The following is a 113,758-nucleotide window of genomic DNA, read 5'->3' on the forward strand; positions in this document are numbered from 1 at the left end:
ATCGTCCTGCTCCCTTCGACACACCACCGGGTTTCCTCCGACTTTCCCGTACGGTCGGCGTCTCGTCGCGCGTAGTCGACTACTCAGGTTGTGACACCCCGTCGAGGAGCAGGGTGTCGTCGCTGTCGGGCACGTCCGTCGACGGCGGTTCCTGCCGGGCAGCCACCTCTTCCCGCCTGCGGCGGGCGATCTCACTGCGGATCTGATCGGTCATCTTGCGAGTGGCGGTCTGGATCAGCCGGCCCCGCGGATTGTCCGGCAACCCCTCCCGCGGCCAGTGCCGGGCCGCCGCGAGCAGCGCCTCCTGCACCGCGTCCTCGGATCCCTCGAAATCACCGGACCTCCGCACGAGCGCACCGAGGACCTGCGGCGCGAGTTCGCGCAGCAGGCCCTCGATTTCGGCGTCGGTTCTCACAGATCGGTGTCGGGTGCGCCCATCACCTGACGCACCTCGATCGGATGCTGGATCGGCACCCCGTCCGGACCCGGTGCCGCCGACGTCTGAGCGGCGATCTCCAGCGCCCGCTCCTCCGATTCGACGTCGACCATGCGGTACCCGGCGAGCAGTTCCTTCGATTCGGGGAACGGTCCGTCGGTCACCACCGGAGCGCCCTTGCCGTCGAACGTGACACGTTTCGCGAGGTCCGGTCCGGCGAGCCCCTGAGCGTCGACGAGTTCACCCCTGGCGACGAGCTCCGCGTTGAGATCCTGCTGGAACCGGATGTGCGCCTGCGCGTCCTCGGGGTCTCGACATACTTCGGGAACCTTTCGAGGAAATCTCTCTCAGCGGTGCCCGGCGTGCAGACAGTCCTCGAACAAAGTGCGCACCTCGTCGACGTGCCGGTCGAGATCCGCCAGGTCCCAGCCGACGGTCGGCACGGGTGCGAGGACGTCGACGTCGACCGTGCCGGGGTGCGCGACCAGCGAGTTCCGCCACATCCGTTCGCCCGCGTTGTGGATGACGATCGGCACGATCGGCACGCCCGCCTGCATCGCCAGGTGGAATCCGCCCTTCTTGAACCTGCCGAGGCGCGGAGTCGGCGAGCGGGTGCCCTCGGGGGCGATCGCGATGGAGATGCCGGACTGCAGTTTCTCCACCGCCGGGCGGAGGGCCGCCCTCGCCTTCGTGCTGTCCGCCCTGTCGATGTACGCGACGTCGAGCAGAGCCCCCACGGGAATGAACCGGGGATCCCGCGCGGCCTCCTTCTTCGCGACGCCGGTGACATCGCGCCGGATGACGCTGCCGATCACCAGCATGTCGAGCGAACTCTGGTGATTGAACATGAAGACCGCGGGCCTGGCCGACCACGCGTTCTCCTTGCCCTTGATGCGCACGTTGATCCCACAGATAGCGAGCGCGAGATCCGGGCCGAAGCTGCCGACCAGGTTGGCGCCCGTCTGCCGGTTCTGGGTGAGCAGGCCGGCGGAGACACCGAACGCGGCCGCCCCCATCAGAGCGCCGATCGCGGTGGTGGTGCGGGCGATGGACATCGGGTCGGCGCCGCTCTCCGGAGGTCGCAGATTCACCGACGGCCACCCGTTCTGCCGCGCGGTCGCCGCCAGCTTGCGGTCGGGATTCAGTGCCACGGGATGTCCCACCGACTTCAGCATCGGAACATCTTCTGCGCCGTTGGAGTACGCGAAGCTGTCACCCAGATCCGCTCCGTGCTGCTCGGCGTACTCGCGCAGTGCCTCGGCCTTGGCGGGACCCCACAGCGGCGGCGATTCGAGCTTCCCGGTGAGCATTCCGTCCAGAACCGCGGGCCGGGTACACAGCACGTCCTCGGCGTCGATGTCGAGGTCCGCGGCCACCGACAGTGCCTGATAGGGGGTGGCGGAGGTCGCCATCACCACCCGGTGACCGGCGTGCCGGTGCGCGGCGAGCAGTCCGCGGACCTCCGAGAAGATCATCCTCGCGATCTCCTGGCGGAACAGCCGCTGCCCCCACTCCTGCATCTCGTCCTCCATGCGCCCGGCCAGGCTCTGCACACCGATGCGCATCAGGTTGCCGACATCGGCACCCCGGAAGCGGGTCTCCACCGCGGCGCCCGTGGTGCGCAGAAGCTCGGCCACGCTGATGTCGAAGCGACGCAGGCGATCCCGATAGACGACGCTCGCGGAGTACCCGCTGATCAAGGTGCCGTCCAGATCGAACGCGGCGAGGGTGCCTGGGCCGGGAACGGCGGCCGCGATGTCGTCGTGGAGACTGCGGAGATCGCTCATCTACTCACCTACCACCCATCTGGTCGAGATTCTCGTGCGCGATGGCCCGGATGCGCAGCACCCGATCGATCAGGGTCTGGAGTTCGGCCTCGAACTCGACCCGCCGGGCCGCCATGTTCTCGGCATTCGGTTCGACCAGGCCCCGGTTTCGTGCCAGCTTGAGCGCGGTCGTGAAGAGCTCGGCCGAAATCGACTCGCTGCTCCCGATCTGCTGCCGGAGACGTCGCTGCTCGGCGAGCGCGAGGCACGACGTCATGAAGGCCTTCTCGTCGAACTTCCGATCCACCGGAGTCCGGAGCAACTGGCCCGCGACCACGGCGTACGCCTCCAGGAACGGCTGCAGAACCCGATGTGCCAGGTGAATACGCATCCCGGACAACAGGTTCGCGGCGTGCTGCGGGTCACCCAGATTCGACTCCCACGCCGGGTCGATGAGATCCAGTTCGGCCCGCAGTTCCTTCCGGAAGCTGTCTTTCTCGCTGAAGAAGAATTCGAACTTGAGGAGATCGCGAATGCGCAGTGCCGCATCCCATCCGTCGTTCAGCGGATCGGTGAACTGCTGATCGGCGGCCGCTCGCAGCACCATCTCCGCGATCGCCCGCATCACCAGGAAGTGAATCGTGTTGTTGCGGTAGAATGCTGCCACGAGATGCTGATCCCGGCCGAGGTAGAACACCCGCTCGCTGCCCTGATCGAAACTCCGCAGCACCCCGGAATCGAGGTGGGTCCGCACCGCCTTGCGGATCACCTCGGGGTGGGTCAGGTCCACATCGCCCGCGGTCGGCAACGAGCGCGCGGTGATGTAGTCGACGAGCGGCCCGAGGATCCCGCCGACCTCGGCGACGGTGAGCGCGCGGTCCTCGATGCCGAGAAACGCGAGCATCACGAGCGACGACGCGGTGACGGGTGTGACCTCGTTGATGCGGTGACACACCTCGAACGCCGTCTTCTGCACCGCCAGCCGCAGGTCGTCCTCCTGGCCGAGGTAGTCCGCCAGCGACATCGGCCTGCCGACGTTGACGTGCGCGACACCGTGCCGTTGACCCTGCGCCCGAACGTATCCGAAGAGCCAGCGCAGACTCTCCTTGCTCTTCGCCTGGCCGTGCGCCTCCGCCGCCATCGCCCCGACCTCGTAAAGCTGGTCGTAGGTCAGCGACACCGGGACGAGGTACACATCGGACATCCCGCTGTCCTGGAAGGCCTTCGCGAGGTAGTTGAGCAGACCGAACCGCGGCGGCCGCAACTTCCCGGTGCGGCTGCGCCCGCCCTCGATGTACCACTCGAGGTTGAACCGCTTGGTGAGCAGGTAACGCATGTACTCGCGGAGCGTCCACTTGTAGATCTCGTCGCCGTCGAACTTCCGGCGAATGAACACGGTGCCGCTGCGCTTGCCGATCGGTCCGATCGGCCAGAAATTGATGTTCAGACCGCCCATCACATGGTTGAGCGGAAGGTCGTTCGCGAGCAGCGCCGGGCGCAACACCAGCGGGTCGAGGTACGAGCGGTGGCTGGGCAGGAACACCAGGGAATGTTCCTTGTTCAGCTCCCGCAGCTCGTCGAGCCGGGTGGTGTCGACGTCGAGGCGGTAGGCGCGGGAGAAGTAGCGGCCCAACTGGTCCCACAGCGCGATGGCGCGCCTGCTCTGCGCGGCGACCATCTCGTCCAGTGCCCCACGGGCCCGGCGATCCACCTCGGCGACGGGGACGTTCAACTTCGCGGACAGCTCCCGGGTGCCGTCGTGGTATCGGCTGGCGTCGGTGATCTCGTCGACGACGAACCTCGACACCTTGTACTGCGTACCCAGCAGGGTGCGCTCGGCCCGCTCGAGGGTCAGCGCGGCCTGGCGGCGGATGAAATCCGGAAGCGACCCACCGCCGTTCTCGGCGAGCCGCCGTTCGAGGTCGCTGAGCGGGGCCGGATCGCCTTCCAGAACCTGGCACCGGGCCGGGTCGTCGCGCATCACCCGGCGCTGCATGTTCTGGCCGGGGTGCAGCGGATCACGCAGCGACAACGTCTCCCGGAATCGTTGCGCGCCGTCCGGATGGGTCTCCTTCGGCAGCCACACCACCCGGAGCGGGGTGAGCAGCGGATCATCATTCCGGCGCACGAGATCGGCGAGGGCCTGGTCGGTGACGCGGACGGTCGGAGGCGGCTGACCGGAGTCGTTCGCCTGTCGCTCCAGCCACGTGCGCAGAACGTCGTCCTCCATGTCGCTCATCGTCTCGATGAGGTAGACCCGCGGCCGTGTCCTCTGCTCGTCCATCACGCCAGCCTTTCCTTTCACCCGCGGCCCAGTTCGACGATCTCGTCGAGACTCTCCTGCAGGCACGACATGAACCGCGCCGGCTCGGTGACGGCGGCGGTGTCGAGATTGACGCCGATGCAACACGTGCCGACGTGGGAGACGAGGGTGGCCATGACCGCGCAGCCGGGGGCCGGGCCGAACGGGAACATCCGCTCGATCCGGGCACCCGCGAGGTACACGGGCACGGGGACACCGGCGACGTTGCTGGCCTGTAGATCGAGTCCCGTCGACTGCGAGAGGTACCAGTTCGCCAGCACCACCGTCGGAAGCCGGACCAGGAGCGGGGCGGCCGAATCCAGCAGTCCGAGTGCGGGTTCCTGGCGCAGCCCCAGGATGATCGCGCGCACCTTCTCGATCCGCGCGACGGGGTCGCGCTCACCGACCGGTCCGGCGAATCGGGCCGCGGCGAACCGGTTGCCACCCGTGGGATCCGACGCCGAACGCATGCTCACCGGCATGCCCACCGGAATCGTCTCGAGGTCGTGGCCGAACGATTCGTGGTAGCGGCGGAACCCGCCCAACAGGGCCGCCACGTACGCGTCGTTCAACGACCCGCCGGCGACGTGAGCGGCGGAACGCAGTTCGTCGACACTCACCTCGAGCACCCCGAACCAGCGCCCCAGTCCGCGGTCGCGGAGCAGGTCCGAACCCGTGGTCGGGGGAGGGGTCACCACCCTGCGGATGGAGTTCGCGTAACCGGCAACCTCCGTGACACTGCCCACCGGATCGCCGACGACGGTCATCGCCGTCCGCACCGCGCCCCGGATCAAGCCGCCGAGACGACCGGGGGCGCTGCGCACGTTGTCGAGTGCCTGCTCGAACAGGGCACCGCCGCCCGACATCTGCTCCGGTAACGGCGCAGGGCGATCCGGTTTGTCCGGCGACGGTTCGGGGCGCCTGCTGTGCAGCAGCGTCATCAACTGGATGCCGCCGAGACCGTCCGTGATGCTGTGGTGCGTCTTCACCACGTAGACGGCGCGGCCGTCGTCGAGTCCCTCGATGAGCATCGCGCTCCACGGCGGCCGGGCGCGGTCGAACGGCTCGGTCGCCATGTGCCTGCACATCCGCAGCGCGTGGTCGAACGTCGCCGGCTCCGGCAGGCGCACCCGCGACAGGTGATAGTCGAGATCGAACTCGGGGTCGACCGACCACATCGGGTTGCCCAGCCGCAACGTCGGCTCCACCACCCGCATCCGGATGCGCGGCACCATGTGCGACGCCCATTCGTGGGCGCGCACCAGCCGGTCCCAGTCCGGCGGTTTGTCGAGCACGTCGACCGCGACGATCGGTGAGCGCAGCTTCGGCTGCACCTCCTCCATCCGCCACATCCCGGTCTCGAAGTCGGACATCGTGCGGTCCGCTCCCCAGGCGACGTCGGAGAAATCCACGTCGACGGCACTCGGCGGTATCAGAGGTTCGCCGTCGGCCATGCCCACCCTCATTCGGTTGCTCGAGTTGCCCTCAGCTGCTGCTTTTCCAGTGTGGACCCGCCCCGCAGATCGCGTCCCTGGTTCCGGCGGATTACGCACCGGACTTTCTGTCCAAGGTGAGGACGTGCCGACTCTCCACCACGCGACGCTCGACAGGATCGACCCGGCCACGCTCTACCGGATCATGGTGCTGCGGACCGACGTGTTCGTCTTCGAACAGGGCATCGTGTCGGAACCCGAACTCGACGGACGCGACCTCGAACCGACCACCACCCAGTTCTGGGCGGAGGAGGACGGCGAGGTTCTCGCGACACTGCGGGTGCTGGCCGACGAACCGACACTGCATCTCGGACGGGTCGCCACCGCCGCCCCCGCCCGGGGGCGGGGGCTCGCGGGACAACTGCTCGAAGCCGTGTTCGAGGCGTTCCCGGCACCCATCGAGATCTCCGCCCAGGCCTACCTCGAAAACTGGTACGGCCGTTACGGTTTTCGCAGTACCGGTGAGAACTACCTCGAGGCGGGTATCGACCACCTGCCGATGAGGCGCTCCGCGCCCGTGCGTGGTTGACGAGTCTCCGGACTCCTTCATCACTCACGGAGTTGTCGTAGGCTGCCGACATGGCGAAAAGCTTCGAATACTCCGAACAGATCGCGTACCCCCTCGACCGGGTGCACGCGACGGTGACGGATCGGGCGTTCTGGCAGCATCGGTTCGAAGAGGCGCCGGAGAAACTCACCCTCGACGACAGCCGCGGCCCCGGCACCCTGACGGCGACGATGCGCGACACCATCGGCGCGTCGTCCCTCCCCGGGCTGGTCCGCAAAGTCGTCTCGGGTGAACTGAAGGTCGAGCGTGCCGACGAATGGGGTGCACTCGACGGTGACCGCGCCGACGGCCGGATCAGTGGCAGCTCCACCGGGATCCCGGTGAAGATCGAGTGCACGTCGGTGCTCCGCGCGTCGGTCGACGTCACCGTCCTGGATGTAGCCGGATCGGTGCATGTCAAGATTCCGCTCGTCGGCGGACAGATCGAGTCCCTCGTCAGGAAGCTGGTCGGCGACATGGTCGGGCAGGACCGCGACGCGATCGAGAAGTGGCTCGGCGACAGCTGACGCTCACACCCCGGACGCCGGGTCGTCGAGTTCGACGTCCAGCGTGCGGGCACCCGGTCCCGCCGTGCCCAGCCGGTCGTGGGTGTTGACGATCGCGCAACTCCCGAGCGACAGGCACCCGCAGCCGATGCAGCCGGTCAGGTTGTCGCGGAGCCGGATCAACTGCTCGATCCGCTGATCCAGATCCGCGTGCCACCGCGTCGAGAGCTTCTCCCAGTCCTTCCGGTTCGGCGTGCGGCCCTCGGGAAGGGTCCCGAGGGCGTCCCGGATCTCGGCCAGCGGAATCCCGACCCGCTGGGCGATGCGGATGAACGCGACCCGCCGCAGCGTGTCCCTGCGATAGCGACGCTGATTGCCGGACGTCCGCCTGCTGGTGATCAGCCCCTCGCGCTCGTAGAAGTGCAACGCCGACACCGCCACGCCACTGCGCTCCGACAGCTGTCCCGGCGTCAGTTCCTTGGCTCTCCACTCGGGCATCTCCACGACAGGCAACCTTTCACGCGGTTACCTGAACAATACTCGAGGTCAGTCGCGGCGGAGATGTCCGTGCAGGTGGTGCGTGAGCGGAGTCAGGTCGTGCGCCATCCACAGGTCGTACGTGAGGTCGCCGCCGCGCACCGACAACTGTCGCCGGATGCTGTGCACCGGTTTCGCGTCCGGCGACGCGCTCAGCGCCACCATCGACAACTCGATGGTCCCCTCCCGGATCTGACCACGGTGGATCTCGGTGAATCCGGTCGGCTGGGCCACGAGCAGTTCCGCCTCGTCCTCGGCGACGAGCCGCAGGAACCCGGACTCCGAGTGCAGCGGCCGCCCGCTGCCCGCCTCCCGTGTCCGAGACCGGTACGCCAGGAACGGTTTACCGGTGGGGGCGAATTCGATCTCCTCGGTGTACGCGAAGTTGTCGATCGTCGGGTACGCGCCCTCCCCCTCGCCGCGCCACAGACCGGCGAACGGTGCCAGGGCGGAGGGAACGGACGGAAGTGGGGGCGTGTTCGCAGGCGAACTCGCCGCCGCATCCGAGTGCGCCGGCGAGAGAGTCGAGTTCTCGTCCATGAGATACCTCCGCCGTTTCACGGTACTCGCCTGCGGCGCCGAGGGACACGGTCGGCCGCGAAGTGTTTGAGCGTGCCTGCCGGGCCCGCCGGCATTACCGTCTAGACATGAACGCGTCCGGTTCTGCACCGCTGGGGGCCAACTCCGAAGTCGGGCAGCTGCGTGCCGTCCTCCTGCACCGGCCCGGGGACGAACTGAAGCGGCTCACGCCCCGCAACAACGACCAACTGCTCTTCGACGGACTGCCCTGGGTGGACCGCGCGCAGGAAGAGCACGACGCGTTCGCAGACCTCCTGCGCTGCCGCGGCGTCGAGGTCCTGCTGCTGTCCGACCTGCTCACCGAGACACTCGGCGCCAGCGGCGCCGCCCGCATACAGGGCATCGGCGCAGCCGTCGACCCGCGCAAACTCGGGCACACCCTGGCGCAGGAACTGGCCGCGCACCTCCGCGGTGTCCCGGCCCCCGAACTCTCCACCATCCTCACCGCGGGGATGACCTTCGACGAACTGCCCGTCGCGGCCAACACGGCGTCGCTGGTCCGGCGCATGCACCACGGCGGCGACTTCGTCATCGACCCGCTGCCCAACCTGCTGTTCACCCGGGACTCGTCGTTCTGGATCGGACCCCGCGTGGCGATCACGTCCCTCGCCCTGCCCGCCCGCGTCCGCGAGACGTCCCTCACCGACATCATCTACGCCCATCACCCGCGTTTCCGTGGCGCCCGGCGCGCCTACGAATCCCACACGGCTCCCGTCGAAGGCGGCGACGTCCTGCTCCTCGCACCGGGAGTCGTCGCCGTCGGAGTGGGGGAGCGCACCACGCCGGCAGGCGCCGAGGCGTTGGCGCGCAGCGTCTTCGAGGACGAACTGGCACACACCGTGCTGGTGGTCCCCATCGCGCAGGCCAGGGCGTCGATGCACCTCGACACCGTCTGCACGATGGTCGACCACGACGCCGTCGTGATGTACCCGATCATTCAGGACACGCTGTCGGCGTTCACCATTCACCGCGAGGACAAGGGCGTGTCGATCCGCGGAGCGGACCCGTTCCTGGCCGCCGCCGCCGAGGCCATGGGCATCGGCAAACTGCGCGTCATCGACACCGGACTCGACAACGTCACCGCCGAACGCGAGCAATGGGACGACGGAAACAACACGCTCGCACTCGCACCCGGCGTCGTCGTCGCGTACGAACGGAACGTCGAGACCAACGCCCGGCTCGAGGCGTCGGGAATCGAGGTACTGCGGATCGCCGGTTCCGAACTCGGGTCGGGTCGCGGCGGACCCCGCTGCATGTCCTGTCCGGTGGCCCGCGACCCGCTGTAGGCGGCTCCGCCGCCCGTGCGCCTTTCTGGTAGTCGGAGCAACCAGAAAGGCGCACGGGCGCGCAGCGCCTAGAGGACCTCGCGGACCTTCTCGGCCGGGCGGGCGAGGACGGTGCCCTTGTCCGTCACGACGATCGGTCGCTCGATGAGGATGGGGTTGTCCACCATCGCTTCCAGCAGTTCGTCCTCGGACGCCTCGGCGAGCCCGAGCTCCTTGAAGACGGCCTCCTTCTTACGGATCGCCTCGCTCGGCTTCAGCCCGGCGTCGTCGAGAAGTTTGCGCAGCCCGTCCCGCGAGGGCGGGGTCTCGAGGTACTTCACGACGGCCGGCTCGATGCCCGCGTCCCGGATCAGTCCGAGGACGGTGCGGGACGTGTTGCATCGCTGGTTGTGGTAGATGGTCGCGGTGTTCGCCATACCCGACATTCTGCACCGGGGAACAAACCCGCCCGCAGGGAGCGCTGAAGGAGAGGAGTAACTAGTGAATAGTCGACGAAAGAGGGAGACCGATCATGGCCGAACACAGGGACGCGACCCCGCAGCGCATCGTCATCGCGGGTGGACACGGGAAAATCGCCCGTCACCTCATCAAGATTCTCACCGCGCGCGGTGACCGAGCGGTCGCGCTGATCCGCAACCCCGATCACGAGCACGAGGTGGCGGCGCTCGGCGCCGAACCGGTGGTGATCGATCTGGAGACGGCGAGCGCGGACGACGTGGCGAAGACGCTCGTCGGTGCGGACGCCGCGGTCTTCGCCGCAGGCGCAGGCCCGGGCAGCGGTATCGCCCGCAAGGACACCGTCGATCGCGGGGCCGCGGTTCTCCTCGCGGACGCCGCCGAGAAGGCGGGAACGCGGCGATTCATCCAGATCAGTTCGTTCGGGGCGGGGGAGCCGATCCCCGAGGGCACCGACGACGTGTTCGCGGCCTACCTCGTCGCGAAGACGGCCGCCGAGGAAGACCTGCGCGCCCGGACCCACCTCGATTGGACGATTCTCCGCCCGGGCGGTCTGCTCGACGACGACCCGACGGGTCACGTCACGCTCACTCCGCCTCCTCTCGAGCGCGGCACCGTCCCGCGCGCCGACGTCGCCGCAGTGATCGCGGCGCTTCTGGATCACCCGGAGACTGCGAAGAAGACGCTCATGCTGACGTCCGGTCCGACACCGATCGAGGAGGCCGTCGCCGCGGTGTAAGCATTGCGGCGCCGCAACCGCGCAACTACGGTCTGATACAACGCGTGGAACAACGGAGGTGGCGCCGGCCGTGGACATCGACATCGATCCGGATTCGTCGACCGCCCCGTTCGACCAGTTGCGATTACAGATCATCGAGCAGGTGCGCAGTGGGCAGCTGATCGCGGGAACGAAGATACCCACAGTCCGCGCGCTCGCCGTCGAGGTGGGTCTCGCACCGAACACGGTCGCCAAGGCGTACCGGGAACTCGGCGAGCAGGGTGTCATCGAAACCCGGGGCAAGCAGGGCACGTTCATCGCGAGCGGCGGTGACCCCATTCGCGCCCGGGCCGAGAAGGCCGCAACAGGGTATGTGCAGGAACTGCGGAAGCTGGGGGTGTCCGACGAGGAGATCCTCGGCTTCGTGCAGTCCGCTCTCCGCGGCGCCGAATGAGGTCGGTGCCGTCTCCAGAAGGTGTGACCCCAGAAGGTGTGACCCCAGAAAGGTAGACGCTCGGTATGGCTTCCGCACTCTTCCGCGACCTCGCACTACTGATTGCCCGGATCGGACTCGGCGTCGTCTTCGTCGCGCACGGCTGGCAGAAGTTCTTCGACTACGGAGTGAAGGCCACACAGGCGTCGTTCGCGGACATGGGCATCCCACTGCCCGACATTTCGGCTGTTGCGGCCGCCACTATCGAACTCGCGGGTGGATTTGCTCTCATCGTGGGAGTGGCCACACCGATCGCCGGAATCCTGCTGTTTCTCAACATGCTCGGAGCGCTGATTCTGGTGCACGCGGACAAGGGCGTCTTCGTCGCGAACGGAGGGTACGAACTCGTCGTCGCACTCGGCGTCGGGTCGCTACTTCTCGCCGTGATCGGTGCCGGACGCCTCAGCATCGACGGGCTTCTCGGAAGAGGCTCGGGATGGGGAAAAACCGCAGCGTAACGATACTGCCCACCGGGTCTCGATTCGGTGTGAAGCGGTGGGCTAGCTTGCTTTTACCATCGAAAATGACCAACGTAGTTGTTCATGGCAATGAATACTGATCTGCCTGATCAAGGTTCCGAGACCGTTGGCGCGAGCGCCGGCGGAGGGCTCAAACGGGTCGGTGTTCGCACCGACCACGTCGTGTTCTCCGCCGCTGCCGCCGCGGTCTCGGCAATCGTCGTCTGGGGGCTCGTGGCCCCCGACAATCTCGACACCACGACAGGTAAGGCACTCGACTGGCTGGTCACCGACATGGGCTGGTTGTTCGTCCTGTCGGCGAGCGGGTTCGTCCTCTTCTCACTGTGGCTCGCGTTCAGCAAGTTCGGTCACATCCCGCTCGGAAAGGACGGCGAGCAGCCCGAGTTCCGGACGGTCAGCTGGATCGCGATGATGTTCAGCGCCGGCATGGGCATCGGACTGATGTTCTTCGGTGTCGCCGAACCGCTCGCGCACTACGTGACACCCCCTCCGGGTTCCAACGGTGGCATCGGAACTGCGATGGCCACCACCATGTTCCACTGGAGCCTGCACCCCTGGGCGATGTACGCGGTTGTCGGACTGTCGATCGCGTACGGCTCGTACCGCAAGGGTCGCAAGCAGCTGTTCAGCTCCGCCTTCATCCCGCTGCTCGGCCGTCGCGCCGAGGGGCCGATCGGCAAGTTCATCGACGTTCTCGCGATCTTCGCGACGCTGTTCGGCACCGCCGCTTCGCTGGGCCTCGGCGCACTACAGATCGGGTCCGGTTTCCAGGTTGTCGGGTGGATGTCGGAGGTCAGCACGTTTCTGCTGGTCGCGATCGTCGCCCTGCTGACCCTCGCGTTCGTGGCATCCGCTGTGTCGGGTGTCGCGAAGGGAATTCAGTGGCTCTCCAACACCAACATGGTGCTCGCCGTCATCCTGGCCCTCTTCGTGTTCGTCGTGGGGCCGACGGTCCTGATCCTCAACCTGCTGCCCACCACGATCGGCGCCTACGCCGCGCAGCTCGCGCAGATGTCGGCCCGCACCGGAGCGTCGTCCGATCCGGCGACCGGCGAATGGTTGTCCTCGTGGACCATCTTCTACTGGGCGTGGTGGATCTCCTGGACCCCGTTCGTCGGCATGTTCCTGGCACGCATCAGCCGTGGCCGGACCATCCGCCAGTTCGTGGTCGGCGTGATCGTGGTGCCGAGCGCCGTGAGCCTCGTGTGGTTCGCGATCTTCGGTGGTGCCGGAATCAGCGAGCAGCGTGACGGAATCGACCTCGCCGGACAGGACACCCAGGAGGGTCAGCTGTTCGGCATGCTCAATCACCTGCCGCTCACCGGCATCACGACCGTCCTGGTGATGATCCTCGTGGGGATCTTCTTCGTCTCCGGCGCCGACGCCGCATCGATGGTGATGGGCACCCTGTCGCAGCGCGGTTCGCTGGAACCGCAGCGCTGGGTGGTCGTGTTCTGGGGTGTGCTCACCGGAGGCGTGGCCGCGCTCATCCTGTGGACCGGCGGCGACACCGCGCTGGACGGACTGCAGACGATGACGATCATCGCCGCGGCGCCGTTCGTCCTCGTGATGATCGGGTTGTGTTTCTCGCTCTACAAGGATCTGTCACGCGACCAGATGATCGTCGACGGCCGGGAGATGCGGAGAGAGATGCGGAGAGTGGCGGCCAAACGTCGTCGCGACCGGATCTCGTCCCGCTAGAGAAACAGTCTGCGAGCCGCTCGGTGTCCCACGGGACCCGGGCGGCTCGACTCATTCCGGGGTCAGCGCCAGCTGGGATAATTCCGGGGTCAGCGCCAGCTGGGAAGCCACAGTTGGTGCTGCCACGTGTCCGGGGTGATCGGGACGGCCGTGAGGATCGGCCACAACCAGATGAAGTTGGCGACCACGAGCCCCACATAGAGGCAGACGGCGAGCAGGCCGGTGGTCCGGCGTTCGAACGACGCCTTCGCGCTTCCCAGGATGTCGCCCAGGACCAGCGCGAGACCCATCACCATGAACGGCGCCAGCGCCACCGCATAGAAGTAGTACATCTGGCGGTCCAGGGTGGTCAGCCACGGCAGGAACGCGGCGGCGTAGGCGGTGAGGACGGTGGCGTACCGCCAGTCCTTCCGCACCACGGTCTGCCACAGCGCCCACGCGAGCATCGGCAGTGCCAGCCACCACATGGCGGGCGTCCCGATGAGCATGACGGCCTTGACGCAACTCGACGCTCCGCAGCCGGTGACGTGATCGCCCTCGGCGAAGTAGTACAGCATCGGGCGCAGACCCATCGGCCACGTCCACGGCTTCGACTCCCACGGGTGATGATTGCCCGCCGAATTGGTGAGGCCTTCGTGGAACTCGAGGACGTTGCCGCTGTAGTACCACAGCGAGCGGAGCGCGCCCGGCACGAACGACCAGGGGCCGCCCGTCCCGATCTCGTTGCCCACGGCATGCCGGTCCACGCCGGTCTCGCTGGCGAACCACGCCCAGTAGCTGGCGAGATACACGAACAGTGGCACGACGACGAGCGCGTACAGCGCCGGGCCCACGTCGCGGACGCCGGCACCGAACCACGGGCGCCGCACCCCGTAGGCGCGTCGGGCCGACACGTCGAATGCGACGCTGAGCAGCCCGAAGAACACGATGAAGTAGACGCCCGACCATTTGGTGCCGCACGCGAGACCCAGCATGATCCCGGCGCCGAATCGCCACCAGCGCACACCGAGGCGTGGGCCCCAGTCGCTGTCGCCGATCCGGCCCTCGTCGTATACGCGGGCCATCCGCTCGCGGACCTGGTCGCGGTCCACGATCAGGCAGCCCAGAGCGGCGACGGCGAACAGTGCCAGGAAGATGTCGAGCATGCCGAGCCGGGAGGACACGAACGTGACGCCGTCCGCGACCAGCAGGATCCCGGCGAGGCCGCCGATCAGAGTGGATCGGGTGAGCCGGCGGACGATGCGGATCACCAGGAGGACCATGATCGTGCCGGCCACCGCGGAGGCGAAACGCCAACCCCAGCCGTTGTAGCCGAAGATCGCCTCGCCCATCGCGATCAGCTGTTTGCCGATCGGCGGATGCACCACCAGCCCGTAACCGGGATTGTCCTCGAGCCAGCCGCCGGTGAGCACCTGCCAGCCCTGCGGCGCGTAGTGCTTCTCGTCGAACACGGGAGTGCCCGCGTCCGTCGGGTAACCGAGCATCGTGAACCGGGTGATCGCCGCGATCGCCGTGACGAACAGGGTGACCACCCAGCCGCGGGCGCGGTCGACTGGACCGAAGTCGGGGGGCGGCACGAGCGGCGCCGGTCCGACCATGGACGGCTGTCGTGCGGAGGGCGTCGGTCGCTCGTCCGTCAGCATCGTCACGCCGCAATCGTAGGCTGTGGGTCATGACTGGTCGCCTAGTGCTCGCCGCAACACCGATGGGGGACGTGGGTGACGCCTCGCCGAGGCTGCGTACGGCGCTGGAGACGGCAGACGTCGTCGCCGCCGAGGACACCCGCCGCACCAAAGCCCTCGCCTCCGCTCTCGACGTGACGATCACCGGCAAGGTCGTCAGCTTCTACGACCAGGTCGAGACGGCCCGGCTGCCCGCGCTCGTCGCCGATGTCGCGTCCGGCAAGACCGTTCTCCTCGTCACCGACGCCGGCATGCCCTCGGTCAGCGACCCCGGGTACCGGCTGGTGTCGGCGTGCGTGGCCGAGGATCTGGCGGTGACGTGCCTGCCCGGACCGTCGGCCGTGACGACGGCGCTCGCGCTGTCCGGGCTGCCCGTCGAACGGTTCTGCTTCGACGGCTTCCCACCCCGGAAGCAGGGCCAGCGCAAGACGTGGTTGCAGGCACTGGTCGCCGAGCAACGCGCCTGCGTGTTCTTCGAGGCGCCGCACCGGCTCGCCGACTGCCTGGCCGACGCGGTCGAGGTGCTCGGTGGAACCCGCCGCGCCGCCGTCTGCCGGGAACTGACCAAGACGTACGAGGAGGTCCGCCGCGGCACCCTCGCCGAGCTCGCCGAGTGGGCCGCCGAGGGTGTCCGCGGCGAGATCACGGTGGTGGTGGAGGGTGCCACGCTCGTCGCGTCCGACCCCGCCGACCTCGTCGACGAGGTGGAGCGACTCGTCGCGGACGGCACCCGGCTCAAGGACGCGTGCGCGCTCGTCGCCACCACCGGTGTGTCGAAGCGGGAACTCTACGAAACGGTGCTGGCCTCCCGGAAGGACTAGGCGGCCTGCGAGAGTTACCGCCGGAGGGCACGCTCCCCGGGAGCCAGCGAGGCGTCGTCGGCGGCCGCCTGCCCGGCGTACCAGCCGTTGGCGTCGACGGCCCTGCCGCGCGCCTTCTTGGTACGCGGAAACAGACGGTCGAACTCGGCGTCGACGGCCTCGGACTTGGTGGCCAGAATCGGGAGCAGATCGTCGACGGGAATTGACGCCTCGTCGGCGGCTTCGGCCGTGGCCCGGCTGTCGGCGTCGCGTAACCGCTGCCCGATGCGACTGGCGAAGCCCGCGAGGAAACCCTTGCGGAACGACGTGGTGCGGGAACCACTGCGACTGTCGGCGTCCGCGAATTGCATTGCGCGCGTCGCCTGCACGAGCAGCGACGTGAACAGCATGTCGACCTGCTGGAGGTCGAGGGGGGTTCCGACCACGGTCGCGATGGCGAGGGAACTGAACCACACGGTGCGCACCCGGTTGGAGTCGCCGATCTCGGTGAGAAGGTGCACCTTCTCCTTGACGTACGGATTCTCCAGGTGGATGCGGCGACTGTGCACCGCCGTGTTGCCCACCCCGTTCTGGGTGTGGAGGAGAGCGGCGTTGATCGCGTAGCGCGTCATCAATTCCTGCGCCTTCGCGGTGAAGGTCTCCGCCTCCTCCGCGAAATCGGTGGCCTCGGCCTTCGCGAGCAAACCGCGGATCCTGTTGAGCACCTTCGCGTCGGCCTCGGTCTCGCCCGGCACCGCCGCGGCCGGGTCGGCGACCCGCACGACTGGCCACGTCGACGGCGGGGGAGCGAGCACCGTCCAGCCGGGCAGATTCGTCCACGTCAGCGACAGGTCGGTGAGCTGGTAGACGGAGTGGTACGGGTCTTCGAACAACAGTCCGGCCGCGAGCGCCCGAACGTCGGGACCGTCGACCGGAACCCGCCCCGCCAGGTGCGACGCGCCTGGATACTGCTCGCCGATGGTGCGGAGTTGCTCCACCCAGTCCCGCGGCGCCCGGTGTGCGGCGCGCGTGCGCTCCGCCTCGTGCAGCACCAGGGCCGCCGCCAGCGCCGCCTCGGACGGCTCCTTCGATCTCCGCGCCAGATGCACGACGTCGGCGGGCTGCCACCCACGCTCGTACGCGGCCGACAACTCACCCATCAGGGTGTGGACCGCCGCTGCGGCCTGAGGGCTCACTTCGTCGTCGAACACGCGCGCTCCGTTCCCGAATCCACCGTGAGGAGATCGAATGTATGTTCTATTCGGCGTCATGGGGGAGAGTGTGCATGCGGGGTCCGACACGAACGGACCCCGCGTGGATCAGTCCTCCACGTAACGCGGGAACACGCCCGACGGCGCGGGCAACGGGGTGCCCGCCACGATGCGCGTCGGAAGGTCGCTGAACTGCCGCGCATCGGCCTTCTGGCCGAGCAGGTCGAGGATCTTCTCCGCGGCGTCCGGCATCACCGGCTGCACGAGGATGCCGACGATCCGCACCACCTCGAGCGTCACGTACAGCACCGTCGCCATCCGCTCCGGATCCGTCTTCCGCAGAACCCAGGGCTCCTGCTTGGAGAAGTACCGGTTGGTCTCGCCCAGAACCGACCAGATCGTCTCCAGCGCCAGATGCAGTGCCTGCACGTCGTATTCGGCGCGAACCCGCTCGAGCAGCGCATCCGCCTGCGCGAGCATCGCCGTATCGTCCTCGGTCAGCTCGCCGGCGGCCGGGACCTGGGCGTCGCAGTTCTTCGCGACCATCGACAGCGACCGCTGCGCGAGGTTGCCGAGTTCGTTCGCCAGGTCGGCGTTGATCCGGGTGACGATGGCCTCGTGGCTGTAGCTGCCGTCCTGACCGTAGGAGATCTCGCGGAGCAGGAAGAAGCGCACGGCGTCGAGGCCGTACTGCTCCACCATGGCGACGGGGTCGACGACGTTGCCGACCGATTTCGACATCTTCTCGCCCTTGTTGTAGAGGAATCCGTGCACGAAGACGCGCTTCGGCAACTCGATTCCCGCCGACATCAGGAAGGCCGGCCAGTACACCGTGTGAAACCGGGTGATGTCCTTGCCGATGATGTGCAGGTTCGCCGGCCAGAACTTGCCGAACTGCTCGGAGTCGGTGTCCGGGTAACCCGCGCCGGTCAGGTAGTTGGTGAGCGCGTCCACCCACACGTACATGACGTGCTCGGGATGGTCGGGGACCGGAACGCCCCAGTCGAACGTCGTGCGAGAGATCGACAGGTCCTTCAGCCCGCCCTTGACGAAGCTGACGATCTCGTTGCGCCGCGTCGCAGGTGCGATGAAGTCGGGGTTCTCCTCGTACAGCCGGAGCAGCTTGTCCTGATACTCGGACAGCTTGAAGAAGTACGTGGACTCCTCCGTCCACTCGACCGGGGTGCCCGTCTCGGTGGACAGGCGTGAACCGTCGTCCTGCAGCGTGGTCTCGGCCGCGGTGTAGAACGCCTCGTCGCGGACCGAGTACCAGCCCGAGTACGTGTCGAGGTAGATGTCGCCGTTCGCGAGCATCTTCTGCCAGATCGCTTTGCTGGCTTCTTCGTGATCGGCGTCCGTGGTGCGGATGAACCGGTCGAAGGAGATGTTCAACGTCTTGTCCATGGCCTCGAACACGTCCGAGTTCCGTGCGGCGAGCTCACGGACGTCGATGCCTTCCTTGGCCGCCGTCTGCTGCATCTTCAGGCCGTGCTCGTCGGTTCCCGTCATGAAGTAGACGTCGAACCCGTCCAGGCGCTTGAAGCGTGCGAGGGCGTCGGAGGAGATGTACTCGTAGGCGTGGCCGATGTGCGGGACGCCGTTGGGGTACGCGATCGCCGTCGTCAGATAGAAAGGTGGCCGCGAGGCGGTGGAATCAGCAGCATTCATGGTGCGACCACTCTATCTGCGCGCTGCCGTTTCGTGACGCGCAGATTCGGGTTCTAGGCCGGTCCGGTGTCGTCCTCGTCGGTGACGGCGCGTGACTCGTACGCCGCGCGGGCCGACTTGTTCGTGGACCTGACCTGGTCTGGAACCATCCGGCGGATCGCGAAGTCGCGGGCGAACTGCGGAAAGACGGTGACCAGCCGGGCCAGCGGACCGACGTACCGGGGGATGGTGACCTCGAACCGGGGCCGGTGGATCACCGCGACGACCGTCTTCGCGACGTCGGCCGGCGTGAGCAGTCTTGCCGCGCCCGTCGCGGTTCCGGCCGCGAGTTCGGTGTCGACGACACCGGGCATGATCACCGAGATCCGCACACCAGACCCGCGCAGCTCCTCGCGCACACCGGTCAGGTAGCCGAGGACGCCGTGTTTCGTCGCGGCGTACGTCGACTCGCCGGGTGGTGCGACCTTCGACGCCAGCGACGCCACCGTGACGATCTGGCCGCGGCCGCGCTCACGCATCGCCGGCGCCGCCAGTCTCACCCCGCGAATCACACCGTGCAGGTTGACGGCGAGCTGCCGATCCGTCGCGGAGTCGGGTTCCTCGTCGAACTTCCCGACCCACATCACGCCCGCGTTGTTGACGAGCACGTCGATCGGGCCCCAGTGATCCTCGACGGCTGTGAGGAATGCCGTGAACGACGCGGTGTCGGTGACGTCCAGTTCGAGACCCTCCACTGTCCCGCCCGTCCGGCCGAGTTCGTCCGCCGTCCTGCGGGCGGCGGCGCCGTCGACGTCGCCGATCGCGACCCGGGCGCCGGCCAGCGCCAGCTGTCGGGCGATCTCCCGCCCGATTCCTCTGGCACCGCCGGTCACGGCGATCACGCGGCCGTTCATCGAGCTCGAAGTCATGGACACGGCTCCCTCCCCGTCCGGGAGAAAGTACCGCATGTGACACGTGCGGCGGCGGCGTCGACAATGTCCGCATGAGCAAAGACCGTCCCGCCCCGGAAGCCCCTGCGCCGCTGTTCCCGCTCGTCGATTCGCACACCCACCTCGATGCGTGTGGTGCCTCGGACGCCGCGAGCGTCACGGCGATCGTCGACCGGGCCGCCGCGGTCGGGGTGGAGCGGGTGGTCACGGTGGCCGACGACCTGGCGGCCGCGCAGTTCGCCGTCGACGCGGCGCACTGGGATCCCCGCGTCTACGCGGCCGTGGCCATCCACCCGACGAGGGCGAACGTGCTCGACGACGCGACGAGGGCGGAGATCGAGCGACTCGCCGGCGATCCCCGGGTGGTCGCGGTGGGGGAGACGGGACTCGACTTCTACTGGCCCGGGAAACTCGACGGCTGCGCCACGGTCCCCGAGCAGACCGAGGGCTTCCGCTGGCACATCGACCTCGCGAAGCGGCTCGGCAAGACGCTGATGATCCACAACCGGGAGGCCGACCGGGCGCTGCTGCAGGTGCTGCGCGAGGAGGGTGCGCCGGAGACGGTGATCTTCCACTGCTTCTCCTCGGACGCCGAGATGGCGCGCGAGTGCGTCGACGCCGGTTACGTCCTCAGCTTCTCCGGCACGGTCAGCTTCAAGAACGCGAAGGCCTTGCGGGAAGCGGCCCCGCTGGTGCCGTCGGATCAGTTGATCGTCGAGACGGATGCGCCGTTCCTCACTCCGCACCCGTTCCGGGGCGCCCCGAACGAGCCGTACTGCCTGCCGTACACGGTCCGGGCGCTCGCCGAGATCCGTGGCGAGGATCCGGACGACCTGGCGAAGGCGTCCACCGCGACCGCCGAGCGCGTGTACGGCCTCCGGCCCGTGAGTGGTTAGTGAGTCCCTGGACTCGTCGAGCGCGCACAGGGCCGAAGGGCCCTATGTTGAAGTTTCAACTTAGAGAACTTAGGATCGTTGCCTGTTCAACTAACGGTCGTCCCGGTCGCGCGGGGACACCACGATGAAAGGCACATCCATGAACAACCCCGCAGTCCGAAGCCTGGGAATCCTCGTCGCCCGCGTGGGCATCGGCATCATCTTCCTCGCCCACGGCTGGCAGAAGGCCTTCACCAACGGCCTCGACGCCACGACCGCCGGCTTCGAGGCCATGGGAGTTCCGGTTCCCGGCATCTCGGCATTCCTCGCGACGTGGATCGAGCTGATCGGCGGAATCGCACTCATCATCGGAGCGGCCGTCCCGATCTTCGGCATCCTGCTCTTCCTCGACATGGTCGGCGCCTTCTTCCTCGTGCACGCCGACAAGGGAATCTTCGCGAGCGAGGGCGGCTACGAGCTGGTGCTGGCGCTGGGCGTCGGCGCACTGCTGCTCGCCGTCGTCGGATCGGGCCGATTCGGTGTCGACGGACTGCTCGGCGACAAGGTGCCGTGGGCGGCGAAGGAACGCGCCACCGTCTGACCCCCATGTGAGTGGCGAAGCGTCCCCCGGCACGCTTCGCCACTCACGTGTCAGAGGACCTTGTTCAGGAAGTCCTGGGTGCGGGACTGCTGCGGGTCGCCGAAGATCTGCTCCGGAGTTCCCTCCTCCACCACGTAGCCGTCCGCCATGAAGATCACCCGGTCGGACACCTCGCGGGCGAAGCCCATCTCGTGGGTGACCACGACCATCGTCATGCCGCCCTTCGCGAGGTCGCGCAGAACCTGCAGCACCTCGCCCACCATCTCGGGGTCCAGCGCGCTGGTGGCCTCGTCGAACAGCATGATGTCCGGGTTCATCGCCAGGGCCCGCGCGATCGCGACGCGCTGTTTCTGCCCACCGGACAGGTTCGCCGGCTTCGCGTCCGCCTTCTCCGCCAACCCGACCTGCTCGAGCAGCCGGACCGCCGTCGCCCGCGCCTCGTCCTTGGAGGCGCGCTTGGTCTGCACGGGCGCGAGCATCACGTTCTCGATCGCCGTCATGTGCGGGAACAGGTTGAAGTGCTGGAAGACCATGCCGATGTGCTGACGCACCCGGTCGATGTCGATCTTCTTGTCGCTCACGTCGAACCCGTCGACCACGACCTTGCCGTCCGTGATGTCCTCGAGCCGGTTGAGGCAGCGCAGGAACGTGCTCTTGCCGGAGCCCGAGGGGCCGATCACGCAGACCACTTCACCGCTCGCGATGTCGACGTCGATGCCCTTGAGGACCTCGTTGTCGCCGAACGACTTCTTCAGGCCCTTCACCCGGATCTTCGGGTCGGCGGTCTCGGCCTTGTTCTCTGTCACCGGTGTCTCGGTCACTTGTTGATCCTCTTCTCGAGCCGGTTCGACAGCTTCGTCAACGCCATGATGATGATGAAATACATCACACCGATGATCAGCCACATGTTGAAGGACTGGAAGTTGCGGGCGATGATGATCCGTCCGGTCTGAGTGAGCTCGGCGAGCCCGATCACGGACAGGATCGACGTGTCCTTCAGCGTGATCACGAACTGGTTGATGTACGACGGGATCATCGTCCGCACGGCCTGCGGCATCACGACCTTCTGCATCGACTTCAGGTAGCTGATGCCGAGGCTCCGCGACGCTTCCATCTGGCCCTTGTCGACGGACAGGATGCCGCCGCGCACGATCTCGGCCATGTACGCGCCTGCGTTGAGGCTCAGCGTGATGATGCCCGCCGTGAACGCCGACATCTGGAAGTCCAGTGCCGCCGGGATGCCGAAGTAGATGAAGAACGCCTGCACCAGCAGCGGGGTGCCGCGGAACACGTCGACATAGGTGGTGCCGATGCCGCGCAGGACGATGTTGGTCGACACCCGGAACAGGCCGAAGATCGCGCCGAGGACGAGCGCGATGGCGATCGAGACCACGGTCAGGACGATCGTGAGCCACAGGCCCTCGAGCAGCAGCGGGTAGGTGCTCTTGATCAGGCCCAGGATCGAGTTGTCGTCGTCGGATGCGTCGGAGTTGAGGTAGGTGTCGAGGATCTCGTCGTACTGGCCGCTGGCCTTCAGGTTGGCGAGCCCGGTGTTGAACTCTTGCAGGAGCTGCGCGTTCTGGCCCTTCGCGACGGCGAACCCGTAGCTGGCGCCGGGGACCTTGTCGGTGACCGTCTTGAAGCCGTTGCCCTGCTTGATGCCGTAGGCGAGGACGGGGTAGTCCTCGAACACGGCCGCCGAGTTACCCGTGCGGACCTCGTCGAACATGCTCGACGAGTCGGCGAAGTACTTGGTGGTGAAGCCGTACTGGTCCTTGATGGACTCCGCGTACGTGGCGCCCTCGGTGCCGTTCTTGACCGCGACGGACTTGCCGCGCAGGTCCTCGTACGAGGTGATCGAGTCGTTGCTCTCGAGCACGCCCATCTGCACGCCCGACTCGAAGTACGGATCGGAGAAGTCGAACGTCGCCTTGCGGGCGTCGGTGATCGACATGCCGGCGATCATGCCGTTGGCCTGACCGCCCGTGACCGCCTGGAGCGCGGCGTCGAATCCGACGGGGTTGACCTGGTAGGTGAACCCCTGGTCCTCGGCGATGGCGGCGAGGAGGTCCATGTCGATTCCGACGAGCTTGCCGCTCTCGTCCTGGAACTCGAACGGGGCGAACGTGATGTCGGTGGCGATCGTGTAGTTGTTGCCCGGAGCGGGCTCTTGTGCGCCGGCGAGGCCGGGCGCGACGAGTGTGACGAGCAGCGTCAGCGCGGCGATCACCGCGGGCACTCTCGGACGTCTGACGAGTCTCAGAAGTCGATCGGATCTGCTGCGCACGGAACCCCAGCTTTCTCAGTCGGTAGTGCCCGGTCGCTTCCGGGCCTCTTGGTGCATGTCGCAAGATACTGCGTTTCGCACGTGGTCCGGACCAGAAGCGTTTCGCCGCGGTGAAGTGAAAACTGTCCCCGATCTCAACCTTTTCGTGATCTCGCACGCAGGTCGTAGCGGCAAAGTTGCCAGACCATCGCCGATTCGTTACCGTACCGTGATCAAACCTTCGCCAGCCTTGGGATTTCATGTGTCGCCTTTAGCCAGAATCAACAACGCCAAATCGCCCCTTCTCTACGTAGTCGTCGCGGCACTGCTCGCGACGCTCGTCGTGGGCGGTGCGCTGGCAGTGGCGCGGCACAAGACCGTCACGCTCGACGTCGACGGCGAGACCATCTCGCTCGGCACGATGGCCTCCGACGTCGGCGGCGCGCTCGACGACGCCGGATACACCGTCAGCGAGCGTGACGCGGTCGCCCCCGCTGCCGACGCGTCGCTCTCCGACGGCGACACCGTGGTGTTGCGGCGTGCCCGCGAGATCGACCTCACGGTCGACGGGCAGCCGAAGACCGTGTGGACCACCGCCCTCACCGTCGACGACGCGCTGAAGCAGTTCGAACTCGCCGACGACGTCCACGTCTCGGCGTCCCGCTCCGAGCGCCTGCCGCTGGAGGGCACCGCGCTCGAGGTCGTCAACGCCAAGCTCGTCAAGGTCGCCGACGGCGGCGCACCGCTCACGGACGTCCGACTGGCAGCCCCCACCGTCGGTGCGCTCCTCGCGGCCAACGGCGCGCCGCTCGAGCAAGCCGACACGGTCGTTCCACCCGCCGACGCCCCCGTCGTCGAAGGCGCCGAGATCCACGTGACCCGCGACCGCACCGAGACGCGCACCGAGACGCTGCCCATCGCACCGCCCGAGAATCGCGTCGAGGATCCCGCGCTCGACAAGGGCAAGACCGTCGTCGAGAACCCCGGAGTCCCCGGCGAGCGCACCGTCACCGCATCCGTGAAGACGGTCAACGGTGTCGAGGCCGGACGTCAGGAACTCAGCTCGCAGGTGCTCCGCGAGCCCGCGCCGGCACTGGTCAAGGTCGGCGTGAAGGAACTCGCCATCTCCAACGCCTCCACCTGGGATTCGATCGCGCACTGCGAGGCCACCGGCAACTGGGCCATCAACACCGGCAACGGATTCTTCGGCGGACTGCAGTTCACCCAGAGCACCTGGGAAGCGTTCGGCGGAAGCCAGTACGCCGCCCGCGCCGACCTCGCATCCCGCGAACAGCAGATCTCCGTCGCCGAGAAGGTCCAGGCGGCGCAGGGCTGGGGCGCATGGCCCGCGTGCACCAGCAAGCTCGGACTCCGCTGACGGTCTGAAGTAAAGGAACACGATGTCGCCCTTCGCGAAGATCAATTCGGCTCGCTCGCCGCTGCTCTACGCCGTGGTGGCCCTGCTTCTCGCCACACTGATCGCAGGCGGAGTGATGGCCGTGGTCCGGCACAAGAACGTCACACTCGACGTGGACGGCGAGAAGATCTCGCTGAGCACCATGACCACGAGCGTCGACGCCGCACTGTCCGACGCCGGGTACTCGATCAGCGACCGCGACGTCGTGGCGCCGGAGCGCGACGCGACCCTGTCCGACGGGGACACCGTGGTGCTGCGCCGCGCGCGTGAGGTGTCGTTGACGGTGGACGGTCAGCCCAAGACGGTGTGGACCACCGCGCTCACCGTCGAGGACGCACTGAAGCAGTTCGAACTCGGCGAGGACGTGCACGTGTCCGCGTCCCGTTCGCAGCGACTCCCGCTCGACGGTGCGGCCCTCGACGTGCTCAATCCGCTCGTCGTCAAGCTCGCCGACGGCGCGCTGCCGGTCACCGACGTGCGCATGGCCGCGCCGACGGTCGGGGACTTCCTCGCCGCGCACGGCGCGCCGCTGGAGCAGGCCGACACCGTCGTCCCGGCCGCGGACACGCCGCTGACCGACGGCATGGACGTGACCGTCACGCGCGACCGCACCGAGACGAAGGTCGAGACGTTGCCGCTGGCTCCGGAGGAGCAGCGCATCGAGGACCCGACGATGAACAAGAGCCGCACCGTGGTCGAGAATCCGGGACTGCCCGGTGTCCAGGATGTCACGTTCGCGGTCAACACCGTCAACGGCAAGGAAGTCGGACGCAGCCAGGTGTCCGCGACGGTCACGACGCCGGCACAGCCAAAGGTGATCCGTGTCGGCGCGAAGCCGGGCACCGAGGTGCCGCCCGTCGAGAACGGTTCGGTGTGGGATGCGCTCGCGCAGTGCGAGGCCACCGGCAACTGGGCTATCAACACCGGCAACGGATTCTTCGGCGGCGTCCAGTTCGACCAGAACACGTGGGAGCGTCAGGGCGGACTCAAGTACGCGCCGCGCGCCGACCTCGCCACCCGTGAGGAGCAGATCGCCGTCGCGTCGAAGACGCAGAAGACGCAGGGCTGGGGAGCGTGGCCGTCGTGCTCGGGCAGGCTCGGCGTGCGTTAAAGTTCGCCTGGTGTCCGAAGCCGAAGTACCCCCCGTCGCTCGCGGTCAGGCCGCACTCCTCGGCCCCGCCGAGGTGCGCGCGTTAGCCGAGGAGTTCGGCGTGCGCCCCACCAAGCAGCTGGGGCAGAACTTCGTGCACGACGCCAACACGGTGCGCCGCATCGTCGCGACCGCGGGCGTGGGACGCGAGGACACGGTGCTCGAGGTCGGTCCCGGGCTCGGTTCGCTGACGTTGGCCCTACTCGATGTCGTCGACAAGGTGATCGCCGTCGAGATCGACCCCAACCTCGCGGCACGGCTGCCGGTCACGGTCGCCGACCGTGCACCGGAACTCGCGGACCGGCTGACCGTGGTCGGCGCGGACGCGATGCGGGTCAAGCCGTCCGAGATCCCCGGTGAGCCCACGGCTCTCGTTGCGAACCTGCCGTACAACGTGGCGGTGCCCGTGCTGCTGCATCTGTTCTCCGAACTTCCCAGTCTCCGAACCGCTGTGGTGATGGTGCAGGCCGAGGTCGCCGACCGGCTGGCGGCGTCCCCGGGCAGCAAGATCTACGGTGTGCCGAGCGTGAAGGCCAATTTCTTCGGCGCCGTGCGACGCGCGGGCGCCGTCGGGCGCGCAGTGTTCTGGCCCGTCCCGAAGGTCGAGTCGGGTCTGGTGCGCATCGACCGGTACGCCGAACCGCCGTGGCCCGTCGACGACGAACACCGCCGCCGCGTGTTCGCCGTCATCGATGCGGCTTTCGCTCAGCGCCGCAAGACTTTACGAGCCGCGCTCGGTGGTTGGGCGGGTTCGCCCGCGGAGGCGGAGCGGCGACTGCTCGAGGCCGGCATCGCACCGTCCACCCGCGGCGAGACCCTCGACGCCGCGGCCTTCGTGCGTCTCGCCGCCACCCAGCCGTGAGTACTTGTTAACCGCGGGACGTTGATAAGTACTCACAGGGGGGGCACCCCACGGTCATCGGCATTCCGCCGTTCTCGACGGTGCAGGGTCAGACGTGGCCGGTTCCGGGACGACCGGGGTCGGCGCTCGTCCGCTCGAATGCCTACGCGGGGCTGACCGATGTGCACGGTGAACTCCTGGTCGGCTGGGTCGATATGAATACCGGGCCTCGGGTTCGTACCGGGTGAGCAAGGACTTTCCGCAGTTCGCCGGCTTCTACGACGAGCGCGTCGTGCCCACCGGCAGCGGGACCGTCGTGGTGTCGGTGACGGGGAGCGTAACCGTCTCCCCGGTCAGGGTGCGCCGTGGGCGCCGGACGGGATCGTGGCACCCGTTGCTCCCGGTGTGTACGCCAATTTCATTACCTGACCTGCGCAAGTTCAGCCCGGGGGAGACAACCGACCGGATGTGTGGTTCACTATTGGAGGTCGTAAGTTTTGTGTTTGTGTTTCCCACGCTCGCAAATCGATGGTTGCGAGCGTTTGGACGTCCTCCACAGGAATTGTCATAGACGGTCGTGTTCAATGACCCAGGTAACCGAGCCGGTTGCTTGAAGAAGTTACTGTGTTAGAGGAGATTTACATGGCAGAGGGCATCGTGAAGTGGTTCAACTCCGAGAAGGGGTTCGGCTTCATCGCCCCCGAGGATGGCAGCGCTGACGTGTTCGTCCATTACTCGGAGATCCAGAGCGGCGGCTTCCGCACGCTCGAGGAGAATCAGCGCGTTTCGTTCGAGATCGGCCAGGGCAACAAGGGCCCGCAGGCCACCGGCGTCACCCTGATCTGAGAACGGCCATGACTTCCCGGTTCGCCGGGACATGACGTTCGAGCAAGGCCCCACTCGTCAGAGTGGGGCCTTGACTCGTTTCCGACCGACTACGCGGACCGCAGGTGAGCGGCCTGATACCCGAGATTCATCGCGCAGACGAGCCAGAGTTGCAGCGCGGAATTCTCCGACGGACCGAACAGCCCGATCACCGCAGCGGCTCCGAGTGCGGCGGCGACGAAGAACGTGGCCGTGCCGAGTGCCCGCCGGGGCCTCGACGAGAAGATCACCACACCCGTGACGAAGAGCGCCCACAGAGTGGTGGCGAGGATGGTCGTGGCGACGAACCAGGCCGTCGAATACCTGCTCGGCCACGTCCACGGCTGGGTTCCGTTGTCGAGGGTGCACACGAACGCCAACGAGAACGCCATGATCACCACCGTTGCGCCCCCGAGCGCCAGATGGCCCCCGACGAGCACCTTCCCGACTGTTCCCGCCCCCGCAGGCGCCCGCGCGCGCCCCTCCTCGACAATCGTGTGCTGCATCCCCGACTACCCCGACCCTTCCTTGTCGTCACCTGGTTGGACGCCGCGCAGGACCGTTCGGTTCCCACGGATTTTCGGTCCGCGGTGACGGCTGAACGGCGTCTCGGTCAGGCGTTACCGTAGCGGTCGGCGAAGAGGCGGTGACGCTCACCCACCCGTCGGCACTCTTCGCGCAGCTCAGGAGGGTCGAGGACGGTGAAGTCGACGCCGAATGCGCTGAGCCAGTTGGCTATCGACGGCACGGAGTCGCCGCCGAGCGCCACCGCGCATCGTCCGTCGGGCATTTCTTCGAGAGTTCCCCAGTCTTCGTGGACCAGGGTCGCCATCTCGTCGATCGACGCGTGCAGCAGTACCCGTGCGCGGATCCGGGTGACGGCCCGGTTGATTCCGTGTGCGACGAATTCGGCAGCGCCGCCGGGCGGCAGTTCACGGGGTACGAACCTCGGTCCCGTCGGGATCTTCGGTGTCAGGCGGTCCACCCGGAACGACCGCCAGTCCGCGCGGGTGAGGTCCCAGGCGACGAGGTACCAGCGCAGCCCTGACCGGACGAGCCGGTACGGCTCCACTTCACGCCGGCTCTCGGTGCCGTCGTGGGTGCTGTAGTCGAATCGGAGTCGTTCGTGGTTGTGGCACACCGAGGCGACGGCCGACAGGACCTGCGCGTCGACGGCGCTCTTCGCGGGCTCGCGGTGGACCACGTCGACCTGCAGCGCCTCGAGGCGGTGTCGCAGCCGGGACGGCATCACCTGCCGGAGTTTGGTGAGCGCTCGCATCGACGCCTCCCCGATGCCGACCACGGAGCCGGTCGCGCCGGACTGCAGGCCGAGTGCGACGGCCAGGACTTCCTCGTCGTCGAGCAGCAGGGGCGGCATCTCCGCGCCCGCGCCGAGCTGGTAGCCACCGCCCACCCCGACCGTCGCGTCGACGGGGTACCCGAGGTCGCGGAGTTTCTCCACGTCTCGCCGAACCGTGCGTGGGGTGATGCCGAGCCGGTCGGCGAGTTCTGCCCCGGACCAGTCTTTTCGGGTCTGGAGCAGGGACAGCAGCCGGAGGAGTCGTGCCGAAGTTTCCCGCATGCACCTCAGGATGCCATCGATAGAGGACATCTTCTGTCCTCTATTGATGGCGGGTAACGGTAAGTAACGATTTTCCCACCAGCCCCACGAGTGTCACTACACTGGCGCCGACGCTCCACGGACCATCGCATGTGTACTTCGTGAAAATCCGACGGAAAGGTCTCAGCGTGACGCAGTTTCGTGTTCGGCCCATTTCTTCAGCAGTCAGGGCGCTGCTCGCCACCGTCATGACCGCCGCCTTCTGCCTGGCGCTGGCGGTCTCCACCACCGCGACGGCGTCCGCCTCGGCCGCCGACCTCTTCAACAGCGCGCAGGGCAGATTCGCCGCAGGTGACACCCGTGGCGCCCTCGCGGACATCGGTGGCGCCGTCGCCGGAGAACCAGGCGACACCAATGCGCTGGCGTTGCAGGCCATCTACGCCGACGCCGCGGGCGACCTGATCACCCGGGAGACGGCGCTCGCCCGGCTCGGCGCGATGGACGGTGGGATGCGCGCCGGCGTCGACGGGATGTTGAACGCGATCAGAATTGCGTCGTTCACGCCCCCGAACCCACTTCCGGCCATCCAGGGTCCGTCCACCGCGATCATCGTCCTCGGCTTCGGACTGCTCCCCGACGGTGCGATGCGACCGGAATTGATCAACCGTCTGCAGGCCGCGCTCGTCCAGTCGTGGGCCTCGCCGATGTCGCCGATCATCGTCACCGGCGGCAACCCGCAGAACGGCATCACCGAGGCGGCCGCGATGCAGGGGTGGTTGCAGTCGCACGGTGTCCCGGCGCAACGCATCCACCCCGAGCATCGTGCCGGCTCGACGGTGGGCAACGCGCTCAACTCGGTTCCGCTGGCCCGCTCGCTCGGTGCGGGCGGCGCGATCATCGTGACGTCGGCCAACCACATCCGCAGGGCAACGGTCGATTTCAACGTCGCCGGACTGCCGGTGGTCGGGGCGATGAGCGCGATCACCAGCGCCGGTCAGCTGATCGCCGAAGTCATGCCCCTGACCAAGGATCAGCAACTCGGCATGTACCGCGACGCGATCAGGGTGTTCGGCATCCCGGCCGGCTACTGACGCGACTCGTACTCGGCCACGACCGGCGGCTGCTCGACGGGATCCGCGCCGCCGGGGCCGAGCTTTCCGTGGATGGCGTCCTGCATCTTCTGCTTGTCCAGCTGGCCTTCCCAGTTCGAGACGACGAACGTGGCGACACAGTTGCCGAGGAGGTTCACGAACACACGCATCGAGTCCATGATCCGGTCGGCGCCGAGCAGCACCGCGACCGCCGCGACGGGGAAGATTCCGAGCGCGGTCGCGGTCGCCGACAGCGCGAGGAACGACGACCCGGGTACGCCCGCCATGCCTTTCGACGTGAGGAGCAGGATGAACAGCGCGCCGAGCTGGTCGGCGACGGACAGGTCGTGGCCGGTGGCCTGGGCGAGGAACAGGGTCGAGATGGACAGATAGATCGCGGCGCCGTCGAGGTTGAACGAGTATCCGGTCGGCACCACGAGCCCGGTCGCGGCCTGCGAGTTCCCGGCGCCGACGAGCTTGGTCATGATGCGGGGAAGCACTGCCTCGGACGAGGCGGTTCCCAGCGCGAGACCGAACTCCTCCTTGGTGTAGCGGATGAACGTGAAGATGTTCAGTCCCACGGCGAACTTCGCAATGAGTGCGAGGACGAGGACGAACAGGGCTCCGGCGAGGTAGCAGCACGCGATGAGCGCGGCGAAGCTCCCGAGGGTGGAGATTCCGTACTGGCCGATGATGAACGCCATCGCGCCGAATGCGCCGATCGGGGCGAGCCGCATGATCCAGCCGATGATCATGAAGATGATGTGGCTGAGGTGGTCGACGAATTCGAGGACCAGCGGGGGCCCGTGCTCGCCGTACTTGGCCAGCGCGATACCGAAGAGCACCGCGAAGAAGAGGACCTGCAGCAACACGTTGTCGGCGAATGCGCCCACCACGCTGGTCGGGACGATGTCCATGAGGAACTCGACGGCGCCGGGGAGTTCACCACCGCCGGTTTTCTCCGCGATCTGCTCGGTGCCGTCGGCGAGGGTGGCCGGGTCGATGTCGAATCCGGCGCCGGGCTTGACGATGTTGCCCATCACCAGCCCGAAGAGCAGCGCGAACCCGGTGACGGCGGTGAAGTAGATCAGTGCCTTCACGCCGATCCGTCCGACGGCCTTGACGTCGCCGACCTTGGCGATTCCCGTCACGACCACCGTGAAGATCAACGGCGCGATGAGCATCTTGATGAGCTTGATGAACGTGTCGCCGATCGGTTTGAGCTCCGACCCCACGGTCGGCCACAGCCAGCCGAGGGTGATGCCGCCGACGATTCCGACGAGGAGCTGGACGAACAGGTTGGTGTACCAGGGCGATCGCGTCCGGGTTGTCGACGCGTCGCCGCCGGGTGGGGGATGGGCGGCAGTGGAGATGGCCATGGGGGAACGCTAGGAAGGCGCTGTGACGGGTTCGTGTCACGAATGTTTCCGCGGTGAGAACGGCGGCCGTTCCGGGCGTGGGCGGTGCCACACTGCAGTTCGTGGCAGTATTGCGACGCACCGACCGCAGGAGGACACATGCGCTTGTCGCCCCACGAGCAGGAGCGTCTGCTCCTGAGCTACGCCGCGGAACTCGCGCGCAGGCGCCGGCAACGCGGCCTCGTGTTGAACCACCCGGAGGCGGTGGCCCTCATCACGGATCACATCCTCGAGGGGGCCCGCGACGGCCGGTCGGTGGCGGAGCTGATGGTGTCCGGTCGTGAGGTGCTCACCCGGGCGGACGTGATGGAAGGCGTCCCGGAGATGCTGCACGACGTGCAGGTGGAGGCCACGTTCCCGGACGGCACCAAGCTCGTCACCGTCCACGATCCGATTGCGTAGGGGTGACCGTGATTCCAGGTGAAGTCGTGTGCGCCGAGGGCGTGATCGAGCTCAACGAGGGTTCTCCCCGCACCGAACTCGAGGTGGTCAACACCGGGGACCGTCCGGTCCAGGTCGGAAGCCACGTTCATTTTCCGCAGGCCAACCACGCCCTGCAGTTCGACCGTTCCGCCGCCCACGGGCTGCGGCTGGACATCCCCGCGGGCACCGCGGTGCGCTTCGAACCGGGTATCGCGCAGACGGTTTCACTCGTACCCCTGCGCGGCACCCGTGAAGTGCACGGGCTGAGCCTCACTCCTCCCGGAAAGCTGGACGCGTCATGACCGAACTCAGCCGCGCACGCTACGCCGAGCTGTTCGGTCCCACGACCGGCGACCGCATCCGGCTCGCCGACACCGACCTTCTGATCGAGATCACCGAGGACCGCAGCGGCGGGCCGGGACTGGCCGGCGACGAAGCGGTGTTCGGTGGCGGAAAAGTGTTGCGCGAGTCCATGGGCCAGGGTCGCGCGACCCGCGCCGAGGGCGCGCCCGACACGGTGATCACCGGCGTGGTCGTCGTCGACCACTGGGGAATCATCAAGGCGGACGTCGGTATTCGGGACGGACGCATCGTCGCACTCGGCAAGGCAGGCAATCCCGACACGATGTCGGGGGTCCACCCCGATCTGGTGGTGGGTCCGTCCACCGAGATCATCGCCGGGAACGGCAAGATCCTCACGGCCGGCGGTATCGACTGTCACGTGCACTTCATCTGCCCGCAGATCATGGACGAGGCACTGGGCGGCGGCATCACGACGATGATCGGCGGCGGCACCGGCCCCGCCGAGGGCAGCAAGGCCACCACCGTCACCCCCGGTTCGTGGCACACCGCCCGGATGCTGGAGGCACTCGACGGCTGGCCGATGAACATCGCGCTGCTCGGCAAGGGCAACACGGTCAGCTCCGAGTCGATGTGGGAGCAGTTGCGTGGCGGCGTCTCCGGGTTCAAGCTGCACGAGGACTGGGGTTCGACTCCGGCGGCCATCGATGCGTGCCTCACCGTCGCGGACGCTGCTGGAGTGCAGGTGGCCCTCCACTCGGACACGTTGAACGAGGCCGGTTTCGTCGAGGACACTCTCGCGGCCATCGCCGGACGCGCGATCCACGCCTATCACACGGAGGGGGCGGGCGGCGGCCACGCGCCGGACATCATCACGGTGGCCGCGCACGGGAACGTCCTGCCGAGTTCGACCAACCCGACCCGGCCGCACACGGTCAACACCCTCGACGAGCATCTCGACATGCTCATGGTGTGTCACCACCTGAGCCCGAAGATCCCGGAGGACCTGGCGTTCGCGGAGAGCCGCATCCGGCCGTCCACCATCGCGGCGGAGGATCTGCTCCACGACCTCGGCGCCATCTCCATGATCGGCAGCGACTCGCAGGCGATGGGACGCATCGGCGAGGTCGTGTTGCGCACGTGGCAGACGGCGCACGTGATGAAACAGCGCCGGGGTTTCCTGGCCGGCGACAACGGCGCCGACAACCAGCGCGTCCAGCGGTACGTGGCGAAATACACGATCTGCCCCGCCGTCGCGCACGGGTTGGAGGCCGAGATCGGATCGGTCGAGGTCGGCAAGCTCGCCGACCTGGTGCTCTGGGACCCGGCGTTCTTCGGTGTCCGGCCACACGCGGTGATCAAGGGCGGGATGATCGCGTGGGCCGCGATGGGAGATGCCAACGCGTCCATACCGACTCCGCAACCGGTGCTCCCGCGTCCGATGTTCGGGGCGGCGCCCAAGGCTGCGGCTGCCACGTCCGTGCACTTCGTCGCTCCGCACGCCCTCGAGGACGGTCTGGCGGATCGACTCGACCTGAGCCGTCGACTCGTCCCGGTCGCGAACGTGCGGTCGCGGGGCAAGGCCGACATGCCCCGCAACGACGCGCAGCCGCGGATCGAGGTGGACCCGGACACGTTCACGGTCCGCATCGACGGCGACGTGTGGGAAGAGCAGCCGGCGGCGGAACTGCCGATGGCCCAGCGATACTTCCTGTTCTGATGCGCCTCGCTCACCTGATGTCCCTCGCCGATTCGAGGCTGCCCACGGGCGGTCACGTGCATTCGGGCGGCATCGAGGAGGCCGTCGCGAGCGGTGTCGTCCGCGACGTCGGCACGATGGAGGCGTTCCTGCGGCGACGGGTCCGGACCGCCGGGCTCGTCGGGGGATCGATCACTGCGGCGGTGTGCGCCGGGCGGCTCACCGCCGAACACGCCGACGCCGAGATGGATGCGCGAACCCCGTCCCCCGCGGCGCGGTCGTCGTCGCGGGCGCAGGGGAGAGGTCTGCTGCGGCTGGCCCGCACCACGTGGCCCGAGCACGACTGGTCGCCGCTGGGCACACGTCCGCACCTGCCCGTGGTCTCGGGGGTGGTCGGATCCGTCACCGCCGTCGAACCGCGGGAGGCGGCACTCGTCGTCGTCTACACCACCATGACCGGGTCCGCGATCGCCGCGCAGCGTCTGCTCGCTCTCGACCCCGCGCAGGTCGCCGCGTGCACGTTCGCGCTGTCCGACCTGTGCGACGACATCGCCGGCCAGTGCGTGACCGGACTGTCCAGCGTGTCCGACCCCTTCATGGATGTCGTCGCCGAGCGGCACGTTCTGCGGGACCGCCCCCTGTTCGTGTCGTGACACTCAGCTGTACCCCAGTAAGGAGAGATCAACCATGCCACCGCATTTCATCGATGGTGAACCCCACGACCATCAGCACGACCGTCCCCGGCGGGTCCGGGTGGCGGGGGAGCCGGTCCGGATCGGGATCGGTGGGCCCGTCGGATCGGGCAAGACGGCGCTCGTCGCCGCGCTGTGCAGGCAACTGCGCGAGGAGTTGTCGCTGGCCGTGCTCACCAACGACATCTACACCACCGAGGACGCGGACTTCCTGCGCCGCCACGCCGTGTTGCCGGACGAGCGCATCGCCGCCGTGCAGACCGGTGGCTGCCCCCACACGGCCATACGCGACGACATCACCGCCAACCTCGACGCCATCGACGACCTGATCGCGGCCAACCCGCCGCTCGATCTGATCCTGGTGGAGTCGGGCGGCGACAACCTCACCGCGACGTTCTCCTCGGGCCTGATCGACGTGCAGATCTTCGTCGTCGACGTCGCGGGCGGTGACAAGGTTCCCCGCAAGGGTGGTCCCGGCGTGACGTTCTCGGATCTCCTCGTGATCAACAAGACGGACCTCGCCCCCATGGTCGGAGCCGATCTCGGGGTGATGCGCCGCGACGCCGAGAAGGTCCGCGAGGGCAGGCCGACGGCGCTGATCTCGTTGACGGAGGATCCGTCGTCCGGACCGGCTCTGGAGTGGGTGCGCGAGCAGGTGCGCACCCTCGCCGACGTGCACTAGTAGTGCGCACCGAACTGACGATCGTCGCGTCCCCCGACCGCAGTCCGCGGATCTCCGCGGCCGGGGGACTGGCGGCACGGATCACCGGCCGCGACACGGTCCACGTGATCGGCACCGCCGCGACCCCGCTCGGCGGCGACCACTGGGACGTCACGGTCCGGGTGCTGTCGGGCGCCCGGCTGACGCTGCGCAGCGTCGCGGCGTCCCTGGCCCTGCCCGGCCGGGGTCGTGTGCTGTCCACGGCGCAGTGGTCGGTGGAGGTCGAGGACGACGCCGCGCTCGACTGCGCGCTCGAACCCACGGTGATCGCGGGCGGCGCGGAGCATCGCGTCGAGACCACGGTGTCCCTCGCCGAGTCGTCCACGTTGCTGCTGCGTGAGCGGGTGCAGATCGGCCGGGCGGGAGAGACGACGGGACGCTGGGTCGGGGTCACCAACGCCGATCTCGGCGCCCTGCCGCTGCTCCGGCACCAGCTGGAACTCGGCGTCGGCACCGTCTCGCACGACGTCCTGGACGGCCCGGCGGCCGTCACGAGTGAACTGCGGTACCCGGACGACCGGCCCGCGGACGTCACCGGCGACATCCGGTCGGCGCGGACCCGTCTGCCCCTCGCCCGGGGCGGCAGCCTCACCACCCGGCTCGGCCCGCGCCTGTGACGCGGGTGAGGGGCAAAGTGCGTGATGGTGCGCATTTCCGCACCCGTACCGGGAGCGCCTAAGCTCTACCCTTGTGCTTTCCGTCGTTCCTCGCCCCGTCGTCGTCAGGGCCCCGTCCAAGGTCAATCTGCATCTGGCCGTCGGGGACCTGCGCGACGACGGCTATCACGAGCTGAACACGGTGTTCCAGGCGCTCTCCCTCAGCGACACGGTGTCGGTGGTCCCCGCGGAGACGCTGTCGGTGACGGTTCGCGGTGAGGACGCCCGCGTCGTGCCCACCGACAGCAGCAACCTCGTGTGGCAGGCCGCCGAGATGCTCGCGGCCGAGTCGGGGCGGCGCCCTGACGTCGAGATCGCCATCGACAAGGGCATCCCGGTGGCCGGGGGCATGGCCGGCGGCAGCGCGGACGCCGCGGCGGCGCTGGTCGGGCTGAACGCGCTGTGGCAACTCGACCTGTCGCGGGAGGAACTCGACGGGTTCGCCGCGAAGCTCGGCAGCGACGTTCCGTTCTCCCTCCACGGTGGCACCGCGGTCGGGACGGGACGCGGCGAGCGACTTCTGCCGGTGCTCTCCCGCAGCACGTTCCACTGGGTGCTCGCGCTCGCGAAGGGCGGCTTGAGCACACCGACCGTGTTCCGGGAGCTGGACCGGCTGCGTGCCGACGGGAATCCGCCGCGACTCGGCGGACCCGAGGACCTGATGCACGCGCTCACCACGGGCGACTCCGCGACGCTGGCCCCGTTGCTGGGCAACGACCTGCAGTCGGCCGCGCTGTCGCTGAATCCGGGCCTGCGGCGGACGCTGCGTGCCGGGGTCGCGGCGGGCGCACTGGCCGGCATCGTCTCCGGGTCGGGCCCGACCTGTGCCTTTCTATGTGCTGAAGCGGACGCCGCGGTCCGGGTCAGCGCAGAACTCGCAGGTGCGGGGGTGTGTCGCACGGTGCGGGTCGCCAGCGGACCCGTACCGGGCGCCCGAATAATCAACGACGCGGCGGAGGGATCGCACTGATGGCGAATCTGATCAATCTCGAGCAGGTATCGAAGTCCTTCGGCATCAAGCCGCTGCTCGATTCGGTATCCCTCGGAGTGCAGGAAGGCGAACGCATCGGCGTCGTCGGCCTCAACGGCGGTGGCAAGACCACCATGCTCGAGGTGCTCGCCGGAGTGGAGGCGCCCGATTCCGGACGTGTCAGCCGGGTCGGCGGCCTGCGCATGGCGGTCGTGACCCAGCGGGGCGTCCTGCCACCCGGCTCCAGCGTCGGCGACGTGGTGCTCGGGCCGCTCGGGGTCGCCGACCACGAGTGGGCGGGCGACGCCCGCATCCGGTCGATCCTGGCCGGCATCGGCATCGACAACCTGGGGCTCGAGGTGTCGGTCGACGGGCTGTCCGGTGGTGAGCGGCGACGCGTCGCACTGGCCGCCGCGCTCGTCCAGGACCTCGACCTGCTGGTGCTCGACGAGCCGACCAACCACCTCGACGTCGAGGGTGTGCAGTGGCTGGCGGAACATCTCGTCAGCCGTCGCAGCGCACTGGTGGTCGTGACCCACGACCGGTGGTTCCTCGACACCGTGGCCAACCGCACGTGGGAAGTGGTGGGCGGCAAGGTCGAAAGCTACGAGGGCGGTTACAACGACTGGATCTTCGCCCGGGCGGAGCGCTCCCGGCAGGCCGACGCGTCCGAGGAACGTCGCCGCAACCTCGCCCGCAAGGAATTGGCCTGGCTGCGGCGCGGTGCACCTGCCCGCACGTCCAAGCCCAAGTACCGGATCGAGGCCGCCGAGGCGTTGATCGCGGACGTCCCACCGCCCCGCGACAACGTGGCGCTGGCGTCGTTCGCGCAGCGGCGGCTCGGCAAGGTCGTCATCGAACTCGAGGATGCGCGCCTGGAGACGCCGGACGGCCGGGTGCTCGTCGACGACCTCACGTGGCGGTTGGCGCCGGGGGAGCGTGTCGGCCTGGTCGGTGTGAACGGCTCCGGCAAGACGACGCTCCTGCGCACGCTCGCCGGCGAGATCTCGCCGGCGTCGGGCAAGCGCATCCAGGGGCAGACGGTGCACATCGGCTGGCTCCGTCAGGAACTCGACGATCTGCCGACGAACATGCGGGTGCTCGAGGCCGTCAAGGACGTCGCCGAGCGGATCACGTTGGGTGACAAGGAGGTATCGGCCGGGCAGCTCGCCGAACGGCTGGGCTTCACTCCGGCCCGGCAGCGGACACCGGTCGGTGACCTGTCCGGTGGCGAGCGTCGCCGGCTGCAGCTGACCCGTGTGCTGATGTCGGAGCCCAACGTACTGTTGCTCGACGAACCGACCAACGACCTCGACATCGACACGCTGCAGCAACTCGAGGACATTCTCGACGGCTGGGCGGGCACGATGGTCGTCATCAGCCACGACCGGTACCTGATCGAACGCATCTGTGACTCCACGTGGGCGTTGTTCGGTGACGGCAAGCTGACCAACCTGCCCGGGGGGATCGAGGACTACCTGCGTCGCCGGGCGAAGATGGTCGACACCGGCGCACCGTCGGTGGCGTCGACGGCAACCGGTGCGTCGGCCCCCAAGCAGGTGCGGGACGGGGCAGCCGAACGCGCCGCGCGCAAGGAACTGTCGCGTCTCGAGCGGGCTGTGGCGAAGCTGGACGACCGGGAACGGAAGCTGCACGAGAAGCTGGCGGAGGCGGCGACCGATCCGGACAAGCTGCAGAAGCTCGACACCGAGCTCAAGCAGGTCGTCGCGGAGAAGGAAGCCACCGAGGAACAGTGGATGGAGCTGGCCGCCGAATTGGATTAGGCGGGACCTGCGCTGCGGCCCGTCAGAACCGCAGAGACAGGATGCCGTCACGGTCCGTGACGTGAACGGTCCGCCCGATCACCGACCGTGCCGGGGTCTCGGTGAACGCGGACAGCGCGACCGCCTCCGTGGGGCCGGTACGTCCGGCCAGACGCCGGCCGTCGGGGGTGTGCGCGACGACGAAGCCGGTCGCCGGGGCGCCGTCCCGCCCGTACTCCACCGTGGACGTGACGATGTCGGCTCGTCCTTCGTAGCCGGTGACGAGTTCCGGCGCCTCCGACGCGAGTTGCGCCGGTTCCGGATCGCCGACGTACCCGTCCGGGTGCGGGGCGCCCGCCAGCATCACGACGTGCTGGTACGTCAGGTAGCCGCCGTTGCCGTGGACCAGGGCCGGTCCCGCGCCTTCCCGCAATCGGCGGGTGACCTCGGCAATCGAGTGCAGCGTGTAACTGTTGAGGGGCCCGCCGAAGAAGGAGTGGCCGCCCGTCACGCTCGGCACGATGCGTGCGGGCAGGCCGAGCGTGCGGGTCAGTAGCTTCGGCACCACCGGGAAGCAGCTGTACGCGTCGACGATGTCGAGTGCGGAGGCGTCGATCGAGGCCCGCGACAGCGCCCGGTGCACCGCGTCCGTCATCGCCGTGGACGTGCCGAAACCGTTGCGGCTCAGTACGTCCACGGGATCGGCGGCTCCCGCGCCGCCCCACAGGTACACCGTGCGGTCCTCCGGAACGCCGTGTTCGCGCGCGACGGCCAGGGAGCACACCAGCACCGCGGCGGCCTGATCGACGAACGGCATGGCGTTGAGCATCAACGGGTACGGCTCGCACACCATCCGGTTGCCCGGACCCACCGTGGCGATCTCCTCGGCGGAATACACCTCGCACGTCCACGACGCCGGGTTCTTCGCCGCCAGTTCGGAGAAGGCGGAATACATCCGGGCCGACTCCGCCAGCGACTGGTCGGGTCCGACACCCGACTCGTGCGCCACGCGGTTCTCGAACAACGGGTACACCCGGGTCGGAACGATCAGGCCGGCGCGCTGCATCGCGGGACTCCCGAGATCCGCCGGGTCGAACGCGGGAGGACCCCCCGGTTCCGACGCCCAGCCCAGCGTCGTGGGATCGGTGCCCGACTTGCGCAGCGCCGTCATGGTCGCCTGCGACTCACCGCCGACAAGGAGCGCTGCCGACGACCGGCCCGAGGCGATGTCGTCGCCGATGCGGTCGAGGAGCGTCGCGGGCCAGTGGCCACCGATCGGGGACGTGCTCGACCGTGGTGACGGCAGATTCAACCGGGCGGCCAGCAGTCCGGGGAGGTCGTCGTACGACCAGCTGACGGTCTTCACCGCATGGATTGCGTCGATCCGGGAGCCGAGGGTCGCGGAGCCGCTGTCGGCGAGGGCGGCACGCGCGGCGGCGGTGATCAGGTCGAGCGGTTCACGCGGGGCTGCCGGATCGCCTGCACGGCCGGAGCGGATGTCGCCGACTCCGACGATCACCGGTATGCGGGCCGGATCCATGGATTCCCCTCTCGCGTGACCACGTCAGCGTCACGATAGCGTCGGGCGGGTTACCTGTGGATTCGGGGTCACAGCAATCCCTTCCGGCGTCCGGCATTATGGGACCCTTCGGAGCGAAGGGTGCTCGGAAAGATGACTAAAAGTGCTGTACAGCAGATGGATTCGAACGCCGATGGACTGAGGTGCGGGACCCTCGGGTCGGTGGGAGCCTGCGGGCTCGGACCCTCGTCGGGTGAGGCTAGCCTAAGGTAGTGTGAACAGTGTGCTGTTGCGCAGGCCATGCAGTCATTTCGTAACCTTTTCGTGTCCCGGATCACGGCCTGAATATGCATGATCTGGTCAAAACGGGGGAAACCAAGGCGAACCTGCAGATCATCCGACTAATCTGCAGTCCAGGGCTTGCATGTTCGCTGCACAGGAGGCGGGGGTCATGGATCTCGAAGCAATCAAACAGATCGAGCAGCTCAAGCACCGTTATTCACGTGCTCTCGATACGAAGTCGTGGGTGGAGTTCGCCGACACGATGGTCCCGGACGTCACGGCGACGTACAGCGAATACCTCACGTTCGATTCCCGTGACTCATTCGTGTCCTTCCTCGAGAACACTCTCGGGACCCACGTCATCACCGAGCATCAGTGCGGCCAGCCCGAGATCACCGTCACCGGAGACACCGCGGTAGGGGTGTGGTTTCTCGCGGACACCACGCTGATTCCCGAGGACGGCATGCTGCTGCGCGGGTCTGCCTATTATCACGATCGTTATCTTCGGTGCCCCGACGGAAACTGGCGGATCACGCACACCGGATACGAACGCACCTGGGAATCGGTTGCGTCGCTCTCCGATTTCCCGAGTTTCCGGCTCACGTCCAACAAGTGGGCGATGTTGCAACCTCCGGCATCTGCCTGAGGGAGCACACTGGGACTCGACGCACCGCGGACACTGGGAGGTGACGATGGCTCCGGAAGTCCCCGTTCCCGGCGCGCTGCCGTATCTGACGGTGCGGCGGGGTGTCGAGGCCATCGAGTGGTATTCCAAGGTGTTCGGCGCCGAGGTGGTGGGTGAGCCGATCGTCATGGACGACGGCCGGGTCGGTCATGCGGAACTGCGGTTGCCGAGCGGCATGATCTATCTCGCCGAGGAGTTCCCCGAGATGGGTCTGACCGCGCCGGAATCGGGTTCGACGTCCGTGAGCCTGATGTTGTCCGTCGACGACCCCGATGCCGTCCTGGCGGGTGCCCGCGACGCCGGCGGCAAGGTGGAACGGTGGATCTCGGAGGGCCACGGACACCGCAACGCGACACTCATCGATCCGTTCGGTCACCGTTGGATGCTGGTGGGGCCGACGGATCCGGCCGCGTCGGCCTGAAGACCCGGGCCGCGGCTACTGTCGGCACATGCCGACCACACCCGACCGTTCGTCGTTTCCGGACACCCGCGCGTGGATACGCGCCCTGCCCGCTCTCGGCGGCGAGACACCCCCGCCCGTCGACGCGCTTCCGGAGTCGCCGACCGCGCTGTTTCTCGACTGGATCACGCAGGCCGCGGCGGCCGGTGTTCCGGAACCGCACGCCGCAGCGCTGTCGACCGTGGATGCCGACGGCGATCCGGACGCGCGATTCCTGCTCCTCAAGGACGTCACGGAGCGGGGCTTCTGGTTCTCGGGTGACACGCGCTCGCCGAAGGGGCGTGAACTCGCTACGAATGCGGTTGCGGCACTGTCGTTCTACTGGCGAGAGCAGGGCCGGCAGGTGAGGGTGCGCGGTTCCGTCGTCGAGGGGGATCCGGCGCTCTCCGCCCGCGACTTCCGCGAACGGTCGGTCACCGCGCGGGCCGTGGCCGCCGCCAGTCGTCAGAGCGAGGTCCTGGACGATCCCGCCGAATACGAACGCGCCGTCGCGGCGGCGGTGGCCCGCATCGAGGCCGACCCCGACTTCGTGTCGGGAACCTGGCGGGCATGGTGCATCGTCCCCGACAGTGTCGAGTTCTGGCAGGCGGACGCCGGGCGCAGGCACGTGCGCCAGCTCTACCGCCGCGAGTCCGGCCGGTGGCTCCGCGAGGTGCTGTGGCCCTGACGACGCCCGGGAGCGGGGGTCAGCGTGCGGTCGCGGACGGCGAGCGCAGGTCGACGACGATCGACTGGCCGTTCAGCTTCGCGTGGATCTCGGGGCGCTCGAACCCGGCTGCGACGAGGTATTCGCCGAGCAGCGCCAGCAGTTCGTCGGCGTCCACGGTGGGATCGGCGGAGTGACTGCTCGCCGAGGCGAGGTGCTCCTCGAGCAGTTCGGTGTGTGCAAGACGGCCCGCGACTCGCACGGCTGCCACTCCCATCGCGTTGCGTCGCATGACGGTGCGCCCACGAGATTCGAGCGACGCCGTCGTGTCGGAGACCTCGCCCGGCTCCTCGGTGCTGTGCGAACCCGAGCTGCGCGTCGGCAGCGGGAAGGTGAACGTCTCGGCGGAGCTGGTCGTGGACTTGCCGTTGCCGTTACTGTTGCTGCCGGTCAGCCCGCCCGTGCTCGGTTCAGCGAAAGGGGACTCCGATGCCGAGTTCGTGCCGGCGGAGCCGTTACTGCCCGATCCGTTGGTGGAAATGCCGTTCTCCATCGTGTCGCTTCCTGCTCGTGGCCAAACGGGTACCGCGCAAAGCCCGTCAGTGTGCTCGATTCGACCTGAAAGCTACCAGGAGGGTCCGGCGGGCCGCACGCCTCGACGGCGCACGGCGCGGCCCCGGTCGGTCTCGGGTCCGCGGCGCCGTCACGTCATCGAACTCCCTCGGCCCTCAATTCCCGGGCCCAGGCGGACGCGTGCTTCGTGAGCACGCCGGCGATCCGCTCCAGCTCACCCGGGTACGACGCGACCTCGGCGGGCATGGACACGCTGAGGGCGTCGGTGGCGGGGATCCGGTAGGGCACGACGGTCGCGATACACACCACGCCGACCGTCCCCTGTTCTCGTTCCAGGGCCCATCCGCGGTTGCGGACCTCGCCCAGTTCGGTGACGAGATCGTCGACGTCGGGGGATCGCCCCGGTGATGTGGTGCGCCGGGTCCGCCAGTGCCGCGCTTGCGGGCTCGAATAGCAATGGGAGTGACTGGACCGGATGCGCCTCGACGCGGAGAAGGTCCAGAGCGCGGTGGTGTGGCCGATCCGGCGAGACAGACTGGCCCCGTTCGCCTGTAGCGTTTGTCGGGCGGTACCTGAGTTCCTAGCGGAGGTCAAGCCACCTGGCGGCTCGTAGGCTTGGTCTTGGCGGGCCGGCCTGTTGGAGCGCATCGCGACCCCTGGGACTCCTGGCCCGCCGCCTGCTTGCGGCGCTCACGCATCCGCTTGTATCGGACGTTCTCGCGCCGCCGCGGGTCGATCTTGTAGCGCGCCTTGACGATCGCCCGGCCCTCGGCCTCGGTGATCGGCGTGTCGTCGACGTCCCGCAAGGCGTACGGTTGGCCGGTACGCATGCAGGCGGCGATCCGGGTGACCAGATGGGTGGCCAGATGACAGATCGCAGACTCGTGGTGCCGGTCGCCGATCCGTCCAGCGATGACGGCGCTGATCACCGCCCCCACGCCGGGAGCAGAGGCAACGATGCCGGCCGGTCGGCGTCGGCGTAGAGGTTCGCGACTCGCTCGTCGATCTGCTTGATCTGACGGGCCAGGAACAGTGCCTGTTCGGCTTCGTGGGCGATGTCCTCAGCGAGCTCGGCGAAGTCCATCCCGTCAGACCCGTCGCTGACCACAAGCGTCGGTGTGGGACACGGTCAAACCCGCACCACCGCACGGTGATACAGGTAGCCGTGACACACATCCATCTCAACTATCCGTTGCGCCAGTGGCGGAGAGTGTGAGATCTATGTAGACGCTGTAGTAGAAGACGCTAGTCGGCGGCGGCCACGAGAGGTTCGAGCGTGAGGTCGGGCAGCTCCTTCTGGATGTACTGCAGCCGCCACTTGTCGCTGACGAGCGCCAGCATCACGCCGTCCGAGCGGGTGAACACCTCGACACCGCGCTGACGGTTCAGCTCGTCGGCCGACTCGGCGTCGGTGCGCCGCGCCAACGCGTAGCCCAGGGGTTCCATCCGGGCCTCGACGTTGAACTCGGCCTTCATCCGCGCCGCGACCACCTCGAACTGCATCGGGCCGACGGCCGCCATGACCGGCGAGGCGTCGCCACGGAGGTCGTTGCGGAGGATCTGCACGACACCCTCGGAATCGAGCTGATCCACAGCCCGCCGGAACTGCTTGTACTTGCCCGCGCTCTCGGCCCGCAGGATGGAGAAGTGCTCCGGCGCGAACGACGGGATCGGCGGGAACTCCACCTTCTTCTCGAAGAACAGGGTGTGGCCGGGGGCGAGTGCGGTGGCGTTGACCAGTCCCACCACGTCGCCGGGGTACGCCGATTCCACGGTCGAACGCTCGCGACCGAACACGGTCTGCGCGTACTTCGTCGTGAACGGCTTGCCGGTCTGGGCGTGGGTGACCACCATGCCGCGCTCGAACACGCCCGACACGATGCGCATGAACGCCAGCCGGTCGCGGTGCGCGGTGTCCATGCCGGCCTGGACCTTGAAGACGACCGCACTGAACGGGTCGGTGACCTCGCGAGGGGTGCCGCCGACGTCCTCGCGGGCGCGCGGCGGCGGCGCCAGCTCGACGAGCGTGTCCAGGATCTGGCGGACGCCGAAGTTGAGCATCGCCGACGCGAAGATCACCGGCGACGTCTGGCCGCCGAGGAACAGCTCCTGGTCGTGGTCCTGACCGGTGGCCGAGAGCAGTTCGCTCTCCTCCGCGGCGGTCTCCCATTCGGAGCCCTCCTTCGCGAGGGCGGCGTCGGCATCCATGACCTCTTCGGGGGCGATCTTCGCGCCACCCGCGGTCCGGGTGAACCGGATGTACTCCCGCGGGGCACCGTCCTCGCCGCGCCGCAGCAGGCCCCGGAAGTCGCCGGCGATCCCGACGGGCCAGTACAGGGGAGTCGGGGTGAGACCGATGCGTTCCTGGATCTCGTCGAGAAGCTCCAGCGGCGTCTGGCCCGGCCGGTCCCACTTGTTGATGACCGTGATCACCGGGATTCCGCGGTGACGGCACACCTGGAACAGCTTCAGCGTCTGCGGTTCGAGACCCTTCGCGGCGTCGATCAGCATGACGGCGGCGTCGACCGCCGTCAGGACGCGGTACGTATCCTCCGAGAAGTCGGAGTGACCGGGAGTGTCGACCAGGTTGATCACGTTGTCGACGGGGTCGTCCGCCGACGCCTCGGTGGAGCGGTAGTTGAACTGCAGGGCCGTGGAGCTGACCGAGATGCCGCGGGCCTTCTCCATCTCCATCCAGTCGGACACCGTCGACTTGCGGCCGGCCTTGCCGTGGACCGCGCCCGCTTCGGAGATGACCTTCGCGTGGAGCGCGAGAGCCTCCGTCAGCGTCGACTTACCGGCGTCGGGATGCGAGATCACGGCGAACGTGCGGCGACGGGACGCCTCCGCACGGACACCCTTCTCGGATTTCCCTTCCGGTGCGGCGGACGTGGCGACGGACGCCGCCTCGGCTGGAATGGTGTCGGCCGAGTCGGACGGGGTAGTCAACGAAGAACCTCTCGGGGGACGTGTGGCGTGCAGGAAGGCCGTGTGGCCGCATACCAGGTTACTCGGGTGCCGAACACGAACGCGCAGCACAGTCGCATCCAGGGAGGAGTAACGATCGGAGGCCGGTGGGGGATTTATATGGGTGAGTCGTCGGGGCGCTCCGGAGTTCACCGTTCTGCGTTCGGACACCCGTATGTGCAGGAGGAAGACTGTGAGCAAATTCACCGACGAGATGTACGCGACCGCGGCGAGTAGCACCCGTGGTCTCAACACGGGTGAGCCCGACGCGCCGCTGCGGCAGCCGTGGGGCGAGATCCACAAGGCCGCGCGCCGCATGGCGGGCGCACTCGCCGAGGCGGGTATCGGACACGGCGACGCCATCGGCATCCTCGCCGGTCAGCCCGTCGACATCGCACCCTCCTGCCAGGGCACCTGGATGCGGGGCGCGTCCGTGACCATGTTGCATCAGCCGACGCCGCGCACCGACCTGGCCGTGTGGGCCAAGGACACCGAGACCGTCATCAACATGATTCAGGCGAAGGCCGTCATCCTCGGTGCGCCGTTCGACGCCGCCAAGCCGCTGCTGGAGGAGCGCGGCATCACCGTGGTGACGGTGGCCGAGCTGAACGAGGGCACGGCTATCGACCCGGTCGAGACGTTCGAGAGCGACATCGCGCTGCAGCAGCTCACGTCCGGTTCCACCGGTTCCCCCAAGGCCGTGCAGATCACGCACGAGAACTTCTACACCAACGCGTACGCCATGATCGACCGCATCAAGTTCTCCATCGAGGACGATGTGATGATCAGCTGGCTGCCCCTGTTCCACGACATGGGGATGGTCGGGTTCCTGAGCGTGCCGATGCAGGTCGGCGCGGAGGTCGTGAGCATCACCCCGATGGACTTCCTCCGCACGCCGCTGCTGTGGGCGGAACTGATGGGGAAGTACAAGGGCACCGTCACAGCCGCCCCCAACTTCGCGTACTCGCTGCTCGCCCGCCGCCTCAAGCAGGCGGAGGACGGCGCCGTCGACCTGAGCACCGTCCGGTACATGTGGAACGGCGCCGAGCCCGTCGACCCCGAGACGATGACCAAGCTCGCCGAGGCGGGCGCCCGCTTCGGCCTGAACCCGTCCGCACTCGCCCCCGTCTACGGCATGGCCGAGACCACCCTCGCCGTCTCCATCCCGGATCCGGATCAGGGCCAGGTCCTCGACCTCGTCGACCCGGATCTCCTCGAGGCGATGCAGCGCGCTGTCCCGTCGAGCAAGCCGAACGCGCGTGCCCTCGCCACCCTCGGAAAGATGGTGCCGAACCTGGAGGGACGCGTCGTCGACAGCGAGGGGGAGCTGCTCCCGACCCGCGGTGTCGGCATCATCGAGGTCCGCGGCAAGGCGGTCACCCCCGGATACATCACGGTCGACGGACACAAGCCCGCGCAGGACGCGGACGGCTGGCTGAACACCGGCGACGTCGGCTACTTCACTGAAGAAGGCCTCGTCGTCGTGTGCGGCCGCGTCAAGGACGTCATCATCATGGGTGGCCGCAACATCTACCCGACGGACATCGAGCGGGCCGCCGGCACCGTCGCCGGAGTGCGTCCCGGCAACGCGGTGGCCGTCCGCCTCGACGCGGGGCAGAAGCGGGAAAGTTTCGCCGTCGCGGTGGAGACCAACGACTATCAGGACCCCGAAGTGGTCAAGCGCATCGAGCACGAGGTCGTGCACGCCGTGTTCTCCGAGGTCGGCGTACGACCGCGCACGGTCGCCGTCCTCGGGCCCGGCAGCATTCCCAAGACGTCGTCGGGCAAACTCCGCCGCGCCACGTCGGCGAATCTGGTCCACTAGGCGCTCCGCGCCCGTGCGCCTTTTTGGTAGCTGGGAGAACCAGATAGGCGCACGGGCGCGGAGCGCCTAATGCAGGCGGTTCTGCGCAGCCTCGAGCCCGACGCGCAGGACCAGCTCGACGGCGTCCGCGGATTCTTCGCAGACGAGGTCGAGTTCCTTGCGTTCCGCCGAGGAGAACGGCTTCAGCACGTACGACGCCGGATCCATCCGTCCGGGGGGACGACCGATCCCGACACGGGTGCGCAGGTACTCCTTGGTGCCGAGCGCGCTCGAGATGGACCGCAGGCCGTTGTGCCCGCCCTCGCCGCCGCCCTGCTTGAGTCGAATGGTCCCGAAGTCGAGGTCGAGTTCGTCGTGGATGACCACGATGTTGCCCGGATCGACGGAGAAGAACCGGGCCAGCCCGGCGACGGCGGAACCGGACAGGTTCATGAACGACCGCGGTTTGGCGAGGATCGTCGGACGTCCCTCGAGTCGCCCCTGAACGATCTCGGCGCCGCTCTTCTTGTGCGCGCTGAACTTGCCACCCATGCGAGCGGACAGCACGCCGGCCACCATGAAGCCGACGTTGTGCCGGGTCTTCTCGTATTGCGGTCCGGGGTTGCCCAGACCCACCACCAGGGCGGTGTCTTCACTCACCGACAGGGTCCTTCCATGCGTGAGGGGGTCGTGTCAGACGACAGCGGCGCGTCACCCCGGACAATCCGGGACGACGCGCCGCCGACATCAGTGCGGTTGCGAGAGGATCAGCTCTCGGCGCCCTCTTCGGCCGGAGTCTCGGCGGGCTCGGCCGCGGCTTCGCCGGTCTCCTCTTCGAGGTCGGCAGCGGTCGGGGCTGCGACGACGTTGACGATGAGCAGTTCCTCGTCGGCCTGCAGGGTGGAACCCTTGGGCAGCTCGAGCTGGTTGGCCAGGATCTGGGTGCCGACCTCGAGGCCCTCGACCGAGATCTCGATCTGCTCGGGGATGTGCAGCGCGTCCGCTTCGAGGGAGATGGTGGCGGCGTCCTGCGCGACCAGGGTGCCGGCAGCGGCCTCACCGGTGACGACGACGGGAACGTCGACGGTGACCTTCTCGCCCTTCTTGATGACGAGGAGGTCGGCGTGCTCGATGTAGTTGCGGATCGGGTGAACCACGACCGACTTGGTGAGCGCGACCTGCTCCTTGCCCTCGATGTCGAGGGTCAGGATGGCGTTGGTGCCGTGCGCGCGCAGGATGGCGGCGAAGTCGCGGGACGGGACGTTCAGGTGGCGGGGGTCCTCACCGTGGCCGTACAGGACTGCGGGGACCTGGCCGTCGCGGCGCGCGCGGCGGGCGGCACCCTTGCCGAACTCGGTGCGCACGGCGGCTACGAGGCGATTTTCGTCAGACATGGTGAAACGGCTCCTACAACTCACGGTGGTAACTGGCGGGCGGTTCGAGTCGACGAGGGACGAACACGCGACGGCCAGGAGCGAAACGCTCGAGCAGAGCCGTCGCCGCGTCGATCACGGTGAGCCAGTCAATGGGAACTTCTGGTTCACCCTCGCCGAGACAACTTATGGAACTCTACCGGATGGCCTGTTGACCTGCTAATCGGGTGTCTCGGGCGGCTGCGCGGCGCCGAGGTGGGGACGGTGCAATCCGATGCAACGCTGCCGCCCCGTCCTTGTGACCCGTATCACAGAGGTATCGAACTTCTCGATTCCCGACGACGGAGGACATCATGACCGCCACACTCGACGCACCCGTCGACACCGCCATTCCGCAGCCGGGTGACATCGCCCGGCGCTGGCTGGCCGGATTCGGTGCCGCCCTCGAACGAAGCGACGTGCGCGGGGCCGCCCAGCACTTCCTGGTCGACGGTTGGTGGCGCGACCTGCTGTCGTTCACCTGGGATCTGCACACCACGCACGGTCGCGCGGACATCGAGTCGCGCCTCGCGGATTCGGTTCCGGTGCACGAGCCGCGCCACCTCGTCCTGTCACCCGCGCACCCCGCCGAGGCGGTGGCCGATCCCGAGGGTGACTGGATACAGGCCTTCTTCACGTTCGAGACGACCCTGGCCCGCAGCCGCGGTTTCGTTCGGCTGAGGCGCGACGACGACGGCGAGTGGCGTGCCTGGACGTTGATCAGCGCGATGGAGGAGATCAAGGGTCACGAGGAGAAGAAGGGGCATCGGCGGGTTCAGGGCACGAATCACGGCGCCCACCGCGGCAAGATCAACTGGCTCGACCGGCGAACCGTCAAGGGTGAGTTCGAGACCGAGCAGCCGGCCGTCGTGATCGTCGGCGCCGGCCAGGGTGGTCTTGCCCTCGCGGCCCGTCTGGGACAGCTCGGAGTCGACACCCTGCTGGTGGAGCGAAACGACCGGATCGGTGACAGCTGGCGCAAGCGCTACCACTCGCTGGTCCTGCACGACCCGGTCTGGTACGACCACCTGCCGTACTTGAACTTCCCCGACCACTGGCCGGTGTTCACGCCCAAGGACAAGCTCGCGAACTGGTTCGAGTTCTACGCCGACGCAATGGAACTCAACGTGTGGACGGGAACCGAGTTCACCGGCGGCAGCTATGACGACGCCACCGGCGAATGGACCGTGACCGTCGCCCGCGACGACGGCTCCACCCGCACGCTGCACCCCCGGCACGTCGTCCTCGCCACGGGAATGAGTGGGGTGCCGAACATTCCGCGGATCGCTGGTGCCGACACGTTCGAGGGAACCATCGAGCATTCGAGTTGGTTCGTCGGCGGCCGGGAGATGCAGGGCAAGAAGGCCCTCGTCGTCGGCTGCTGCAACTCGGGCCACGACATCGCCCAGGAACTCAACGAGCAGGGTGCGGACGTGACCATCCTGCAGCGCTCGTCCACGTATGTGATGAGCAGCAAGCACGGCATCCCCGGACTGTTCGGCGGCGTGTACGAGGAGGGCGGGCCCGCGGTGCAGGACGCCGACCTGATCTTCGCGTCGCTGCCGTACCCGTTGCTCGCGGGAATTCACGCCGGGGCGACGGAGGCCATTGCAGAGAAGGACGCGGAGATGCTCGACGGTCTGCGGAAGGCCGGATTCAAGGTCGATTTCGGCGAGGACGGCAGCGGCCTGTTCATGAAGTACCTGCGACGCGGCGGCGGCTACTACATCGACGTCGGCGCATCCGAGCTGATCGCGAGCGGCGAGGTGACGGTGAAGCAGGGAACCGAGATCGATCACTTCACCCCGGACGGGGTTGTGTTCGCCGACGGCACCGAGATGCCGGTGGACGTGGTGGTTCTCGCGACCGGATACAAGAACATGCGTGAGAGCGCCCGCAAGTTCCTCGGCGACGCCGTCGCGGACCGCTGCCAGGACGTGTGGGGCCTCGACGACGAGGGCGAGCTGCGCACGGTGTGGCGCCGGTCCGGTCATCCGGGTTTCTGGTTCATGGCCGGCAACCTGCATCAGTCCCGGCACTACTCGAAGTATCTGGCCTTCCAGATCAAGGCCCAGGAGGAAGGGTTGCAGCCGATCCGATGACGGACAGTGGTGTGGCTCACAACGCCGGGGGTAGCCTCGGCGTTGTGAGCGCTGAACGTCCGACCGCAGACCGGCTGACCGCAGTGGCAACCGGTGTGGATCTGCCGCGACATGCCCGGCTGCTCAGCCGGGTGCACGACGCCGTGCTGTCCGGGGAGCAGCCGCCCGCGCTGCCCCGGGACGTGGTGGCGCGGTCGTGGTCCCGACTGCAGGCGGGCGGTGTGAGCCCGGACCACTGCGCGGACGTGGAGCCCGCCGACTTCTCCGAGATCGAGGCGCGGCGTACCCGGACGGCGCTGCGCACGGTGCTCCCGGAACTGCGCAGCACGCTGACGCAGGTCGCGGACGATGCGAACTTCATCGTGGTCATCGCCGACGCCGACGGTGTCCTGTTGTGGCGGGAAGGATCCCGCGGGGTCCGGAAGGCGGCCGACGCCCTGGGGTTCACGGAGGGTGCTCGCTGGGCGGAGCAGGCGGTCGGGACCAATGCGATCGGCACGGCGCTGATCGAAGATGCTGCGGTGCAACTGTTCTCGGCCGAGCACTATGCGCCCTCGCATCACGGCTGGTCGTGCACAGGGTCGCCGGTGCACGATCCGCGCACCGGTGAGATCCTCGGCGTCGTCGACATCAGTGGGTCGGCGATGTCGATTCACCCGACCACGGTCGCGCTCGTCCGCACCGCCGTGCGTCTGGCCGAGGCGACACTGTGGCGCGAGCACACGGCGCAACTGGACAAGTTGCGCGGCCGGGCGGCACCGCTGCTCGCGTCGGCGGGCGGTCCGGCGCTGGTCGTCGACAAGCACGGGTGGGTCGCGGAGGCGAGTGGCATCGCGGCGCCGGAGCGGGTTGCGCCGCCGAGCCTGGACCGGCCACTGCTCGTCCCGGGGCTCGGGCTGTGCGTGCCCGAACCGCTCGGCGACGGCTGGCTGGTGCGCAGGCGCGTCGACGGGGCAGCCATCGAACTGGAACTCGACCTCGGGGACGCGCCGCACGTGACGGTCCGGGGCGACGTCAACTGGACGCGGCCGCTCTCACCCCGGCACGCCCAGATCCTGCGGGTGCTGTCGGTCGCGGGACCGGCGGGCGTCGACGCGGCCTCGCTCAGCGAATCGTTGTTCGGCGACCGCGACCACGTGGTGGCGGTCCGCGCCGAGGTCTCGCGTCTGCGCAAGAGTCTCGGCGCGGTCCTGAGCACCCAGCCCTACCGGTTCGCGGCCGGCGTGACGGTCCGGCTCGTCGGGTAGTCCGGTCAGGCGCGCGTCGCCGCACTGATCCCGGCGCGGCGGCCGTAGAAGCTGCCGTCGCCGAGGGAGGTGCCGCTGGCGTAGCCGCCGGCGCACACACCGGACGTGCACCGTCCCGCCGCGAAGAGGCCGGGAATCGGTTCGCCGGAGACGTGCAGTACCTCGGAGTTCACGGTCGTCCGCAGGCCGCCGAGCGTGAAGCCGAGGGTGAACCCGCGCAGGTCGAGTGCCGCGACGGGGGTGCCGATCGGCTTCACCCACTCGGATTTCTTGTGCAGCAGCGGGTCCGATCCTTCGGCGGCGTGCGTGTTGTAGACCTCGACGGTCGACTGCAGTGCGCCGGCGGGCAAACCCATGTCCGATTCGAGTTCCTCGACGGTCTCCGCCGCCCACTTCGGTTGGACGCGCAGGAACGGCGTGGCCGTGGTGGCGGCCGCCCCCTCCTCGTAGGACGCCTCGTCGATGATGAGGAACGCCTGGTTGTCCTGGTGGAACAGGGTCATCTGGCCGATCCGCCCGGAGTACGTGTCCTCCGGCACGTAGCGCTGCCCCCGGCCGTTGACCAGGATGCCGCGGACGATCAACTGGGGGTCGCAGACGAACGCGACCTCGGTGGCGTCCATGTGGGCGAGATCGGCGCCGAGGGCCTGCGCCATGAGGATCGACCGTCCGTCGTGCTCCTCGATGGCGGCGCCGGGGCGGCCGATGAGCCGCGGCGCGTGGGCCTCGATCATCTTGTCGTTGTAGGCGAAGCTGCCGGTGGCGAGGACGACGCCGCGGCGCGCCCGCACGGCCACCTCCTTGCCGTACTGCTTGGCGACGATCCCGACGACGCGACCGGTGTCGTCCGTGACGAGCGTCTGGACGCGCATGTCGTATTCGGCTCGGACCCCGAGCTTTTCGGCGGTCTCGACGAGCGGCTTCATCAGCATGTAGCCACCGCCCTTCTCGCCGGTCCGCTTGCCGTCCATCTGCGGAACGTGGCCGCGCGGTGCGGGAGTCGCGATCTCGTTGAAGGGTGCCGCGTTCTCGCCGCCGGAGTACATGAGTCCGTCGTCGAACGGGGGCTCCCAGCCGGGTTCGCCCCAGAAGCTCTCCTTGAACGGGACACCACAGTTGACGAGCCAGTTGTAGTGTTCGACGCTGCCCTCGCAGTAGTCGGTGATCTTCTCCTCGTCGGCACCCGGGCCGAGGGCCGCCATCATGAACGTCTTCATGTTCTCGGGCGAGTCGTCGAACCCGCACGCCTTCTGCAACGGCGTGCCTCCGCCGAGGTAGATGAAGCCGCCCGCGAGAGCGGCGGCACCGCCCCAGCCGCTGGTGCGTTCGAGGACCAGGACGTCGGCGCCGGCGCGCGCCGCCTCGATGGAGGCGGACACACCGGCGATGCCGTAACCCGCGACCACGACATCGGCCTCGTAGTCCCACTCGGTGACCGTTGCTGCGGACCGGGGGCGGATCGGTGTGGCGTCGACCATGGGTGGAAGTCCTCTCGGGCGGTCACAGGCGAAGTGTGACGTGGGTTACCCTCAAACTGTAACCTGTTCCAAAACCCGATTCGGTGGATCTCCCGGTCAGTGGGACGCCGCGCTCGGAGGTCGGCGAGCGCCCGGCTATCCGGGCAGGTCCGTCACGCCGGACAGCTCGTAGTGCAGCGTCGACGTGCGTGCCAGCCGGTGCGCGAGATGCACCCCGATCCGCTGCACCACGGGATACTTCTCGTCGATCAGGGCGCCCGCGGCCCGCGCCTCCTCACCGGACAGCAGTCGCGCCGTGGCCTGCGCCGGCGGACCCGTCGGCTTGCCGGACCACGTGCACGGGCGGATCCGGACGTCGGGAAAATTGCGTAGCCGCTTGTTCTTGGACGCCCGTCCCGGGGTCCGGAAGTATGCCCGATCGCCCTGCACGGCGAAGTTGACCGGAGTGTCCACCCACGAGCCGTCGCGTCTGCGCGTCTGCAACTGCACGACCTTCTCCGCGGCGAAGCGCGGCAGCGCCGGTGATCCCTGGTCCGTCATCGCGAAGTCCTGATATTCGGGTGAGTTCCAGCGTACTGCCCTAGTTCGCGAGTGTCCGCACCTCCGCGAGGAACCGGTCGAGGTCGTCGGGGGAGCAGAAGTAGTGCGGCGACGCCCGCACCACGGCGTCCAGTCCGCGGGCGCTCATGTCCAGCAGCGTCGATCCACGCAGGCTGGCCGTGACCGTGACGTTGCGGGCGGCCAGCTGTTTCCGGACGTCGCCGGGATCGAACCCGTCGACGGTGAACGAGACGATTCCGCAGCGGCGGGCGCCGAGGTCGCGCACGGTGACACCGGGGATCGCCGCGAGCCCCGACCGGAGGTGCTCCGCCCCGGCAGCAACGGCCACCGCGACCTCGTCCACCCCGAGGTCGAGGAGATAGTCGGCCGCCACTCCGAGTCCGAGGCGCGCGGCGACGTCGCATTCCCAGAATTCGAACCGGCTGGCGTCGGTGGCGAGCCGGTACGCATCGGCTGCGGTCCACTCCGCGCTGTGCAGGTCGAGGGCGGCCGGCTCGAGCGTCGCGGCCAGTTCCGGCCGGACGTACAGGAAGCCGGTGCCCCGCGGTGCACGAAGCCATTTGCGGCCCGTGGCGGAGAGCGCGTCGACGCCCAGTTCGCCCACGTCGAGCGCGATCTGACCGACCGACTGGCACGCGTCGAGCAGCACGAGCGCGCCGTGCGAATGTGCCAGCTCCGTCACCTCGCGGACGGGGTTGACCAGACCGCCGTTGGTGGGCACGTGCACGAGGGACACGAGACGGACCCGGTCGTCGAGAAGCGTCTCGAGGGCGGCCACGTCGATCTGGCCCGCCGGGTCGCTGGGGATCACGTCGACCGTCGCGCCCACGGACCGGGCCCGTTGCAGGACGGCGATGGCGTTGCTGGCGTACTCGACCTCCGAGATCAGCACTCGGTCACCGGCCCGGAGCGGGACGGCATGGAAGAAGTCGTTCCAGGCGGTGGTGGCACTGTCCACCAGGGCGATGCCGTCGGCGCTCGCCCCGATCAGCCGGCCCAGGGACGACTTGACGGCGGCGAGATCGTCGGCCCGTTCGGCGGCCGCGACGTAGCCGCCCACGTCGGCTTCCCGGCGCAGGTGCGCGAACACGGCGTCCAGGACCGGGGTCGGCGGAAGCGAGGAGCCCGCGCTGTCGAGGAACACCTTGTCGAGGCAGCCCGGGGTGTCCCGTCGCGCCTGCTCGAGGTCGAGCATGTCCGATACCTCCCTTTTCGCGGTGAATGGACTCGAACGTACCTGTGCAGGTTCCTCCAAAAGTATGCCGTTGGGGCGTGCATCGACGGCCGAGGCGCTCTAATGTCGATAACGACGTTCAGGCGGCGCCCGAAGGGGAGGGTCGAATGGCTACTGCAGTTCAGTCCGTCGAGGCAACGTGTTTCACGTCGCGGCCGGCGGCGGAGGCGTACCTGGGTGGTGTGTGTTTCAAACTTGGGCCGCCGCAGCTGATCGGCGCGGAATTGGAGTGGCTGACCGCGCAACTGCCGGAAAACGTGCGCCCCGACCTCGCCGCTCTCGCTGAAGCTCTCGGGCCGCACACTCCCAGAACCATCGATCCCTCTTCTCCTGCTCAGCCCCTTCCCGGTGGCAGCGTCGTCACGGTCGAACCCGGCGGACAGATCGAACTGTCCAGCGCCCCCTATTACTCCGCACGCGAATTGTGCGACTATCTCGCCGCCGATCAGGCGGTTCTCGCGGACCTGTTGTCGTCCCAATCGATCCTCATGTCGTCCGAGGCCGCGGACACCCGCCGGCCCGCGCAGCGTCTCCTCCAATCGCCGCGGTACTGCGCGATGGAATCCCACTTCACCGGCATCGGGCCCTTCGGGAAACTGATGATGTGCAACACCGCCGCAACGCAGATCAGCGTGGACGCCGGGGCCGATCCGGTTGCGGTGGAGAAGCGGTGGCACCTGCTCCATGCCATCGGTCCTGCATTGATCGCGGCCTTCGCGTGTTCGCCGCGGCTCTACGGGGGACCCGACGGGCAATGGGCATCGCAGCGGATGCGAACGTGGCTCGAACTCGATTCGCCGCGCACCACCGGAACCCCGCACATCGCGGACTATGCGGGGTGGGTACTGGACGTGCCGCTGCTGTGCATCCGTAACGACGGAACGGACTGGACTGCGCCCGACGGTGCAACTTTCGCCGACTGGGTCGAGGGCGCGCTGGACGACGTGATCGGACGCCCGATGCCCGCCGACCTCGACTACCATCTCACCACCCTGTTTCCGCCCGTTCGTGCGGCCGGTCATCTCGAGGTGCGCTACCTCGACGCGCAACCGGGTGACCAGTGGCGGGTTCCCATCGCGGCGATCGACGCGCTGCTGTCGGGTCCGGGTGCCATGACCGAGGCGCTCGACGCGGCGCTGCCCACCGCCGAACGCTGGCGGGACGCGGCCGAGTTCGGTCTGGCCGACCTCGAACTGCGCGCTGCGGCAACATCTCTGCTGTCGCTGGCGGCGGCGTACTCGCCCGACCCCGAATTCGTCAGACTGCTCGATGCCGCCGCCGAGCGATGTTGCCGGGGCCAGGCACCGAGCGGGGAACGCTGATGGGTACCCGCGAGAAGATCGAGACGGTGTTGACACGGGCGCGGGAGCGCACCGCCGGGTTGACGGACTGTGTGGACGGGGAAGACCTCGTCGCGCAGCATTCGCCGTTGATGAGCCCGCTCGTGTGGGATCTCGCGCACATCGGCAATCAGGAAGAGTTGTGGCTCGTGCGGGATGTCGGGGGCCGGGAACCGGTCCGCCGCGATATCGACGAGTTGTACGACGCATTCAAACATTCGAGGAACTCCCGGCCGTCCCTGCCGCTGCTGAACCCGGACGAGGCGAGGGAATACATACGAACTGTTCGAGACAAGGCGTGGGACGTGCTCGACCGCAGCACGTTCCGGGGCCGGCCGCTCGAGGAGAACGGATTCGCATTCGGCATGATCGCGCAGCACGAGCAGCAGCACGCCGAAACGATGCTCGCCACCCATCAACTGCGCACCGGTGCAGCAGTACTGGCCGCGGAGAGCGCGCCGCGTGTCGGCGGGGCGATGGACGAGGACGAAGTGGTCATTCCCTCCGGCGAATTCACGATGGGGACGTCGGACGATCCGTGGGCACTCGACAACGAGAGGTCCGCGCACCCCGTGCACGTCCCGGCGTTCGTGATCGACGCCGTCCCCGTCACCAACGGCCGCTACCTCGAGTTCATGGACGACGGTGGTTACGCACGTCCCGAATTGTGGAGTGAGCGGGGATGGGCGCACCGCCTCGAAGCGGGGCTGGACGCTCCCCAGTTCTGGGAGAACGACGGCTGCGGAACGTGGTGGCGACGGCGGTTCGGGGTGACCGAGCCGATCCATCTCCAGGAACCGGTCGTGCACGTCTGCTTCTTCGAGGCCGAGGCGTTCGCGCGCTGGGACGGCAAGAGACTTCCGACCGAAGCCGAATGGGAGAAGGCCGCGCGATGGGACCCGTTCACCGACCGGTCGCGCCGATTCCCCTGGGGTGACGACGAACCCGACGCCTCGCTGGCCAACCTCGGGCAGCACCACCTCGGACCCGCGGTGGTCGGGGCATACCCGTCGGGGGCGTCCCCGCTCGGCGTCCATCAACTGATCGGCGACGTGTGGGAGTGGACGTCGTCGCCCTTCGAGCCCTATCCCGGTTTCTCGGCATTCCCGTACCGCGAGTACTCGGAGGTGTTCTACGGCGGCGACTACCGCGTGCTGCGCGGCGGTTCGTTCGGCACCGATCCGGTGGCATGCCGTGGGACGTTCCGCAACTGGGACCACCCGATCCGCAGGCAGATCTTCTCCGGATTCCGCTGTGCCCGGGACCTTCCGGGAGACGACCGCTGAGATGTGCCGACACCTGGGCTATCTGGGACCGGAACAGTCGGTGGGCGACCTCCTGAGTCGCGGCGAGAACTCGCTACTGCGCCAGTCCTACGCGCCACACGACATGAGGGGTGGCGGAACCATCAACGCCGACGGATTCGGTGTGGGGTGGTGGGGAACGGACGGCTTCTCCCGCTACCGCAGTGCTCAGCCGCTGTGGTCCGACCCCGTCGTGCGAGAGACGTTGCCGAACATCCGCTCCCGCGCGGTGATGGCCGCCGCTCGGTCGGCGACGGTCGGGATGCCCGTGCAGCACACGGCCTGTGCACCGTTCTCCGACGAGACCTGGGCCTTCAGCCACAACGGGGTGGTGCGCGGGTGGCCGGAGTCGCTCGGCGCGCTCGCCGCGGAGCTACCCGTGAGCGATCTGCTGCAACTCGAGGCACCGACCGACTCGGCCGCGTTGTGGCTGCTCCTGCGCCGGGCACTCGGCGAGCAGGACCCCGAGAAGGCGATGAGTGCGCTCGTGCAGGACGTCGTCGCCGCGGCCCCGAACTCGCGATTGAATCTGCTGCTGGGCAACGGCAGCGAACTGTGGGCCACCACCTGGCATCACTCGCTGTCGGCGCTCGTCGACGACGAGCGGGCCATCCTGATGTCCGAACCCTACGACGACAACCCCGCATGGCAATCGATTCCGGACCGGCACTTCGTCAGCGCACGCCCCGGACACCTGATCGTCACCCCGCTCGAGATGGGAGCACGATGACCACCACACCGACACTCGAGGTGTACCTGCAGCCCGAGCAGCTGAAGGCCGCTCTGCGCAAGGACGCCACCGTCGGGCTCACGTCGAACCCGAAATGGCTGCCTCCCAAATACTTCTACGACGCCCGCGGGAGCGAGCTGTTCGAACAGATCACCGCGTTACCTGAATACTTCCCGACGCGTACCGAACGGGAACTGCTCAGACGGTATTCGGGGGAGATCGCCGAGGTCGCGGCGCCGGAGATTCTCGTCGAACTCGGATCCGGGTCGTCGGAGAAGACACGGTTGCTGCTGGGCGCCGGCACGCGGCACGGAAGCCTCCATACGTACGTACCGCAGGACGTGTCGGTGTCCGCGCTCGAGAGCGCGGCGGAGCAGATCGGTGTGGAGTTCCCGAATCTGACCGTGCGCGGCGTCGTCAGCGACTTCACCGAGTCGTTGCACCACCTGCCACGCGGTGGCCGCCGCACGATCGCGTTCCTCGGTGGCACCCTCGGAAACATGGTGCCCGCCGAGCGGGCGGAGTTCCTCTCCGGGATCGCCGACGTCCTCGAGCCGGGGGAGCACCTGCTCCTCGGGGTCGGACTGGTCACCGATCCCGCCGTCCTCGTCCCCGCCTACGACGACGCGGCCGGGGTGACCGCCGAGTTCAACCGTAACGTGCTGCGGGTCCTCAACACACAGCTCGACGCCGATTTCCCGGTGGACGAGTTCCGGCACGTCGCGCTGTGGGACGCCGACAACGAGTGGATCGAGATGCGGCTCGAAGCCGAGCGTGCCATGTCGGTCCGCGTGGGCGAGCTGGATCTGGACGTGGAATTCACCGAGGGTGAGCAGCTGCGGACGGAAATCTCCGCCAAGTTCACCCTCGACGGCATCCGACGGGAGTTGGCGGAGGCGGGATTCGACGTCGACCGCACCTGGACCGATCCCGACGACCGCTTCGCGCTGGTGTGCGCCGCGCGGAACTGACCCATGTGAGTGGCATTGTGTGCCCGCGCACGCGGTGCCACTCACATGCAGCGACAAGGAAAGGGTAAGTATGGCAACGAGGATCAGACGTCTCGGCACGCTCGTCGGCACGTGCGCCGCTGCTGTGGCGTTCACGACTGCGTCCGCCGGCATCGCTTCTGCCGTCCCCGATCCGGTGTCGGTGACGACGACGGCGTTCCAGGTTCCGTTCACCGGTGTCATCGGAGACCCGTTCCCGTTCGCCACGGTGTCGCTGGCCGCGTCCACCGGTGCGAACCCGGGGCCGGGTGTCGTGCGGTTGTCCGCGACGAGCATGTGCCCGGCGTTCACCCCGAACGCGAACTGCACGACGTACGCGTTTGCCACCACGATTCGGTGGCTCAATCTCAGTACCGGCGTGACGGGGACGGCCACCGTGCCGTCGGGCTCCTTCGGGGTGCCTGGACAGGAACCGGTCGTCGACGTGCCGACGGGATCGGGGCATGTGACGGCGACCGTCCTCGGCGCCTCGTCGGGCACGATCGTGCCGGGCCTGGGTTACTTCTTCGTTCCCTGACCGTCGCCGATTTCGCCTCGGACGAACGGGACGCTCGTTGCGTCAGATCGAACGAGCGTCCCGTTCGTCCGGGCGGTGGCAGGTGTCAGGCGCGTCCAGAGTCGTGCTCGGCGATCGCCGGCGCGACGAACTGCTCGAGCATCGTGCGTTCGTCGGCGTCGTCGACGCCCGGAACGGTGAGCAGGGAAACGATGATCCGGACGAGCCACCGTGCCTTCCTTACCGTCTCCTCCCCGGAGAACCCCGCCTGCCCCAGGAAGGCGGTGCCCAGCGACTCGATGACGTCCGACGAGTGCGCGATCTGCGCGGCGAGTCCGGAGTCGCCGAGCTGGAACCAGGCGGCCAGAGTCGGGTCGGCGCGCACCAGCCGGATCGCGGCCAGCATTGCCTCCACGATCACGTCCTTGGGGTCGCCGACCCCGGACACCTCCTCCGCGACCAGCGTGCCGATGCGCCGGGCCTCGCGGTGGACGAACGCCAGCTGCAACGACTGCCTGCTGTCGAAGTAGCGGTACAGCGTGGCACGGGAACATCCGGCCGCCCGGGCGACCTCGGCCATACCGACGGCGGCGATGCCGTTCTCGACGTACAGCTGGGCCGCGACGTCGAGGATTCGCTCGGCGGCGAGGCGGGGGCGTTCGTCCCGCATCCAGTCGGCGGTCATGCTTCACGCACCCGGAACGGGACGCTAGTCGGGCGGCGCACGTAGTTGCCGTCCGCGTAGACGACGGCGTCGATGTCGACGGTGAAGTCGGGGCAGCGGGCCAGCAGTTCCTCGAGCGCGATCCGCGCCTGCATCCGTGCTGCGGCCGCACCCAGGCAGTGGTGGGCCCCGTGGCTGAACGTGAGGATCTGCTTCGGACTGCGACGCACGTCCAGGACCTCGGAATCCGGTCCGAACCGGCGCGGATCGCGGTTCGCGGAGCCGTACAGCAGAAGCACCTTCCGTCCCTCGGGAACGACGGTGCCGTCGATCTCGACGTCGCGGGTCACCGTGCGGGCGAGGCCCTGGACGGGGGCCGTGAGCCGCAGCAATTCCTCGACGGCGTCGCCGATGAGCTCCGGATGTTCGATCAGATCGCGGCGCTGATCCCGGTGCTCGGTGAGCAACTGGACTGCGCCGCCGAGCATCCCGGTGGTGGTGTCGTTGCCGCCGGTGACCATCGTGAACGCGAAACCGAGGATGGAGAGCAGCCCGGTGACGTCGCCGTCGGCTCCCATTCCGCCCGCGACGAGGTGTGAGATCGTGTCGTCTCCGGGGTCGGTGCGCCGCCGCTCGATCAGTCCGGCGAAGTAGCCCATCAGATCGGTGACCGCACCCGTCGCCTGCAGCGTGTCGCCCTGCGCATTCGCCGCGACGATGGCCTCGGTCCAGCCGTCGAACTGCGCTCGGTCTTCTTCGGGGACACCGAGGTAGTGGGCGACGACCATGCTCGGCAACGGCTTGAACAGTTCCTTCACCACATCGCCCTCACCTGCCTCCCGCAGTCGTTCGATGCGCTCCACCACGAACGCCCGGACGTCCGGCTCGACGGCGGTGACCTGCCGTGGGGTGAATCCCTTCGACACGAGGCGGCGGAACGCGGTGTGGTCGGGCGGGTCGAGCATCACCAGCGGCGGATTGTCCTGCAGGCCGATCTTCTCCAGCTCGCCGTATGTCGTGGTGAGGCCGGCTGCGGAGGAGAACGTCTCGGCGTCCCGGGCCGCCGCGTAGATGTCGGCGTGCCGGGACAGCACCCAGTAGTCGTTCCTGGGTGCGCCCTCGGGGACGACGTGATGGACGGGGTCGTGGTCGCGCAGGTCTGCGTACATTTGCCACGGAGCCCGCCACGATTGCCCGGACCTCGGCACGAACGAGACGCTCGACACATGTGCGGTCATGTACCGATAGTGAGACACATTCCACAATGTGTCAATGGTGCGGCTGCGACTTCTCTAGCCGAACAGGGCGAACGCCACGACGGCGAGGATCAGGACGAGTACCGGTGTGAGGATGAGCAGCAACCCGAGCAGTCCAGGATTCTTCACCGGCCGATGGTCGATGGCGCCCTTGCTGAAACTGCTGAACGGCGACGCGTAATACACCGGGGGAGCCGGATGGTACCGGTTGTCGACGGTGATCTGCGCCCTGCCCTGCTCCCAGATCCACGGGACCGAGATCTGGATGTGGTGCACGCCCGGCGGTGCCGGAATTTCGTTGTGTCCCCACCGGAGCGGCACGGGATACCCGTTGATGCGCGCATTGGGGGTCACCAGCATCGGGCCCATCGGCGGTTTCTTCGCGTCGATGACGAGCGCGGTGGGTGAGGAGGCGGGCTGCACGAAGGGCGACAGTATCACCCTGCGGCACCCCGAAACGGGTGGCCTACTAGCCGGCCGCGATCCGGGCCTTCTCCAGCGCCGCGAGGGTGCGGAGCACGGTGGCGCGCTGCTTCTCGAGGTCGCTGATCCGGGCACGCGCGGCCAGTCCGGCGGGCTCACCGATCAGGTTCATCTGGGCATCGATGGCCGAGAGTTGATCGAGCAGTCCAGTGACGCGGGATTCGAGTGCGGCGACGTCGACGGCGTCGGTGCGCACCGGTGCCACCGGCGGCGTGGCGGACGTGCGGGACGTGCTCGGGCGGGTCGACGCGGTGGTCGACGACGTTCCGGAATGGGAGGTGCTGCGCGGCTCCGACACCACACTGGCCGCCCGGGGACGAAGGGCCTTGCGCACGGCGGCCGGGTCCGGGAGTTCCGCGAGCTTCATCTCGTTGAGTTCGCGACGCGCATCGCGGGCGTTGACCCGGTGCTCACGCTCTTCGTCGTCGTCCGACTGCAACGTGCCGCCGAGCGGACGCAGACCGTACATACCCAGGAAGCGGCGGGCCTCGTCGATGACCGATTCCTTCTCGCGGCAAGTGCCACAGCGAGGTTCGTTACGGAACATTTCGACTGCGTTGTCGTCTCCGCACCACACGCACGCCCCCGGCGACCAACGCCGGACGTTTCGAATTGCAGCGATATCGATAGGGCCGGAGAGAGTCTGCGCGTCGATCACGACGAGCCACAGTAGGGGAATTCGAGCGTGCGAGTCACATCGCCGTAAGTACGACCTGCGGTTCTGCGGCCGAGCGTGACGAAGATCATGCCGATGCTCGCAAACTGCTCCGCAAACGCTGTGTGCCACACGTGTTTTCCCGACCGGTAAGTTTCATTCTCCGGCACCGATGACGGTGGTCAGCCAGTCGACGAGCGGCCGCATCGAACGCCAGGCGGTGCGCACTTCGTCAGCGGCGCGGGGAGTTTCGATCCAGTCGGGGGAGAGGTAGCTCCGGCTGGCGGTGAGCGACTTGTGACGCATCAGGTCGAGTCGCGGATGGTCCTCGGCGACGCCGCGGGGACGGGTCTTGAGTGTGTCGCCGCCGATCTCGAATCCCGACGACCGGACCTTCTTCACGAGCCGGACGAGTTCGCGGCCCTTGCGGTCGTCGTCGACGGCGTCACGGAAACGCCCGACCTGGACCGGGGTATGCGAATAGAAGCCGCCCGCGACGAACAGTCCGGCGGCGTCGATCTGCACGTAGTAGCCCACGCCGGGGCGGGTTTCGACGAATCCGCCCTGATGGGTCTTGTAGGGCGTCTTGTCCTTCGAGAACCGGACGTCGCGGTAGGGGCGAAACACCTTGCCTGCGCCGAACTCCGATTCGAGTTCCGCGAGCAGGGCGGTCATGGGTGCGCGCACGGAGTCGTCGTAGACGGATTTGTGCGCGGTCCAGAAGCTCTTGCTGTTGTCGGCCTCCAGGTCCTCGTAGAAGTCGAGAGCAGCGGTGGGGATCCCGGTGAACACAGGGAAAGGCTACGCCTGTGAGTGGTTGACGAGTGTCTGGACTCGTCAACCACTCACGGGTGCGAAGCGCTTAGGCGTTGCCGTTGAACAGCGACGTGACCGAGCCGTTCTCGAAAACTTCCTTGATGGTGCGAGCCAGCAGTGGTGCGATGGACAGCACCGTCAGGGTCGGGAATTTCTTCGACTCGTCGATCGGGAGCGTGTTGGTGACGATGACTTCCTTGGCACCACACGCGGCGAGGCGCTCGGCCGCCGGATCGGACAGGACACCGTGGGTGGCGGCGATGATCACGTCGCCCGCGCCGGCCTCCTTGAGGATCTTCACGGCGCCGGCGATGGTTCCACCGGTGTCGATCATGTCGTCGATCAGGATGCAGGTGTGGCCGTCGACGTCACCGACGACGCGGTTGGACTTCACCTGGTTGGGCACCAGCGGGTCGCGCGTCTTGTGGATGAACGCCAGCGGCGCGCCGCCGAGGGTGTCGGCCCACTTCTCGGCGACCCGGACGCGACCGGAGTCGGGGGAGACGACGGCGATGTTCTCGGTGCCGTAATTGCCGCGGATGTACTCGGCGAGCTGCCCCTGGGCGTGCATGTGGTCGACGGGGCCGTCGAAGAAGCCCTGGATCTGGTCGGTGTGGAGGTCGACCGTGATGATGCGGTCGGCGCCGGCCGTCTTGAGGAGGTCGGCGATCAGGCGAGCCGAGATGGGCTCACGGCCGCGGTGCTTCTTGTCCTGGCGTGCGTAGGGGTAGAACGGCAGGATCGCGGTGATGCGCTTGGCCGATCCGCGCTTGAGCGCGTCGATCATGATCAGCTGTTCCATCACCCACGTGTTCAGCGGGGCCGGGTGGCTCTGCAGCACGAAGGCGTCGGAGCCGCGGACCGACTCCTCGAAACGGACGAAGATCTCGCCGTTCGCGAAGTCACGGGCAGTCTGCGGGGTGACCCGCACGTCGAGTTCCTTCGCTACCTGTTCGGCCAGCTCCGGATGCGCGCGACCAGAAAAAAGCATGAGGTTCTTCTGGTTGTCGATCCAATTCGCGGTCACTGCTCTATGCCATCCTTTAAATCTTGCTTCTCGGTTTCGTGCAGATCTGAACTGTGGTGCGGTCCCGCGGCGGCTGCCGCCTCGGCGGCGGCGGTACCGGGCCGATTTCGTTGCACCCAGCCGTCAATATTGCGCTGCTTCCCGCCGGAGACCGCGAGTGCCCCCGGTGGTACGTCGAAACGCAGCACCGTGCCGGCGCCGGTGTAAGCACCGTCACCGACCTGTACCGGAGCGACGAACATGGTGTCCGATCCGGTCCGGACGTGTGACCCCACCACCGTACGGCTCTTGGTGACGCCGTCGTAATTGACGAACACGCTCGACGCACCGATGTTGCTGTACTCGCCGATCGTGGCGTCGCCCACGTAGGTCAGGTGAGGAACTTTGGAGTGCGCTCCGATGTCGGCGTTCTTCGTCTCGACGAATGCGCCGAGCTTGCCGGACGCACCGAGGACGGTGCCGGGACGCAGGTAGGAGAACGGGCCGACGGTGGCGCCTTCGCCGATCGTCGATTCCGAGCCGTGGGTGCGCACCACGCTGGCGCCTTCGCCGACCGTCACGTCGGTGAGTGTGGTGTCGGGACCGATCACGGCGTCCTCGCCGACGGCGGTGGTGCCGAGCAGCTGCACTCCCGGATGGATGGTGACGTCGCGAGCGAGCGTGACGCCGACGTCGATCCACGTGGTCGTCGGATCGACGACGGTGACGCCGGCCCGCATCCAGTTCTCGACGGTGCGGCGGTTGAGTTCGGCGGCCAGCCTCGACAGCTGGACGCGATCGTTGGCGCCCGCGACCTTCGCGGAGTCGGACAGGTGGGCGGCGAAGACGGGTGCACCGGCCTCGCGGGCGATCTTGACGACGTCGGTCAGGTACAGCTCACCCTGCGCGTTGTTCGCATTGAGCTGCCCGAGCGCGGAGCGGAGGAACTCGGCGTCGAACGCGTACACACCCGCATTGACCTCGGTGATGGCCGACTGCTCTTCTGTGGCGTCGGCCTCTTCCACGATCTCGGCGATCTCACCGTCGTGGGGCAGTCTGACGATCCGCCCGTAGCCCGTGGGCTCCGGGGCGGTGAACGTCAGTACCGTGACCGCCGCGGGCGTGGGCTCGCTGCGGTGCTCGTCGACGAGAGCGTGCAGGGTGCGGCCGTCGAGCAGCGGGACGTCCGCGGCGGTGACCAGCACGGTCCCGCGGAAATCGGCGGGCAGAGCGGACAGGCCGCATTCGACGGCGTGCCCGGTGCCGTTCTGCTCTTCCTGGACGGCGATTGCAATCGGACGGCCCAGTTCGGCCTCGAGGGCAGTGACGGCGGCTCCGACGCGTTCCTTGTCGTGCCCGACGACGGTGACGAGGTGTGCCGGATCGACCTCCGCGGCGGCGTGCAGGGAATGCGCGAGCATCGTGCGTCCGCCCAGGGTGTGCAACACCTTGGGGGTCTTCGACCGCATCCGAGTTCCCGCGCCGGCGGCGAGGACGACCACGGCGGTCTGCACTGGCATGAAGCTCCCTCTGGATCGTTCCGCTCTTGCTGTTCTCGACAGCTCCGCCTGCAGGAATTAGCTCCGCAGGCTCCGCTCCGCCGCCAGGACTCGAACCTGAACTATCTGAACCAAAATCAGAGGTGCTGCCATTACACTACGGCGGATTGCCACACACACGGGGTGTCACGCCCGTTTGCGCGAGAGAATCCTCGCATGCCGACCCGCCGCCCGTCGAACCGCTGCGGAAATTTGTCTCGAACGTCCCGATAGAGTGGGTGCTACCTGCAGTGTTTCGACGCTGCCCGCGGCACTTCGTCGTCGCGAGTGTCAGGAAAGGATGGTGCCTCGGTGCCCCGACCCACGGACGTGGACGCGACCCCCGAGAGGGTGGTCCGCACCCGGATGACCGGTACGCAACGCCGGGAGCAGTTGATCGAGATCGGTCGCGCCCTGTTCGCCGAGCGAGGCTATGAGGCGACGTCGATCGAGGAGATCGCACAGCGGGCGCACGTCTCCAAGCCTGTCGTCTACGAACACTTCGGCGGCAAGGAGGGCCTCTATGCCGTGGTCGTGGATCGGGAGATGTCGCGGCTGCTGGAGATGGTGACGTCCTCGCTGAAGCAGAACCGCTCCCGGGTCCGGGTCGAGCGGGTGGCGCTGGCGCTGCTGACCTATGTGGAGGAGCACACCGACGGATTCCGCATCCTCGTCCGCGACTCTCCGGTGGCGGCACCGGACGGCACGTACTCGAGCCTGCTCAACGAGGCCATCGGTCAGGTCGGGCACATCCTCGCCGGCGATTTTTCGCGGCGTGGCTTCAATCCGGATCTGGCCCTGCTGTACGCGCAGGCACTGGTCGGAATGGTGTCCACCACCGCGACTTGGTGGCTGGACGAGCGGACACCGCCGAAGGAAGTCGTCGCCGCGCATCTGGTCAACCTGTGCTGGAACGGGTTGACCAATCTCGAGGCGGATCCGCAGCTGGGCACGGATCGGCCCCGCACGACACCTCAGTGAACGTGTTCTCGTTCTCCGACTCGCGGTTCAACTTCGCCAGGGCTGCGCCTGTCAAGTGCTAGGGTTCGCTGGAGTTTGCGCGCCCCGTCGGGGGGGTTGTTCGGGAGGCAGTCGATGGCGAGACAGGTTCGAGCAGAGGTAACTCGGGCGTCGGTCCTGATGGCGGCGGCCGACGTATTCTTACGCCTCGGGTACGCCAACGCGGGTCTCAACGAGATCATCGAGCAGTCCGGTGTGACCAAAGGTGCGTTGTACTTCCACTTCAGTTCCAAGGAAGACCTGGCCCGCGGTGTCATCGACGAGGGACAGATCCGGCTCACCGCCGGAATGACGTCCGTCAGTGACGGGCCGACGCCGGAGCTGGAAGCGCTCGTCGCCCTGTCCTATGTGGCGATCGAGGCAGCGAGTTCCGATCCGATTGTCGCGGCGATGTTGCGACTGCAGCACGAGATCGGTGACTACCAGGGGACGCACGGCAACGTGGTGGCCTCGTGGCAGCAGGGTTTCGAACGACTTGTCGCGCGAGCGGTCGAGGAGGGCGACATTCTCGCGGAGGACGACGTCTCCACGGGAACGCTGTCCACCTTTCTGCTCGGGTCGTTGCTGGGAGCGCATGTGGTCGCGACCGCGACCGGCGCCTTCGACGATCTTCCGCGCCGCATGGAGCGGGTCTGGTACTTCATTCTTCCCGGGCTTGTCGAGCCGTCGAAGCTCGTGTACTTCCGGCAGTTCGCCTCGCGCCGCCTGCTGCGCTGAGCGATCCTTGCGGCTGCACGATCAGTCCGATGTATCGATCCGGCGGGGTGCCGCATAACGGCGCAGGGCGGGGGCGACAGGGCGTCCGCGGAGGAATCCTGTCACGCTGCCGGATTCGATTGCTCTACTGTAGATTTCGAGTGCGCGATGGACTACTTCCAGAGTGAGATCGACGTCGGCCGTGCGGTGCGCGGCAGACGTGACAAACGATTGGCACAGAACGCCACCTGACAACAGTTCTTGTAGGAAGAGCGTCCGGAATTCCTGTGATGGCTGACGGTTCAGGTCACGCGTGACGAAAATCAGGCATGAAGGCCGGCCGATCACCTGGACGTAGTCCGCAATCCCCATATCTGCAGCGGCTGCGCTGACTCCCTCAGCGATACGCCTGCCGGACTGCTCCATGCGCGAAATCGGATCCTCGGTAGCGTAGGCGTGTACGACTGCGCGGAAAGCCGCGAGCGCTCCGCATTCGGGTCCATGTGTGGTGGACAGCAGAAAGACCCGGTCGTGGTCCGTGTTCAGGCCGCCGAACTCCATGTACTCGCGTTTACCCGCGAGGGCTGAAATCGGGAAGCCGTTACCCATCGCTTTACCCCAGCACGACAAGTCGGGTGTGACCGCGTACTCCGTTTGTGCGCCGCCCGGCGACCATCGGAATCCTGTGATCATCTCATCGAAGATGAGAAGGGCTCCGCGCTCGTCGCAGAGTAACCGAACGGCGTCGAGGTATCCGGGTACCGGCTCAGCTGTAGCGGTGGCCGCCTCCATGACGACACAGGCCACCCGGTGTGGATTCTCGTCGAACACCGAGACAAGTGAGTTGAGGTCATTGAATCGGAATCCGCGTGTCTTGGCAGCAACATCGGAGGGCACGCCGCTGTTCATTGCGGTTGTGCCGATGAACCAGTCGTCCACGGAGAAGAACGGTTGATCGCAGACCGCAACCAGCTCTCGTCCCGTCACAGCCCGCGCGAGGCGGACGGCTGCCGTGGTGGCGTCGGACCCGTTCTTGGCAAACTTCACCATGTCTGCGCCGGAAACGAGTTGGAGAAAGTCCTCGGCCGCGTGCAATTCGAGTTCAGTCGGTCGGCTGAAGTTCGTACCGTGGGCGATGGCCTCGCACACGGCGTCGACAACGGGGGGGTATCCGTGTCCCAGTGTCACGGACCGGAGGCCCATGCCGTATTCGACGAAGCTGTTCCCATCCACATCCCACACGCGGGCGCCCTTCCCGCGGACAAGTACGGGCGCCATGAAGTCCGGGTATTGGTCGGGACCGCGCGCATAGGTGTGCGCACCGCCCGGCACAAGTTTGTTCAGCCGTGCCTGCAGCTCGTTCGAGCGAGAAAAGGAGCGACTGACGGTGTCGTCTGTGAGGGGCATGGCGACCTCCATGGCTCGGAGATGCATCGCGACGTAATTGTGCCACCCAGTAGGTCGATTGTTGTGCTGATCGGGAGAAACGGGCCAACCACGTGCTGGACGTGGATCTCGAAGTAGCGGGCGCGGACCGTGGTGTTGAGGAAAGGGTTGCGGTATCGTCGAATCGACCTCTACCTGCCCCTTCGGTCAGGGCTGACATGGTGCCACATGCTCGGGGGTCGGTGACCTCCTCGCGCGAATGAGTGTCCGAAGGGCCGATATGGAGAATCGCGAATCCCGCGCGACGCCGGTCGGCGGATCCAACATCCGTGTCCTCGTGGAAAACGGCGAATACTGGCTGAACAACAAAGGTGACCTGGCGATTCTCAACGTCACGGTGCGCAGGATTACCGAGAGATGGCCCAACGCCGCAATCGGTGTACTCACCGACAGATCGTCACTGTTGAAGGCTTATGAGCCGAACGCGGAGCCGATTCGGTATCAGCGAGGCGGCGATTGGCCGAGAAGGCGCGGTTGGGGTGGATTGGCAGGCCGTTTCGGCCCCGAGGCGGCTGGGCCGTTGCTCAGGGGATGGGAAGCCGCGGCGGCCGCACCCGCGTCTGTCGTGCGGCGGGCACGTCGCGTCGTCCTTCGCGGGGGCGAGGGCGATGGTACGAACGGTGAGTCCGACGCGAGGACAACGAATTCGGAACGGTTGCTACTGAGTCGTGACGGTGGACGGCTGCCGAATGCCATCGACGGCGCATCTTTGGTGCTCGCGATCGGCGGTGGGTACCTTACCGATATCGATCGGTTCCAGACAGAGCGCACACTCGATTTGCTCGAGTACGCAACGAATCATCGAATTCCTACCGCGATGGTCGGGCAGGGGATTGGCCCGATTCACGACCCCGGGGTGCTGGAACACGCCGCCCGGGTGCTTCCCCGGGTCGATTTCATCGCGCTGCGCGAAGGACTACGGGGCCCAGAACTCTTGCACTCCCTCGGTGTTCCGCCCGAACGTGTCGTGGTTACCGGGGACGACGCGGTGGAACTCGGCTATTCGACTCGGCGCAGGGATCTCGGCACGGACATCGGCGTCTGTCTCAGAGTCGCGGAATACTCTCCGGTCGGAGACGAGATGCAGAAGGTGCTGGGGCGCGTCATTCGGGGCGTGGCCACCGAATCCGGTGCCGGACTGGTTCCGCTGATCGTATCCGAGCATGATTCCGAAGACCGTCGCTCGACGATGCCACTCCTCGCCGGGTTCCCCGACGTGGTACCGCCACTAGGTCGTTTTGCGAGTGCGCGATCACTCTCGCGCCGGATCGGGCGATGCCGGATAATCGTCACGGGTGCTTACCACGTCGCAGTCTTCGCCCTGTCGCAAGGAATTCCTGTTGTCGGGCTGTCGACCTCACGGTACTACGACGACAAGTTCGAGGGCCTGGCCGCGATGTTCGACGCCGGACTCGAGTTGGTAAGGCTGGACGGGGAAGACTTCGACGACCGGCTTCGCCGTGCGATGCGCAGCACATGGTTGCGCGCGCCGGAACTGAGGGCTGGATTGCTCAGTCGGGCGGTGAACCAGATCGAAGCGAGCAGAGCTGCGTTCGACCGTGCCGCGCAGCTTGTCAAGGGTGACATCACGACGCGGTCGAATTCGAATCCCGGGCCGACTTGGCCGCCCACATCGTCGACGTGATTGCCCACAGGTCGTGATCTTTGCGTCGACCGCCGACGTCGAGGTAACTGGCCATCGTGCCCTCTCGCTGCATCCCGGCCTGTTGTACGAGCCGGGTGGCCTGTCGGTTGTCGACGCAGACGGGAGCGGTGACCCGGCGCAATCCGAGTATGTCGAATACGTACTCTGCGAGGAGGTTCGCAGCTGCCAGCGCGATTCCCTGTCCGGTGAGCGAAGAATCGATCCACACGCCGACTTCTGCGCTCTTTGCTCCCCAGTCGATGTGCTCCATGTTGAACTGACCGGCGAATCGGCCTTCGACCTCGATTACCAGCGGCAGTGCCCGGCCTGCGCGGGCCTCCTTACGCATGTGTAGAAATTCGTCTACCCAGGCCCCCTCGGTGTGGCGCCGAGACCAGGATTTCGGGGACGACACCCAGAACGGTTCGATCAAGTGTTGATCCCGTAGCCGTAGGGTTTGCCACGCCGAGGCATCCGAAAGCCTGGGCGAGCGAAGAGCAACGCGATGCTCGGCCGACGTCACAGGGCCCAACCGGATTCCAGCGCTGGGTACATGGTGGGATCCGATCCGATGCCGGAAGGGCCTCGAATAGAGCTTGCCAGCCGCGACGAGAACCACCAATGATCGTGGAGGCTTCATGCTTTCACCTCTGGCCAGCAAGCCTGACTGAAGCAGTCGATCTGCCACGCCAGACGACGACGGTGGAGAGCTTGGAGTAAGCCTACCCGAACCGAGGTCCCGAAAACATGGGGGAAGGCAGATCATGCGAACCTGGATAAAGGTACCGCTACCTGCATGAATGCGATTTTTCGCTGAAATCGGGCTGGTATTGTAGGCGGTGTTGGTCGACGGGTCGCCGGCGCAGATCGGAAAGAAGGTGTGTAGCGTGATTTCCTCCGCCGCAAGCATCGTCCAACGGGGTGCTCGATGATCACTCCCCGCGTCGCGCTCGTTCACGAGCGATTTACGGAAGTCGCCGGTTCGGAGCACGTTGTCGAACAGTTGTCGGCACAATGGCCTGATGCGCGCGTACTTGTTCCGGTCGCGCGTCCGCAAGGGATTCCGTCGGGACTGCGGACGGTGCCGGAGACCACTTGGCTCAATCAGTTGTACCGACTCGGTGGCGAACGCTCCTATGCGCCGTTGCTGCCGTTGATGCCGAATGCCTTCCGGCGAATGGATATCGGAGACGCTGCTGCAGTGATCATCAGTCATCACGCATTTGCGACCCAGGCCGTGTTCTCGACATCCGCCGCCACAATCGCGTATGTGCACAGCCCGGCGCGCTGGGCGTGGGACGCATCGCTCCGTGAGGGTGAAGCAGGCGGGAGAGCCGGCGCTGCCGCATTGAGGATGCTCGCGTCGACAGCTCGACGTGCCGAGCTCGCTGCAGCTCCGCTGTTGACTGAACTAGTCGCGAATTCGACTACTGTCGCACAGCGCATCAGGCAGTGGTGGGGCCGCGATGCGGTCGTGGTTCATCCGCCTGTCGACACCGATGCATTCACGCCCGACCCCGGTACCCGCAGGGAGGACTTCTTCCTGGTCGCAGGGCGTCTTGTGCCTTACAAGAGGCCCGATTTGGCAATTCTCGCCGCGAACACCGCCGGGGTGCCCCTCGTGGTTACGGGGGACGGCCGCAGCCTCGAATATTGCCGCAGCATAGCGGGGCCCACAGTTGTCTTCCTCGGGCACGTATCGCATGCGCAGCTGTTGAATCTGCTGCGCCGGACTCGTGCGCTGCTCATGCCCGGTGTAGAGGATTTCGGAATAGTCCCGGTGGAAGCCATGGCCTGCGGCACGCCGGTGATTGCGCTCGGCAGAGGTGGTGCACTCGACAGCGTGGTGCCGCATGTGACGGGCCAATTCGTCTCCGGCGTTCTCGACGAAGAGATAGTGGCTGGTTTCGTGAACTCGATACACGCGTTCGACGGCTCGATCTATGACGCGGCTGCAATCCGTCGACACGCCGAGCTGTTTTCTCATAGCATCTTTCGGCGCAGAATGCAGGCAGTTGTCGATGGCGTGCTGGCGTCGTGACCGAGTTACACGGTGATGGGTATTTCAACACCCTCGATCGGTTAAGGCATTGAGGTACCCGGCGGATTGGCGGATGTACATTCCTGCCCAGAAGAGCAGCCCGGACGGGCTCGGGCTTGCGACCATGGTCAGCTCGCCGTCGAAGCACTTTTCGACTATGTACCTCGCGCGCGAGAGATGGGGCGTGAAGGTCACGACGATGATGTGATGCCACCCTTGCTGGGTGGCGCGGCGCCCTATCTCCTGGGCTTCTCCCTTTGTGGTCCACGGATCGGGCTCGAAGCAACTCACCACGAAGTCGAAGTGGCCATGGCAGTACTTGTCCATCGTCCTGTCGCCACTCCCGACGGAGTTCGAGATGACGAGTTGTGGTGCGTATCCGCGCTCTGCCAATTCGACGCCGATGTCGAAACGCTCGTATGGAGTTCCACCGAGAACCACAATGGCGTCCGCTGTTCTCAATGGGTCGATCTGCGGACGTACGTAGACTGGCCAGCCTGCCGCAGCAATTGCGGTGAGAGCAGAGAAGAGGACGACGAGCGTCCACAGTGCACGCTTGAACCGGGCCGGTGCCTTGGCGGAGTGCGCACATTCAGGTTGTCGGCCCGAGCGTGGTTCGGGGTCGCGAGGCGAGCGGCGCATGTCTAGCCAGTCGGTCGGCGCCTACCGAGCGGTGAGGTCTTCACACTGCCATCGGTCGAGACCGTGAGTCTCCAGTAGTTGTCGCCCGAATCCTTCAGCACGACTCCGCTGTCGGCTCGGTCGACGATCCACTCTCCGGTCGACAGAACCGCGGAAAGTACTGCACCATTGGGGGATTGCGCCTGCAGGAGGTCGGCACTGCCAATGCCTGCGCGAGTAATCACGGTTCCTACGAAGGTAACTCCACTTACCTGCCCGCGACCAGTCACGCTCCACCCTTCAGGGAACGATTTCGGATCGATGTCGGAAGCTGTGCTGGAGAGCAGATTGACGGCGGTGCCGTCCGGACACCCCTCGGAATCGACGCGGACTTCGATTGCCGGCCGCTGGGTATCCGAATCGAACTGGACGTTGGCAAGGTAGGGCTGCCGGCAATACACCAGGTCCATGCACACCGAGCGTGCTGCGACCTTGCAGTTGACCAGGCCGAATTGCGCGGGCCCCCCACGATCGCGATTCCCGATCGACAGGGCGATGTCGGCGCCCTCGAACCAGACATTCGTCAACCACCAATCGTTTGCCGCTCCGTCGATCAACACGTGCTTGTCCGTGGTGTTCGGATCGGTGTCGGATACGAACTCGACGTTGACCATTGACAGCCCGGCACTGTGATCATTTCCCGTCCCCAGCACTCCGACGTAATTGCTCGTGAACTTCGAAGAGGTGACGTAGTTCTGAATGCATCTGGTTGTGAGTCCGATTCCGAAGTTGTTGACATCGCAATTGATGAACGCAGTGCCACCCGTGTTCTGGTCGAGTATGACCCCTCGCTGTTGTGTGAACTCGGGATAGTTGGTACTGACGTGTCCGCCGCGGAGTACGACGGAATCGAACGAGCATCTGAAGCACTCGGACAGGGACACCGCCGCGCCGGTTGCGCCGGTCACGTAGATCCCCAGGCGCTTGAAACTCACCCGGTGCTTTCCTCGAAGTGCGATCAGTGGCCCGTCCCCGGCGTAACCGATGGTTGTGACGTCGCTGCCGTCTCCGATGACAGCGGCGTAGTCGGGCAGGTCGGGCCATGCGGTGACGCGGTAGGCACCGGCGGGCAGGTAGAGAACCAGGGGCCCGTCGCCGACCGCACAAGCGGTGGCGATCGCCGTCGTGTCATCGGCCTTGCCATCGCCGACAGCCCCGAAATCCCGCACGTTGCGCGCGGAGGGGACATCGGAGACATGTGGCGAGGTGAACTCGACAGTCGGTTCCTCGGCCGATGACGAGCACGCGGCAGCCGCCAGCGGTAGTGCTGCTGCGACACCCAGTGAACGAGCCAGCAACCGCCGCCGATTCAGGACATCGTCGGTCACCGGTCCGCCTCGAGTGTGTCTGCCGTTGCATCGAGGACGATCGCGGGTTCCTCCTTCTGCGATTCCGTGTCGGTAATCCGTGTGCGGAGTGGTCCGCTGTTCGGCCTGCGAATCATCTTGCGAAGCCAGTTGACGTGCTTCTTCGATATTGCTACGGCTCCGACCATCCGGGAGCCACCTTGATCGAACGTCGCCAGTGCGCCGAGTACCTGCGGTGACGTGGATCTCCCCATTTCGACGACAGCGACTGTGCCGTCGCAATGCCCGGAGAGCGTAAGTGCGTCGGCGGCAGATCCGACCGGGGCGGCGTCGATGACGACGTAGTCGAAGTCGCTACGGAGTGCGGATACGATTTGCGTGAGGCGCTCGGATGCGAGCAGGTCACTTGTTTGATCGTCGACAGATCCGAGGGCCAGCACGCTGATCCCGGTGTCAGCGCATGTCGACAACTCGTCGATGGGGGACGACGTCGTGCGCAGGAGGTCTGCGAGGCCCGAGTCGGACACGGGAAGATCGTTGGAGATCCCACTTCCCGTGGTATCCGCATCGATCAACACGACCCGCCGACCGCTGTCGGCGAATGCCTTCGCAAGTATGACCGAGACATCCGGTTGTGAACGTGCCGACAGACTTGTGAGCATCACTGTCATCCCATTGTCGCCACCTCCCGCCTGGATCAATCGAGTGCGCAGTCGGCGAGCCTCCCCGACAGCACCGGGTTCCCCGATATCGAGAATGGCGAGAACGGGGACCGGCAGAATTTCACCGAGTTCATGCGATGTCCGGATCGTGCGGTCCATGCGGTCTTTCACGAGTGCCGCCAAACAGCCGAGCACCAATCCGGCGAGAAGGCCGATACCGAGCAGCCGCCGCGAGTTGGGTCCATTGATCGCGGTGGGATCTGTGGCCGGATCGACGACCGAAACCCTCGCAGCAGGAGCCGCGTCGGTCTGGATGGTCTCCAATTCGTCTATCAGCCTTCGGAACTGAGAGACCACGGCGTCGGTCAACATGACGGCACCCTCGGCTGTCGAATCGGTGACCGTGACGTCCAGCAGCGCGGTGGCCGGGGGGAATGAGGCGGTGATCTTGCCCTGCAGCTCGCCGGCAGACATCGGCAAACCGAGTTGGTCGACGACACGTTGAGCGACGTTGGAACTCGCGGCGAGGTTTACATATGACGTCACTCGCTGCTGGGCGGCAAGACCACCCTGGTATACGTCGTTCACCGACGTTCCGGTTGCCATCGTCACGTACAGTCGGCTGGTCGACTGATATGTGGTCGGTTGCATGGAGCTGTAGCCGGCGGCGCCCGCCACACAGAGAAGCGTGATCGCCGAGATGAGAATCCAGCGGCGGCGAGCAATGTGCCAATAGTCGATCAATCGCATGTCCTTCAACCTTTCGACAGCGCCGCGCCGACGAGTGCAATTTCCCCTTGCGGCGGTTCCTGCGGTTTCTGTTTCGAAGACCATTCAGTGCGTCTTCGGTGTTTTCCGACGAGCAGGTAGACAATCCAGACCAGAATGGCCACCTGAAGTGACTTTCCGAGGAGTTCCATGCTGCCCAGAATTCCCCGATCGAAGAAGGCTGGAGCTGCACGCGTTCTCCGTGGCCCGACCGTGAACGGCGGGGTGATCGCCGACTGCGCGGGCATGCCGATCGGCGAGAGGGACGTACCGCTCCAATTTTTCGACCGCGCCGCGCCGACGAGTGTGTGTGGCGGTTCCTGCGGTTTCTGTTTCGAAGACCCTTCACTTCGTCTTCGGTATTCTCCGACGAGCAGGTAGACAATCCAGACCAGAATGGCCACCTGAAGTGACTTTCCGAGGAGTTCCGTGCTGCCCAGAATTCCCCGCTCGAAGAAGACGGGAACCTCGATCAGCATGAGACCCATAGAGATCGGGATGATGTTCCGTGAATGCAACGCACGCACTCCCGCCAGCACCAACGCGAAGGTGAAGACGACGCCGACGGCGACCCCGGGATACCCGCCGAGTACGAAACCCTCGTTGATGTTTCCCTCGGCCAGTGAGACGGACACCCTCGTCATGTCGACAGACGACCCGCGGACTTCGATTGCCCACGCGGTCCCGGACTGGAACTTCGAGGTCCCGAGAAGCTGTTCCGGCACCATGCTGATGAGCGCATGGTGTGTGACGTCCGACAGGTTGAGCCAAGGCCGTCCGCCCAGGTAGTAGCTGTCCGTCGCGGCCTCGAGCAGATCGAACCTGCGCAGGATGCTGAGGAAAGGCTGCATGGCTGCCGGATAGCTCGCATCAAGAATCTCGGACTGTGCTTTCGCGAGAGCGGATGCCTTGATGGCCTGCAGCCAGCCGAACGCGGCTATTCCCAGAACCGAGATCACCGCGATCGCGGCGACCTTGATCCTGGACCATCCGGTGAGTGCGAAGCGGACTGCAATCGCCAGCGCGGCGCCCATGATCGGTGTCTTCGATTCGATTGCGACAGTCCACATCAACTCCATGACAGTCAGCGCACCGATAACCGCAATGGTGGCCCTGCGATTGACCGGTCGGTAGAAGACGATCAGCCCGAGGGCGCCGATAACCGCCATCAGCGTCACGAAGCTGAGTATCGGGTTCGGGCTTTGTGTTTGTCCGGCAGAGGCGGTGGAACCTGTTGCGTACGATACAACTCGCCCGAGCACGCCGATCGCATAGATGGTCCAGAGTGTAGGAATCAGATTCGCGTCAACAGCGGAACGGACTGGAACGCACGCGTCACGGTCCCGCGCTGGGCGATGCCGGATCCAGACCGCATACGCCACAACGATGATCGCGTACACCCACAGCCCGAACACCACGGGTCGCAAGACCATCGCGATCCCATAGTCGTATCCAATCGTGGCCAGTCGCGGATCGGCGATGCTGTCGCCGAACCGTGGTTGCGGCCGCACCAGGAGAAGGACGATCGGACGCGCGACGTAGGACAGGCTCCAGTAGGCCGCCTGCGCGATGAGGAAGACACGTGCGATTCCGTGAACGTATGCAGCGGCGATGACGATTGTCGCCAGTGCTCCTATGACGAGCAATATCTGGAGTTCGGGATTGTTCATATATCGCGTTCCGATTCTCGATTGTCAGCCGATTTCATCGACGATCTCTCGGGCACGATCCACATATCTGTGTCTACCCTCCACGATCCGCCGGAAACCCGACTCGGCAACCTTCTCCGCCTGGCCGGGACTCTTCACGCACCATTCCACGATCTCGTTCAACTCGTTCTCGTTCGAAAACAAGAGACATTCCGCGCCCTCCTCCAGAAGTTCCGCATGTTCGCTTGTCCTTTCACCCACGAAGAGTCCGCCGGAGGCGGGCACTTCGAAACTTCTGCAGGTGTGTGTGTCCCGGTTGTCGGAGTTGAGCAGAACGAGGTTCGCCGTCACGGATGCGACTTCAGAGGCGAAATGTTCTCCGTACACCGGACCCGCGACGTGGGCGTGGGTGACCTGCAACTCCGGTACCCGGCGCCAGCCAGGCCCTCGGACGAGCATCTTCCCGCCGTACTTTCGTGCCAACGAGATCAAGCGATCGCGGCGGTCGGGACGGCAGGCTCCGATGAACCCGACGACGTATTGCCTGGAGTCGCGTCGCGCCGAAAGGTGGTGCCACGCGGGGTCGTACGCGCTGAGAACGAACTTGACGGCGCGCGCACCACGGTCGAGCAACTCCGGAATGTTGTGACGCTTGGTGGTGACGACGAGGTCCCATTCGTTCTCGAGTTCCAGGTAGCCGGGTGAAGTGTTGTAAGGGTTCGACGTGTCGTCGGGGCTGTAGTGAACATGGAATTTCGCCGGGACGCCGAGGAGGCGTCGCTGGTCGAGGAAGACTGCTTTGAATCCGAACACCATGTCGGGCCGGAATTCGGCAGCGATCGCATCGATGCGCGAATGAACAGCTTCGACGCTCCAGGGAGCACGCCGGTGAGTAGCCTTCGCATAAATCCACGGAGGTGACAGCCGCGTCGGAAGTGACACTGACGTCGAGTCGACAACGACGACGTCGTGTCCCGCCTGCCGGAAGCCATTGGCGAGCGATCGAGCGTTGCTTCCGACCCAGTCGTCGCCGACATACAGGATCTTCATAGTCGATTCTCCTTGTGCACCAGCGCGACCTCTGTGACGGTGCCGCCGGCATTGCGCTCGTTCCGTTCGCGACCGGCGAGTTGCCGCATACGGACGATGTACCACAGCGCCACGGAAAACTCGCAGCACAATGTGCCGTAGACGAGGGCCCACACCGATTGGGTCAGTGCAGCGACGAACAATGACGCGGCTGCGACGCACGTTCCGACGGTTGCACCGATCAAGACGCCGCTCGTGTCCTGCTTGACGGGTAAGACCGCGGTGGTGACAAATGACGTCAAGGCGGTCGCGGGAAGTATAAGTACCTCGACCCGCAGGAGCGGAATTGCCTCGGAAAACTCGCTTCCGAAGATGAGGTTGATCAAGGTCGGGGCTGCAATCCACACCGCGACAGTCGCAACTCCGGCCGCGCAGAGACATACGACCAGTGCTTGGGTTGCGCGTCGCCAGAACCGATCGTCGTCACTGTGGCGGGCCATGCGTGGCAGCAGAGCGAAGCCTATGGGGTCGAGCAAGGACTGTATGGCTCGCACGAGTCGGTCTCCGGCAGAATACAGGCCGATGGACACCGCATCGAGCACCGAGGAGTACACCGCTGCTGCGCCCTGGCCGTAACTTGCCACGAGCAAACGTGAGGTGAGGACGGGCGCTCCCATTCGGAGAATGGATATCACCTTGTACGGACGACAAGGGCGGCCGAATTTCTTGAGAGAGTCCCGCCAGGTCAGCGCGACAGTCAGAGTGGACGACACGAGTAAACAGAGGAGTGCGACGGACGGATGGGGTAGGCGTGGGAGTAACGACATCAGGAGCACGAGATATGCGATTCGGCCGATGCCCTGATACGCCATCGAGGCTCCGAATCGACCTTGCCCGATGAGAACCCAGTCTTCCGAAAGGGACCAGAACCCACCGGCGAACAACCCGAGCAAGATCATGTGCAGGTGGATATCGACGCCGACGACCAGGCTGGAGATCAGTGCGGCACCGATGGTCCCGAGGATGGCCGCTCGGATCACCAGGTAGTTTCCGCGGAGCTGATTGATATCTGCGCTGTGGACCATCGCGGCGAGAAACTGGGTGATACCGAGATCGACGAGCAGAGATCCGATGAAGTAGGAAGACATTCCGATCGCGAGTAACCCGAGTCCTTCAGTTCCGAGAACTCGCGCTATCAACGGAAGTGTCACCACCGTGATGACATACTGGCCGTACTTCCCGAAGCTTACGAATGCGATGTCACGTACGACAGTGATGATGTGGATTTCTCTGCGATCGTCAGGCATGTGCTGCTCGCTTACGTTTCGGCGTAGCAGTCACGGTGTCGAGAAACGATGCTATGTCGCGAGCGGACGCGGCTATGCCGAAGTGAGCTGCGCGCCGTCGGCCCGCTGCCGACAGACGTCGACGGAGCTCACGGTCTCCGATCAATGTATTCAGCGCCGTTGTCAGTTGCTTCTGATCACCGCCGTCGACGAGTAGCCCGTTGATCCCTGACTCGACGATCTCGGTTGGGCCACCGGGGCCCGAGGCGATTACCGCGCAGCCCGCGTTCATCCCCTCCACCACGACCTGACCGAACGGTTCCGCGATGACGGAGCAGTGCACCAATATGTCGGCACGCCGCATGTAGGCGTCGGGGTTGTCGACGTGTCCCGTGAAGATGACTGGAAGTTCGAGTTCGTGCGCGAGGCGCTCCAGACGTACACGAAATGCTTCCTCGTCGAAGAGTGTCCCTCCGACGAGATAGACGCGCTCAGGTCGGACAGTCGTCTCGGCTAGCGCGCGCAGCAACACGTCCTGACCTTTCCAGGGCGTCAAGCGTCCGACGGCGACGACAACAGTCTCGGAGGGGCGACGTTGACTTACGTGATCGTCGCGACTGCTCGGTTCGACGCCGGGGTAGGCGACGAGCGCTGCCCTGTGCCAGGCGAACAGCGTACTCATCGTGGATCTACTGTTGGCGATGTACCCTCGGCTGACCACCCAGCCGAGCCCGCGAATGAGGCTCGAGAGGAGACCTCCGAAGTACTCGGCGGATACGCGGTCGTGCACCTGCCAGACGAGTGGGATCCTTGCGCGTCTCGCAGCGACGGCGCCGATGATCAGAGCCTTGGTACTCTCTGCGACAAGAACTGTCGCCCTTGTCGCCCTCGCGGTCGCACCGGCCGACCACCCGATCTTGACGAGTCCGAAGAATCCCACGATGAGTCGGCGCAGGCTCCTGCTGTGGACAGTCATGGCGCGACTGTCGAAAGTGTTTCGAAGGACGATGGTTTCCACACCTGCTTCGCGCATGCGATCGACAATCGGACCGTCCTGCGCACACACCACCGCGACAACGATTCCCCGACACCTGGAGTCATCTGCCCCAGTGTCGCGCAGAGCGACTGCCAACCGAAGTGTGGCCAACTCTGCTCCGGAGGGTGCGGCTGTGTGTGTGATGAACAGGGCCTTCGTCATGAGACCAGTTCCTCGTACATCGAGATGTGCTGCTGCGAGGCGGCGTCCCAGGAGAACGTTTCGGCGTGAGCACGGCACTGTCCGGGCCCGGGAACGTTTCCGTCCAGAGCGCGGACGATCCGGTCTCCGAGCGCATCGGCGTCGCCGGCAGGAACGATCAAGGAAGTGTCGAGTTCCTGTACAGCGTCCGGCAATCCGCCGCACTCGGTCACGATCGGGGCGCGCCCGGAGGCCAGGGATTCGAGCGCGATGAGTCCGAACCCTTCGAGGGCGACGGATGGGACGATGGTTACCGCTGCCTGTCCGTACAACTGAGCCAGTCGTCCGTCAGTGGCGGTGCCCTCGAATGTGATGGCGTCGCAGTAGCCGGACTCGGCAGCTTGAACCCGGAGCGCCGATTCTTCGGTGCCCGTACCGACTATCACGAGTCGGGCGTCGGGATGGGCAGCGATGACTGCTTGCCATGACCGGAGCAGAACATGTATACCCATCCTCCTCTCGAGGCGTCGCACGCAGAGGATCGTGCATGACGCCGAGGGATGATCCGATGGGCGAAATCGGTTGAGATCGACACCAGGAGGAATAACCCTGATCCTGTCTTCTGGCACCTGGTAGTTCGCGACGAGCAGATTGCGGAAGTGCTTGGACAGCACGACGAAGCGATCTGCGCCGGCGTAGCGGAGCCGCTCGATCCAGTACTTCGACCGCGCAACTGTCTCACTGGCCCCGACCATGCGACTTTCGGCCGCCCAGGGCCCGTGAAAGTGAACAACCAGGGGGTGTTTGCCATGCGCGTCGATCGCCGAGCGTCCATAGAGGCAGAAATGTCGGTCGATGACCGCGTCCGGCGGTAGAGCGCTGGCGTCGCGGAAAGCGGTGTACGCGCGGCGCAGCGTCGATGCACCGACCGGGCCCCACGAATGCCCACCCTGCTCGGGCCTACCGAACGCCGCAGCGGAAACGTCGACGCCCGGTCGCTGATTCAGTGTGGAATACAGGTCGGTGAAATATCGGTTCAGTCCACCAGGCCCCGACGTGAACCACTCCGATCCCGTCATGTGGAGTCGCAGAGACCGAGAGTTGTCGATTTGTGGGCTACCCACCGTAAAGTTCATTTCGCGCCGGCTGTCGTTGCTATTGCGCTGTCACGCCGGTCCATTCGGTACCGGACAATTAAACTCTACAGTGCTGCGCACGGCCGCGCGATGTCGTTGCGGGACTTTCGCGATGCTCGTCCCGGCCGAGGTCTCGAGCCGCTCGGCGTGATAGAATTTGAATCAGTCCTGTCCGCCAGGAAGTATTGGTGCACAACGAGGATCATGATTGTCGCTCGCGTCAAAAGTTCGGTGGGAGAATAGCGATGGCTGCTGCCACGGTTTCCGTCTGCGTTCCCGCATATAACGCCGCCTGTACTCTCGAAGAGACGTTGCGATCGATCCTCGACCAGGACGTCGCAGTCGATCTGGTCGTTCTCGACAATGCGAGCAAGGACGCCACTCAATCGATTGCGCAGTCGTTCAGTGACTCACGAGTGCGAGTCTTTCGCAACGACGTCGTTCTGCCGATCGGCGCCAACTGGAACAAGGCAGTCGAATTCTCGAACGGACGATTGGTGAAAGTCGTCTGTGCAGATGACGTCCTGATGCCGGGATCGCTCGAAACTCAGTTGCGTGTAATGGCTGATCCGGCAATAGCTCTCAGCGCCGCCAAGTTCGACGTGATCGACGAGAACGGAGCGTTGCGGGAGTCACGACTGGGGATTCCCGGCTTGGAGGGGCTTCATACTCCGCGCACACTGATGAGGACAATTGTCCGACGAGGGCCGGCCGACTTCGGGCCGACAGCTGCCGCGATGTTCCGACGAGAGCATTTCGATCGTGTGGGCGGATTCCGTGGTGATCTCGTATTCCCCATGGACGTGGATCTTTTTGCGCGGGTAACAGCTTTCGGGATGTTCTTCGGAATGCCCGAGCTCGTGGCTGCGTGGCGCGACTCCACCTTCAACATGTGCAGTCGAACATCGACAGTCAGCAAGCTGTCGGACATGCTTCGCTTCCATCACCGAATTGCCCGTGATTATCCCGAGTTCCTCTGTCGTGCAGATGTTCTAGCCGGAGATATGCGCCTGATGAGAGCGGCCTTTCAGCGACTCGCCGTGCGCTCCCGCACCGTTGTGTCGCGGGGGAACCGGCTGCACGTCGGCTGCTGAGTCAGCCGGGGGTGCCGACCGGTGGGCCCTGCGCCACTTCTGCTACTTGCCTCCGAGCCTCACTACCGCCACTACGGTCATGAGTAGTACCTTGACGTCGAACCACATGCTCCAATTCTCGATGTAGTAGTTGTCGAACCGCGTGCGGTCCCCGATCGACGTGTCGCCGCGCAGACCGTTGACGGCGGCCCATCCCGTTATTCCCGTCGGCACGCGATGGCGCGCTTCATAGTTGGGAACCGTGGCGTGGAACTTGTCGACGAAGTGGGGACGTTCCGGCCTCGGGCCGACGAGTGTCATGTCTCCCCGGATGACATTCCACAGTTGAGGCAACTCGTCGAGCGAAGTCGCCCGCAGGATCCGACCGAGACGCCCGATCCTGGCGTCGTGTGCAATGCACCAGTGGGTAGCGGATTCGTGGTCGCTTGCTGGGCTCATTGTTCGGAACTTGAGAAGTTCGAACACCCGGTCGTCCAAACCGACTCGCTTCTGTCTGAACAAAACCGGTGCCGATCGGTCCGAGAGATACACTGCGAGAGCGATCGCGAGGAATGTCGGGGCCAACGCCACAAGCATTGCCGCGCTGAGGACTCGGCCCATCCATAACTTCACCCGCCACAGGAACGATCGGTGTGCCGCTCGGCGAAACTTCTTCAATGGGACGGTGCCGATGTGTTCCATGTCGCCGGTGACCGCAGTCATCTCCCACAGTCGAGGAACAACGAAGATCTCGCAGTCGATGCGGTCGCACTCACGCAACGCGTGGATGACCGCGCCGTCGACGGCGTGGGGAAAGGCGAGTACTGCCGTGTCGACGTAGTGGGTCGTGAGGTACTCACGCAGGTTTCCCCGCAGCGGGGTGATCGGTACGTTCCCATTGCGCGCGGTCTCCGCTTGTGGGGAGTCGTCGAGTAGTCCGATCAACTGCAGTCCAGACGAGGGCTCCGTGACGATGCTGTCCGCCAGTATCTTCGCGACCGGACCGCCGCCGATGATCACCGTTCGACGACCGCCGCGGAGTTTCCGTCTGAGGAAACGTTCGACCGGATAGGTGGCGTTGCGGGACAGTACGACCGCCAAGAGGGTCACTGCAGCCAGCTTCGCCGCCCCTACCAATGTTCCGTTCGGGGTCAGCACCAGTGCGGTGGCCAATGCCGCCAGCGTGCTTGCTAGTGCGAGCCGGGGCAGGGTGTCGAGTAGTGAGAGCGTCAGGTGGGGTCGGTACGCGCCCGTGAAGGCCAGGACCGCGACGATTATCGCTGCGGACTGTGCGGGACGATCGATCCGTGTCAGTGAACACACGACGGACAGCACGATGAAGTCTGCAGCGAGCGGGAGCAGATAGGCCTGTGCTCGCCTTCTCGCCAGAAGCCGGGTGGGAGCCTGCAGCGAATCCGGAACGGTGTCTGCGGAGTGGCGGACCGTGCGTGTCGTTGGAGGTCGTGGATACGAGGGGCCGATTCGCAATATTCGACGGGTGCTGGTGGTCATGGCTGTACTTCATCTCGGTTGCTGGCGGCTGAACGCGAATCGAGCCGGCCGCCTCGGGTCGTCGGCGTGTCCGCGTACGTCTCACGGTGTCTCGGCGCCAGATGCTCTCGACTCCGAGCGCGGATGAGCGGAGGAGCAGGAACGCGTGGTGTTTCGGATGGAAGGACCCACCGCCCGGACAGTTCCGGATAACGCTGCGACACTTCGGGTAGCAGATCCGGCAGCGTGAGCACGACCTTGTCCGGATGAGCGCGAAGCAATTGCTCAGGCGAGATGATCGGCACATCGGTGCCGGGCATTCGCCGCCCTTGTTTGGCGGTGGATGCGTCGGCGACTGCCGCCACAAGGCCTCGGTCGACGCCCGCGTGGGCGAACAGTGGTACTGCCCGAGATGCGGCGCCGTAGGCGAACACCCGACAGTGCCGCTGCGCCATCGCTGTCAGCCAGTCGCGAAAGGCTGCCGCATTCGTGTCCGCGGCGAGTTGCAAGGATTGGACCGTGACAGGGTTCGTAACACCGGCCATGCGTTCATCGACCAGTATGCGATGAACGCGAGGTGTCGGCGGTGCGCACGGCGAACGGCGTGCGGCCGCCAAGACCGTGCCGCCGTAAAGATCGAATAGCCAGGCGTGTGTGAGGTGTAGTCCTGAGTCGGCCAGCAACCGTCGGAGTGACGTCAAGGAATAGTATGCGAAGTGACCGTGCCGGAGTGCCGTCCACTGCTGGTGCTTCACAATCGCAGTAAGAGAATGAAATTGAATGAGCAGGACGCCGTCGGCGTCGAGTGCCGCTGCCCGCACCGAGAAGGCAGCCCGCTGGTCAGGTTCGTGCATGATCCCGAAACAATCGATGACCACCGAGGCTGTGCGCCGGTCCGTCGCGACACGGAACCCCCGCGCGGTGAGCAGCGGTAACCATGTTCCGCCGTGTGGACTGCCGAACTCGGTAACCGTGTCGCCCGTGAGATACCCGGCATCGGCGACGGCTCGAACAGCTGTGCATGCTTGTGTTCTCAAAGCCTCCGGTTCGACGCCACGTGGTTCCTCCGGCGCCGTGTCGTCGTCGACGAGCTGAGCAAGACCGCACTCGCGACACAACGCCATTGTCAGGCGGTGCGCCGATTCGGCTGGCGTGACCGGACTACCAACTGGAGGGAAGAAGTCGGCCGCGGGCATCGAACCGAGGTCGAGTACTCGATCGAACACTGCGACGCCACAGCCTCGACAGGCCATCATGTCGGAACCTCGGTGCGATGGAATCGGTGGCCGACCCGGCCCTTGTGCGCAAGAATTGCAGCGTGCACGTTGAAACCACCGAATTGACGGACGTCCGGGTGTTCCGGCCGGTGCCCCATCGTGACGACAGAGGCCTCTTCACTCGCACGTTCGAAGCCGGCCAGTTCGATGAACATGTGGGAGCGACTGGAATCCTGGCCGCAGACTTCCTGCAGGATTCGCAGTCCCGGTCGCGGCGTGGTGTGGTTCGCGGCATGCACGGACGGGCGAGTCCAGGTGAGGCGAAGCTGGTCCGGTGCGCCCATGGTGCGATCTACGATGTCCTGGTCGATATTCGCAGGGAGTCGCCGACGTTCGGTAGGAAGCAGGCATTCCGGCTCGACGATGTGGACTTCGCGCATCTCTACGTTCCGCCCGGTTTCCTGCACGGATTCCAGGCACTCACCGAGAGCGCGGATGTGTGTTATCGCATCGATCGTGAGCACGATCCGACGGCAGACATCGCAGTGGCCCACGACGACCCCCGCCTCGCGATATCGTGGCCGCTTCCGGTATCGCTGATCAGCGAACGAGACGCCGCCGCAGGGAGTTGGACGGCGTTGCTCGAACGGCTGTGACCGTTCCTGGCAGTGTCCGTCATTCATGGCCGGCTCCAACTCGCTGGAAACGCAGGGACTCGTCGAGTACACCGGTGCGCTCGAGTTGCTGAAGATGGGCGAGTCGGGTGAAACGCTGCGTGAAGAGCACGTCCGTGAGGCCCCAGCGGGTGTACCGGTCGTACAACTCGGCCGCTCCGTCGACGATGCTCCATCGCGGCACGAAGTCCTCGAATGCCGTGCGGATGGCAGAGAAGTCGACACGGTAGGACCGCGGGTCCGAGCCCGTCTCTCCCGTAATGAGCACTTGTGAGTCGGGAACCGCGGCGGCGGCGGCCTCGGCGATCTGTGCCACCGTCACATTGTTTGTCTCGGTACCGACGTTATAGGCGACGCAGTGGATCCGGTCGACCGGCGCGGTGAGTGCACACGCGAACGCGCTGGCGATGTCTTGCGCATGTACCAGTGGGCGCCACGGCGTGCCGTCCGACAAGACTCGCACCGTGCCCGTCAGCATCGCGGTGCCGACCAGGTTGTTGAGGACGATGTCGGCGCGCAGCCGTGGGGAGAATCCGAAGGCGGTCGCGTTGCGCAGGAAAACCGGAGAGAACCCGGAGTCGGCGAGTGCGGCTACGTCTTCCTCGACACGCACCTTGCTCTCGGCGTATGGCGTGAGCGGACGCAGTGGTGCGGACTCCGTAACCAACTCGATACCGGCCGAACCGTATACGGAGCAGGTCGAGGCATACAGAAATCGCCGCACACCGGCTTCCTTCGCCAGGCGAGCCAGCCGGACGGACGCTCGATGATTGATCTCGTAGGTGATGTCCGGTGCGAGAGACCCCAGCGGGTCGTTCGAGAGCGCTGCAAGGTGAATCACGGCATCGAAGCCGCCCAGATGCTGCTCTGTCACGTCCCGCAGGTCTACATCGAAAGAGGGAGGGTCGGCGGGTGCAGGACCGAGTACGCACCCGGCGAAGAGCCCGGAATCGAGACCCACGACGTCGTGCCCGCGCGTGTGCAATATCGGAACCATGACCGAACCGAGGTATCCCTGGTGGCCGGTAAGGAGCACTCGCATGTCAGGTCCTTCCGAATCGGATGGTTGCCTTTTCGAGGACGAACGCCTCCGCGTGCGGTTGTCTGCTCTGCACACCCCTCAGCCGCGACAGCCCGAGGAAGGAGTCTTCGTCGAACCAGTCGTGGGTGGTTTGGGAGGGGTAATGCTTCAGCAGTATCCGCGCCTTTTCCGTCGCCACAGCGCGGGTGAGCGGGTGGTAGATCGACGTCCGAGGTGTGTCGTTCTCCCACTTGAGGATCTCGTACCCCAGGATCAGATGGTCACGGAACACCGTCGGAACCAGCTCCGCCAGCATTCGGTGGTCCTGGTGTGCATCGGCTCGGTGCGGAGCGAACACCACGTCGGGATGGCAATCGCGCCCGAAGGCCTCGACTGCCTTCTTGATCGGCTCCCAATATGCCGGTGCGTATCCGTCCGGAACGTCGAGAACCGTGAGCTCGAGGTCGGCGTCGGGACACAATGCCGCCAACGCATGACGCTCCTCTATCTCGCGGCGGGCGTCGGCTCCTGCCAGGACGAGCGCCCGGACGCGAAGGCCGGGAGTGCTGGAAGCAAGTGTGAGGAGGGTGCCTCCGAGCCCGATCGCAACGTCGTCACAGTGCGCACCGAGTACAGCCACTTCGTGGAGCCCCAATGTGTCGAGGCTGATCATCATGCGCTGTGTGCGGGCTGCGACGGCTCCCACACCATCCACGGATGGATGCCTTGCGAGTAGTTCGAATCGAGTTCGGCGCGCTCCTTGAAAGTGTCCGCCGGCTTCCAGAACCCCTCATGGCGGTACCCGAACAAACGGCCTTCACCGGCAAGACGTTCACACACATCGGCCACGAGATCGCCGCCAGGGGGAAGGAGATCGAAGATCTCCCGACTGAGGACGAAATATCCGCCGTTCTCCCAGATGGGCAGCCGGCTGACCGGGATGATCTCCTTGACCTCGCCGTTCTCGGCCACGTTGACGCAGTGGAACGAGGACTGGGGCGTGACGACGAGCATGGATGCTGCCGCGCCCGACTCGTGGAACTTTGTGATGACGTCGTCGAGGGGGGCGTCGGTGAGCACGTCTGCATAGTTCGCGAGAAAGTACTCGTCTTCGCCGAGGTGCTGGCGAACGCGTCGCAGACGCTCGCCGATCGCAGACTCCAGACCGGTATCGACGAATGTGATCGACCAGTCGCTGATGTCGGAATTCAGCAGCTCGATCTTGCTCGCACGCAAAACGAAGTCGTTGGATTCCGCCTCGCGGTAGTCGAGGAAATAGTCTTTGATTGCCTCCGCCCCGTACCCGAGGCAGAGAATGAACTCCGTATGGCCGAAATGAGCGTAGTAGTGCATTACATGCCATAGCAGCGGACGTGGTCCGACCATCTGCATGGGTTTGGGGATCACGTCATTGTGGTCGTTGCGCATGCGTAGGCCGTATCCGCCGCAGAACAGGACAACTTTCATGTCGTGAGCCTCCTTGCCACGCTGTCGGGTTGGAATGTCGCTCTGTGCAGGGAGGGGAGCGGATACACGAGCTCTCCGCCCCACTCACTGATGTAGCGCAGTTGTTCGGTCAGCTCTCCCTCGAGGTTCCACGGCAGGGCGAGAACGACATCCGGCCGATCTTTCTCGATCTGTCGGGGATCGAGAATCGGGATCCGGGTGCCCGGCGTGTACCGGCCGTGCTTGTACGGATTGCGGTCGACCGTGTATTCGAGTAGGTCGGGGCGAATTCCGCAGTAGTTCAATAGGGTGTTTCCCTTGCCGGGAGCGCCGTAGCCGACGACGGTCCTGTTCTGGGCCCGGCAGTCGAGAAGGAACCCGAGCAATTCTTGTCGAGCGGCTCTCGCCTGAATTTCGAGCCGGCTGTATCCGTCGACGTTGTGCAGTCCGGCGTCTTCCTCCGCCTTCAATACGTCGGTGACGCTCGGGGTGGGCACTGCGCCGGCAGTGTCGGGACGTGCCCAGATCCGGATCGAGCCGCCATGTGTCTCCAGAAGTTCCACATCGACGACCGAGAGGCCGGCCGTGGCAAGCGCACGCATGGCGGAGAGGAGTGTGTAGTACTGAAAGTGCTCGTGATAGACCGTGTCGAACTGCGCGAGGACGATCAGATTCAGTGCGTGGTGCACCTCGATACTCAGCTGGCCGTCGTCGGCGACGAGGGTACGCAGTGCCCGAGTGAACCCGCGGAGGTCGGGGATGTGCGCATACACGTTGTTCGCAACCACGAGGTCTGCCGGACCGTGCTCGGCGCGGACGTCGGCGGCGAGTTCCTCGTCGAGAAATGCCGTGAGAGTGGGAACACCTCGTTCACGTGCGGCCGCGCCGACGTTGTGCGACGGTTCGATTCCGACGCAGCGGATCCCGGCGTCGACCGCGTGCTGCAGCAGGTAACCGTCATTGCTCGCGACTTCGACGATCAGCGAATTCGCGTCGAGGCCGAGCCGCGACACCGAGGACCGGACGAACTGCCGTGCGTGCTCCACCCATGAATCCGAGTAGGAAGAGTAGTAGGCATAGTCGGTGAAGGTGTCCTCCGGAGAAATCAGGGCCGGAACCTGAAGCAGGAGGCATTCCTCGCAGATGCGCAGGTGCAGCGGATAGTTCGTCTCGGGGGCGTCCAGGCCTTGCTCGGTCAAGAAGAGCTCGCACGGCGGCGTCGCCCCCAGATCCAGGACGCTTCGCAAGCGATCGGAGTCGCACAGTCGGCAGCGCACGGGCAGTCTCCCCTCGTCACCGAGATCTGGAGGTCGCTCTGTGTTAGTTGCGTCACACCCAGGGTCTCGATCCGTCCAATAAACCACACTCGAGGTCGTCTTGCAAGGTTCAAAACCAACTTTGAGTATGTTAAGCACTCAAATACGCGATAGAGTCCCTTTTTGTTTGACAGCTCGTGGGGACTTGATCAATTGAGTGTTTCCGTGGTCGTGGAGGTTTTCGCGGCTAAGGCCGCAGACCGCGGATACTGGACGAGGTATGGTGATATCTCGCCCTCCGAATTTAAGGCGGGCGAGCAATAATTGTCATTGAAAACCCAATGTGCCGATGACATCGGAGGGTGCCCGATGCCGTTCGTCATAGTCGAACGCGAAGAGACACTGGTCGCCGGACTGGCCGTCCGCAGTCCGAAGAGGGCGCTGGGAAAAGCGCGCGACAAGGATCTTGAAAAGACGTGGTCGACCCTTCTCGCGCAGAACGTGGACAAGCCATTGGCGTCTGCCTACGTCGACCACGCTCCCGAGATCAATTCGTACTACACGCAAATCGTGGGCTACGAGTGCACTTCGATCGATCAGGTCGCACGCGGGCACCTGGTATCGCGGATTCCTGCGGGAACCTATGCGAAGTTCTCCTCGGTCGGAACTTTTCCCGACCTCTTCGACGCGCTCTGGGGGCAGATTCGTGATGCGGAGGAATCGCAGCAGATTCAACGGTCCTACACCGGCGACTTCGAGTTCTACCCGCACGCCTTCGGAATCGATTTGTACGTGGCGATAGTGTCACCCGCCACGATGCAGGGGCCGCAATGAGTTTCGAGATCGTCAAGCGTGAGTCCGCCGACTTCGGTGGGCTTGTTCTGCCACGCACGGAGCTCAGTTCGTCGGCGCACTCGACCGACCTGATGAAGTTCACCCGCGAGCGAATCCAGCAACGCGGCACCGCGGAGTTGACCACCGTATATATTGCGGTCCCAGATCTGGGGTGGACCGCCGTGATCGGATATCGGTGTATCGGCCTCGGCAATCTCGAGATCGGTGACGTGCTGGTGCGAGTCCCGGCCGGCTATTTCGCCAAGTTCACACCTGACGGGCGGTCGTCAGACCCGATCGAGGATGTATGGATTCAGGCGGAGCTGGCCGAGAAGGAAGGGCGCATCGAGCGCGCCTATGCAGAGGAGATCGAGGTCTTCCACGCTCCGAGCAACGTCGAGCTGTTCATTTCCCTGACTTAAATGCCTGGTTGGCAATTACCAACCTGAAGTTTGTTTTTGAGCTCGTTTGTGGCATCACAGGTGACAAATCCGGTGTAAACGCGGAAAATAGGTAGCCGCGGGGCTGTGACCGGGTTCGTGTGTCCAGTTCTTGGGGTCTTTACGTAACCCGTGAGTCCCCGGAATTGCCGCACCGACTCCGATGGGAAAGCCCAATGCCTGTTGAACAGCTGTCGCGTCCGCAGATCGACGCACGGTCGACCGATACCTTAATTGACCGAACTCTGAGCGTGTGGGATCCGCGGTCGGAGTGTCGCTTCGTCGTCGCCCGGCCCACCGAGGAGCCTGAGCTCTGGGAAGCATATCTCGAGGGTGCGGTAGCGGGCTATCGCAAGTACGGCGCCGAGAAAGCTCTCGAATACCGCCGGATACAGGGCGGCGACACAACCGCGATCTTCTTCGTCGCCATCGAGCCGAACGGTTCGGTCGCAGCGGGTGTCCGGGTGCAGGGACCGTACCTTTCCGCAGTTCAGGCGCACGCGATCACGGAATGGAGCAACCATCCTGGAGCTCCCGCCGTCCGTCGAATGATCGAAGACCGACTTCCGTTCGGTGTCGTGGAGGCGAAGGGTGCATGGGTGTCGGATACCGCCGCCCGGCGGGGTGAACTCGTCGGCGCACTGGGCCGCATCGCCACCTTCTCGATGGATCTGCTCGACGTCCAGTTCATGCTCGCGACGGCCGCATCCCACGTCCTGGACACGTGGCGAACCACCGGTGGCGTGGTGGCCGACCATATTGCTCCCGTGCCCTATCCGGATGACCGTTACGAGACGCGGCTGATGTGGTGGGATCGGAGTAGGCGCAGGGGCCGCGCCGAAGCAATGCAGCTGTCCCAACTGTTACTCACGACGTCCCGACCGACGCCGTCGGCAGCCATCGCGACGGGGGCGGGAGGAGGCGTCGTTCGGCCGATGCGGAGCGTCTCGTGAACGAAACCCACGATGAGTACACCGCCCTGCTGCTCGACGAGGGCCACTCCGGGGACGCGGCGGTACTCGACCGCCTCCGCCGCGACCCCGCGGTGGTCTTCGTCGATCGGCTCGAGCACCAGAGGGACGCTCTGCGTTCCCTTGTTCCCACGCCGGGGGCCGGCGTGCTGGACGAGTCTCCGGTGTGGGCGTACTACTCGTGGCGTCGGACCGTGGTGCGTCTGCTCGGACGCACGTCGTTTCGGCGACTGCGGCTGGACCGGAATCGGAACAAGATCACCGCGCACGAGCAGGAACGTCTCGAGCATGTGACCGTCGGGATCGTCGGTCTGAGCGTCGGTCACGCGGTCGCGTTGGCGCTCACGCTGGAAGGGGCGTGCGGCGGCCTGCGGCTTGCGGACTTCGACACCCTCGAACTGTCCAATCTGAACCGGGTTCCCGGCACCGTCCTGGACCTCGGGGTGAACAAGGCCGTGGTCGCCGCCCGCCGTATCGCGGAGATCGACCCTTACGTCACTGTGACGTTGTGGGAGGACGGTCTCGACGTCGAGTCGGTGGCCGAATTCCTGGACGGCTTGGACGTGGTGATCGACGAATGTGACTCCCTCGACGTGAAGGTGTCCCTCCGGCGGGAGGCCAGGCGCAGGGGATTGCCGGTGCTGATGGCGACCAGTGACAGGGGTCTGCTGGACGTCGAGCGATTCGACCTCGAACCCGATCGGCCCGTCTTTCACGGACTGATCGGTGACGTCGACGTGGAGTCGCTGGCGGGGCTCGGCTCACGGGACAAGATTCCGCTCGTACTTCGGATTCTCGACGCCGGACAGCTGTCGGCGACGATGGCCGCGTCGTTGGTGGAGGTGGACGAAACCATATCCACGTGGCCTCAGCTCGGGGGTGAGGTGCTGCTCGGCGGGGCGGAGGTTGCGGCGGCGGTGCGGCGCATCGGGCTCGGACAACCGCTCGCGTCGGGTCGGTGCCGCATGGACCTGGACCAGCATCTCGATGCCCTCGCCGATCCGCCGAGACCGCACGACCTGCCGAAGGAGCCCGCGGATCGCGAGGCGGCTGCCGCGGTCTCGCGCGACGCCGTCGACGCCGTCGTGTATGCAGCGGCCCGCGCGCCGTCCGGCGGCAACGTCCAGCCGTGGACGATCGCGGCGGACGACGACGGGCTGACCATCTCCCTGGCCCCGGAGCACTCGACGGCCATGGACGTCGGGTACCGGGGCAGTTATGTCGCGGTCGGGGCCGCCCTGCACAACGCCCGGATCGCCGCGTCGGCCGCCGGACTGCTCGGCACCGTGACGGTCCACGACGGAGATCCGGGACTTCCCGTTGCCACGATGACGTTCGGCAGCGGAAACGACCGGGAACTCACCGACCGCTACGAGCACATGCTCGACCGGACCACCAACCGCATGCCGGGCGTGCCCCGGCCATTGGACGACACGCAGGCGCGGCTTCTCTCGGAGGCGGCATCTCGGGAGGGTGCACGCCTCTGCGTGGTGACCGACAGGGACGACATCGCGACGATCGCCGCCATCCTGGCGGAGTCGGACCGTATCCGATTCCTCACACCGACCCTGCACCGCGAAATGATCGGCGAGTTGCGGTGGCCGCCCCTGGATTCGGTCGAGACCGGCATCGACGTTCGCGCACTGGAACTCGACTCGGCGGAACTGTCGACCCTCGCACTGCTGCGGAGACCCGACGTCATGGAACGGTTGGGCGCACAGGACGGGGGACAGGCGCTGGGTAAGTCAACTGCGGACCGCGTCTCGTCGAGCTCGGCTGTCGCGGTCGTTGCGATTCCGGGCAGCACCCCTCGGGACTACGTGCGCGGCGGTGAGGCGACCGAGAGTGTGTGGATCCACGCCCAGACGCTCGGGCTCGCCGTCCAGCCGATTTCACCGATATTTCTCTACGGTGTGGAAAGTGCGGAACTCGAACAACTCTCACCACGGTATGCGGCACCATTGGAGAGGCTGCGGGAGGAACTGTTCGACGTCGTCGGAGCGAAGGCGGGTGAAGCGCTCGCCATGGTGTTGCGGCTCAGCCATGCGCCAGGCCCGTCGGTTCGGAGTGAGCGCCTCGCCGACCGGGTTCGCAGGCGGATATCGTAAGGACAGGAGGGTCAGTGAACACCGAGAAGCAAACCGAAAAGCTCGAGACCCTGGTGACAACCGTGGCGTCCCGGCTCACGCCTGTCGATGCGGTCTCGTTCAAGCCCGTGGCCACCCGCGTGTTGCAGGATCTCGTGGAGCACTTCGAGGTCGACACCAGCTTCCTCCGGTTCACCGACCACGAGATCGCGGCGACGGTCCTGGTCGCGGAATACCCGCTCCGGCCCTTCATCCCCGACCCCGACCCGCTCGGCGTCGTCTATTTCAAGGACGCCGACTCGACATTCGCGCAGATCGAGCACCAGAAGGAAGTGGCCATCTTCCGGCCGGAGGTGTCCGGTCCGGATTACAACGAGCGGGTTCGCGAGGCGTCCGGGGTGCCGCAGGTGTCGCTCGCGGCCGTTCCGCTGTTGTCCGGTGACACGACGACGGGCACGCTCGGATTCATCAAGTTCGGCGACCGCGACTGGACGCCTCCGGAGGTCGACGTCCTCAAGGCGATCGCCGCCCTGCTCGCCCAGGTCCAGGCGCGCATCGTCGTGGAGGAGCAGTTGCGTTACTCCGCCGACCACGATTCCCTCACCGGACTCAGTAACCGGCGCGCGCTCTACCACCACCTGGACACCCGTCTCGCCGAGTCCGAACCGGGGCCGGTCGCGATCCTGTTCCTCGACCTGGACCGGCTGAAGCCTCTCAACGACTTCTTCGGTCACGGGGCCGGTGACGGGTTCATCTCCACGATCGCGGACCGGCTCCGATCGACCAGCCAGACCGACGACCTCGTCTCCCGGCTGGGCGGCGACGAATTCGTGCTCGTGCTCGGCGGATCGGTGGGCCTGGAGGAGGCGGAGGTGCGGGCGCAGCACATCCGCGACGTCGTGACCGAACGGGTGCGTCTCGGCCGCGAGGTGGTCAGCCGCAGCGTCAGTATCGGCGTCGCGGCCGGAATTCCGGGCAAGGCCACCACCAGTTCGCTCCTCAGCCAGGCCGACCAGGCCGTCATGGTTGCGAAGACCAAGGGCGGCAATGCGATAAGCGTGTTCACCGACGAGATGCAGGAGGAGAGCGAGAAACGCAACGTGATCGAGCTCAGTCTGCGTGCGGCCATCGCGGACGAGTCGCTGTTCCTCGAGTACCAGCCCGAGGTCGACCTGCGGACCGGCCGGATCATCGGCGTGGAGGCCCTGGTGCGGTGGAATCACCCGCTGCTCGGGTTGCTGCAACCGGCGTCGTTCATCGACGTCGCCGAGGCGACGAATGTGGCCGGTGAGCTCGGGCGCTGGGTGATCCGGAAGGCCTGCCGGCAGTGGGCCGACTGGCGGTCGCAGGTGCCCGAGCTGGATTTGGATCTGCGCGTCAACGTCTCGCCGGGGCAGTTGGCCGGTCTGGACTTCCTCGACGTCGTTGCGAGCGCGTTGACGGAATTCGACGTTCGGAAGGGCGCGCTGTGCCTGGAGATCACCGAGAACGCAGTGCTCAGTGATCTGACCTGGACGCGTGAAGCGCTCGAAGGGCTGCACGCGATGGACGTGGAGGTGGCGATCGACGACTTCGGCACCGGGTTCAGCTCGCTCAGCCACCTCAAGGCGCTGCCGGTGGGGACGCTGAAGATCGACAAGGGCTTCGTGATGAATCTGGACACCAACCCCGAGGATCGGGCGATCGTGAAGTCCATCATCGGTCTCGCCGAATCGTTCGGCCTGGAGTTGGTCGCGGAGGGAGTCGAGAACGTCGAGTCGGCCCGGCAACTTGTCGACATGGGATGCCATCGGGCCCAGGGCTTCCTGTTCAGCCGCCCGGTCTCGGCGGAGAAGATCGGCAAGTTGCTGGCGGCCGGAGCCATCGAGGTCGGGCTGTAGCTCGCCCTACCTGCCCGGCGCCGCGGACTTCCGGAGGATCGCTCACACCGGATGTGCTGATTCAGCGCGTCACAAAGACAGGGTTACAGACTCGGAGTATGTTTATGCCCACACCTCAGTACCTCTTGTCTTGAATTGCAAGTGTGCGGTAACTTCTCGAAGGGTTCGCTGGATAGTCGCTGACGACGGCTTCCGGTGCGGAACGTGAGACTGGCGAAGACTGGAGCAGGGGGATCGATGTCTGGTGGTTCTGTCTTGTCGATCCCCGAGTCCCGTATCGGGTGCGACGTGGTGACGGTCGGGCATGTGAGAAGCAGCGTCGAGCGGTTCGGCGACCGCTATCTGACGAGAATCTTCACGCCCCACGAATTGGAAACCTGCGAAGGACCTGCGCGGGCCCAACGGCTGGCCGCCCGGTTCGCGGCCAAGGAGGCCGTGGTCAAGGTGTTGCGACCCGGGGACGTCGCCTTGCCGTGGCAGTCCATCGAGATCCGGCGCGAGAGCTGGGGCGGATGCGGAGTGCGCTTGTCCGGCAACGCGTCGGCCCTCGCCGAGCGGCAGGGGCTCGGCGGATTCGACGTCTCGATCTCGCACGAGGCCGACGTCGCGATCGCGATGGTCACCGCGTTCCGGCTCGGCACCCCACCCCATCACCAAGGAGAACGCCACCCATGAGCGAGCAGACCATCCGCAAGGTTCTCGGCGACCACGCCCGGTTGTCCGCCGATGCCGCGAGCATCGCCGTCGGGGCCGATCTCTACGAACTGGGTTTGACGTCGCACGCGAGCGTCAACGTCATGCTGGCGCTGGAGGATTCGTTCGACATCGAGTTTCCCGATGAGCTGCTGCGCAAGAGCACGTTCGCGAGTGTGGATTCCATTCGGGGCGCACTCGTCGAACTCGGAGTGGCATGAGTATCGCCCTCGCGAGCGGCACCGGGATCGAGTCCGGGCAGTCGTGGGGACCGGCGGCGCGAGCCGAGAGAGTCGTGGCCGAGGTGGCCGCGCGCTGGGCCGTCGACGTCGATCGGGACGCGCGTTTCCCGCAGGAAGCGATCGACGCACTCCGGGACCAGCGGTTGCTCTCGTGTGCCGTTCCCGCGGAACTGGGGGGCGAAGGCGCGACGCTTCACGAACTGTGCACGATCGCCCGGACCCTCGGGCGCCACTGCGCCGCGACGGCGATGGTGTTCGCGATGCACCAGACCCAGATCCTCTCGCTCGTACGGCATCCGGGTGGCGACGGCGTCACCGCCTTCCTGCGTGACGCGGTCGCCGGTCGGTACCTGCTGGCATCGGCGACGACGGAACTGGGCATCGGGGGCGACGTCCGGCGCAGCACGTGCGCGGTGGAGCAGTCCGGCGGGGTGGTGTCGCTGGTCAAGAATGCCCCCGTGATCTCCTACGGCGAGTACGCCGACGCGATCCTCGCCACCGCGCGACGCACCCCCGACAGCCCGCCGAGCGACCAGGTGCTCGTCATCTGCCGCCGTGCCGACGTGACGCTCGAGCGCACCGGTGACTGGAACACGCTGGGACTGCGCGGAACCTGCAGCCCCGGTTTCGTGCTGCGTGCCACCACCAGCCCCGACCTCGTCGTCGCCGATCCCTACGCGGAGATCTCGGCGGCGACGATGCTCCCGGTATCGCACTCGGTGTGGTCGGCCGTGTGGCTCGGCATCGCCGACGCCGCGGTGGAGAAGGCGCGCCGGTACGTGCGAGCGGCAGCGCGTAAGCAGCCGGGCGTGGCCTCGCCCGCGGCGTCGCGTCTCGCCGAGGCGGCCGCTGTGCACCAGCAGTTCTCGGACATCGTGTTCGCGGCGGCCCGCCGGTTCGACGACGCCGATGCGGCACCCGCCGGTTCGCCGGAGGCCGAAGTCGCGGGTGGAGTGGGCTATTCGCTGGCGATGAACAACCTGAAGGTGACGGCGTCGACCCTGGCTGTCGATCTGGTCGGCAGAGCCCTGCTGATCTGCGGGATCGCCGGCTACCGGGAAGACACGGAGTACTCGCTCGGCCGGCACCTGCGCGATGCGCACGGGGCGGCCGTCATGGTCAACAACGATCGAATCATGGCCAACTCGGCGCAGATGGCCACGGCATACCGGGGGACGATATGAGCACGGATACAGCAGTGGAGCGGGAAGAGACGAGCGAACTCGAGCGGGCCCGGCGTGCGTTCCGGGCGGAACTGCTGGACGCCGGACTCCTGGTGGACACGTCCGTCGCCGGCCTCTACGGACGGTCGGGATTGTTCGAGGACATCGTCGACGGCATCGACGCGGTCGTGCGGGCAGCAGGGCCGGGCGCGTCCGCGGCCCGATTCCGGTTTCCTCCGGTGTTCCCCCGCACCAGTTTCGAGCGCACCGACTACATCGCGTCGTTCCCCAATCTGACCGGGGCGATCAACACGTTCACCGGCACCAACGCCGAGCACGCCCAACTGCTCGCGGCGCGAGCCGACGGCGAGAGCTGGGACAAGTGGCTCGAACCGGCCGACACAATGCTGGTGTCGGCGGCGTGCCACCCCGCGTACCCGATGTTCACGGGTGTGTTGCCGGACGGCGGTGCGCTGCTCGACGTGTACGGCTACTGCTTCCGGCACGAGCCGGCGTTCGATCCCGCCCGTATGCAGGCGTTCCGGATGCACGAGTTCGTGCGGATCGGCACGGCGGACCAGGCCGCGACGCACCGTGATTCGTGGATCGAGCGCGGGCTCGAGGTGCTGTCCGACCTGTGGCTGGACGCCACGCCGGTGGTCGCCAACGACCCGTTCTTCGGCAGGGTCGGACGCATGCTCGCCGCCAACCAGCGCGAGGAGAACCTCAAGACCGAGCTCACGGTGCGCCTGTACGGCGATCTCGACGAGGGGACCGCCGTCGTCTCGTGCAACTGCCATCAGGACCACTTCGGTGTCACGTTCGACATCGCCACCGCAGACGGCGGCGTCGCCCACAGTGCGTGCGTGGGATTCGGGATGGAACGCATCGCGCTCGCGATGCTGCGGACCCACGGCATCGACCCGTCACGCTGGCCGAGTGCGGTGAAATCCCGGATGTCGCTGTGACGTCCCGGTTGATCGGCATCTCGCCGGACGGATACGAACCGCACACCATCCACTCCGGCGAGCGGACGTGGACCGAGACCAACTGCTACCTCGACCTGTGGGTGGAGGTACTCCACTCGCTCGGGCTCGATCCGGTGCCCGCCGCCGCGTGCGCGTTCGGGGCCCGGTTCGACGGATCGCAGTGGACATTCCTGAAGTTCAAGCCGGAGGATCTGTTCGCGCTGTACGGGATCGACGTGGGGGAGATGAACGTCTGGCGCCGGGTCCTCGACCACGTCGAGGACAATCTCGCTGCGGGAATGCTGTCGACCGTCGAGGTGGATGCCCACTGGCTCCCGGACACGGTGGGCACCGGTTACCGCGAGAGTCACACCAAGACGACGATCGTCGCGAACTACATCGACCGGGAGGCCGGTGTGCTCGAGTATTTCCACAACAGCGGGTATCACCGGTTGGCCGGGGACGACTTTCGCGGATTGTTCGGGCTCGACGTCGCCGGATCGGCGACCTTCACCCCCTACATGGAGCAGGTCCGGTTCGACGGGGACCCGGGGTACCGGCCGGCGCGCTTCGAGGCGGTACTGCGCCATCATCTCGCCACCCGACCGGACGGGAATCCGGTGCGTGATCTCGGTGAGCGGGTGGTCGCCGACGTGCCCTGGATCCGCGACGCGGGCATCGACACCTTTCACCTGTGGACGTTCGGGGTGTTGCGGCAGTGCGGTGCCACCGCGGAATTGGCCGCCGACGTCTGCGAGTACCTCGAGCGCAACGGGTTCGCGAGGGCGGCGGCGTTCGCGCCGGGCTTCCGGGCGGTGGCGCAGGGCGCGAAGAGCGTGCAGTTCCAGATGGCTCGGGCCGCTCGCGGACGCAGTGTCGACCCGTCGGCTCAACTCGACGGCATGGCCGAGGCGTGGGAACGGTCGGTGGGCGGCGTGGCGCGAGTGGTCGGACGCGAGTAGTGGATCTTCTCACCGGTGCTCGGTGGCGTTGTGTGGCAACGGAACCGGGATCGGTCACCGATCCCTCGGGCCTGGCTTGTGTGCCGGGTCCGTGGTACCACGCGCAGGTGCCGGGCACCGCGGCAGGCGCGATCCGGGCGATCGACGGCGCTGCGGCGGCGCGCGCGGCGAAGACCGATGCGGTGGACTGGTGGTTCGTCACCGACGTGTCCGGCGACGGCCCGGGCCCGTGGCGTCTCGAGTTCGACGGCCTCGCCTCGCATGCGGAGGTGTGGGCCGGTGACGACCTCGTCCTGTCGTCGGAGTCGATGTTCGTGCCGGCCGCGGTCGAACTCGCTCTCCGCCCCGGCGCGGTCACGCTGGCGATCCGCTTTCCGTCGCTCGATGCCGCGCTGTGCCGCCGACGGCCACGCGGACGCTGGCGGTCGTCGCTGGTGAGCGCGCAGGGACTGCGCTGGATTCGCACGAGCCTGCTCGGTCGCGCCCCGGTCTTCGGCGGTGTGCCGGCCCCGGTGGGTCCGTGGCGGGCGGCGCGTCTGCACGACGGCGCCGCCCCTGTCCTGTCGGACCGTCACGTGGTCACCACCGTGGAGGCCGGCGCGGGCGTACTGGACCTCGCCGTGCGCGTGCACCGCTCGGCCGGGCCGGCGCCTGTCGTGCGGCTCGGCGACCTCACCGTGGACGCGACAATCGTGGACTCCGGGTCCGGCGCGCAGGAGGTCCGCGCTCACCTGCGCGTCCCCGACGTCCGGTTGTGGTGGCCGCACACCCACGGCATCCCCGCGACGTATCCGCTGAGCGTCGTCCTGGGGGAGCACGTCGTCGACCTGGGTGCGGTCGGATTCCGCACCGTGTGCGCGGCGCGCGGCGACGGCGGATTCCGGCTGTCGGTCAACGGCGTCGACGTGTACTGCCGCGGTGCCGTCTGGACGCCGGTGGATCCGGTCGGGCTGGGCGGCCGGGATCAGACACGGGCCACCCTCGAGCGGGTGGTCGAGGCCGGCCTGAACATGGTCCGCGTGCCGGGCACGGCGGTGTACGAGGACGCCGCATTCTGGGACGACTGTGCCGAACTCGGTGTCATGGTGTGGCAGGACGCCATGCTGTCGACGTTCGACCCGCCCGACGACCAGCCGTTCCTGGACCTGCTGACCGCGGAGGTCGAGGCGGTGCTGCGGCCGCTGTCCGGGAACCCCGCGCTCACCGTGTTCAGCGGAGGCAGCGAGACCGAACAGCAACCGGCAATGCTCGGACTCGCGGCGCCGCACATGACGGCGGTGCACGACGTGATCCCGGCGGTGGTCGGTACGACGGCGCCGGGGGTGGTGCCGGTGTCGTCGACACCGACCTCGCCGCCGGGCGGCGATGCGCTCGCAACCCACGTGGGGACGGGTATCGCGCACTACTTCGGTGTCGGGGGCTACCGGCTTCCGCCGTCCGACGTCCGCCAGGCCCGGGTGCGGTTCGCCGCCGAATGCCTCGCATTCTCGATCCCCCCGTCGGACGCGGCGATCGAGGCCGAGTTCGGCAGCCTCGCGGCGGCCGGCCACCATCCACGGTGGAAGGCGGCCGTGCCGCGGGACAACGGGGCGTCCTGGGACTTCGAGGACGTCCGCGATCACTACGTGCGGACGCTGTTCGGCGAGGAACCGTCGACGGTCCGCTGGAGCGACCCCGAGCGGTACCTCGCCCTCGGTCGGGCCGCCGTCTGCGAGGTGTTCGCGGCGACTCTCGGTTACTGGCGACGGCCCGATTCGGGATGCGACGGCGCCCTGGTGCTCGCGCTACGCGACCTCGAACCCGGCGCCGGGTGGGGGCTGCTCGACTCCGACGGCAGGCCCAAGGCGCCGTGGTTCGTGATGCGGCGGATGTCGCTGCCGGTCGCCGTCCTCCTCGCCGAGGACGGACTGGACGGACTGCGGATCGACGCGGTCAACGACTCCGACAACACGGTCGTGGGGGAGTTACGGGTGCAAGTGCACACCCGCACGGGTGCCCGGGCGTTCGACGTCACCGAACTGGTGACCCTCGCCGGGCACGCGGCCCGCCAGTGGTCGCTCGACATGGTGCTCGGGCGTTTCACCGACGCGACACACGTCCACCGCTTCGGCCCCCGCGGCTACGAGAGCGTGACCGTCACCCTGTCGAGCGAGGGCGGTGTCGTCGCCGAGTCCGTGCACCTCGTCGGCGGACCTGCACGGGCCCTCGAACGCACCGTCGGCCTGACGGCGGTGGCGCGGCAGGCGGCGCCTGGGGACTGGGTCGTCGACGTCGGAACCGACGGCGCTGCCCAGTACGTCCACCTCGAACTCCGCGGCTTCGAACCGGCGGACTCCTGGTTCCACCTGCCGCCCGGCGGAGCACGGATCGTGCCGGTGCGCAGGACCGGGACAGCGGACGCGGTGACCGGGCACGTGCGGGCGCTGAACTCGGTGGCCGTCGCACCGGTCGTGCAGGTCTGCACCTGATACGGACCCCGGTCCGTCCGTGTGCGATATCGACTAGGCTGGCTCAGTCCGCAACTGGCCGCTCGTCCCGGCCCGAGCTGTTCGCCGGCAGTTCGTCATCACTGCTCAGGAGTGCGTCGTTGTCTTCCCCGCTCATCGCTGCCGAGCCCTCGTCCGACACCCCGCTCGCCGGTCTGGCGAAGATCGCGCTGGGCGACGCCGTCATCGCGCAGGTGACCGAGGCGCTCGGGCGGCATCACCTCGACATCGTCGCGCCCGCACCCGCCCGGCCGTTCGTGGCCGCGGCTCTCGCCGAGCGCACCCATCTGCTGCTGGTCACCGCGACCGGTCGCGAGGCCGACGACCTCACCGCCGAACTGCAGGAGATGATCGGCGACGCCGTGGCGCAGTTCCCGTCGTGGGAGACGCTGCCGCACGAACGGCTGTCGCCGAGCGCCGACACGGTCGGTCGCCGCGTGGAGGTGCTCCGCAGACTCGCGCGCCCGGACGACCGCTCGTACGGGGCTCCGCTCCAGGTCATCGTCACCACTGTCCGTTCGCTGGTGCAACCCATGGCCCCCGGTCTCGGTGAGATCGAACCCGTCACGCTGCGCGTGGGTGTCGAGCACGACTTCGACGGGCTGATCCAGCGGCTCGTCGAAATGGCGTACACGCGCGTCGACATGGTGGGCAAGCGCGGCGAGTTCGCCGTCCGCGGCGGCATCCTGGACCTGTTCTCACCCACCGCGGATCATCCCGTGCGCGTCGAATTCTGGGGCGACGAGGTCACCGAGTTGCGCGCGTTCTCCGTCGCGGATCAGAGGTCGCTGCCCGAACTCGATATCGACGCCGTGATCGCCCCGCCGTGCCGCGAACTGCTGCTCACCGAGGACGTCCGCGACCGCGCCGCGCAGCTCGCGGTCGACAACCAGGCCGACGCCGCGCTCGTCGAGATGCTCGACAAGATGTCGGCCGGCATCCCGGTGGAGGGCATGGAGGCACTGCTGCCCGTGCTGCGGCCGGGGCAACTCCAGTTGCTCACCGACGTGCTGCCCGAGAGCGCACACGTGCTGCTGTGCGATCCGGAGAAGATCCGGACGCGCGCCACCGACCTGGTGCGCACCGGTCAGGAGTTCCTCGAGGCGTCGTGGACGGCGGCCTCGATCGGCGGCGCCGTCCCGCTCGACACCTCGGTGCTGAAGGGCGACGGCATCGACCTCGGCGCCTCCGCCTACCGCTCGCTCAGCCAGGTCCGTAAATCCGCGGAGACCACGGGTCTGCCGTGGTGGACGCTGAGCCCGCTCGCGTCCGGCAACGGCGAGGAACTGGAGCTGGCGGTCACGCCGGCACCGCAGATCCGCGGTTCCGACGACCTGCTGTCGGAACTGTTCGTGAGCCTGCGCGCCCACGTCACCACCGGCGGGCGGGCCGTCATCGTGGTCGCGGGCGCCGGCACAGCGCATCGCGTCCTCGAGCGTCTGCGCGAGGCCGAGGTACCCGCGGCGGAACTCGCGCCCGGTACCGAGCCCCCGCGGGGCCAGGTCGGGGTGCTGCGCGGTTCGCTCCACGACGGCCTGGTCTTCCCCGGCGACGCCTCCACCGCCGGACTCGTCATCGTCACGGAGGCCGATCTCACCGGCAACCGGGTGGCCGCGGTCGGCGACGGCAAGAGGCTGCCGGCGAAGCGCCGCAACCAGGTGGACCCGCTCGCTCTGACCGCCGGGGACATGGTGGTGCACGACCAGCACGGCATCGGACGATTCGTCGAGATGGTCGAACGCACCATCGGCGGCGCGCGGCGCGAGTACCTCGTGATCGAGTACGCCGCCAGCAAGCGCGGACACCCGGGCGACCGTCTGTTCGTTCCCATGGAGTCGCTCGACCAGCTGTCGCGGTACGTCGGCGGCGAGCTGCCCGCGCTGAGCAAGCTCGGCGGTTCCGACTGGGCCAACACCAAACGCAAGGCGCGCAAGGCGGTTCGTGAGATCGCCGGTGAACTCGTCCAGCTGTACGCGGCGCGGCAGGCCGCACCCGGTCATGCGTTCGGCCCGGACACCCCGTGGCAGAAGGAGATGGAGGACGCCTTCGCGTTCACCGAGACCCACGACCAGCTGACGGTCATCAGCGAGGTCAAGGCCGACATGGAGAAGGCGGTCCCGATGGACCGCGTCGTCATCGGCGACGTCGGCTACGGCAAGACCGAGATCGCGGTGCGCGCGGCATTCAAGGCCGTGCAGGACGGCAAGCAGGTGGCGGTCCTGGTGCCGACGACGCTGCTCGCTCAGCAGCACCTGCAGACGTTCACCGAGCGCATGGCGGCGTTCCCGGTGACGGTGCGCGGGCTCTCCCGCTTCACGGATGCGGGGGACTCCAAGGAGATCATCGCCGGCATGGCGGACGGCGAGATCGACGTCGTCGTCGGCACGCACCGGTTGCTGCAGACCGGGATCCGGTGGAAGGACCTGGGCCTCGTCATCGTCGACGAGGAACAGCGCTTCGGTGTGGAACACAAGGAGCACATCAAGGCGCTGCGCACCCACGTGGACGTTCTCACGATGTCGGCCACGCCGATCCCGCGAACGCTGGAGATGAGCATGGCGGGCATCCGCGAGATGTCCACGATCCTCACGCCGCCGGAGGAGCGGCACCCCATCCTCACCTATGTCGGCGCGTACGCCGACAAGCAGGTGGCCGCGGCCATCCGACGGGAACTGCTCCGCGACGGGCAGGTGTTCTACGTCCACAACCGGGTCAGCTCGATCGACAAGTCGGCCCAGCGGATCCGCGACCTCGTCCCCGAGGCGCGGGTCGTGGTGGCGCACGGGCAGATGAACGAGGACACGCTCGAGCGGACCGTGCAGGGCTTCTGGGAACGTGACTACGACGTGCTGGTGTGCACCACCATCATCGAGACGGGTCTCGACATCTCCAACGCCAACACGCTCATCGTCGAACGCGCCGATTCCCTCGGCCTGTCGCAGCTGCACCAGTTGCGCGGTCGCGTCGGGCGTAGCCGGGAACGCGGCTACGCGTACTTCCTGTACCCGCCGGAGAAGCCGCTCACGGAGACGGCCTACGACCGCCTCGCGACCATTTCGCAGAACTCCGACCTCGGTGCCGGCATGGCGGTCGCGATGAAGGACCTCGAGATCCGCGGCGCCGGAAACGTGCTGGGCGCCGAGCAGTCCGGTCACGTCGCGGGTGTCGGGTTCGACCTGTACGTGCGGCTGGTGGGGGAAGCGGTCGAGGCGTTCCGGGCGGCCGCCGACGGCAAGCCGATCACGACGGAGGACGCTCCGAAGGAGGTCCGTATCGACCTGCCCGTCGACGCGCACATCCCTCCCGATTACGTCACCAGCGACCGTCTCCGGCTCGAGGGGTACCGCAAGCTCGCGGCGGCCACCGAACTCGACGGCATCACGGCCGTGGTCGACGAACTCGTCGACCGGTACGGACCGCTCCCCGAGGAGGTCCGCCGACTGGTTTCGGTGGCCAAGCTGCGCCTGCTGGCCCGCGAGTACGGACTCGAGGAAATCGCCGTGGTCGGGACGCAGCTGAAGATCGCGCCGATGGCCCTGCCCGACTCGAAGCAGTTGCGTCTCAAGCGGATCTACCCGAGCGCGCAGTACCGTGCCACCACCGGGATGGTGCAGCTGCCGCTGCCCCGGGCAGGGTCGGGCGGAATAGGCGCGGAGCGGGTGCGGGACGTGGAGTTGCTGCAGTACATTGCCGATTTCGTGCTCGCGCTGGACGGCAAGGCTGCCGGGTCCGTGGTGATGGAGGCCTGACCCGATGACGGTGGTCCTGCTCGATCCGTTGCGGCCCACGACGCTCCCGATGCAGGCCGTCGGGGTGGTCGGTGACGGAGTGGAGTTCACCGACGAGGTACCCGAAGCCGTGCGGACGTTGCTGACCGAAGCACCTGGGGCCGCCGTCCTGGTCAGTACCGATCCCGACCACCCCACTGTGCGCGAGTGGGTGGCGTCGGGGTCCCGGGTCATCGCGGCACCGAAGGTCCCGGGCGACAACCTCGTCGAGGCCGCCGAGGTGATGGATCGACTGTGGAGTTACGGCGGCTGGGAAGTGACGCAGACGCACCGCACCCTGTCGCACTACCTCGTCGAGGAGACGTACGAGGTGCTCGACGCGATCGAGTCGTCCGAACCCGGCGATCTCCGGGAAGAACTCGGAGACCTGCTGCTGCAGGTCCTGTTCCATTCGCGAATCGCGTCGGCGTCGGGCAATTTCGACGTGGACGACGTAGCCGCGACCCTGGTGGCCAAGCTCGTGCACCGCAGCCCCCACCTCGGGGAAGATGTCGTCGGGCCGATCGACATCGCGGAGCAGGAACGGGCATGGGAGATCCGGAAGGCGGCGGAGAAGGCGCGGAGTTCCTGCCTCGACGGCGTCGCGATGAGCCAGCCCGCGGCGTCCCTCGCGGCGAAGGTGATCGCCCGCGCGCGCAAGGCCGGCCTGCCGTCCGAACTCGTGCCCGTCGAGCTCGAGTCCGGTCTGGTAGCTGAGGCGGAGGCCGAGACGAGACTCCGGGCGGCGACGCACGCGTTCATCACCCGGATCCGGGTAGCCGAGAATGCGGCGCGTGCACAGGGGAAGTCCTCGCTCGGAGCAGCGGACTGGACGGGTCACTGGCCGTCGTGAGGGCGGCCGTTCCACGCGATCGTTTCGGTTTGCCGAAATGTAACTGAGTTTTACATCACTTCGGGTTAACGGGTGCGCTCGAAACAAACTTGAGATAGGTTTACCCCTGCAAAGAAGACCTATGGTCGAAAACATTGAAGTTTTCTGAACTGCGGGGGTTCGAACGGTCTCTGCTTCCTTTGCACGCTGCACGTGGTGAGGACATCACTCCAGACAAGGGGTGGTCAGTGCTCGCATGGGACGACTGTGATGCTGCCGGGCGATTCGCCCGACGAGGAGAGACGGACAAATGAGCCTGTACACGCCTGATCGCCTGGAACCCTCCGACGGTACCGACGTCGTGGGCGTCGACCAACGCAATGGCGAAGACAACGGTCGCAACGACGGGGACGGGTCGCAGCGGCCGACGGTCACGGTCGTCGTGCCTGCCATGAACGAAGCCAAGAATCTCCCGCACGTGGCCGCGCGGATGCCGGCCGACATCGACGAGATCGTGTTCGTCGACGGACATTCCGTCGACGACACCGTCGAGGTGGCCAAGAGCCTGTGGCCTGACGCCACGGTCGTGACGCAGAGCCGAAAGGGCAAGGGCAATGCCTTGGCCTGCGGTTTCCTCGCCTCCACGTCGGACATCATCGTGATGATCGACGCCGACGGATCCACCGACCCGGCCGAGATCCCGCTGTTCGTCGGGGCTCTCGTGGCAGGCGCGGACTTTGCGAAGGGAACCCGCTTCGCCGCCGGCGGCGGAAGCTCGGACATCACGTTCAGCAGAAAGCTCGGCAACAAGGCGTTGAACGTCATCGTCAACCTCAAGTTCGGGGCCTCGTTCAGCGATTTGTGCTACGGCTACAACGCATTCTGGCGCCACCACGTCCCGGTGATGGCATTGCCGTCCGTCGATGCGACCGAGGCGCAATGGGGCGACGGCTTCGAGATCGAGACACTCATCAACGTGCGGGTCGCCAACGCGGGCCTGAAGATCACCGAGGTGCCGAGTTTCGAACAGGACCGCATCCACGGCGAGAGCAATCTCAACGCGGTACGTGACGGGCTCCGGGTGCTGCGCACCATCAGGAGCGAACAGCGCGTCTCCGCAGCGGACGTGTTCCCGGCCCCCGTCTCGCGAGGCTGAGCAACCATGACGGTGTCCACACTCGTGTCCTGCTCCGTCGTGATCTGCGCCTACACCACCGAACGGTGGACCGACCTGTGTGCCGCAGTCGACTCGGTGCTCACGCAGAACGTGCCCGTGCTCGAGGTCCTGGTGGTGATCGACCACTCCGAGGAACTGTTCTCGCGTGCCGAACGGCACTTCGTAGAGCAGACCCGGGTGACCGTGCTGCGTAACTCCGGGTCGAGGGGGCTCTCCGGAGCCCGCAACACGGGCGTGCGCGCGGCGCGCGGCGACATGATCGCGTTCCTCGACGACGATGCGCGCGCCGAACCCGACTGGTACCGGGTGTCCGCCGCCCACTACTCCGACCCCGACGTGCTCGGTGTGGGGGGATTCGCGAGTCCCGTCTGGCCCTCGGACCGCCCCGTGTGGATGCCCGCCGAGTTCGACTGGGTGGTCGGCTGCAGCTACGTCGGCCAGCCGACACGTATCGAGCCGGTGCGGAACTTCATCGGCTGCAACATGTCTCTGCGGCGCACGGTGTTCGACGCCGTCAACGGGTTCAGCGACGGGATCGGCCGGGTCGGGACGACGCCGGTCGGGTGCGAGGAGACCGAACTCTGCATCCGGATCCGCGCCCACCAGCCCTCTGCGCAGCTGCTGTTCGACCCCGCGATGAAGGTGGCGCATCGCGTCAGCGACGACCGCACCACGTTCCGCTACTTCCTCTCGCGCTGCTTCCACGAGGGCATGTCGAAAGCGCTGGTCTCCGATCTCGTCGGGGCCGGCGACGCGCTCAGCAGCGAACGGGCGTACACCGCGCGTGTACTCCCGCGAGCCGTCGTCACGGGAATCGCCTCCCCGCGGCACGGCGGACTGGCCCGGGCCGGTGCTGTGGTCGCGGGGCTCACGGCGACCACTGCCGGCTACGTCCGGGGTCTCGTCGGTCTGCGATCGAAGCGGGTGACGGCATGACCGGGACACTCGATCGCCGGATCGACCTCGTGCCCGCTCTCGTGAGTGATCAGGCACCGACGTGGGACGGGGCCGTCTGGGTCGGCGAACTACGCGGACCCGTGCAAGACGACACCGAATACCGGCTGGAGCGAGCCGAGGGGTATCGGCGTGCCCGGCTGCTCGTGCGAGAAGAGCGCACCCTGCTGGGATTCGTCGAGCTGGACATCGAGGACGGCGGACTCGACGCCGCCGCACTGCGGCGCGCATCGGATGGGCTACTGCCGGGAGCGGTGGCCGAAAGCGCCGCCGCCACCGACGCATCCGGCCCTTCCGTTACCGTGGTGGTGTGCACCCGGGACCGGGTAGACAGCCTGAAGGTCGCCCTGGAATCGATCCTGTCGCTCGACCATCCCGACTACGACGTGATCGTGGTCGACAACGCATCCCGCACGGATGCCACGCAGCGGTACGTCACCGAACTCGGCGACCCCCGTGTGCGCGTCGTGGCCGAGCCCCGCCCGGGCCTGTCCCGGGCGCGCAATGCGGGCGTCCGCGCGGCGAACGCGGAGATCGTCGCCTTCACCGACGACGACGTCGTCGTCGACCCGCACTGGCTCACCGAACTCGTCGCCGGATTCGGCGCCGGTAATGCGGTGGCGTGCGTGTGCGGGATCGTCCCGAGCGGGGAGATCCGCACACCCGCGCAGGCGTACTTCGATCAGCGGGTGGGGTGGGCGAGTTGCTGCGTCCCACGGTTGTTCGACCTCGCGCACCCGCCCGTCGACGTGCCGCTCTTCCCGTTCCAGGTCGGCGTCTACGGCACCGGTGCGAATTTCGCGGTCGATCGGCAGGCCGTGTTCGCGCTGGGTGGTTTCGACGAAGCGCTCGGGGCGGGAGCCCCTACCGACGGTGGCGAAGACCTCGACATGTTCTTCCGCGTACTGCACTCCGGGCGGCAGCTGGCGTACCGGCCCGGGGCGGTCGTGTGGCATCGGCACCGGGCGGACAACGAGGCGCTCGCCGTCCAGGCGCGCGGCTACGGACTCGGACTCGGCGCCTGGCTGGCCAAGATCGCCGTCGACCCCCGCACCGCCTGGCTCGCAGCGCGCATCGCCGTGCGGCAGGCGCCGACGTTTCTCCGTCTGTCGCGGAAGATGTCCCGCGTCGCCACCCCTCCGGACAGTCTCGCCGACGACCTTCCCGTGGGGATCGGAGCCACCGAGCTGCGGTCCATCGCGCGTGGTCCGTTCGCCTATCTGATGGCCCGAGTGGAGGGCCGGGCTCCGGCACCGCTGAGGGGGATGACCAATGACGGCCCATCCTGATCTCGCCCGCCGCACCGACGGCACCCGGTTCGCCACCTGGTTCGGACCGGAGGACGCGCCGCTGTTCGGCGTCGTCGATCTTCCCGCGGACGGCCGCTGCCGCGGTGCCGTCGTCCTCTGCCCGCCGATCGGCAAGGAACAGGTCGACGCGTATCGCGGAATGGTGTATCTCGCCCAGCAATTGCGGGCTCGCGGTCTACTGGTGTTGCGGTTCGACTACCGCGGCACCGGTGACTCGCCGGGCGCCCAGGACGATTCCGACGCGGTCGCCGGATGGCTCGACAGCATCCGGAGGGCCGTCGATTTCGTGCGCAGCTGCGGCATCACGGACGTCGGACTGGTCGGCCTCCGGGTCGGCGCCCTGCTCGCCGCACAGGTCGCCGCGACGTGCGGTCCGGTGCGGGCCGTAACCTTGTGGGACCCGGTGGTGCGCGGCCGCGCCTACCTGCGCAAGCAGACCGCGCTCCACCGGATGGTGGTCGGTCCCGAGGGCGCGGACGATCCGCGGATCACCCTCATCGGTGCGGTGCTCGCACCGGCCGCGGCTACAGCACTGTCGGCGATGACTCTGCGAGCGGCCACCCCGCCGCCGGGCGCGAAGGTCCTGATGGCGTTGCGGGAGAGCGAGGTCGATTCCGTCGGGATGCGTGAGGCCGTCGCGTCCTGGAACGCCGAGAACTTCTCGGTTCACGACTACGAATCGTTCCTCGAGCCGCCGGACTTCGTGGTCCGGCTCCCGTTCGGCGACATCGACCGGATCGCCGACTGGATGTCCGCGTCCTTCGGCGACCAGCACACCGGTGCGGCACTCGATCTCCGCACCACCGCCGTCGTGGATCGGACCGTCGACGGAAGGCACGTCGTCGAGACTCTGGGCTTCGCGGGAGCATCCGAACTCTTCACGATCCGAACGTCCGTCGCGGCCGAGCGGGGTGTGACGCCCAACCCTGCGGCACCGACGGTGATCTTCCACGGCACCGCCAACGAGCACCGCGTCGGCCCGGTCCGGCTGTGGGCCGAGACGGCGCGCGAACTCGCTGCCCACGGGATCGTCAGCGTCCGCTTCGATCGTCGCGGCACCGGCGACACCGGCACCGTGCAGCACGGCGAATGCACCACCATCTACA

At 66.7% G+C, this 113,758-nt stretch carries 107 protein-coding genes, 1 tRNA gene and 2 pseudogenes (1 of these 110 cut by a window edge); 58 read left to right on the forward strand and 52 right to left on the reverse strand.

Annotation, left to right across the window (positions count from 1 at the left end; genetic code table 11):
* Positions 1–79 precede the first annotated feature (79 nt).
* The 5 genes and pseudogenes from HGB39_RS02495 to HGB39_RS02515 all read right to left on the reverse strand — a co-directional run bounded on the left by HGB39_RS02495 (position 80) and on the right by HGB39_RS02515 (position 5,958).
* Positions 80–415 carry a sigma factor gene (locus tag HGB39_RS02495; protein ID WP_005567297.1) on the reverse strand — a complete coding sequence of 112 codons (336 nt, stop codon included), beginning with the start codon at positions 413–415 and terminating at the stop codon, positions 80–82.
* Positions 412–744: pseudogene (locus tag HGB39_RS02500) on the reverse strand (YciI family protein); the annotation flags it as partial. The gene HGB39_RS02495 and the pseudogene HGB39_RS02500, both read right to left, overlap by 4 nt.
* 39 nt (positions 745–783) lie before the next feature.
* Positions 784–2,223, reverse strand: a complete 1,440-nt coding sequence (locus HGB39_RS02505; RefSeq protein WP_005567301.1) for an HAD-IB family hydrolase — start codon at positions 2,221–2,223, stop codon at positions 784–786.
* Between the two features lie 4 nt (positions 2,224–2,227).
* On the reverse strand, positions 2,228–4,486 hold the full coding sequence (locus HGB39_RS02510) for a glycerol-3-phosphate 1-O-acyltransferase (protein WP_005567303.1): 2,259 nt from the start codon (positions 4,484–4,486) through the stop codon (positions 2,228–2,230).
* 17 nt (positions 4,487–4,503) lie between these two features.
* Positions 4,504–5,958, reverse strand: coding sequence for a wax ester/triacylglycerol synthase domain-containing protein (locus HGB39_RS02515; protein WP_054248092.1), 1,455 nt, complete (start codon positions 5,956–5,958; stop codon positions 4,504–4,506).
* Between the two features lie 124 nt (positions 5,959–6,082).
* On the opposite strand from HGB39_RS02515, the gene HGB39_RS02520 reads away from it, so the two are divergent.
* On the forward strand, positions 6,083–6,526 hold the full coding sequence (locus HGB39_RS02520; protein ID WP_005563079.1) for a GNAT family N-acetyltransferase: 444 nt from the start codon (positions 6,083–6,085) through the stop codon (positions 6,524–6,526).
* Between the two features lie 50 nt (positions 6,527–6,576).
* A complete protein-coding gene (locus HGB39_RS02525) occupies positions 6,577–7,071 on the forward strand; it encodes a DUF2505 domain-containing protein (protein ID WP_005255411.1) in 495 nt (164 codons plus the stop codon).
* A 3-nt stretch (positions 7,072–7,074) separates the two neighbouring features.
* Here the strand turns inward: HGB39_RS02525 and soxR are convergent, their stop codons facing one another.
* Positions 7,075–7,554: a redox-sensitive transcriptional activator SoxR gene (gene soxR / locus HGB39_RS02530; RefSeq protein ID WP_005563077.1), complete on the reverse strand. Its 480-nt coding sequence runs from the start codon at positions 7,552–7,554 to the stop codon at positions 7,075–7,077.
* Between the two features lie 42 nt (positions 7,555–7,596).
* A complete protein-coding gene (locus HGB39_RS02535; RefSeq protein WP_005563074.1) occupies positions 7,597–8,127 on the reverse strand; it encodes a nitrobindin family protein in 531 nt (176 codons plus the stop codon).
* Positions 8,128–8,234: 107 nt separating this feature from the next.
* Here HGB39_RS02535 and HGB39_RS02540 point away from each other — a divergent pair, with 107 nt between their 5' ends.
* On the forward strand, positions 8,235–9,452 hold the full coding sequence (locus HGB39_RS02540; protein WP_005563072.1) for an arginine deiminase: 1,218 nt from the start codon (positions 8,235–8,237) through the stop codon (positions 9,450–9,452).
* 68 nt (positions 9,453–9,520) lie between these two features.
* Here the strand turns inward: HGB39_RS02540 and arsC are convergent, their stop codons facing one another.
* Entirely contained in the window at positions 9,521–9,868 is a 348-nt protein-coding gene (gene arsC, locus HGB39_RS02545; RefSeq protein ID WP_005563065.1) for an arsenate reductase (glutaredoxin), read from the reverse strand.
* Positions 9,869–9,963: 95 nt separating this feature from the next.
* Between arsC and HGB39_RS02550 the strand changes: the two genes are divergently transcribed.
* The 4 genes from HGB39_RS02550 to HGB39_RS02565 all read left to right on the forward strand — a co-directional run bounded on the left by HGB39_RS02550 (position 9,964) and on the right by HGB39_RS02565 (position 13,299).
* Positions 9,964–10,647 carry an SDR family oxidoreductase gene (locus HGB39_RS02550; RefSeq protein ID WP_005563063.1) on the forward strand — a complete coding sequence of 228 codons (684 nt, stop codon included), beginning with the start codon at positions 9,964–9,966 and terminating at the stop codon, positions 10,645–10,647.
* 58 nt (positions 10,648–10,705) lie between these two features.
* Positions 10,706–11,080: a GntR family transcriptional regulator gene (locus HGB39_RS02555; protein WP_005563062.1), complete on the forward strand. Its 375-nt coding sequence runs from the start codon at positions 10,706–10,708 to the stop codon at positions 11,078–11,080.
* Positions 11,081–11,145: 65 nt separating this feature from the next.
* Entirely contained in the window at positions 11,146–11,577 is a 432-nt protein-coding gene (locus HGB39_RS02560) for a DoxX family protein (RefSeq protein WP_005563060.1), read from the forward strand.
* A gap of 90 nt (positions 11,578–11,667) precedes the next feature.
* Positions 11,668–13,299 carry a BCCT family transporter gene (locus HGB39_RS02565; protein WP_372448444.1) on the forward strand — a complete coding sequence of 544 codons (1,632 nt, stop codon included), beginning with the start codon at positions 11,668–11,670 and terminating at the stop codon, positions 13,297–13,299.
* Positions 13,300–13,388: 89 nt separating this feature from the next.
* Here the strand turns inward: HGB39_RS02565 and HGB39_RS02570 are convergent, their stop codons facing one another.
* Positions 13,389–14,897, reverse strand: coding sequence for a dolichyl-phosphate-mannose--protein mannosyltransferase (locus HGB39_RS02570; RefSeq protein WP_005563058.1), 1,509 nt, complete (start codon positions 14,895–14,897; stop codon positions 13,389–13,391).
* A gap of 74 nt (positions 14,898–14,971) precedes the next feature.
* On the opposite strand from HGB39_RS02570, the gene rsmI reads away from it, so the two are divergent.
* Positions 14,972–15,802, forward strand: coding sequence for a 16S rRNA (cytidine(1402)-2'-O)-methyltransferase (gene rsmI / locus HGB39_RS02575; protein ID WP_054248094.1), 831 nt, complete (start codon positions 14,972–14,974; stop codon positions 15,800–15,802).
* Positions 15,803–15,816: 14 nt separating this feature from the next.
* Here rsmI and HGB39_RS02580 read toward each other — a convergent pair whose 3' ends face one another.
* From HGB39_RS02580 to HGB39_RS02590, 3 genes are all read right to left on the reverse strand, one after another.
* Positions 15,817–16,992, reverse strand: a complete 1,176-nt coding sequence (locus tag HGB39_RS02580) for a DUF2786 domain-containing protein (protein ID WP_005561733.1) — start codon at positions 16,990–16,992, stop codon at positions 15,817–15,819.
* A gap of 108 nt (positions 16,993–17,100) precedes the next feature.
* The gene (gene metG / locus HGB39_RS02585) at positions 17,101–18,660 is read right to left on the reverse strand and encodes a methionine--tRNA ligase (RefSeq protein WP_005561734.1); all 1,560 of its coding nucleotides are present in this window, start codon (positions 18,658–18,660) and stop codon (positions 17,101–17,103) included.
* A gap of 53 nt (positions 18,661–18,713) precedes the next feature.
* Positions 18,714–19,607 carry an SDR family oxidoreductase gene (locus HGB39_RS02590; RefSeq protein WP_005561735.1) on the reverse strand — a complete coding sequence of 298 codons (894 nt, stop codon included), beginning with the start codon at positions 19,605–19,607 and terminating at the stop codon, positions 18,714–18,716.
* A 35-nt stretch (positions 19,608–19,642) separates the two neighbouring features.
* On the opposite strand from HGB39_RS02590, the gene HGB39_RS02595 reads away from it, so the two are divergent.
* A complete protein-coding gene (locus tag HGB39_RS02595) occupies positions 19,643–20,485 on the forward strand; it encodes a TatD family hydrolase (protein WP_005561736.1) in 843 nt (280 codons plus the stop codon).
* A 139-nt stretch (positions 20,486–20,624) separates the two neighbouring features.
* Positions 20,625–21,065, forward strand: a complete 441-nt coding sequence (locus HGB39_RS02600; protein WP_005561737.1) for a DoxX family protein — start codon at positions 20,625–20,627, stop codon at positions 21,063–21,065.
* A gap of 50 nt (positions 21,066–21,115) precedes the next feature.
* Here HGB39_RS02600 and HGB39_RS02605 read toward each other — a convergent pair whose 3' ends face one another.
* Both HGB39_RS02605 and HGB39_RS02610 read right to left on the reverse strand, forming a co-directional pair.
* Positions 21,116–21,886, reverse strand: a complete 771-nt coding sequence (locus tag HGB39_RS02605; protein WP_005255433.1) for an amino acid ABC transporter ATP-binding protein — start codon at positions 21,884–21,886, stop codon at positions 21,116–21,118.
* Positions 21,883–23,352, reverse strand: coding sequence for an amino acid ABC transporter substrate-binding protein/permease (locus tag HGB39_RS02610; protein ID WP_373418917.1), 1,470 nt, complete (start codon positions 23,350–23,352; stop codon positions 21,883–21,885). Before HGB39_RS02610 ends, HGB39_RS02605 begins: the two co-directional genes overlap by 4 nt.
* 241 nt (positions 23,353–23,593) lie before the next feature.
* Between HGB39_RS02610 and HGB39_RS02615 the strand changes: the two genes are divergently transcribed.
* The 4 genes from HGB39_RS02615 (at position 23,594) to HGB39_RS02630 (ending at position 27,585) form a co-directional block, all read left to right on the forward strand.
* Positions 23,594–24,709, forward strand: a complete 1,116-nt coding sequence (locus tag HGB39_RS02615) for a resuscitation-promoting factor (RefSeq protein ID WP_005255438.1) — start codon at positions 23,594–23,596, stop codon at positions 24,707–24,709.
* Between the two features lie 22 nt (positions 24,710–24,731).
* Positions 24,732–25,859 (forward strand): resuscitation-promoting factor, encoded by a 1,128-nt coding sequence (locus HGB39_RS02620; RefSeq protein WP_005561739.1) that lies wholly within the window; start codon positions 24,732–24,734, stop codon positions 25,857–25,859.
* A 10-nt stretch (positions 25,860–25,869) separates the two neighbouring features.
* The gene (rsmA, locus tag HGB39_RS02625; protein ID WP_005561740.1) at positions 25,870–26,760 is read left to right on the forward strand and encodes a 16S rRNA (adenine(1518)-N(6)/adenine(1519)-N(6))-dimethyltransferase RsmA; all 891 of its coding nucleotides are present in this window, start codon (positions 25,870–25,872) and stop codon (positions 26,758–26,760) included.
* Between the two features lie 621 nt (positions 26,761–27,381).
* Entirely contained in the window at positions 27,382–27,585 is a 204-nt protein-coding gene (locus HGB39_RS02630; protein ID WP_005255446.1) for a cold-shock protein, read from the forward strand.
* Between the two features lie 89 nt (positions 27,586–27,674).
* Here HGB39_RS02630 and HGB39_RS02635 read toward each other — a convergent pair whose 3' ends face one another.
* Together HGB39_RS02635 and HGB39_RS02640 are read right to left on the reverse strand one after the other, a co-directional pair.
* Complete coding sequence (locus HGB39_RS02635) at positions 27,675–28,109, reverse strand: hypothetical protein (protein ID WP_005255447.1); 435 nt, start codon at positions 28,107–28,109, stop codon at positions 27,675–27,677.
* A gap of 107 nt (positions 28,110–28,216) precedes the next feature.
* Positions 28,217–29,185: a helix-turn-helix transcriptional regulator gene (locus HGB39_RS02640; protein WP_005561741.1), complete on the reverse strand. Its 969-nt coding sequence runs from the start codon at positions 29,183–29,185 to the stop codon at positions 28,217–28,219.
* A gap of 227 nt (positions 29,186–29,412) precedes the next feature.
* Here HGB39_RS02640 and HGB39_RS02645 point away from each other — a divergent pair, with 227 nt between their 5' ends.
* On the forward strand, positions 29,413–30,255 hold the full coding sequence (locus tag HGB39_RS02645; protein WP_005238742.1) for a YdcF family protein: 843 nt from the start codon (positions 29,413–29,415) through the stop codon (positions 30,253–30,255).
* Here HGB39_RS02645 and HGB39_RS02650 read toward each other — a convergent pair.
* Complete coding sequence (locus tag HGB39_RS02650; protein ID WP_064080168.1) at positions 30,249–31,634, reverse strand: cation:dicarboxylate symporter family transporter; 1,386 nt, start codon at positions 31,632–31,634, stop codon at positions 30,249–30,251. The two genes, HGB39_RS02645 and HGB39_RS02650, sit on opposite strands and share 7 nt — an antisense overlap.
* Positions 31,635–31,772: 138 nt before the next feature.
* On the opposite strand from HGB39_RS02650, the gene HGB39_RS02655 reads away from it, so the two are divergent.
* The 8 genes from HGB39_RS02655 (at position 31,773) to HGB39_RS02690 (ending at position 38,918) form a co-directional block, all read left to right on the forward strand.
* Entirely contained in the window at positions 31,773–32,075 is a 303-nt protein-coding gene (locus HGB39_RS02655; RefSeq protein ID WP_005255454.1) for an urease subunit gamma, read from the forward strand.
* Between the two features lie 8 nt (positions 32,076–32,083).
* Positions 32,084–32,398: an urease subunit beta gene (locus HGB39_RS02660; RefSeq protein WP_005572824.1), complete on the forward strand. Its 315-nt coding sequence runs from the start codon at positions 32,084–32,086 to the stop codon at positions 32,396–32,398.
* Positions 32,395–34,116: an urease subunit alpha gene (locus tag HGB39_RS02665; protein WP_005572825.1), complete on the forward strand. Its 1,722-nt coding sequence runs from the start codon at positions 32,395–32,397 to the stop codon at positions 34,114–34,116. Before HGB39_RS02660 ends, HGB39_RS02665 begins: the two co-directional genes overlap by 4 nt.
* Positions 34,116–34,748: an urease accessory protein UreF gene (locus tag HGB39_RS02670; protein ID WP_005572826.1), complete on the forward strand. Its 633-nt coding sequence runs from the start codon at positions 34,116–34,118 to the stop codon at positions 34,746–34,748. Before HGB39_RS02665 ends, HGB39_RS02670 begins: the two co-directional genes overlap by 1 nt.
* A gap of 34 nt (positions 34,749–34,782) precedes the next feature.
* Positions 34,783–35,469, forward strand: a complete 687-nt coding sequence (ureG, locus tag HGB39_RS02675; protein ID WP_005572827.1) for an urease accessory protein UreG — start codon at positions 34,783–34,785, stop codon at positions 35,467–35,469.
* Between the two features lie 2 nt (positions 35,470–35,471).
* Entirely contained in the window at positions 35,472–36,125 is a 654-nt protein-coding gene (locus HGB39_RS02680) for an urease accessory protein UreD (RefSeq protein ID WP_054247604.1), read from the forward strand.
* 73 nt (positions 36,126–36,198) lie between these two features.
* Entirely contained in the window at positions 36,199–37,134 is a 936-nt protein-coding gene (locus HGB39_RS02685) for a 4-(cytidine 5'-diphospho)-2-C-methyl-D-erythritol kinase (RefSeq protein ID WP_054247603.1), read from the forward strand.
* Positions 37,134–38,918, forward strand: coding sequence for an ABC-F family ATP-binding cassette domain-containing protein (locus tag HGB39_RS02690; protein WP_054247602.1), 1,785 nt, complete (start codon positions 37,134–37,136; stop codon positions 38,916–38,918). Before HGB39_RS02685 ends, HGB39_RS02690 begins: the two co-directional genes overlap by 1 nt.
* A gap of 22 nt (positions 38,919–38,940) precedes the next feature.
* Here the strand turns inward: HGB39_RS02690 and HGB39_RS02695 are convergent, their stop codons facing one another.
* On the reverse strand, positions 38,941–40,437 hold the full coding sequence (locus HGB39_RS02695; RefSeq protein ID WP_005565180.1) for an acetyl-CoA acetyltransferase: 1,497 nt from the start codon (positions 40,435–40,437) through the stop codon (positions 38,941–38,943).
* 430 nt (positions 40,438–40,867) lie between these two features.
* On the opposite strand from HGB39_RS02695, the gene HGB39_RS02700 reads away from it, so the two are divergent.
* From HGB39_RS02700 to HGB39_RS02710, 3 genes are read left to right on the forward strand one after another with little or no spacing between them, the layout of a single operon-like run.
* Positions 40,868–41,344 carry a nuclear transport factor 2 family protein gene (locus HGB39_RS02700; RefSeq protein ID WP_007300089.1) on the forward strand — a complete coding sequence of 159 codons (477 nt, stop codon included), beginning with the start codon at positions 40,868–40,870 and terminating at the stop codon, positions 41,342–41,344.
* Positions 41,345–41,390: 46 nt separating this feature from the next.
* The gene (locus HGB39_RS02705; RefSeq protein ID WP_005255471.1) at positions 41,391–41,804 is read left to right on the forward strand and encodes a VOC family protein; all 414 of its coding nucleotides are present in this window, start codon (positions 41,391–41,393) and stop codon (positions 41,802–41,804) included.
* A gap of 28 nt (positions 41,805–41,832) precedes the next feature.
* On the forward strand, positions 41,833–42,510 hold the full coding sequence (locus HGB39_RS02710) for a pyridoxine/pyridoxamine 5'-phosphate oxidase (protein WP_005565174.1): 678 nt from the start codon (positions 41,833–41,835) through the stop codon (positions 42,508–42,510).
* 19 nt (positions 42,511–42,529) lie between these two features.
* On the opposite strand, the gene HGB39_RS02715 is transcribed toward HGB39_RS02710, so the two are convergent.
* The 4 genes from HGB39_RS02715 to HGB39_RS40140 all read right to left on the reverse strand — a co-directional run bounded on the left by HGB39_RS02715 (position 42,530) and on the right by HGB39_RS40140 (position 44,146).
* Complete coding sequence (locus HGB39_RS02715; protein ID WP_005565172.1) at positions 42,530–43,042, reverse strand: metal-sensitive transcriptional regulator; 513 nt, start codon at positions 43,040–43,042, stop codon at positions 42,530–42,532.
* A 155-nt stretch (positions 43,043–43,197) separates the two neighbouring features.
* Positions 43,198–43,656, reverse strand: a complete 459-nt coding sequence (locus tag HGB39_RS38405) for an IclR family transcriptional regulator domain-containing protein (protein ID WP_247252901.1) — start codon at positions 43,654–43,656, stop codon at positions 43,198–43,200.
* Complete coding sequence (locus HGB39_RS02725) at positions 43,653–44,000, reverse strand: hypothetical protein (protein WP_052023968.1); 348 nt, start codon at positions 43,998–44,000, stop codon at positions 43,653–43,655. Before HGB39_RS02725 ends, HGB39_RS38405 begins: the two co-directional genes overlap by 4 nt.
* Positions 43,988–44,146 (reverse strand): hypothetical protein, encoded by a 159-nt coding sequence (locus HGB39_RS40140; protein ID WP_231137855.1) that lies wholly within the window; start codon positions 44,144–44,146, stop codon positions 43,988–43,990. The genes HGB39_RS02725 and HGB39_RS40140 overlap by 13 nt, the downstream gene beginning before the upstream one ends.
* Positions 44,147–44,169: 23 nt before the next feature.
* Between HGB39_RS40140 and HGB39_RS38415 the strand changes: the two are divergent.
* Positions 44,170–44,289, forward strand: a pseudogene (locus HGB39_RS38415) (zinc ribbon domain-containing protein); the annotation flags it as partial.
* An 18-nt stretch (positions 44,290–44,307) separates the two neighbouring features.
* Here the strand turns inward: HGB39_RS38415 and HGB39_RS02730 are convergent.
* On the reverse strand, positions 44,308–46,011 hold the full coding sequence (locus HGB39_RS02730; RefSeq protein ID WP_007300094.1) for a peptide chain release factor 3: 1,704 nt from the start codon (positions 46,009–46,011) through the stop codon (positions 44,308–44,310).
* Between the two features lie 211 nt (positions 46,012–46,222).
* Between HGB39_RS02730 and HGB39_RS02735 the strand changes: the two genes are divergently transcribed.
* Positions 46,223–47,854 (forward strand): fatty acyl-AMP ligase, encoded by a 1,632-nt coding sequence (locus HGB39_RS02735; protein WP_054247598.1) that lies wholly within the window; start codon positions 46,223–46,225, stop codon positions 47,852–47,854.
* Between the two features lie 66 nt (positions 47,855–47,920).
* On the opposite strand, the gene pth is transcribed toward HGB39_RS02735, so the two are convergent.
* Both pth and HGB39_RS02745 read right to left on the reverse strand, forming a co-directional pair.
* Positions 47,921–48,493 carry an aminoacyl-tRNA hydrolase gene (pth, locus tag HGB39_RS02740; RefSeq protein ID WP_005255495.1) on the reverse strand — a complete coding sequence of 191 codons (573 nt, stop codon included), beginning with the start codon at positions 48,491–48,493 and terminating at the stop codon, positions 47,921–47,923.
* 107 nt (positions 48,494–48,600) lie between these two features.
* Complete coding sequence (locus tag HGB39_RS02745) at positions 48,601–49,227, reverse strand: 50S ribosomal protein L25/general stress protein Ctc (RefSeq protein WP_043791172.1); 627 nt, start codon at positions 49,225–49,227, stop codon at positions 48,601–48,603.
* A 332-nt stretch (positions 49,228–49,559) separates the two neighbouring features.
* Between HGB39_RS02745 and HGB39_RS02755 the strand changes: the two genes are divergently transcribed.
* Positions 49,560–51,347 carry a flavin-containing monooxygenase gene (locus HGB39_RS02755; RefSeq protein WP_005569427.1) on the forward strand — a complete coding sequence of 596 codons (1,788 nt, stop codon included), beginning with the start codon at positions 49,560–49,562 and terminating at the stop codon, positions 51,345–51,347.
* Positions 51,344–52,594 (forward strand): GAF domain-containing protein, encoded by a 1,251-nt coding sequence (locus HGB39_RS02760; RefSeq protein ID WP_064080169.1) that lies wholly within the window; start codon positions 51,344–51,346, stop codon positions 52,592–52,594. Before HGB39_RS02755 ends, HGB39_RS02760 begins: the two co-directional genes overlap by 4 nt.
* A gap of 5 nt (positions 52,595–52,599) precedes the next feature.
* Here the strand turns inward: HGB39_RS02760 and HGB39_RS02765 are convergent, their stop codons facing one another.
* The 3 genes from HGB39_RS02765 to HGB39_RS02775 all read right to left on the reverse strand — a co-directional run bounded on the left by HGB39_RS02765 (position 52,600) and on the right by HGB39_RS02775 (position 55,828).
* Positions 52,600–54,072 (reverse strand): FAD-dependent oxidoreductase, encoded by a 1,473-nt coding sequence (locus HGB39_RS02765; protein ID WP_007300098.1) that lies wholly within the window; start codon positions 54,070–54,072, stop codon positions 52,600–52,602.
* Between the two features lie 135 nt (positions 54,073–54,207).
* Complete coding sequence (locus HGB39_RS02770) at positions 54,208–54,612, reverse strand: PPOX class F420-dependent oxidoreductase (RefSeq protein ID WP_005562704.1); 405 nt, start codon at positions 54,610–54,612, stop codon at positions 54,208–54,210.
* 40 nt (positions 54,613–54,652) lie between these two features.
* Positions 54,653–55,828, reverse strand: coding sequence for an aminotransferase class V-fold PLP-dependent enzyme (locus HGB39_RS02775; protein ID WP_054246061.1), 1,176 nt, complete (start codon positions 55,826–55,828; stop codon positions 54,653–54,655).
* 146 nt (positions 55,829–55,974) lie between these two features.
* Between HGB39_RS02775 and egtA the strand changes: the two genes are divergently transcribed.
* The 5 genes from egtA (at position 55,975) to HGB39_RS02800 (ending at position 60,768) form a co-directional block, all read left to right on the forward strand.
* The gene (gene egtA, locus HGB39_RS02780) at positions 55,975–57,189 is read left to right on the forward strand and encodes an ergothioneine biosynthesis glutamate--cysteine ligase EgtA (RefSeq protein ID WP_005255517.1); all 1,215 of its coding nucleotides are present in this window, start codon (positions 55,975–55,977) and stop codon (positions 57,187–57,189) included.
* Complete coding sequence (egtB, locus tag HGB39_RS02785; RefSeq protein WP_043793786.1) at positions 57,189–58,493, forward strand: ergothioneine biosynthesis protein EgtB; 1,305 nt, start codon at positions 57,189–57,191, stop codon at positions 58,491–58,493. The genes egtA and egtB overlap by 1 nt, the downstream gene beginning before the upstream one ends.
* A gap of 1 nt (position 58,494) precedes the next feature.
* Complete coding sequence (gene egtC, locus HGB39_RS02790) at positions 58,495–59,241, forward strand: ergothioneine biosynthesis protein EgtC (protein ID WP_037203445.1); 747 nt, start codon at positions 58,495–58,497, stop codon at positions 59,239–59,241.
* Entirely contained in the window at positions 59,238–60,212 is a 975-nt protein-coding gene (egtD, locus tag HGB39_RS02795; protein ID WP_005574298.1) for an L-histidine N(alpha)-methyltransferase, read from the forward strand. The genes egtC and egtD overlap by 4 nt, the downstream gene beginning before the upstream one ends.
* Before the next feature lie 70 nt (positions 60,213–60,282).
* On the forward strand, positions 60,283–60,768 hold the full coding sequence (locus tag HGB39_RS02800) for a hypothetical protein (RefSeq protein ID WP_005574296.1): 486 nt from the start codon (positions 60,283–60,285) through the stop codon (positions 60,766–60,768).
* An 85-nt stretch (positions 60,769–60,853) separates the two neighbouring features.
* On the opposite strand, the gene HGB39_RS02805 is transcribed toward HGB39_RS02800, so the two are convergent.
* The 8 genes from HGB39_RS02805 to HGB39_RS02840 all read right to left on the reverse strand — a co-directional run bounded on the left by HGB39_RS02805 (position 60,854) and on the right by HGB39_RS02840 (position 67,293).
* The gene (locus HGB39_RS02805) at positions 60,854–61,432 is read right to left on the reverse strand and encodes a TetR/AcrR family transcriptional regulator (RefSeq protein ID WP_005574294.1); all 579 of its coding nucleotides are present in this window, start codon (positions 61,430–61,432) and stop codon (positions 60,854–60,856) included.
* Entirely contained in the window at positions 61,429–62,649 is a 1,221-nt protein-coding gene (locus HGB39_RS02810) for a cytochrome P450 (protein ID WP_043793782.1), read from the reverse strand. Before HGB39_RS02810 ends, HGB39_RS02805 begins: the two co-directional genes overlap by 4 nt.
* 54 nt (positions 62,650–62,703) lie before the next feature.
* Positions 62,704–63,090 (reverse strand): hypothetical protein, encoded by a 387-nt coding sequence (locus HGB39_RS02815; protein ID WP_005255557.1) that lies wholly within the window; start codon positions 63,088–63,090, stop codon positions 62,704–62,706.
* Positions 63,091–63,136: 46 nt separating this feature from the next.
* Positions 63,137–63,697 (reverse strand): hypothetical protein, encoded by a 561-nt coding sequence (locus HGB39_RS02820; RefSeq protein WP_054246060.1) that lies wholly within the window; start codon positions 63,695–63,697, stop codon positions 63,137–63,139.
* 264 nt (positions 63,698–63,961) lie between these two features.
* The gene (locus tag HGB39_RS02825; RefSeq protein WP_005568654.1) at positions 63,962–64,597 is read right to left on the reverse strand and encodes a DUF2461 domain-containing protein; all 636 of its coding nucleotides are present in this window, start codon (positions 64,595–64,597) and stop codon (positions 63,962–63,964) included.
* A 70-nt stretch (positions 64,598–64,667) separates the two neighbouring features.
* Positions 64,668–65,648, reverse strand: coding sequence for a ribose-phosphate diphosphokinase (locus HGB39_RS02830; protein WP_005568652.1), 981 nt, complete (start codon positions 65,646–65,648; stop codon positions 64,668–64,670).
* Positions 65,645–67,147, reverse strand: a complete 1,503-nt coding sequence (gene glmU / locus HGB39_RS02835; protein ID WP_005255563.1) for a bifunctional UDP-N-acetylglucosamine diphosphorylase/glucosamine-1-phosphate N-acetyltransferase GlmU — start codon at positions 67,145–67,147, stop codon at positions 65,645–65,647. The genes HGB39_RS02830 and glmU overlap by 4 nt, the downstream gene beginning before the upstream one ends.
* Positions 67,148–67,222: 75 nt before the next feature.
* A tRNA-Gln gene (locus tag HGB39_RS02840) sits at positions 67,223–67,293 on the reverse strand.
* 238 nt (positions 67,294–67,531) lie between these two features.
* On the opposite strand from HGB39_RS02840, the gene HGB39_RS02845 reads away from it, so the two are divergent.
* Complete coding sequence (locus HGB39_RS02845) at positions 67,532–68,146, forward strand: TetR/AcrR family transcriptional regulator (RefSeq protein WP_206031502.1); 615 nt, start codon at positions 67,532–67,534, stop codon at positions 68,144–68,146.
* A gap of 114 nt (positions 68,147–68,260) precedes the next feature.
* Positions 68,261–68,902: a ScbR family autoregulator-binding transcription factor gene (locus HGB39_RS02850; RefSeq protein WP_064080173.1), complete on the forward strand. Its 642-nt coding sequence runs from the start codon at positions 68,261–68,263 to the stop codon at positions 68,900–68,902.
* 21 nt (positions 68,903–68,923) lie between these two features.
* Here the strand turns inward: HGB39_RS02850 and HGB39_RS02855 are convergent, their stop codons facing one another.
* Positions 68,924–70,300: a glutamate-1-semialdehyde 2,1-aminomutase gene (locus tag HGB39_RS02855; protein WP_005568646.1), complete on the reverse strand. Its 1,377-nt coding sequence runs from the start codon at positions 70,298–70,300 to the stop codon at positions 68,924–68,926.
* A gap of 247 nt (positions 70,301–70,547) precedes the next feature.
* On the opposite strand from HGB39_RS02855, the gene HGB39_RS02860 reads away from it, so the two are divergent.
* Positions 70,548–71,972: a polysaccharide pyruvyl transferase family protein gene (locus tag HGB39_RS02860; protein ID WP_005568645.1), complete on the forward strand. Its 1,425-nt coding sequence runs from the start codon at positions 70,548–70,550 to the stop codon at positions 71,970–71,972.
* Here HGB39_RS02860 and HGB39_RS02865 read toward each other — a convergent pair.
* On the reverse strand, positions 71,914–72,882 hold the full coding sequence (locus HGB39_RS02865) for a GNAT family N-acetyltransferase (RefSeq protein ID WP_312029796.1): 969 nt from the start codon (positions 72,880–72,882) through the stop codon (positions 71,914–71,916). The two genes, HGB39_RS02860 and HGB39_RS02865, sit on opposite strands and share 59 nt — an antisense overlap.
* A gap of 18 nt (positions 72,883–72,900) precedes the next feature.
* On the opposite strand from HGB39_RS02865, the gene HGB39_RS02870 reads away from it, so the two are divergent.
* Entirely contained in the window at positions 72,901–74,013 is a 1,113-nt protein-coding gene (locus HGB39_RS02870; RefSeq protein ID WP_043790628.1) for a glycosyltransferase, read from the forward strand.
* A 24-nt stretch (positions 74,014–74,037) separates the two neighbouring features.
* Here HGB39_RS02870 and HGB39_RS02875 read toward each other — a convergent pair whose 3' ends face one another.
* Genes HGB39_RS02875 through HGB39_RS02910 form a run of 8 tightly spaced genes read right to left on the reverse strand, consistent with a single transcriptional unit; the run spans position 74,038 to position 83,651 of the window.
* Positions 74,038–74,655 carry a YdcF family protein gene (locus HGB39_RS02875; RefSeq protein ID WP_039952690.1) on the reverse strand — a complete coding sequence of 206 codons (618 nt, stop codon included), beginning with the start codon at positions 74,653–74,655 and terminating at the stop codon, positions 74,038–74,040.
* A gap of 2 nt (positions 74,656–74,657) precedes the next feature.
* Positions 74,658–76,022 carry a glycosyl hydrolase family 28-related protein gene (locus HGB39_RS02880; RefSeq protein ID WP_005568639.1) on the reverse strand — a complete coding sequence of 455 codons (1,365 nt, stop codon included), beginning with the start codon at positions 76,020–76,022 and terminating at the stop codon, positions 74,658–74,660.
* Positions 76,019–77,413, reverse strand: coding sequence for a tyrosine-protein kinase domain-containing protein (locus tag HGB39_RS02885; RefSeq protein WP_005568637.1), 1,395 nt, complete (start codon positions 77,411–77,413; stop codon positions 76,019–76,021). The genes HGB39_RS02880 and HGB39_RS02885 overlap by 4 nt, the downstream gene beginning before the upstream one ends.
* Positions 77,414–77,418: 5 nt before the next feature.
* Positions 77,419–79,101 carry a hypothetical protein gene (locus HGB39_RS02890; RefSeq protein ID WP_005568635.1) on the reverse strand — a complete coding sequence of 561 codons (1,683 nt, stop codon included), beginning with the start codon at positions 79,099–79,101 and terminating at the stop codon, positions 77,419–77,421.
* A gap of 24 nt (positions 79,102–79,125) precedes the next feature.
* A complete protein-coding gene (locus HGB39_RS02895) occupies positions 79,126–80,130 on the reverse strand; it encodes a CgeB family protein (RefSeq protein ID WP_005568634.1) in 1,005 nt (334 codons plus the stop codon).
* Positions 80,127–81,416: a lipopolysaccharide biosynthesis protein gene (locus tag HGB39_RS02900; RefSeq protein WP_005568632.1), complete on the reverse strand. Its 1,290-nt coding sequence runs from the start codon at positions 81,414–81,416 to the stop codon at positions 80,127–80,129. The genes HGB39_RS02895 and HGB39_RS02900 overlap by 4 nt, the downstream gene beginning before the upstream one ends.
* Positions 81,409–82,593, reverse strand: coding sequence for a glycosyltransferase family 4 protein (locus HGB39_RS02905; RefSeq protein ID WP_005255581.1), 1,185 nt, complete (start codon positions 82,591–82,593; stop codon positions 81,409–81,411). Before HGB39_RS02905 ends, HGB39_RS02900 begins: the two co-directional genes overlap by 8 nt.
* The gene (locus HGB39_RS02910; RefSeq protein ID WP_005568631.1) at positions 82,590–83,651 is read right to left on the reverse strand and encodes a glycosyltransferase family 4 protein; all 1,062 of its coding nucleotides are present in this window, start codon (positions 83,649–83,651) and stop codon (positions 82,590–82,592) included. Before HGB39_RS02910 ends, HGB39_RS02905 begins: the two co-directional genes overlap by 4 nt.
* A gap of 302 nt (positions 83,652–83,953) precedes the next feature.
* Here HGB39_RS02910 and HGB39_RS02915 point away from each other — a divergent pair, with 302 nt between their 5' ends.
* Entirely contained in the window at positions 83,954–84,802 is an 849-nt protein-coding gene (locus HGB39_RS02915) for a glycosyltransferase family 2 protein (protein WP_007300115.1), read from the forward strand.
* A 42-nt stretch (positions 84,803–84,844) separates the two neighbouring features.
* Here the strand turns inward: HGB39_RS02915 and HGB39_RS02920 are convergent, their stop codons facing one another.
* Both HGB39_RS02920 and HGB39_RS02925 read right to left on the reverse strand, forming a co-directional pair.
* Positions 84,845–86,293, reverse strand: coding sequence for a sugar transferase (locus HGB39_RS02920; RefSeq protein ID WP_043790626.1), 1,449 nt, complete (start codon positions 86,291–86,293; stop codon positions 84,845–84,847).
* Positions 86,290–87,528, reverse strand: a complete 1,239-nt coding sequence (locus HGB39_RS02925; RefSeq protein ID WP_043790624.1) for a transferase — start codon at positions 87,526–87,528, stop codon at positions 86,290–86,292. Before HGB39_RS02925 ends, HGB39_RS02920 begins: the two co-directional genes overlap by 4 nt.
* Positions 87,529–87,545: 17 nt before the next feature.
* Here HGB39_RS02925 and HGB39_RS02930 point away from each other — a divergent pair, with 17 nt between their 5' ends.
* Positions 87,546–88,145 (forward strand): dTDP-4-dehydrorhamnose 3,5-epimerase family protein, encoded by a 600-nt coding sequence (locus tag HGB39_RS02930; RefSeq protein WP_005568622.1) that lies wholly within the window; start codon positions 87,546–87,548, stop codon positions 88,143–88,145.
* Positions 88,146–88,164: 19 nt separating this feature from the next.
* On the opposite strand, the gene HGB39_RS02935 is transcribed toward HGB39_RS02930, so the two are convergent.
* Genes HGB39_RS02935 through HGB39_RS02950 form a run of 4 tightly spaced genes read right to left on the reverse strand, consistent with a single transcriptional unit; the run spans position 88,165 to position 91,907 of the window.
* Positions 88,165–89,205 (reverse strand): NAD-dependent epimerase/dehydratase family protein, encoded by a 1,041-nt coding sequence (locus tag HGB39_RS02935; protein WP_005255587.1) that lies wholly within the window; start codon positions 89,203–89,205, stop codon positions 88,165–88,167.
* Between the two features lies 1 nt (position 89,206).
* Positions 89,207–89,857 (reverse strand): PIG-L deacetylase family protein, encoded by a 651-nt coding sequence (locus tag HGB39_RS02940; protein ID WP_037203464.1) that lies wholly within the window; start codon positions 89,855–89,857, stop codon positions 89,207–89,209.
* A complete protein-coding gene (locus HGB39_RS02945; RefSeq protein WP_005238822.1) occupies positions 89,857–90,651 on the reverse strand; it encodes a glycosyltransferase family protein in 795 nt (264 codons plus the stop codon). The genes HGB39_RS02940 and HGB39_RS02945 overlap by 1 nt, the downstream gene beginning before the upstream one ends.
* The gene (locus HGB39_RS02950) at positions 90,648–91,907 is read right to left on the reverse strand and encodes a class I SAM-dependent methyltransferase (RefSeq protein ID WP_005568620.1); all 1,260 of its coding nucleotides are present in this window, start codon (positions 91,905–91,907) and stop codon (positions 90,648–90,650) included. Before HGB39_RS02950 ends, HGB39_RS02945 begins: the two co-directional genes overlap by 4 nt.
* Before the next feature lie 348 nt (positions 91,908–92,255).
* Here HGB39_RS02950 and HGB39_RS02955 point away from each other — a divergent pair, with 348 nt between their 5' ends.
* From HGB39_RS02955 to HGB39_RS03035, 17 genes are all read left to right on the forward strand, one after another.
* Entirely contained in the window at positions 92,256–92,720 is a 465-nt protein-coding gene (locus HGB39_RS02955; protein ID WP_005568618.1) for a GyrI-like domain-containing protein, read from the forward strand.
* Positions 92,717–93,142 (forward strand): hypothetical protein, encoded by a 426-nt coding sequence (locus tag HGB39_RS02960; protein WP_005568617.1) that lies wholly within the window; start codon positions 92,717–92,719, stop codon positions 93,140–93,142. The genes HGB39_RS02955 and HGB39_RS02960 overlap by 4 nt, the downstream gene beginning before the upstream one ends.
* A gap of 194 nt (positions 93,143–93,336) precedes the next feature.
* Positions 93,337–94,113 carry a hypothetical protein gene (locus HGB39_RS02965; protein WP_039952693.1) on the forward strand — a complete coding sequence of 259 codons (777 nt, stop codon included), beginning with the start codon at positions 93,337–93,339 and terminating at the stop codon, positions 94,111–94,113.
* Positions 94,110–96,239, forward strand: coding sequence for an Rv1355c family protein (locus HGB39_RS02970; RefSeq protein ID WP_005568614.1), 2,130 nt, complete (start codon positions 94,110–94,112; stop codon positions 96,237–96,239). Before HGB39_RS02965 ends, HGB39_RS02970 begins: the two co-directional genes overlap by 4 nt.
* A gap of 14 nt (positions 96,240–96,253) precedes the next feature.
* Positions 96,254–98,098 carry a putative bifunctional diguanylate cyclase/phosphodiesterase gene (locus HGB39_RS02975; protein WP_005568612.1) on the forward strand — a complete coding sequence of 615 codons (1,845 nt, stop codon included), beginning with the start codon at positions 96,254–96,256 and terminating at the stop codon, positions 98,096–98,098.
* Between the two features lie 237 nt (positions 98,099–98,335).
* Positions 98,336–98,773, forward strand: a complete 438-nt coding sequence (acpS, locus tag HGB39_RS02980) for a holo-ACP synthase (protein WP_039952695.1) — start codon at positions 98,336–98,338, stop codon at positions 98,771–98,773.
* Positions 98,770–99,012 (forward strand): acyl carrier protein, encoded by a 243-nt coding sequence (locus HGB39_RS02985; protein WP_005568608.1) that lies wholly within the window; start codon positions 98,770–98,772, stop codon positions 99,010–99,012. The genes acpS and HGB39_RS02985 overlap by 4 nt, the downstream gene beginning before the upstream one ends.
* Complete coding sequence (locus tag HGB39_RS02990) at positions 99,009–100,217, forward strand: acyl-CoA dehydrogenase family protein (RefSeq protein WP_005568606.1); 1,209 nt, start codon at positions 99,009–99,011, stop codon at positions 100,215–100,217. The genes HGB39_RS02985 and HGB39_RS02990 overlap by 4 nt, the downstream gene beginning before the upstream one ends.
* Positions 100,214–101,164: an amino acid--[acyl-carrier-protein] ligase gene (locus HGB39_RS02995; RefSeq protein ID WP_043790621.1), complete on the forward strand. Its 951-nt coding sequence runs from the start codon at positions 100,214–100,216 to the stop codon at positions 101,162–101,164. Before HGB39_RS02990 ends, HGB39_RS02995 begins: the two co-directional genes overlap by 4 nt.
* Positions 101,161–102,126 (forward strand): DUF1839 family protein, encoded by a 966-nt coding sequence (locus HGB39_RS03000; protein WP_005568603.1) that lies wholly within the window; start codon positions 101,161–101,163, stop codon positions 102,124–102,126. The genes HGB39_RS02995 and HGB39_RS03000 overlap by 4 nt, the downstream gene beginning before the upstream one ends.
* Before the next feature lie 32 nt (positions 102,127–102,158).
* Entirely contained in the window at positions 102,159–104,594 is a 2,436-nt protein-coding gene (locus tag HGB39_RS03005; RefSeq protein ID WP_248949738.1) for a glycoside hydrolase family 2 protein, read from the forward strand.
* Positions 104,595–104,713: 119 nt separating this feature from the next.
* The gene (gene mfd / locus HGB39_RS03010) at positions 104,714–108,361 is read left to right on the forward strand and encodes a transcription-repair coupling factor (protein ID WP_005573378.1); all 3,648 of its coding nucleotides are present in this window, start codon (positions 104,714–104,716) and stop codon (positions 108,359–108,361) included.
* Between the two features lie 4 nt (positions 108,362–108,365).
* A complete protein-coding gene (locus HGB39_RS03015; RefSeq protein WP_005573377.1) occupies positions 108,366–109,232 on the forward strand; it encodes a nucleoside triphosphate pyrophosphohydrolase in 867 nt (288 codons plus the stop codon).
* Between the two features lie 289 nt (positions 109,233–109,521).
* Positions 109,522–110,367, forward strand: a complete 846-nt coding sequence (locus HGB39_RS03020; protein ID WP_005573376.1) for a glycosyltransferase family 2 protein — start codon at positions 109,522–109,524, stop codon at positions 110,365–110,367.
* 6 nt (positions 110,368–110,373) lie between these two features.
* Complete coding sequence (locus HGB39_RS03025; protein WP_005573375.1) at positions 110,374–111,324, forward strand: glycosyltransferase family 2 protein; 951 nt, start codon at positions 110,374–110,376, stop codon at positions 111,322–111,324.
* A complete protein-coding gene (locus HGB39_RS03030; protein WP_005573374.1) occupies positions 111,321–112,631 on the forward strand; it encodes a glycosyltransferase in 1,311 nt (436 codons plus the stop codon). The genes HGB39_RS03025 and HGB39_RS03030 overlap by 4 nt, the downstream gene beginning before the upstream one ends.
* On the forward strand, positions 112,615–113,758 hold the 5' portion of the coding sequence (locus tag HGB39_RS03035) for an alpha/beta fold hydrolase (protein WP_005573373.1). 632 nt of this gene lie beyond the right edge of the window; only the first 1,144 of its 1,776 coding nucleotides appear in the window; its start codon is at positions 112,615–112,617; its stop codon lies beyond the right edge, outside the window. Before HGB39_RS03030 ends, HGB39_RS03035 begins: the two co-directional genes overlap by 17 nt.

It is taken from the genome of Rhodococcus opacus, from assembly GCF_012396235.1.
Classification (GTDB): Bacteria; Actinomycetota; Actinomycetes; order Mycobacteriales; family Mycobacteriaceae; genus Rhodococcus_F; species Rhodococcus_F opacus.

What these genes read in the sequence shown, in the direction of transcription:
- HGB39_RS02510 (WP_005567303.1), bottom strand. Translation starts at nt 4,486, where the DNA reads ATGGACGAGCAGAGGACACGGCCGCGGGTCTACCTCATCGAGACGATG.
- HGB39_RS02960 (WP_005568617.1), top strand. Translation starts at nt 92,717, where the DNA reads ATGAGTTTCGAGATCGTCAAGCGTGAGTCCGCCGACTTCGGTGGGCTT.
- HGB39_RS02915 (WP_007300115.1), top strand. Translation starts at nt 83,954, where the DNA reads ATGGCTGCTGCCACGGTTTCCGTCTGCGTTCCCGCATATAACGCCGCC.
- HGB39_RS02990 (WP_005568606.1), top strand. Translation starts at nt 99,009, where the DNA reads ATGAGTATCGCCCTCGCGAGCGGCACCGGGATCGAGTCCGGGCAGTCG.
- HGB39_RS03020 (WP_005573376.1), top strand. Translation starts at nt 109,522, where the DNA reads ATGAGCCTGTACACGCCTGATCGCCTGGAACCCTCCGACGGTACCGAC.
- HGB39_RS02870 (WP_043790628.1), top strand. Translation starts at nt 72,901, where the DNA reads ATGATCACTCCCCGCGTCGCGCTCGTTCACGAGCGATTTACGGAAGTC.
- HGB39_RS02655 (WP_005255454.1), top strand. Translation starts at nt 31,773, where the DNA reads ATGCGCTTGTCGCCCCACGAGCAGGAGCGTCTGCTCCTGAGCTACGCC.
- ureG (WP_005572827.1), top strand. Translation starts at nt 34,783, where the DNA reads ATGCCACCGCATTTCATCGATGGTGAACCCCACGACCATCAGCACGAC.
- HGB39_RS02665 (WP_005572825.1), top strand. Translation starts at nt 32,395, where the DNA reads ATGACCGAACTCAGCCGCGCACGCTACGCCGAGCTGTTCGGTCCCACG.
- HGB39_RS02920 (WP_043790626.1), bottom strand. Translation starts at nt 86,293, where the DNA reads ATGACCACCAGCACCCGTCGAATATTGCGAATCGGCCCCTCGTATCCA.
- HGB39_RS02565 (WP_372448444.1), top strand. Translation starts at nt 11,668, where the DNA reads ATGAATACTGATCTGCCTGATCAAGGTTCCGAGACCGTTGGCGCGAGC.
- HGB39_RS02930 (WP_005568622.1), top strand. Translation starts at nt 87,546, where the DNA reads ATGGAATCGGTGGCCGACCCGGCCCTTGTGCGCAAGAATTGCAGCGTG.
- HGB39_RS02630 (WP_005255446.1), top strand. Translation starts at nt 27,382, where the DNA reads ATGGCAGAGGGCATCGTGAAGTGGTTCAACTCCGAGAAGGGGTTCGGC.
- HGB39_RS02570 (WP_005563058.1), bottom strand. Translation starts at nt 14,897, where the DNA reads ATGGTCGGACCGGCGCCGCTCGTGCCGCCCCCCGACTTCGGTCCAGTC.
- egtC (WP_037203445.1), top strand. Translation starts at nt 58,495, where the DNA reads ATGTGCCGACACCTGGGCTATCTGGGACCGGAACAGTCGGTGGGCGAC.
- HGB39_RS02890 (WP_005568635.1), bottom strand. Translation starts at nt 79,101, where the DNA reads ATGAACAATCCCGAACTCCAGATATTGCTCGTCATAGGAGCACTGGCG.
- HGB39_RS02535 (WP_005563074.1), bottom strand. Translation starts at nt 8,127, where the DNA reads ATGGACGAGAACTCGACTCTCTCGCCGGCGCACTCGGATGCGGCGGCG.
- HGB39_RS02700 (WP_007300089.1), top strand. Translation starts at nt 40,868, where the DNA reads ATGGATCTCGAAGCAATCAAACAGATCGAGCAGCTCAAGCACCGTTAT.
- HGB39_RS02755 (WP_005569427.1), top strand. Translation starts at nt 49,560, where the DNA reads ATGACCGCCACACTCGACGCACCCGTCGACACCGCCATTCCGCAGCCG.
- HGB39_RS02745 (WP_043791172.1), bottom strand. Translation starts at nt 49,227, where the DNA reads ATGTCTGACGAAAATCGCCTCGTAGCCGCCGTGCGCACCGAGTTCGGC.
- HGB39_RS02710 (WP_005565174.1), top strand. Translation starts at nt 41,833, where the DNA reads ATGCCGACCACACCCGACCGTTCGTCGTTTCCGGACACCCGCGCGTGG.
- HGB39_RS02590 (WP_005561735.1), bottom strand. Translation starts at nt 19,607, where the DNA reads ATGCGGTACTTTCTCCCGGACGGGGAGGGAGCCGTGTCCATGACTTCG.
- HGB39_RS02810 (WP_043793782.1), bottom strand. Translation starts at nt 62,649, where the DNA reads ATGACCGCACATGTGTCGAGCGTCTCGTTCGTGCCGAGGTCCGGGCAA.
- HGB39_RS02645 (WP_005238742.1), top strand. Translation starts at nt 29,413, where the DNA reads ATGACCGCCGCCTTCTGCCTGGCGCTGGCGGTCTCCACCACCGCGACG.
- HGB39_RS02940 (WP_037203464.1), bottom strand. Translation starts at nt 89,857, where the DNA reads ATGATCAGCCTCGACACATTGGGGCTCCACGAAGTGGCTGTACTCGGT.
- HGB39_RS02865 (WP_312029796.1), bottom strand. Translation starts at nt 72,882, where the DNA reads ATGCTTGCGGCGGAGGAAATCACGCTACACACCTTCTTTCCGATCTGC.
- HGB39_RS02765 (WP_007300098.1), bottom strand. Translation starts at nt 54,072, where the DNA reads ATGGTCGACGCCACACCGATCCGCCCCCGGTCCGCAGCAACGGTCACC.
- HGB39_RS02925 (WP_043790624.1), bottom strand. Translation starts at nt 87,528, where the DNA reads ATGATGGCCTGTCGAGGCTGTGGCGTCGCAGTGTTCGATCGAGTACTC.
- HGB39_RS02695 (WP_005565180.1), bottom strand. Translation starts at nt 40,437, where the DNA reads ATGGATCCGGCCCGCATACCGGTGATCGTCGGAGTCGGCGACATCCGC.
- acpS (WP_039952695.1), top strand. Translation starts at nt 98,336, where the DNA reads ATGTCTGGTGGTTCTGTCTTGTCGATCCCCGAGTCCCGTATCGGGTGC.
- HGB39_RS02850 (WP_064080173.1), top strand. Translation starts at nt 68,261, where the DNA reads ATGGCGAGACAGGTTCGAGCAGAGGTAACTCGGGCGTCGGTCCTGATG.
- HGB39_RS02770 (WP_005562704.1), bottom strand. Translation starts at nt 54,612, where the DNA reads ATGACGGACCAGGGATCACCGGCGCTGCCGCGCTTCGCCGCGGAGAAG.
- HGB39_RS02620 (WP_005561739.1), top strand. Translation starts at nt 24,732, where the DNA reads ATGTCGCCCTTCGCGAAGATCAATTCGGCTCGCTCGCCGCTGCTCTAC.
- HGB39_RS02910 (WP_005568631.1), bottom strand. Translation starts at nt 83,651, where the DNA reads ATGACGGGATCGGAGTGGTTCACGTCGGGGCCTGGTGGACTGAACCGA.
- HGB39_RS02715 (WP_005565172.1), bottom strand. Translation starts at nt 43,042, where the DNA reads ATGGAGAACGGCATTTCCACCAACGGATCGGGCAGTAACGGCTCCGCC.
- HGB39_RS02550 (WP_005563063.1), top strand. Translation starts at nt 9,964, where the DNA reads ATGGCCGAACACAGGGACGCGACCCCGCAGCGCATCGTCATCGCGGGT.
- HGB39_RS02935 (WP_005255587.1), bottom strand. Translation starts at nt 89,205, where the DNA reads ATGCGAGTGCTCCTTACCGGCCACCAGGGATACCTCGGTTCGGTCATG.
- HGB39_RS02775 (WP_054246061.1), bottom strand. Translation starts at nt 55,828, where the DNA reads ATGCTCGACCTCGAGCAGGCGCGACGGGACACCCCGGGCTGCCTCGAC.
- HGB39_RS02985 (WP_005568608.1), top strand. Translation starts at nt 98,770, where the DNA reads ATGAGCGAGCAGACCATCCGCAAGGTTCTCGGCGACCACGCCCGGTTG.
- HGB39_RS40140 (WP_231137855.1), bottom strand. Translation starts at nt 44,146, where the DNA reads ATGGACTTCGCCGAGCTCGCTGAGGACATCGCCCACGAAGCCGAACAG.
- HGB39_RS02900 (WP_005568632.1), bottom strand. Translation starts at nt 81,416, where the DNA reads ATGCCTGACGATCGCAGAGAAATCCACATCATCACTGTCGTACGTGAC.
- HGB39_RS02805 (WP_005574294.1), bottom strand. Translation starts at nt 61,432, where the DNA reads ATGACCGCCGACTGGATGCGGGACGAACGCCCCCGCCTCGCCGCCGAG.
- HGB39_RS03015 (WP_005573377.1), top strand. Translation starts at nt 108,366, where the DNA reads ATGACGGTGGTCCTGCTCGATCCGTTGCGGCCCACGACGCTCCCGATG.
- HGB39_RS02600 (WP_005561737.1), top strand. Translation starts at nt 20,625, where the DNA reads ATGAACAACCCCGCAGTCCGAAGCCTGGGAATCCTCGTCGCCCGCGTG.
- HGB39_RS02560 (WP_005563060.1), top strand. Translation starts at nt 11,146, where the DNA reads ATGGCTTCCGCACTCTTCCGCGACCTCGCACTACTGATTGCCCGGATC.
- HGB39_RS02670 (WP_005572826.1), top strand. Translation starts at nt 34,116, where the DNA reads ATGCGCCTCGCTCACCTGATGTCCCTCGCCGATTCGAGGCTGCCCACG.
- HGB39_RS02855 (WP_005568646.1), bottom strand. Translation starts at nt 70,300, where the DNA reads ATGGAGGTCGCCATGCCCCTCACAGACGACACCGTCAGTCGCTCCTTT.
- egtB (WP_043793786.1), top strand. Translation starts at nt 57,189, where the DNA reads ATGGGTACCCGCGAGAAGATCGAGACGGTGTTGACACGGGCGCGGGAG.
- HGB39_RS03030 (WP_005573374.1), top strand. Translation starts at nt 111,321, where the DNA reads ATGACCGGGACACTCGATCGCCGGATCGACCTCGTGCCCGCTCTCGTG.
- HGB39_RS02540 (WP_005563072.1), top strand. Translation starts at nt 8,235, where the DNA reads ATGAACGCGTCCGGTTCTGCACCGCTGGGGGCCAACTCCGAAGTCGGG.
- egtA (WP_005255517.1), top strand. Translation starts at nt 55,975, where the DNA reads ATGGCTACTGCAGTTCAGTCCGTCGAGGCAACGTGTTTCACGTCGCGG.
- HGB39_RS02595 (WP_005561736.1), top strand. Translation starts at nt 19,643, where the DNA reads ATGAGCAAAGACCGTCCCGCCCCGGAAGCCCCTGCGCCGCTGTTCCCG.
- HGB39_RS02875 (WP_039952690.1), bottom strand. Translation starts at nt 74,655, where the DNA reads ATGCGCCGCTCGCCTCGCGACCCCGAACCACGCTCGGGCCGACAACCT.
- HGB39_RS02895 (WP_005568634.1), bottom strand. Translation starts at nt 80,130, where the DNA reads ATGAAGATCCTGTATGTCGGCGACGACTGGGTCGGAAGCAACGCTCGA.
- HGB39_RS02955 (WP_005568618.1), top strand. Translation starts at nt 92,256, where the DNA reads ATGCCGTTCGTCATAGTCGAACGCGAAGAGACACTGGTCGCCGGACTG.
- HGB39_RS02505 (WP_005567301.1), bottom strand. Translation starts at nt 2,223, where the DNA reads ATGAGCGATCTCCGCAGTCTCCACGACGACATCGCGGCCGCCGTTCCC.
- HGB39_RS02820 (WP_054246060.1), bottom strand. Translation starts at nt 63,697, where the DNA reads ATGTTCCGTAACGAACCTCGCTGTGGCACTTGCCGCGAGAAGGAATCG.
- HGB39_RS02760 (WP_064080169.1), top strand. Translation starts at nt 51,344, where the DNA reads ATGACGGACAGTGGTGTGGCTCACAACGCCGGGGGTAGCCTCGGCGTT.
- HGB39_RS02705 (WP_005255471.1), top strand. Translation starts at nt 41,391, where the DNA reads ATGGCTCCGGAAGTCCCCGTTCCCGGCGCGCTGCCGTATCTGACGGTG.
- rsmI (WP_054248094.1), top strand. Translation starts at nt 14,972, where the DNA reads ATGACTGGTCGCCTAGTGCTCGCCGCAACACCGATGGGGGACGTGGGT.
- egtD (WP_005574298.1), top strand. Translation starts at nt 59,238, where the DNA reads ATGACCACCACACCGACACTCGAGGTGTACCTGCAGCCCGAGCAGCTG.
- arsC (WP_005563065.1), bottom strand. Translation starts at nt 9,868, where the DNA reads ATGGCGAACACCGCGACCATCTACCACAACCAGCGATGCAACACGTCC.
- metG (WP_005561734.1), bottom strand. Translation starts at nt 18,660, where the DNA reads ATGAATGCTGCTGATTCCACCGCCTCGCGGCCACCTTTCTATCTGACG.
- HGB39_RS02885 (WP_005568637.1), bottom strand. Translation starts at nt 77,413, where the DNA reads ATGCGATTGATCGACTATTGGCACATTGCTCGCCGCCGCTGGATTCTC.
- HGB39_RS02945 (WP_005238822.1), bottom strand. Translation starts at nt 90,651, where the DNA reads ATGAAAGTTGTCCTGTTCTGCGGCGGATACGGCCTACGCATGCGCAAC.
- HGB39_RS02515 (WP_054248092.1), bottom strand. Translation starts at nt 5,958, where the DNA reads ATGGCCGACGGCGAACCTCTGATACCGCCGAGTGCCGTCGACGTGGAT.
- HGB39_RS02905 (WP_005255581.1), bottom strand. Translation starts at nt 82,593, where the DNA reads ATGACGAAGGCCCTGTTCATCACACACACAGCCGCACCCTCCGGAGCA.
- HGB39_RS02525 (WP_005255411.1), top strand. Translation starts at nt 6,577, where the DNA reads ATGGCGAAAAGCTTCGAATACTCCGAACAGATCGCGTACCCCCTCGAC.
- HGB39_RS02860 (WP_005568645.1), top strand. Translation starts at nt 70,548, where the DNA reads ATGGAGAATCGCGAATCCCGCGCGACGCCGGTCGGCGGATCCAACATC.
- HGB39_RS02845 (WP_206031502.1), top strand. Translation starts at nt 67,532, where the DNA reads ATGACCGGTACGCAACGCCGGGAGCAGTTGATCGAGATCGGTCGCGCC.
- HGB39_RS02640 (WP_005561741.1), bottom strand. Translation starts at nt 29,185, where the DNA reads ATGCGGGAAACTTCGGCACGACTCCTCCGGCTGCTGTCCCTGCTCCAG.
- HGB39_RS02995 (WP_043790621.1), top strand. Translation starts at nt 100,214, where the DNA reads ATGAGCACGGATACAGCAGTGGAGCGGGAAGAGACGAGCGAACTCGAG.
- HGB39_RS02965 (WP_039952693.1), top strand. Translation starts at nt 93,337, where the DNA reads ATGCCTGTTGAACAGCTGTCGCGTCCGCAGATCGACGCACGGTCGACC.
- HGB39_RS02650 (WP_064080168.1), bottom strand. Translation starts at nt 31,634, where the DNA reads ATGGCCATCTCCACTGCCGCCCATCCCCCACCCGGCGGCGACGCGTCG.
- glmU (WP_005255563.1), bottom strand. Translation starts at nt 67,147, where the DNA reads ATGCCAGTGCAGACCGCCGTGGTCGTCCTCGCCGCCGGCGCGGGAACT.
- HGB39_RS03025 (WP_005573375.1), top strand. Translation starts at nt 110,374, where the DNA reads ATGACGGTGTCCACACTCGTGTCCTGCTCCGTCGTGATCTGCGCCTAC.
- HGB39_RS02690 (WP_054247602.1), top strand. Translation starts at nt 37,134, where the DNA reads ATGGCGAATCTGATCAATCTCGAGCAGGTATCGAAGTCCTTCGGCATC.
- HGB39_RS02800 (WP_005574296.1), top strand. Translation starts at nt 60,283, where the DNA reads ATGGCAACGAGGATCAGACGTCTCGGCACGCTCGTCGGCACGTGCGCC.
- HGB39_RS02635 (WP_005255447.1), bottom strand. Translation starts at nt 28,109, where the DNA reads ATGCAGCACACGATTGTCGAGGAGGGGCGCGCGCGGGCGCCTGCGGGG.